Annotated in this window: 104 protein-coding genes, 1 tRNA gene and 1 riboswitch (2 of these 106 only partly in view); of the genes, 79 read left to right on the top strand and 26 right to left on the bottom strand. The window is 71.3% G+C overall.

Annotation, left to right across the window (positions count from 1 at the left end; genetic code table 11):
• The 3 genes from ACFYVL_RS25315 to ACFYVL_RS25325 all read left to right on the top strand — a co-directional run.
• Positions 1 to 176 carry the 3' end of an SRPBCC family protein gene (locus tag ACFYVL_RS25315; RefSeq protein WP_389248512.1) on the top strand. It extends 280 nt beyond the left edge of the window, so 176 of the gene's 456 nt are visible here — the last part of the coding sequence; the start codon falls outside the window, past its left edge; it ends in the stop codon at positions 174 to 176.
• A gap of 39 nt (positions 177 to 215) precedes the next feature.
• Positions 216 to 287 (top strand) — tRNA-Val (locus ACFYVL_RS25320).
• A gap of 181 nt (positions 288 to 468) precedes the next feature.
• Entirely contained in the window at positions 469 to 657 is a 189-nt protein-coding gene (locus ACFYVL_RS25325; RefSeq protein WP_389248514.1) for a hypothetical protein, read from the top strand.
• Between the two features lie 51 nt (positions 658 to 708).
• On the opposite strand, the gene ACFYVL_RS25330 is transcribed toward ACFYVL_RS25325, so the two are convergent.
• Entirely contained in the window at positions 709 to 1437 is a 729-nt protein-coding gene (locus ACFYVL_RS25330; RefSeq protein WP_389248516.1) for a 3'-5' exonuclease, read from the bottom strand.
• Positions 1438 to 1652: 215 nt separating this feature from the next.
• On the opposite strand from ACFYVL_RS25330, the gene ACFYVL_RS25335 reads away from it, so the two are divergent.
• From ACFYVL_RS25335 to ACFYVL_RS25350, 4 genes are all read left to right on the top strand, one after another.
• Positions 1653 to 2219 carry a DUF4365 domain-containing protein gene (locus ACFYVL_RS25335; protein ID WP_389248518.1) on the top strand — a complete coding sequence of 189 codons (567 nt, stop codon included), beginning with the start codon at positions 1653 to 1655 and terminating at the stop codon, positions 2217 to 2219.
• Positions 2219 to 3442: a hypothetical protein gene (locus ACFYVL_RS25340; protein WP_389248520.1), complete on the top strand. Its 1224-nt coding sequence runs from the start codon at positions 2219 to 2221 to the stop codon at positions 3440 to 3442. Before ACFYVL_RS25335 ends, ACFYVL_RS25340 begins: the two co-directional genes overlap by 1 nt.
• Positions 3443 to 3556: 114 nt before the next feature.
• Complete coding sequence (gene thrS / locus ACFYVL_RS25345; protein ID WP_389248522.1) at positions 3557 to 5533, top strand: threonine--tRNA ligase; 1977 nt, start codon at positions 3557 to 3559, stop codon at positions 5531 to 5533.
• Between the two features lie 84 nt (positions 5534 to 5617).
• A complete protein-coding gene (locus tag ACFYVL_RS25350) occupies positions 5618 to 6172 on the top strand; it encodes an HIT family protein (protein ID WP_389248524.1) in 555 nt (184 codons plus the stop codon).
• Positions 6173 to 6189: 17 nt separating this feature from the next.
• On the opposite strand, the gene ACFYVL_RS25355 is transcribed toward ACFYVL_RS25350, so the two are convergent.
• On the bottom strand, positions 6190 to 7857 hold the full coding sequence (locus ACFYVL_RS25355; protein WP_389248526.1) for a hypothetical protein: 1668 nt from the start codon (positions 7855 to 7857) through the stop codon (positions 6190 to 6192).
• A 237-nt stretch (positions 7858 to 8094) separates the two neighbouring features.
• On the bottom strand, positions 8095 to 10302 hold the full coding sequence (locus ACFYVL_RS25360; protein WP_389248527.1) for an elongation factor G-like protein EF-G2: 2208 nt from the start codon (positions 10300 to 10302) through the stop codon (positions 8095 to 8097).
• Between the two features lie 293 nt (positions 10303 to 10595).
• Between ACFYVL_RS25360 and pgsA the strand changes: the two genes are divergently transcribed.
• From pgsA to ACFYVL_RS25435, 15 genes are all read left to right on the top strand, one after another.
• Positions 10596 to 11252, top strand: coding sequence for a phosphatidylinositol phosphate synthase (gene pgsA, locus ACFYVL_RS25365; protein WP_389248529.1), 657 nt, complete (start codon positions 10596 to 10598; stop codon positions 11250 to 11252).
• Entirely contained in the window at positions 11249 to 12205 is a 957-nt protein-coding gene (locus tag ACFYVL_RS25370) for a phosphatidylinositol mannoside acyltransferase (protein WP_389248531.1), read from the top strand. The genes pgsA and ACFYVL_RS25370 overlap by 4 nt, the downstream gene beginning before the upstream one ends.
• Positions 12202 to 13377 (top strand): glycosyltransferase family 4 protein, encoded by a 1176-nt coding sequence (locus ACFYVL_RS25375; RefSeq protein WP_389248533.1) that lies wholly within the window; start codon positions 12202 to 12204, stop codon positions 13375 to 13377. The genes ACFYVL_RS25370 and ACFYVL_RS25375 overlap by 4 nt, the downstream gene beginning before the upstream one ends.
• Positions 13378 to 13420: 43 nt before the next feature.
• Positions 13421 to 13966, top strand: coding sequence for a hypothetical protein (locus ACFYVL_RS25380; protein WP_389248535.1), 546 nt, complete (start codon positions 13421 to 13423; stop codon positions 13964 to 13966).
• Positions 13967 to 14185: 219 nt separating this feature from the next.
• Entirely contained in the window at positions 14186 to 15121 is a 936-nt protein-coding gene (gene pdxS / locus ACFYVL_RS25385) for a pyridoxal 5'-phosphate synthase lyase subunit PdxS (protein ID WP_389248749.1), read from the top strand.
• A gap of 5 nt (positions 15122 to 15126) precedes the next feature.
• Entirely contained in the window at positions 15127 to 15720 is a 594-nt protein-coding gene (pdxT, locus tag ACFYVL_RS25390) for a pyridoxal 5'-phosphate synthase glutaminase subunit PdxT (protein ID WP_389248537.1), read from the top strand.
• 62 nt (positions 15721 to 15782) lie between these two features.
• Positions 15783 to 16538 (top strand): YebC/PmpR family DNA-binding transcriptional regulator, encoded by a 756-nt coding sequence (locus tag ACFYVL_RS25395; protein ID WP_389248539.1) that lies wholly within the window; start codon positions 15783 to 15785, stop codon positions 16536 to 16538.
• Between the two features lie 128 nt (positions 16539 to 16666).
• A complete protein-coding gene (gene ruvC, locus ACFYVL_RS25400; RefSeq protein ID WP_389248541.1) occupies positions 16667 to 17233 on the top strand; it encodes a crossover junction endodeoxyribonuclease RuvC in 567 nt (188 codons plus the stop codon).
• A complete protein-coding gene (gene ruvA / locus ACFYVL_RS25405) occupies positions 17230 to 17859 on the top strand; it encodes a Holliday junction branch migration protein RuvA (RefSeq protein WP_389248543.1) in 630 nt (209 codons plus the stop codon). The genes ruvC and ruvA overlap by 4 nt, the downstream gene beginning before the upstream one ends.
• Positions 17860 to 17906: 47 nt before the next feature.
• The gene (ruvB, locus tag ACFYVL_RS25410) at positions 17907 to 18977 is read left to right on the top strand and encodes a Holliday junction branch migration DNA helicase RuvB (RefSeq protein ID WP_389248545.1); all 1071 of its coding nucleotides are present in this window, start codon (positions 17907 to 17909) and stop codon (positions 18975 to 18977) included.
• Positions 18978 to 19141: 164 nt separating this feature from the next.
• A complete protein-coding gene (yajC, locus tag ACFYVL_RS25415; RefSeq protein ID WP_389248547.1) occupies positions 19142 to 19612 on the top strand; it encodes a preprotein translocase subunit YajC in 471 nt (156 codons plus the stop codon).
• Positions 19613 to 19759: 147 nt separating this feature from the next.
• On the top strand, positions 19760 to 21529 hold the full coding sequence (gene secD / locus ACFYVL_RS25420; RefSeq protein WP_389248549.1) for a protein translocase subunit SecD: 1770 nt from the start codon (positions 19760 to 19762) through the stop codon (positions 21527 to 21529).
• A gap of 1 nt (position 21530) precedes the next feature.
• A complete protein-coding gene (secF, locus tag ACFYVL_RS25425; protein WP_389248551.1) occupies positions 21531 to 22619 on the top strand; it encodes a protein translocase subunit SecF in 1089 nt (362 codons plus the stop codon).
• Positions 22616 to 23164, top strand: a complete 549-nt coding sequence (locus tag ACFYVL_RS25430) for an adenine phosphoribosyltransferase (RefSeq protein ID WP_389248553.1) — start codon at positions 22616 to 22618, stop codon at positions 23162 to 23164. The genes secF and ACFYVL_RS25430 overlap by 4 nt, the downstream gene beginning before the upstream one ends.
• 217 nt (positions 23165 to 23381) lie before the next feature.
• Positions 23382 to 25853, top strand: coding sequence for a RelA/SpoT family protein (locus tag ACFYVL_RS25435; RefSeq protein ID WP_389248555.1), 2472 nt, complete (start codon positions 23382 to 23384; stop codon positions 25851 to 25853).
• Positions 25854 to 25938: 85 nt separating this feature from the next.
• Here ACFYVL_RS25435 and ACFYVL_RS25440 read toward each other — a convergent pair whose 3' ends face one another.
• Entirely contained in the window at positions 25939 to 27168 is a 1230-nt protein-coding gene (locus ACFYVL_RS25440; protein WP_389248557.1) for a DUF349 domain-containing protein, read from the bottom strand.
• A gap of 159 nt (positions 27169 to 27327) precedes the next feature.
• Positions 27328 to 28134 (bottom strand): peptidylprolyl isomerase, encoded by an 807-nt coding sequence (locus ACFYVL_RS25445; protein WP_389248559.1) that lies wholly within the window; start codon positions 28132 to 28134, stop codon positions 27328 to 27330.
• 177 nt (positions 28135 to 28311) lie between these two features.
• Here ACFYVL_RS25445 and ACFYVL_RS25450 point away from each other — a divergent pair, with 177 nt between their 5' ends.
• Entirely contained in the window at positions 28312 to 29007 is a 696-nt protein-coding gene (locus ACFYVL_RS25450) for an MBL fold metallo-hydrolase (RefSeq protein ID WP_389248561.1), read from the top strand.
• A gap of 10 nt (positions 29008 to 29017) precedes the next feature.
• A complete protein-coding gene (gene hisS, locus ACFYVL_RS25455) occupies positions 29018 to 30280 on the top strand; it encodes a histidine--tRNA ligase (protein WP_389248563.1) in 1263 nt (420 codons plus the stop codon).
• 164 nt (positions 30281 to 30444) lie between these two features.
• Here hisS and ACFYVL_RS25460 read toward each other — a convergent pair whose 3' ends face one another.
• Together ACFYVL_RS25460 and ACFYVL_RS25465 are read right to left on the bottom strand one after the other, a co-directional pair.
• Positions 30445 to 31287 (bottom strand): ABC transporter permease, encoded by an 843-nt coding sequence (locus ACFYVL_RS25460; RefSeq protein ID WP_389248565.1) that lies wholly within the window; start codon positions 31285 to 31287, stop codon positions 30445 to 30447.
• A complete protein-coding gene (locus ACFYVL_RS25465) occupies positions 31284 to 32222 on the bottom strand; it encodes an ABC transporter ATP-binding protein (RefSeq protein WP_389248567.1) in 939 nt (312 codons plus the stop codon). The genes ACFYVL_RS25460 and ACFYVL_RS25465 overlap by 4 nt, the downstream gene beginning before the upstream one ends.
• 148 nt (positions 32223 to 32370) lie before the next feature.
• Here ACFYVL_RS25465 and ACFYVL_RS25470 point away from each other — a divergent pair, with 148 nt between their 5' ends.
• The 18 genes from ACFYVL_RS25470 to nusB all read left to right on the top strand — a co-directional run bounded on the left by ACFYVL_RS25470 (position 32371) and on the right by nusB (position 49739).
• A complete protein-coding gene (locus tag ACFYVL_RS25470; protein ID WP_389248569.1) occupies positions 32371 to 33009 on the top strand; it encodes a vitamin K epoxide reductase family protein in 639 nt (212 codons plus the stop codon).
• A gap of 63 nt (positions 33010 to 33072) precedes the next feature.
• Positions 33073 to 34425, top strand: a complete 1353-nt coding sequence (locus tag ACFYVL_RS25475) for a replication-associated recombination protein A (protein ID WP_389248571.1) — start codon at positions 33073 to 33075, stop codon at positions 34423 to 34425.
• 24 nt (positions 34426 to 34449) lie between these two features.
• Complete coding sequence (locus ACFYVL_RS25480) at positions 34450 to 35133, top strand: DUF1524 domain-containing protein (protein ID WP_389248573.1); 684 nt, start codon at positions 34450 to 34452, stop codon at positions 35131 to 35133.
• 322 nt (positions 35134 to 35455) lie between these two features.
• Positions 35456 to 36070, top strand: a complete 615-nt coding sequence (gene rpsD, locus ACFYVL_RS25485) for a 30S ribosomal protein S4 (protein ID WP_345224933.1) — start codon at positions 35456 to 35458, stop codon at positions 36068 to 36070.
• Between the two features lie 200 nt (positions 36071 to 36270).
• Positions 36271 to 36711 (top strand): DUF948 domain-containing protein, encoded by a 441-nt coding sequence (locus ACFYVL_RS25490; protein ID WP_389248751.1) that lies wholly within the window; start codon positions 36271 to 36273, stop codon positions 36709 to 36711.
• A gap of 7 nt (positions 36712 to 36718) precedes the next feature.
• Positions 36719 to 37075: a DUF6167 family protein gene (locus ACFYVL_RS25495; protein WP_389248575.1), complete on the top strand. Its 357-nt coding sequence runs from the start codon at positions 36719 to 36721 to the stop codon at positions 37073 to 37075.
• Positions 37075 to 39744, top strand: a complete 2670-nt coding sequence (gene alaS, locus ACFYVL_RS25500) for an alanine--tRNA ligase (RefSeq protein ID WP_389248577.1) — start codon at positions 37075 to 37077, stop codon at positions 39742 to 39744. Before ACFYVL_RS25495 ends, alaS begins: the two co-directional genes overlap by 1 nt.
• A complete protein-coding gene (ruvX, locus tag ACFYVL_RS25505) occupies positions 39744 to 40208 on the top strand; it encodes a Holliday junction resolvase RuvX (protein ID WP_389248579.1) in 465 nt (154 codons plus the stop codon). The genes alaS and ruvX overlap by 1 nt, the downstream gene beginning before the upstream one ends.
• Positions 40209 to 40331: 123 nt before the next feature.
• Positions 40332 to 42122: an endolytic transglycosylase MltG gene (gene mltG / locus ACFYVL_RS25510; RefSeq protein ID WP_389248581.1), complete on the top strand. Its 1791-nt coding sequence runs from the start codon at positions 40332 to 40334 to the stop codon at positions 42120 to 42122.
• Positions 42100 to 42942, top strand: coding sequence for a shikimate dehydrogenase (locus ACFYVL_RS25515; protein ID WP_389248583.1), 843 nt, complete (start codon positions 42100 to 42102; stop codon positions 42940 to 42942). Before mltG ends, ACFYVL_RS25515 begins: the two co-directional genes overlap by 23 nt.
• Positions 42943 to 43113: 171 nt before the next feature.
• Positions 43114 to 44298 (top strand): chorismate synthase, encoded by a 1185-nt coding sequence (gene aroC / locus ACFYVL_RS25520; protein ID WP_389248585.1) that lies wholly within the window; start codon positions 43114 to 43116, stop codon positions 44296 to 44298.
• Positions 44299 to 44339: 41 nt separating this feature from the next.
• Positions 44340 to 44822, top strand: coding sequence for a shikimate kinase (locus tag ACFYVL_RS25525; RefSeq protein ID WP_389248753.1), 483 nt, complete (start codon positions 44340 to 44342; stop codon positions 44820 to 44822).
• Entirely contained in the window at positions 44819 to 45922 is a 1104-nt protein-coding gene (gene aroB, locus ACFYVL_RS25530) for a 3-dehydroquinate synthase (protein WP_389248587.1), read from the top strand. Before ACFYVL_RS25525 ends, aroB begins: the two co-directional genes overlap by 4 nt.
• 5 nt (positions 45923 to 45927) lie before the next feature.
• Positions 45928 to 46374 carry a type II 3-dehydroquinate dehydratase gene (locus ACFYVL_RS25535; protein WP_389248755.1) on the top strand — a complete coding sequence of 149 codons (447 nt, stop codon included), beginning with the start codon at positions 45928 to 45930 and terminating at the stop codon, positions 46372 to 46374.
• Positions 46375 to 46562: 188 nt separating this feature from the next.
• Positions 46563 to 47504, top strand: a complete 942-nt coding sequence (locus tag ACFYVL_RS25540; protein WP_389248589.1) for an AAA family ATPase — start codon at positions 46563 to 46565, stop codon at positions 47502 to 47504.
• Positions 47505 to 47570: 66 nt separating this feature from the next.
• Positions 47571 to 48686 carry an aminopeptidase P family protein gene (locus ACFYVL_RS25545; RefSeq protein ID WP_389248591.1) on the top strand — a complete coding sequence of 372 codons (1116 nt, stop codon included), beginning with the start codon at positions 47571 to 47573 and terminating at the stop codon, positions 48684 to 48686.
• A 49-nt stretch (positions 48687 to 48735) separates the two neighbouring features.
• Positions 48736 to 49302, top strand: a complete 567-nt coding sequence (gene efp / locus ACFYVL_RS25550; RefSeq protein WP_389248593.1) for an elongation factor P — start codon at positions 48736 to 48738, stop codon at positions 49300 to 49302.
• 2 nt (positions 49303 to 49304) lie between these two features.
• Positions 49305 to 49739 (top strand): transcription antitermination factor NusB, encoded by a 435-nt coding sequence (gene nusB, locus ACFYVL_RS25555; protein ID WP_389248595.1) that lies wholly within the window; start codon positions 49305 to 49307, stop codon positions 49737 to 49739.
• Between the two features lie 221 nt (positions 49740 to 49960).
• Here nusB and bldD read toward each other — a convergent pair whose 3' ends face one another.
• The gene (gene bldD, locus ACFYVL_RS25560; protein ID WP_185030598.1) at positions 49961 to 50461 is read right to left on the bottom strand and encodes a transcriptional regulator BldD; all 501 of its coding nucleotides are present in this window, start codon (positions 50459 to 50461) and stop codon (positions 49961 to 49963) included.
• Between the two features lie 206 nt (positions 50462 to 50667).
• Here bldD and pyrR point away from each other — a divergent pair, with 206 nt between their 5' ends.
• The 14 genes from pyrR (at position 50668) to ACFYVL_RS25630 (ending at position 67764) form a co-directional block, all read left to right on the top strand.
• Entirely contained in the window at positions 50668 to 51252 is a 585-nt protein-coding gene (gene pyrR / locus ACFYVL_RS25565) for a bifunctional pyr operon transcriptional regulator/uracil phosphoribosyltransferase PyrR (protein WP_389248597.1), read from the top strand.
• A gap of 97 nt (positions 51253 to 51349) precedes the next feature.
• Entirely contained in the window at positions 51350 to 52330 is a 981-nt protein-coding gene (locus tag ACFYVL_RS25570; protein ID WP_389248599.1) for an aspartate carbamoyltransferase catalytic subunit, read from the top strand.
• A 2-nt stretch (positions 52331 to 52332) separates the two neighbouring features.
• The gene (locus tag ACFYVL_RS25575) at positions 52333 to 53619 is read left to right on the top strand and encodes a dihydroorotase (protein ID WP_389248601.1); all 1287 of its coding nucleotides are present in this window, start codon (positions 52333 to 52335) and stop codon (positions 53617 to 53619) included.
• Positions 53616 to 54209, top strand: a complete 594-nt coding sequence (locus tag ACFYVL_RS25580; RefSeq protein WP_389248603.1) for a hypothetical protein — start codon at positions 53616 to 53618, stop codon at positions 54207 to 54209. Before ACFYVL_RS25575 ends, ACFYVL_RS25580 begins: the two co-directional genes overlap by 4 nt.
• Positions 54206 to 55342, top strand: a complete 1137-nt coding sequence (carA, locus tag ACFYVL_RS25585; protein WP_389248605.1) for a glutamine-hydrolyzing carbamoyl-phosphate synthase small subunit — start codon at positions 54206 to 54208, stop codon at positions 55340 to 55342. The genes ACFYVL_RS25580 and carA overlap by 4 nt, the downstream gene beginning before the upstream one ends.
• Complete coding sequence (carB, locus tag ACFYVL_RS25590) at positions 55335 to 58646, top strand: carbamoyl-phosphate synthase large subunit (protein WP_389248607.1); 3312 nt, start codon at positions 55335 to 55337, stop codon at positions 58644 to 58646. The genes carA and carB overlap by 8 nt, the downstream gene beginning before the upstream one ends.
• Positions 58647 to 58727: 81 nt before the next feature.
• Positions 58728 to 59837 (top strand): quinone-dependent dihydroorotate dehydrogenase, encoded by a 1110-nt coding sequence (locus ACFYVL_RS25595; protein ID WP_389248609.1) that lies wholly within the window; start codon positions 58728 to 58730, stop codon positions 59835 to 59837.
• Positions 59834 to 60673: an orotidine-5'-phosphate decarboxylase gene (pyrF, locus tag ACFYVL_RS25600; protein ID WP_389248611.1), complete on the top strand. Its 840-nt coding sequence runs from the start codon at positions 59834 to 59836 to the stop codon at positions 60671 to 60673. Before ACFYVL_RS25595 ends, pyrF begins: the two co-directional genes overlap by 4 nt.
• A 279-nt stretch (positions 60674 to 60952) precedes the next feature.
• A complete protein-coding gene (locus tag ACFYVL_RS25605; RefSeq protein ID WP_014157387.1) occupies positions 60953 to 61276 on the top strand; it encodes an integration host factor in 324 nt (107 codons plus the stop codon).
• A 59-nt stretch (positions 61277 to 61335) separates the two neighbouring features.
• Positions 61336 to 61929, top strand: coding sequence for a guanylate kinase (gmk, locus tag ACFYVL_RS25610; protein WP_389248613.1), 594 nt, complete (start codon positions 61336 to 61338; stop codon positions 61927 to 61929).
• Between the two features lie 81 nt (positions 61930 to 62010).
• A complete protein-coding gene (rpoZ, locus tag ACFYVL_RS25615; RefSeq protein ID WP_003970369.1) occupies positions 62011 to 62283 on the top strand; it encodes a DNA-directed RNA polymerase subunit omega in 273 nt (90 codons plus the stop codon).
• A gap of 128 nt (positions 62284 to 62411) precedes the next feature.
• Complete coding sequence (gene coaBC, locus ACFYVL_RS25620; RefSeq protein ID WP_389248616.1) at positions 62412 to 63638, top strand: bifunctional phosphopantothenoylcysteine decarboxylase/phosphopantothenate--cysteine ligase CoaBC; 1227 nt, start codon at positions 62412 to 62414, stop codon at positions 63636 to 63638.
• A gap of 310 nt (positions 63639 to 63948) precedes the next feature.
• Positions 63949 to 65157 carry a methionine adenosyltransferase gene (gene metK / locus ACFYVL_RS25625; protein ID WP_389248618.1) on the top strand — a complete coding sequence of 403 codons (1209 nt, stop codon included), beginning with the start codon at positions 63949 to 63951 and terminating at the stop codon, positions 65155 to 65157.
• Positions 65158 to 65625: 468 nt separating this feature from the next.
• Positions 65626 to 67764: a primosomal protein N' gene (locus tag ACFYVL_RS25630; protein ID WP_389248620.1), complete on the top strand. Its 2139-nt coding sequence runs from the start codon at positions 65626 to 65628 to the stop codon at positions 67762 to 67764.
• Between the two features lie 27 nt (positions 67765 to 67791).
• Here the strand turns inward: ACFYVL_RS25630 and ACFYVL_RS25635 are convergent, their stop codons facing one another.
• Together ACFYVL_RS25635 and ACFYVL_RS25640 are read right to left on the bottom strand one after the other, a co-directional pair.
• Positions 67792 to 68994 (bottom strand): IS110 family transposase, encoded by a 1203-nt coding sequence (locus ACFYVL_RS25635; protein WP_389248622.1) that lies wholly within the window; start codon positions 68992 to 68994, stop codon positions 67792 to 67794.
• A gap of 435 nt (positions 68995 to 69429) precedes the next feature.
• Positions 69430 to 70116, bottom strand: a complete 687-nt coding sequence (locus ACFYVL_RS25640; RefSeq protein WP_389248624.1) for a hypothetical protein — start codon at positions 70114 to 70116, stop codon at positions 69430 to 69432.
• Between the two features lie 315 nt (positions 70117 to 70431).
• Between ACFYVL_RS25640 and fmt the strand changes: the two genes are divergently transcribed.
• From fmt to ACFYVL_RS25660, 4 genes are all read left to right on the top strand, one after another.
• Entirely contained in the window at positions 70432 to 71373 is a 942-nt protein-coding gene (gene fmt / locus ACFYVL_RS25645) for a methionyl-tRNA formyltransferase (protein ID WP_389248626.1), read from the top strand.
• A gap of 34 nt (positions 71374 to 71407) precedes the next feature.
• A complete protein-coding gene (locus ACFYVL_RS25650; RefSeq protein WP_389248628.1) occupies positions 71408 to 72886 on the top strand; it encodes an RsmB/NOP family class I SAM-dependent RNA methyltransferase in 1479 nt (492 codons plus the stop codon).
• Positions 72887 to 73190: 304 nt separating this feature from the next.
• Positions 73191 to 73877 carry a ribulose-phosphate 3-epimerase gene (rpe, locus tag ACFYVL_RS25655; RefSeq protein ID WP_389248630.1) on the top strand — a complete coding sequence of 229 codons (687 nt, stop codon included), beginning with the start codon at positions 73191 to 73193 and terminating at the stop codon, positions 73875 to 73877.
• Positions 73878 to 74040: 163 nt separating this feature from the next.
• Positions 74041 to 75054 (top strand): sugar-binding transcriptional regulator, encoded by a 1014-nt coding sequence (locus ACFYVL_RS25660; protein WP_389248757.1) that lies wholly within the window; start codon positions 74041 to 74043, stop codon positions 75052 to 75054.
• 128 nt (positions 75055 to 75182) lie between these two features.
• Here ACFYVL_RS25660 and ACFYVL_RS25665 read toward each other — a convergent pair whose 3' ends face one another.
• The 3 genes from ACFYVL_RS25665 to ACFYVL_RS25675 form a co-directional block, all read right to left on the bottom strand.
• A complete protein-coding gene (locus ACFYVL_RS25665) occupies positions 75183 to 77318 on the bottom strand; it encodes a dipeptide ABC transporter ATP-binding protein (protein ID WP_389248632.1) in 2136 nt (711 codons plus the stop codon).
• On the bottom strand, positions 77315 to 78337 hold the full coding sequence (locus ACFYVL_RS25670; protein WP_389248634.1) for an ABC transporter permease: 1023 nt from the start codon (positions 78335 to 78337) through the stop codon (positions 77315 to 77317). The genes ACFYVL_RS25665 and ACFYVL_RS25670 overlap by 4 nt, the downstream gene beginning before the upstream one ends.
• Positions 78338 to 78409: 72 nt before the next feature.
• Complete coding sequence (locus ACFYVL_RS25675) at positions 78410 to 79390, bottom strand: ABC transporter permease (protein WP_389248635.1); 981 nt, start codon at positions 79388 to 79390, stop codon at positions 78410 to 78412.
• Between the two features lie 282 nt (positions 79391 to 79672).
• On the opposite strand from ACFYVL_RS25675, the gene ACFYVL_RS25680 reads away from it, so the two are divergent.
• From ACFYVL_RS25680 to ACFYVL_RS25700, 5 genes are all read left to right on the top strand, one after another.
• Complete coding sequence (locus ACFYVL_RS25680; protein WP_389248637.1) at positions 79673 to 81367, top strand: ABC transporter family substrate-binding protein; 1695 nt, start codon at positions 79673 to 79675, stop codon at positions 81365 to 81367.
• Positions 81368 to 81645: 278 nt separating this feature from the next.
• Positions 81646 to 83088, top strand: coding sequence for a GuaB1 family IMP dehydrogenase-related protein (locus tag ACFYVL_RS25685; RefSeq protein ID WP_389248639.1), 1443 nt, complete (start codon positions 81646 to 81648; stop codon positions 83086 to 83088).
• Between the two features lie 114 nt (positions 83089 to 83202).
• Positions 83203 to 83859: a response regulator gene (locus tag ACFYVL_RS25690; protein ID WP_389248641.1), complete on the top strand. Its 657-nt coding sequence runs from the start codon at positions 83203 to 83205 to the stop codon at positions 83857 to 83859.
• A gap of 105 nt (positions 83860 to 83964) precedes the next feature.
• Complete coding sequence (locus ACFYVL_RS25695) at positions 83965 to 85569, top strand: sensor histidine kinase (protein ID WP_389248643.1); 1605 nt, start codon at positions 83965 to 83967, stop codon at positions 85567 to 85569.
• Between the two features lie 185 nt (positions 85570 to 85754).
• Positions 85755 to 86585, top strand: coding sequence for an RNA polymerase sigma factor SigF (locus ACFYVL_RS25700; protein ID WP_389248645.1), 831 nt, complete (start codon positions 85755 to 85757; stop codon positions 86583 to 86585).
• Between the two features lie 202 nt (positions 86586 to 86787).
• On the opposite strand, the gene ACFYVL_RS25705 is transcribed toward ACFYVL_RS25700, so the two are convergent.
• The 8 genes from ACFYVL_RS25705 to ACFYVL_RS25740 all read right to left on the bottom strand — a co-directional run bounded on the left by ACFYVL_RS25705 (position 86788) and on the right by ACFYVL_RS25740 (position 92881).
• Positions 86788 to 87189, bottom strand: a complete 402-nt coding sequence (locus tag ACFYVL_RS25705) for an ATP-binding protein (RefSeq protein ID WP_389248647.1) — start codon at positions 87187 to 87189, stop codon at positions 86788 to 86790.
• Positions 87190 to 87238: 49 nt separating this feature from the next.
• Positions 87239 to 87622: an STAS domain-containing protein gene (locus ACFYVL_RS25710; protein ID WP_389248649.1), complete on the bottom strand. Its 384-nt coding sequence runs from the start codon at positions 87620 to 87622 to the stop codon at positions 87239 to 87241.
• On the bottom strand, positions 87619 to 88875 hold the full coding sequence (locus ACFYVL_RS25715) for a PP2C family protein-serine/threonine phosphatase (protein ID WP_389248651.1): 1257 nt from the start codon (positions 88873 to 88875) through the stop codon (positions 87619 to 87621). The genes ACFYVL_RS25710 and ACFYVL_RS25715 overlap by 4 nt, the downstream gene beginning before the upstream one ends.
• The gene (locus ACFYVL_RS25720; protein ID WP_389248653.1) at positions 88872 to 90029 is read right to left on the bottom strand and encodes a SpoIIE family protein phosphatase; all 1158 of its coding nucleotides are present in this window, start codon (positions 90027 to 90029) and stop codon (positions 88872 to 88874) included. Before ACFYVL_RS25720 ends, ACFYVL_RS25715 begins: the two co-directional genes overlap by 4 nt.
• A complete protein-coding gene (locus tag ACFYVL_RS25725; protein ID WP_389248759.1) occupies positions 90029 to 90391 on the bottom strand; it encodes an anti-sigma regulatory factor in 363 nt (120 codons plus the stop codon). The genes ACFYVL_RS25720 and ACFYVL_RS25725 overlap by 1 nt, the downstream gene beginning before the upstream one ends.
• A 91-nt stretch (positions 90392 to 90482) precedes the next feature.
• The gene (locus tag ACFYVL_RS25730) at positions 90483 to 90890 is read right to left on the bottom strand and encodes an STAS domain-containing protein (RefSeq protein ID WP_389248761.1); all 408 of its coding nucleotides are present in this window, start codon (positions 90888 to 90890) and stop codon (positions 90483 to 90485) included.
• A 26-nt stretch (positions 90891 to 90916) separates the two neighbouring features.
• A complete protein-coding gene (locus ACFYVL_RS25735; RefSeq protein WP_389248655.1) occupies positions 90917 to 91798 on the bottom strand; it encodes an STAS domain-containing protein in 882 nt (293 codons plus the stop codon).
• Between the two features lie 117 nt (positions 91799 to 91915).
• Positions 91916 to 92881 (bottom strand): GDSL-type esterase/lipase family protein, encoded by a 966-nt coding sequence (locus ACFYVL_RS25740; RefSeq protein WP_389248657.1) that lies wholly within the window; start codon positions 92879 to 92881, stop codon positions 91916 to 91918.
• Positions 92882 to 93269: 388 nt separating this feature from the next.
• Between ACFYVL_RS25740 and ACFYVL_RS25745 the strand changes: the two genes are divergently transcribed.
• Positions 93270 to 94754, top strand: coding sequence for an amino acid permease (locus ACFYVL_RS25745; RefSeq protein WP_389248659.1), 1485 nt, complete (start codon positions 93270 to 93272; stop codon positions 94752 to 94754).
• A gap of 18 nt (positions 94755 to 94772) precedes the next feature.
• Positions 94773 to 95228, top strand: a complete 456-nt coding sequence (locus ACFYVL_RS25750; RefSeq protein WP_389248661.1) for an Lrp/AsnC family transcriptional regulator — start codon at positions 94773 to 94775, stop codon at positions 95226 to 95228.
• A 57-nt stretch (positions 95229 to 95285) separates the two neighbouring features.
• Here the strand turns inward: ACFYVL_RS25750 and ACFYVL_RS25755 are convergent, their stop codons facing one another.
• Positions 95286 to 95882, bottom strand: a complete 597-nt coding sequence (locus ACFYVL_RS25755; protein WP_389248663.1) for a hypothetical protein — start codon at positions 95880 to 95882, stop codon at positions 95286 to 95288.
• Between the two features lie 364 nt (positions 95883 to 96246).
• On the opposite strand from ACFYVL_RS25755, the gene ACFYVL_RS25760 reads away from it, so the two are divergent.
• Positions 96247 to 97077 (top strand): carbon-nitrogen hydrolase family protein, encoded by an 831-nt coding sequence (locus tag ACFYVL_RS25760; protein WP_389248763.1) that lies wholly within the window; start codon positions 96247 to 96249, stop codon positions 97075 to 97077.
• A gap of 89 nt (positions 97078 to 97166) precedes the next feature.
• On the top strand, positions 97167 to 98861 hold the full coding sequence (locus ACFYVL_RS25765; protein WP_389248665.1) for a flavin monoamine oxidase family protein: 1695 nt from the start codon (positions 97167 to 97169) through the stop codon (positions 98859 to 98861).
• A gap of 82 nt (positions 98862 to 98943) precedes the next feature.
• Here ACFYVL_RS25765 and ACFYVL_RS25770 read toward each other — a convergent pair whose 3' ends face one another.
• On the bottom strand, positions 98944 to 99672 hold the full coding sequence (locus ACFYVL_RS25770; RefSeq protein ID WP_389248667.1) for a DUF5995 family protein: 729 nt from the start codon (positions 99670 to 99672) through the stop codon (positions 98944 to 98946).
• A gap of 108 nt (positions 99673 to 99780) precedes the next feature.
• Between ACFYVL_RS25770 and ACFYVL_RS25775 the strand changes: the two genes are divergently transcribed.
• On the top strand, positions 99781 to 101232 hold the full coding sequence (locus tag ACFYVL_RS25775) for a glycoside hydrolase family 6 protein (protein WP_389248669.1): 1452 nt from the start codon (positions 99781 to 99783) through the stop codon (positions 101230 to 101232).
• 127 nt (positions 101233 to 101359) lie between these two features.
• Here the strand turns inward: ACFYVL_RS25775 and ACFYVL_RS25780 are convergent, their stop codons facing one another.
• Positions 101360 to 102784: a uracil-xanthine permease family protein gene (locus tag ACFYVL_RS25780; protein ID WP_389248671.1), complete on the bottom strand. Its 1425-nt coding sequence runs from the start codon at positions 102782 to 102784 to the stop codon at positions 101360 to 101362.
• A 101-nt stretch (positions 102785 to 102885) separates the two neighbouring features.
• The gene (locus ACFYVL_RS25785; RefSeq protein WP_389248673.1) at positions 102886 to 104082 is read right to left on the bottom strand and encodes an MFS transporter; all 1197 of its coding nucleotides are present in this window, start codon (positions 104080 to 104082) and stop codon (positions 102886 to 102888) included.
• 129 nt (positions 104083 to 104211) lie between these two features.
• On the opposite strand from ACFYVL_RS25785, the gene ACFYVL_RS25790 reads away from it, so the two are divergent.
• Positions 104212 to 105375, top strand: a complete 1164-nt coding sequence (locus tag ACFYVL_RS25790; RefSeq protein WP_389248675.1) for an ROK family transcriptional regulator — start codon at positions 104212 to 104214, stop codon at positions 105373 to 105375.
• Positions 105376 to 105559: 184 nt separating this feature from the next.
• Here the strand turns inward: ACFYVL_RS25790 and ACFYVL_RS25795 are convergent, their stop codons facing one another.
• Positions 105560 to 107962, bottom strand: a complete 2403-nt coding sequence (locus ACFYVL_RS25795; RefSeq protein WP_389248677.1) for a chitinase C-terminal domain-containing protein — start codon at positions 107960 to 107962, stop codon at positions 105560 to 105562.
• A 229-nt stretch (positions 107963 to 108191) separates the two neighbouring features.
• Positions 108192 to 108322: riboswitch (FMN riboswitch) on the top strand.
• 229 nt (positions 108323 to 108551) lie between these two features.
• Here ACFYVL_RS25795 and ribD point away from each other — a divergent pair.
• The 8 genes in view from ribD to ACFYVL_RS25835 are tightly spaced (at most 54 nt apart) and all read left to right on the top strand, a layout consistent with a single transcriptional unit that may run on beyond the window.
• Positions 108552 to 109604: a bifunctional diaminohydroxyphosphoribosylaminopyrimidine deaminase/5-amino-6-(5-phosphoribosylamino)uracil reductase RibD gene (gene ribD / locus ACFYVL_RS25800; RefSeq protein WP_389248765.1), complete on the top strand. Its 1053-nt coding sequence runs from the start codon at positions 108552 to 108554 to the stop codon at positions 109602 to 109604.
• 2 nt (positions 109605 to 109606) lie between these two features.
• Complete coding sequence (locus ACFYVL_RS25805) at positions 109607 to 110221, top strand: riboflavin synthase (protein ID WP_389248679.1); 615 nt, start codon at positions 109607 to 109609, stop codon at positions 110219 to 110221.
• Positions 110218 to 110874 (top strand): nicotinamide riboside transporter PnuC, encoded by a 657-nt coding sequence (locus tag ACFYVL_RS25810; protein ID WP_389248681.1) that lies wholly within the window; start codon positions 110218 to 110220, stop codon positions 110872 to 110874. The genes ACFYVL_RS25805 and ACFYVL_RS25810 overlap by 4 nt, the downstream gene beginning before the upstream one ends.
• A complete protein-coding gene (locus tag ACFYVL_RS25815; RefSeq protein WP_389248683.1) occupies positions 110871 to 112259 on the top strand; it encodes a bifunctional 3,4-dihydroxy-2-butanone-4-phosphate synthase/GTP cyclohydrolase II in 1389 nt (462 codons plus the stop codon). The genes ACFYVL_RS25810 and ACFYVL_RS25815 overlap by 4 nt, the downstream gene beginning before the upstream one ends.
• A 54-nt stretch (positions 112260 to 112313) precedes the next feature.
• Positions 112314 to 112799, top strand: a complete 486-nt coding sequence (ribH, locus tag ACFYVL_RS25820; protein WP_389248685.1) for a 6,7-dimethyl-8-ribityllumazine synthase — start codon at positions 112314 to 112316, stop codon at positions 112797 to 112799.
• Positions 112800 to 112834: 35 nt separating this feature from the next.
• Positions 112835 to 113107, top strand: coding sequence for a phosphoribosyl-ATP diphosphatase (locus tag ACFYVL_RS25825; protein ID WP_389248687.1), 273 nt, complete (start codon positions 112835 to 112837; stop codon positions 113105 to 113107).
• A 53-nt stretch (positions 113108 to 113160) separates the two neighbouring features.
• Positions 113161 to 114009 (top strand): ATP phosphoribosyltransferase, encoded by an 849-nt coding sequence (gene hisG / locus ACFYVL_RS25830; RefSeq protein WP_389248689.1) that lies wholly within the window; start codon positions 113161 to 113163, stop codon positions 114007 to 114009.
• Positions 114010 to 114051: 42 nt separating this feature from the next.
• Positions 114052 to 114344: the 5' portion of a PH domain-containing protein gene (locus ACFYVL_RS25835; protein ID WP_389248691.1), read on the top strand. The gene runs 166 nt beyond the window's last position; the window shows 293 of its 459 coding nt (coding positions 1-293); its start codon is at positions 114052 to 114054; its stop codon lies off the right edge, out of view.

Consider the following 114344-nt stretch of genomic DNA (forward strand, 5'->3'; position numbering starts at 1 on the left):
GGCCCGCCCGGCTCGGACAGGTCCGCGGCACCCGGGCGTTCTACGAGCAGGTGGTGGACGTGCGCAAGCCGCTGCTGCGTCATCTGGCCGTGCCGGGACGGCCCGTCTTCCTCGCCAACCACGCCTGGATGATGCGCTGCGGACAGCGCGGACTGGCCGCCGCGCTCGCGGTTTGAACCAAACACGAAAAGCGCTGTATGGTTCAACCCGTTCCCGGGCGATTAGCTCAGTGGGAGAGCACTTCGTTCACACCGAAGGGGTCACTGGTTCGAACCCAGTATCGCCCACCCCGGGAGAGCCGGTCCGTCACAGACGGACCGGCTTTTCGCATGTCGGCGCGGCCTTCGGGGGTGTAGCTGGCCCCACCCCCGGCCGGGTGCCAGCGCCCTCGTACCCGGCCTGCGGTTTTCCTAGCGTGTTCGGTGCACGGACCACCGTGAGCGAACCGACCGAGGAGAGGCCGACCCGATGAACACCATGACCAAGGCGATGCTGTGGATGCTGCTGGCCGTCTCCGTGGCAGCCAACGTCTTCCTCAACTTCGCGGCGGAAGGCACCCTGCGCGTCGTGCTCAGCGCCGTGTCCGGACTCCTCGGACTCACCGCCCTGACAGGGCTGGTGGTGGTACGCAGGTCCCGCGCCCCGCACTCGGCCTGACCGCTCCCTCCGGCGGCCCTGTGCGCGCGCCCGGCCCGGCGGGCCGGGCCGTCAGGCCGCCTCCGCGTGCGCCTCGGGCCGCAGCGGCCACGCCGGGTCCACCGCCTCGTCGGAACCGTTGCGCGCGAACCAGGCCTGCAGCCCGCGCGCCTGCGCCGCGTGCCACACCGCCTGCAGCGTGTGCAGTTCGGCCGGCGAGAGGCGCTCCAGCCGGGCGGCGAACCGCCTGCCCACCGCCCGCACCAGCTCCAGCGAGGCGGTCGCGTCCGCCGCGGCGTCGTGCGCCCCGGTCAGCTCCACCCCGTAGTGCGCGCAGAGGTCCGTGAGGGTGCGGCGGCCCTTGCGGTAGCGGTCCAGGTGCTTGTCCAGCACCCGCGGGTCGAGCACCTGCAACGGCCTGGCCTCCAGATAGCGGGAGAGCGACGAGGCGCGGTGCCGCCGCAACTCCCGGTCCAGCATGGTCAGGTCGAACGGCGCGTTCATGATGACCAGCGGCCGTCCCGCCGCGCACTGCTCGGCTATCGCGCGGGCGATCTCCTCCATCACGGGCGACGGCCAGCGGCCGTTGCGCTGCAGGTGCTCGTCGGTGAGGCCGTGTATCTCGGTGGCGCCGGCCGGAACCGGAACGCCCGGATTGATCAGCCAGCGCGTGGCGCGAAACCGCGCACCGGCGGCGTCCTGCACGACGAGGGCCGCCGACACGATCCGGTCACCCTCCACGTCCACGCCCGTGGTCTCCGTGTCGAAGGCCGCCAGGGGTCCTTCGTACCAGCACGTCATGTCCCAACTCCTCTTGCTCCTTCGGCAGATGGCGTGCCGCACGGATCGACCCGGTGCGCTCCCTGCCCGAAGCGGTGATACCCGGGCCGTTTACGCCATAAGCCGTACGGAGACAACACAGGTGACGGGACCGGAAGTTGACGGACCGTCGAGCACACGGCCGCAGACCGGCCGCGACCGACCGACCAGCACAGCCCGGAAGGCACACGTCAGCCATGGCGCTCGCGCAGCCCGAACCGGGCGGGCTGCTGCCTGAGCGGACCTCTCCGCTACGGGGCGCACTCGCCACCACCGCCTGCATGGAGACACTCCAGGTGGGCTATCTGCACGCAGTCGCGGCAGCCGCGGGCTGCTCGCTCTCCCAGCCGTTCCCGGACAACGGCATCGACTGGCACGTCAGCCACGGATCCCCCGTGCACACCGTCGACGACGAGGTGACGATCAAGGTGCAGCTCAAGTGCACCTACCAGGTCGCACCGCATCCGCCGGGCGCCGCGTTCTCCTTCACCCTCGACAACGACCACCTGGTGAAACTGGCGAGAACGCCCGTCTCGGTGCACAAGATCCTGGTCGTGATGATCGTGCCCAGAGCCAGGGAGGACTGGCTGCGGGCCGGCCACGACCGGCTCGACCTGCGGCACTGCTGCTACTGGATCAACCTGGCCGGGCACCCCGTGACGGGCAGGTACAGGACCAATGTGCGGGTCCCCACCTCGCGGATATTCGACGACCGAGCACTCTGCGAGATCATGACCCGCGTCGGGGCGGGAGGGAGACCCTGATGCACCGGTACTGGCCGATCGACGACCCCGGACGCCCCCACCCCGGCGAGACGGCGGGCAGCTGGGACGGCGGGGGGCCCGAACCCTCCCAGGTCGACCCCGCCGTCCTCGGCGCACTGCTCGCCCGGCACGGCTGGCACCGGCGCGGCGGCGCCGCCGGACGCTACGCGCGCTGGACACCGCCCGGCCCGGCCGGCGGCGGCACGAGCCTGCTCGTACCCGAGTCGCGGGCCTTCCCCGACAGCGACGACCTGCTCGGCGAGGCGCTCGGCGCGCTGGAACGCTGCCCGGCGCCGTCCGCGCGCGAGGTGCTGGTGCAGCTCGCCGTGCCCAGCGACGAGATCCGGTGGTGGCGGGAGGTCCCCGAGGAGGTGGCGGGCGCGGCGGCCTGGCCGGCCGAGGAACAGCTGCGCTCGGCGGCCCGGCAGATGCTGCTCGCCGGGGCACTGGCCGCCCGGGGGCGCGCCGGGTACTACGGGGCCAGGCACCGGCGGCAGGCCCGGTCCGCACTGGAGGGAGTGCTGGTGGGGCCGGGCACGGGCGGGCGCGGGCTGACCGCGTTCGTGCCGTTGGAGTCCGGGCGGGAGACCGTCGTCCGGCTGCACCACGCGCTGCACGCGGCGCGCGAGGCCACCGACTACCAGCGCGCCACCGGCGGCATGGAGGCCTTCGACGCGGCGGTGCGGGCGGGCGTCAGCCACGAACTGACCGAGGCGCTGGTCGTGCTGGTGCAGGGGACCGAGGGGGCCCGGATCGCCCTGGACTGGGCACCGTCGGCGGGTGCCCCGCCCGGGTGCGCGGTGCGGCCCGAGGCGGTGGAGTTCTCGCCCGGCGACCTGCCCGCGCTCCGCTCGGCCGGTGCGCGGTACATGCGCGAGGAGCCCTCGGTGCCAGTCCGGGTGACGGGCGCGGTCGTACGGCTGCGCAGGTCGGCCCCGCGCGGGGGCGGAACGGTGCGGCTGCGGGTGCTGGCGGGGGCGGAGGTGCCGTACGTACGGATGGTGCTGGACGAGGAGGCGTACCGGATCGCGGGGCACGCGCACCTGGTGGGGCTGCCCGTCCAGGTGGCCGGGAGGCTGGAGCGGCGGGGCGGGTTCCGGCGGCTGACCGGGGCGCGCGGTGTCGTTCCCGTACAGGTCGACGAGGCGGAGCGGGACCGGCTGATGAAGGCGCTCCACGAGAACCTGGACTTCTTCGAGGAGGCGTGCAGCGGGGAGGAGTGAGGGGCCGCGCGCACGCTCCGGGAATACCGTTTCGCGAGGGACCCCACCGGCTCGGTACGATTCGGGGTGCGTGCCGCTTCCCCAGGCACGTACCCCCTCAGTCAGGAGAGACCGGTGTCAGACGTCCGTGTGATCATCCAACGCGATTCCGAGCGGGAAGAGCGCGTGGTGACGACGGGCACTACGGCAGCCGAGCTCTTCGCCGGCGAGCGCTCGATCGTCGCCGCCCGCGTCGCGGGCGAGCTGAAGGACCTGGCGTACCAGGTCCAGGACGGCGAGGAGGTCGAGCCGGTCGAGATCTCCTCCGAGGACGGCCTGAACATCCTGCGCCACTCCACCGCGCACGTCATGGCGCAGGCCGTGCAGGAGCTGTTCCCGGAGGCCAAGCTGGGCATCGGCCCGCCGGTCAAGGACGGTTTCTACTACGACTTCGACGTCGAGAAGCCCTTCACCCCGGAGGACCTCAAGGCGATCGAGAAGAAGATGCAGGAGATCCAGAAGCGGGGACAGAAGTTCTCGCGTCGCGTGGTCTCCGACGAGGACGCCCGCGCGGAGCTGGCCGACGAGCCGTACAAGCTGGAGCTCATCGGCATCAAGGGCTCCGCGTCCAGCGACGACGGCGCGGACGTCGAGGTGGGCGGCGGCGAGCTGACCATCTACGACAACCTCGACGCGAAGACCGGCGACCTGTGCTGGAAGGACCTCTGCCGGGGTCCGCACCTGCCCAGCACCCGCAACATCCCCGCCTTCAAGCTGATGCGCAACGCCGCCGCCTACTGGCGCGGCAGCGAGAAGAACCCGATGCTCCAGCGCATCTACGGCACCGCGTGGCCGTCGAAGGACGAGCTGAAGGCGCACCTGGAGTTCCTCGCCGAGGCCGAGAAGCGCGACCACCGCAAGCTCGGCAACGAGCTGGACCTCTTCTCGATCCCGGAGCAGATCGGGTCGGGCCTCGCGGTCTTCCACCCCAAGGGCGGCATCATCCGCCGGGTCATGGAGGACTACTCGCGCCGCCGGCACGAGGAGGAGGGGTACGAGTTCGTCTACACCCCGCACGCGACCAAGGGGAAGCTCTTCGAGACCTCGGGCCACCTGGACTGGTACGCCGACGGCATGTACCCGCCCATGCAGCTCGACGAGGGCACGGACTACTACCTCAAGCCCATGAACTGCCCGATGCACAACCTGATCTTCGATGCCCGGGGGCGTTCGTACCGCGAACTGCCGCTGCGGCTCTTCGAGTTCGGCACGGTGTACCGGTACGAGAAGTCGGGTGTGGTGCACGGTCTGACCCGTGCCCGGGGCTTCACGCAGGACGACGCGCACATCTACTGCACCAAGGAGCAGATGGCGGAGGAGCTGGACCGCACCCTCACCTTCGTGCTCGGGCTGCTGCGCGACTACGGTCTGACCGACTTCTACCTGGAGCTGTCCACCAAGGACCCGGAGAAGTTCGTCGGCTCGGACGAGATCTGGGAGGAGGCCACCGCCACGCTCCAGCAGGTCGCCGAGAAGCAGGGCCTGCCGCTGGTCCCGGACCCGGGCGGGGCCGCCTTCTACGGGCCGAAGATCTCCGTGCAGTGCAAGGACGCCATCGGCCGTACCTGGCAGATGTCGACCGTGCAGCTCGACTTCAACCTGCCGGAGCGCTTCAACCTGGAGTACACCGGTCCGGACGGCTCCAAGCAGCGGCCCGTCATGATCCACCGGGCGCTGTTCGGTTCGATCGAGCGGTTCTTCGCCGTGCTCCTGGAGCACTACGCGGGTGCGTTCCCGGCGTGGCTGGCCCCGGTGCAGGCGGCCGGCATTCCGATCGGTGACGCGCACATCCCCTACCTCCAGGAGTTCGCCGCCGAGGCGAAGAAGAAGGGGCTGCGCATCGAGGTCGACGCCTCCTCGGACCGGATGCAGAAGAAGATCCGCAACTGGCAGAAGCAGAAGGTTCCGTTCATGATCATCGTCGGTGACGAGGACATGGCCGCGGGCACCGTCTCCTTCCGCTACCGCGACGGGTCGCAGGAGAACGGCATCGCCAAGGACGAGGCGCTGGCCAAGCTCGTCGACGTCGTGGAGCGTCGCGTGCAGGTCTAGCACGCCGGTGCGGGTGAGGGGGCGGTTCCTGCCAGGAGCCGCCCTCTTCGTCGTCCGCGCAGGTCGTCCGCCTATGCTTTGCCCATGACGACTGAGCCGGAGCAGCAGAGTGGACCGGTGGGCGAGCCGGACGGGTTCGGGCGGCTGTGGACGCCCCACCGGATCGCGTACATCCAGGGTGAGAACAAGCCGACCGGCCCGGGTGCCGACGACGGCTGCCCCTTCTGTGATGCTCCGGCGCACAGCGACGAGGAGTCACTGATCGTCGCGCGCGGCACCAGCGTCTACACGATCCTGAACCTCTACCCGTACAACGGCGGCCACATGATGGTCCTGCCCTACCGGCACGTCGCCGACTACACGGAGCTGGACGACGCCGAGACCGCCGAACTGGCCGACTTCACCAAGCGGGCCATGACGGCGCTGCGCAAGGCGTCCGGGGCGCACGGGTTCAACATCGGGATGAATCAGGGCGGGGCGGCGGGCGCGGGCATCGCCGCGCATCTGCACCAGCACGTGGTGCCCCGCTGGGGCGGGGACACCAACTTCATGCCGGTCGTCGGTCACACCAAGGTGCTGCCGCAACTCCTGGCCGATACGCGCAAGATGCTCGCCGACGTGTGGCCCGACGCCTCGTAGGACCACCCGCCGCCGCATCACGCGTCGTACACGTCGGCCCTGCGCGGTGACGGGTCCTGGACCATGCCGCTGAGGTTCATCGCACGGCCGCTGAAGCGTTCGGTGTCGACCCCGTGGTCCTCCAGGACCTTGATGGCCGCGGTGTGCACGACCCGCAGGACCGGCGCCGCCGCGCGCATCGCGTCGTCCGCCATGAAGCGGTGGCGCCAGGGCTTGTCCGCCCAGGCGTGCCGCAGGCCGAACGGCTCGGGGAGCGCGAGCTTGCCGCCCATGTGGTCCAGAACGTTGGGGAACCAGGTCAGCGGGGCGCGGACGCTCAGGCGCACCACCTCGGGGGTGTCGATGAGCGGCAGCTCGCTGGTCTTGGTCTCCCAGAAGCGGACCGTCTTGCTGACGGTGACCGTCTTGGGGCTCGGCTTCGAGGTGAACAGGGAGTGCACCGGGCCCAGCGCGTGACCTGTGACCTCGATGCGCAGCGTCTCGTGCAGCACGGTCACCGTGATGAGCATGGTGATCACCAGCTGGCCGTCCCAGAGGGTGAACTGGACGCCGAGGTAGTGCCGGTTGCCCGAGCCGAACTGCTGCTCGTTGCAGATGCGCTGTATCTCGTGCTGCTTGATCTGGTACGCCTCCACGTCCTGGCCCTCGGGGCGGCTGACCGAGCCCGCGTTCTCGCCGACCGGGGCGACGATCCAGTGCTTCACCGAGGGGGTGGGGAAGCCGCCGGTGTGCAGCGGGCCCCGCTCCAGCATCCGGAGCTGGTCGTGGATGGCACGGATGACGTCCCAGCTGCGGAAGCCGTGGATCTCCTTGGTGGGATCGGCGCGGTTGAGCTCCTCGGCGAGCTGCCAGCTGCCCCAGCGGGTGCCCATGCCGAGTATGCCCTTGGGGCCGGCGTAGAAGACCGAGTTGGACTGCTGCTCGGCGGTGAGCCGGGCGAGGCCCTGGCGGAGGTTCTCGGCGGAGATCTCGCCGGGACTGCGGGGCACCGCCTCGGGGATCTTGGCGCCGACGCCGCCGCCCGACAGCAGCGCCGACCAGCGCTCCCGGAGGTCCTTGGCGGTGGACTCGCAGATCTGCTTGGCCCACAGCCAGCCGATGACCGGGGCGACCAGCATCGCGCGCAGGTAGATGCCCAGGACGCCGTTGAACGGCAGCTTGATGAGGAAGATCACCACCAGGCCCGCGACGGCGATCAGCAGTGCGGTGCCCAGGGCGCCGGTGCGCCGGTCCTTGGCGCCCGCGATGGTGCGCCGGAGCTGGAAGACGGCCAGCCAGATCAGCAGACCGGGCAGGAAGAGCAGGCCGCAGACGGCCATCACGGCGGTGAGCTTGGCGTCCCGCGCCTTGCGGATGTTGGTGGCCGCCAGGCAGTGCTCGACGACGGTCTGGGGCTCGGTGCCGAACGACTGGATCAGCGCCGCGCGGGCCCCGCCGAGCATGCGGACCTGGACGGCGCGCGAGAACGCCTCGCCCAGGTTCGGCTCGAAGAGGGAGAGCCTGCCCTTCTTCACCTCGGACTTGTGCCAGTCGCTGTTCGCGTCGAGGATCGCCGTCACCGGGCTGTCCCGGTACGCGGCCGAGGCCAGCGCGTGCGTCGCCGCGGTCTGTCCCGCGGCACCCTGGAGCGGCACCTGTGCCCCGGGTGAGAAATCGAATCCCGCGTCCGCCACTACCGCCCCCATCGACCGTTCACCTACGACAACGCCGCCGCGGGGCACCACCCGGCGCCCTTGCCCGGCGTTCCTGTCCGCCGGGCGGAGACGTTGCCCGCCTCTGCGCCTGTTCCCAACTGCCGTGCCCCGCACACCTTCTGAGCTGCGCTCACAGAGTATCGACGTGGCGCCCCGGGCGTCACCGGAGCGCGGAATGCCGCCCACCGCACAGGAATTGGGCGGACGGCATCCCCACAAATCGGTCAACTAGCCGCCGTTTTGCTCCTTTTCACGGAATTTGCCTGCCAGTGGAGGGGGCATCGCCTCGTGCCGGGCGTAGGTACGGCTGAAGCGGCCCGTGCCGTGCGACACGGAGCGCAGGTCGACCGCGTACCTGCCGATCTCGATCTCGGGGACCTCGGCCCGGATCAGGGTGCGGCCCTGGCCCGCCTGTTCGGTGCCCACGACCCGGCCGCGCCGTCCCGAGAGGTCGCTCATCACCGGTCCGACGTAGTCGTCGGGCACCAGGACGGTGACCGCGGCGACCGGCTCCAGGAGGTCGATCCTGGCGTCCGCGGCGGCCTCCCGCAGAGCCAGCGCGCCCGCCGTCTGGAAGGCGGCGTCGGAGGAGTCCACCGAGTGCGCCTTGCCGTCCTTCAGCGTGATCCGCACGTCGACCAGCGGATAGCCGGTGGCCAGACCGCGTGCGGCCTGGGCCCGTACGCCCTTCTCCACGGACGGGATGAACTGGCGCGGCACCGCCCCGCCCACCACCTTGTCGACGAACTCGATGCCGGTGCCCGGCGGCAGCGGCTCCACGTCGATCTCGCAGATGGCGTACTGGCCGTGGCCGCCGGACTGCTTGACGTGCCGGCCCCGGCCCGCGGTGCGCTCGCCGAAGGTCTCGCGCAGCGACACCTTGTGGTCGACGGCGTCGACCTGGACCCCGTACCGCGCGCGCAGCCGCTCCAGGGCGACCTCGCGGTGCGCCTCGCCCAGGCACCACAGGACCAGCTGGCGGGTGGCGGGGTTCTGCTCCAGCCGCATCGTCGGGTCCTCGGCGACGAGCCGGGCCAGGCCCTGCGAGAGCTTGTCCTCGTCCGCCTTGCTGTGTGCCTCGATGGCCAGCGGCAGGAGCGGGTCGGGCATCGACCAGGGCTCCATCAGCAGCGGGTTGTCCCTGGCGGAGAGGGTGTCGCCGGTCTCGGCGCGGGTGAGTTTCGCCACGCAGGCGAGGTCCCCGGCGACGGCGCGGGAGAGGGTGCGCTGCTGTTTCCCGAAGGGGGAGGAGAGGGCGCCGACCCGCTCGTCGACGTCGTGGTCCTCGTGGCCGCGGTCGGCCAGCCCGTGCCCCGAGACGTGGACGGTCTCGTCGGGGTGCAGCGTGCCGGAGAACACCCGGACCAGGGAGATCCGGCCGACGTACGGGTCGGAGGCGGTCTTGACCACCTCGGCGACCAGCGGGCCCGCCGGGTCGCAGGAGAGCGGGGGGCAGGGTTTGCCCTGCGGGGTGGTGACGGCGGGCAGTTCGTGCTCGGCGGGGGTCGGGAACCCGCCGGTGATCAGCTCCAGGATCTCCACCGTGCCGAGACCCTGGCGGCTGCCCTCGGGGGCGGGCGCGGCGGCGAGGACCGGGTGGAACGAGCCGCGGGCGACGCCCCGTTCGAGATCGCCGATCAGGGTCTTGAGGTCGAGTTCCTCACCCGCGAGGTAACGGTCCATCAGGGACTCGTCCTCGCTCTCGGCGATGATCCCCTCGATGAGCCGGTTGCGGGCGGCCTCGATGCGCGGCAACTGGGTCGGGTCGGGGACGAGTTCGGTGCGCTCGCCGGAGGAGTAGTCGTAGATCTTCTGCGAGAGCAGACCGAGGAGGCCGACGACGGGTGCGTGCCCGTCGGCCCCGTGATCGCCGTAGAGCGGCAGGTAGAGGGGGAGTACGGCGTCGGGGTCGTCGTGCCCGAAGGCCTCGGCGCAGAAGTCGGTCATCGACTCGAAGTTGGCGCGGGCCGCCTCCAGATGGGTGACCACGATGGCCCGCGGCATCCCGACGGCCGCGCACTCCTCCCACACCATGCGGGTCGCGCCGTCCACCCCGTCCGAGGCCGAGACGACGAAAAGGGCCGCGTCCGCGGCCCGCAGACCGGCCCTCAACTCCCCGACGAAATCGGCGTACCCGGGAGTGTCCAACAGATTGATCTTGATGCCGTCCCAGTTGACGGGGACGAGCGAGAGCTGTACCGAGCGCTGCTGCCGGTGCTCGATCTCGTCGTGGTCGGAGACGGTGGTGCCGTCCTCGACGCGGCCCGCCCTGTTCACCGCCCCCGACGCCAGCGCGAGGGCTTCCACCAGAGTGGTCTTGCCCGATCCGCTGTGGCCGACCAGCACCACGTTCCGTACGGATGAGGGGTGGTCGGCCGTTGCTGCCCTGCCGGCGGCCCCGGCGTGGGGATGCGTGCCGTGTGTCTTGTCGCCCATGGTTTCTGGCCTCCCGGTGTTCGTGCACGGTGAGGAGAAGGGCGCGGACATGACGAGCCGCAGCGGCGTGGCGGCACCGATGACGCCCGCGGTCATTCGAGCTTTCCACTCGGGTCACTGTGCGTCCATACCCCGGTGCGCTCCGCCGTACGGCGCCACGCCGGGTGCCGCCATCTGCCCTAGGGACACGGCGCCCGGCCGGGTGCCCGACGGTGGAGCGGGGCCGCCGTGGCTACGATGGGCCAGCCGGTGGCCATAGGGGCCGCTCGGCCCACCGACCCCTCGGGAAGGCCATGCTGAACAAGTACGCGCGTGCATTCTTCACGCGTGTCCTCACACCGTTTGCCGCATTTCTGCTCCGACGCGGAGTCAGCCCCGATGCGGTCACGCTCATCGGTACGGCCGGAGTGATGGCGGGTGCGCTGGTCTTCTTCCCACGCGGGGAGTTCTTCTGGGGCACCATCGTCATCACCCTCTTCGTCTTCTCCGACCTCGTTGACGGCAACATGGCCAGGCAGGCCGGGGTGTCCAGCCGGTGGGGCGCGTTCCTCGACTCCACGCTGGACCGGGTCGCCGACGCGGGCATCTTCGGCGGACTCGCCCTCTGGTACGCGGGCAACGGCAACGACAACGTGCTGTGCGCGGTGTCCATCTTCTGCCTGGCGAGCGGTCAGGTCGTGTCGTACACCAAGGCCCGCGGCGAGGCGATCGGGCTGCCGGTCGCGGTCAACGGGCTCGTCGAGCGGGCGGAGCGCCTGGTGATCACACTGGTCGCCGCGGGTGTCACGGGGCTGCACAAGTTCGGGCTGCCGGGGGTCGAGGTGCTGCTGCCGATCGCGCTGTGGGCCGTCGCCGTCGGCTCGCTGGTGACGCTCGGGCAGCGGGTGGTGACCGTACGGCGGGAGTCGGCCGAGGCGGACGCCGCGACCGGGAACGGAGCGGCGTCGTGAGCGAGCCCGGAGCGACCTCCCCGAAGACCGCCGAGGAGCCGGTGAGCGCCAAGGACAAGCTGGTCGACGGCCTGTACGGGCTCGGCTGGGGCGGGGTGAAACTGCTGCCCGAGCCGGTCGCGGCGGGGCTCGGCCGACTGATCGCCGACCGGGTCTGGAAGCGGCGCGGCAAGAGCGTGCTGCGGCTGGAGTCCAACCTCGCCCGGGTCGTGCCGGACGCGAGCCAGGCGCGGCTCGCCGCCCTGTCCAAGGCCGGCATGCGCTCGTACATGCGGTACTGGATGGAGTCCTTCCGGCTGCCCACCTGGAAGCCGGAACGTATCGCCGCCGATGTCCGCATCCGGGACGGCCACCGCATAACGGAGGCCCTCGCATCGGGCCAAGGCGTGGTCCTCGCCCTGCCGCACATGGGCAACTGGGACCTCGCCGGGGTCTGGGTGACCTCCCACCTCGGCCACCCCTTCACGACCGTCGCCGAGCGGCTCAAGCCGGAGACGCTGTACGACAGGTTCGTCGCCTACCGCGAGAGCCTCGGCATGGAGGTCCTGCCGCACACCGGCGGCTCCGCCTTCGGCACGCTCGCCCGGCGGCTGCGGGCCGGCGGGCTGGTGTGCCTGGTCGCCGACCGGGACCTCTCCGCGTCCGGCGTCGAGGTCAAGTTCTTCGGCGAGAGCGCCCGGATGCCCGCCGGTCCCGCGATCCTGGCCCAGCAGACGGGCGCGCTGTTGCTGCCGGTCACCCTCTGGTACGACGGTCCGAAGGTGATGAGCGGACGGGTCCACCCGCCGGTGGACGTGCCCGGGACAGGCACGCGGAGCGAAAAGACGTCAGAGATGACACAGGCGCTGGCCGATGCCTTCGCCAGCGGGATCGCCGAGCACCCGGAGGACTGGCACATGCTGCAACGACTGTGGCTGGCTGACCTGGAGACACGGCCGGAGGGACAGGAGTGAGGGTCGGGATCGTCTGCCCGTACTCCTGGGACGTGCCGGGCGGCGTCCAGTTCCACATCCGGGACCTGGCCGAACACCTGATCCGGCTGGGCCACGAGGTGTCCGTGCTCGCCCCCGCGGACGACGAGACCCCGCTGCCGCCGTACGTCGTCTCGGCGGGGCGTGCCGTTCCGGTTCCGTACAACGGCTCGGTGGCCCGGCTCAGCTTCGGGTTCCTGTCGGCGGCCCGGGTGCGGCGCTGGCTGCACGAGGGCGAGTTCGACGTGGTGCACATCCACGAGCCGGCCTCGCCGTCGCTCGGGCTGCTGACCTGCTGGGCCGCGCAGGGGCCGATCGTCGCCACCTTCCACACCTCCACCGCGCGCTCCCGCGCGATGATCGCCGCGTACCCGATCCTGCAGCCGGCGCTGGAGAAGATCAGCGCCCGGATCGCGGTCAGCGAGTACGCGCGGCGCACCCTGGTCGAGCACCTGGGCGGAGACGCGGTCGTCATCCCCAACGGCGTCGACGTGGGCTTCTTCGCCGACGCCGAGCCGAAGCCGGAGTGGCAGGGGCGGACCCTCGGCTTCATCGGCCGCATCGACGAGCCGCGCAAGGGGCTGCCGGTGCTGATGCGGGCGCTGCCGAAGATCTTCGCCGAGTTCCCGGACGCCCGGCTGCTGGTCGCGGGCCGCGGCGACGAGCAGGAGGCGGTCGCCTCGCTGCCCGCCGAACTGCGCCCGCGCGTCGAGTTCCTCGGCATGGTCAGCGACGAGGACAAGGCGAGACTGCTGCGCAGCGTCGATGTGTACGTGGCGCCCAACACCGGTGGCGAGAGCTTCGGCATCATCCTGGTCGAGGCCCTGTCGGCGGGCGCGCCGGTGCTGGCCAGCGACCTCGACGCCTTCGTGCAGGTGCTCGACCAGGGCGAGGCGGGCGAGGTCTTCGCCAACGAGGACGCCGAGGCGCTCGCCGCCGCCGCCGTCCGCCTGCTCGGCGACGAGAAGCGGCGCACCGAGCTCAGCTCGCGCGGCAGCGCGCACGTGCGCCGGTTCGACTGGTCGACGGTCGGCGCGGACATCCTCGCGGTGTACGAGACGGTGGCCGACGGGGCCGCCTCGGTGGCCTCGGTGCCGGCCGGGGGAGGCCTGCGGGCGGGGCGGCGGGGCCGCTTCGGGCTGGGCCGGGAGTAGCGGCGCTCCCGGCGGCAAGGGCTCGCCCAGGTAGCCTCGCCGGGTGACCGCAACCCTCATCTGGATCATCGTCGGCCTCGTCGCGATCGGGCTCTACCTCAGTTGGACCGCGGGACGGCTGGACCGGCTGCACGCCCGTCTGGACGCCTCCCGCGCCGCGCTGGACGCGCAGCTGCTGCGGCGCGCCTCGGTCGCCCAGGAACTGGCGACCTCCGGGGTGCTCGACCCGGCCGCGTCGATCGTGCTGTACCAGGCGGCGCACGCCGCCCGGCAGGCCGAGGAGGAGCAGCGGGAGGTCGCCGAGAGCGAGCTGAGCCAGGCGCTGCGGGCGGTCTTCGGCGAGGTGGAGCAGGTGGAGGAGCTGAAGGCGGCCGAGGGCGGCGAGGAGGCCGCGGGGGAACTGGCTGCCGCGGTGCGCAGGGTGCCGATGGCCCGGCGGTTCCACAACGACTCGGTGCGGGCGGCGCGGGCGCTGCGGCGGCACCGCAAGGTGCGGTGGTTCCGGCTGGCCGGACACGCGCCGTTCCCGATGGCCTTCGAGATGGACGACGAGCCTCCGGTGGCACTGGCCGACCGGCCGGGGACGTAGAACCTCGTACCGGAGGGGGACGTGGAACCCCGTACCCGGCCCGGGACGCACAACCCCGTGTCCGGGCTGGGGCCCACCGCGGGGCCCCTCGCGGCGCACCAGCAGCGGAAAACGAGCCACCGGGTGTTCATTGGCCCTTGCAGTGGACTGGTCGCAGACGGTTTTCTCGGGGTGCAAGAACCCTCTTCACCCAGCGAGGTCCCCGTGTCGAGCAAGTCCGTGAAGCCGTCCAAGTCGTCGAAGGCCGCCAAGTCGGAGAAGTCCGCGAAGGCCGCCGCCACCGGCACCGACCGCGTCAAGCGCGGCATGGCCGAGCAGCTCAAGGGCGGCGTGATCATGGACGTCGTCAACGCCGAGCAGGCGAAGATCGCCGAGGACGCCGGCGCCGTCGCCGTCATGGCGCTGGAGCGGGTCCCCGCCGACATCCGCAAGGACGGCGGAGTGGCCCGGATGTCCGACCCGAACATGATCGAAGAGATCATCGAGGCCGTGTCCATCCCGGTCATGGCGAAGTCCCGGATCGGCCACTTCGTCGAGGCCCAGGTCCTCCAGTCGCTCGGCGTCGACTACATCGACGAGTCCGAGGTACTCACCCCGGCCGACGAGGTCAACCACTCCGACAAGTGGGCCTTCACCACCCCCTTCGTCTGTGGCGCCACCAACCTGGGCGAGGCCCTGCGCCGCATCGCCGAGGGCGCGGCCATGATCCGCTCCAAGGGCGAGGCCGGCACCGGCAACGTCGTGGAGGCCGTGCGCCACCTGCGCCAGATCAAGAACGAGATCGCCAAGCTGCGCGGCTTCGACAACAACGAGCTGTTCGCCGCCGCCAAGGAGCTGCGTGCCCCCTACGAGCTGGTCAAGGAGGTCGCCGAGCTCGGCAAGCTCCCCGTGGTGCTGTTCTCCGCCGGTGGTGTGGCCACCCCGGCCGACGCCGCGCTGATGCGCCAGCTCGGTGCCGAGGGCGTCTTCGTCGGCTCCGGCATCTTCAAGTCCGGCGACCCGGCCAAGCGTGCCGCCGCCATCGTCCGCGCCACCACCTTCTTCGACGACCCGAAGATCATCGCGGACGCGTCGCGGAACCTGGGCGAGGCCATGGTCGGCATCAACTGCGACACCCTCCCCGAGGCCGAGCGCTACGCCAACCGGGGCTGGTAACTCGCATGAAGGCCAACCCCGTTGTCGGCGTCCTGGCCCTCCAGGGCGACGTACGGGAGCACCTGGTCGCCCTGGCCGTGGCCGACGCCACGGCCAGGGAGGTCCGGCGTCCCGAGGAACTCGCCGAGGTCGACGGCCTGGTCGTCCCCGGTGGCGAGTCCACCACCATCTCCAAGCTGGCCACCCTCTTCGGCCTGCTGGAGCCGCTGCGCGAGCGCATCGCCGCGAGCATGCCGGTCTACGGCACCTGCGCCGGGCTGATCCTGCTCGCGGACAAGATCCTCGACCCGAGGTCCGGTCAGGAGACGCTCGGCGGCATCGACATGATCGTCCGCCGCAACGCCTTCGGACGGCAGAACGAATCCTTCGAGACCACCGTCGACGTCACCGGAGTCGAGGGCGGCCCCGTCGAGGGCGTCTTCATCCGCGCACCGTGGGTGGAGTCGGTCGGGGCCGAGGTGGAGGTGCTCGCCGAGCACGGCGGTCACATCGTCGCCGTACGGCAGAACAACGCGCTCGCCACCTCCTTCCACCCGGAACTCACCGGCGACCACCGGGTGCACGCGATGTTCGTGGACATGGTGCGCACCGCCACGTGACGGTATCCCGGTAGGATCTCTGCCGAACGCAGCAGAATTGGTTACGCGAAGGAGACAGGCAGATGTCCGGCCACTCTAAATGGGCTACGACGAAGCACAAGAAGGCCGTGATTGACGCCAAGCGCGGCAAGCTCTTCGCGAAGATGATCAAGAACATCGAGGTCGCGGCGCGCACGGGCGGCGCCGACCCGGCGGGCAACCCGACCCTCTTCGACGCCATCCAGAAGGCCAAGAAGAGCTCGGTCCCGAACAAGAACATCGACTCCGCCGTCAAGCGCGGCGCCGGCCTGGAGGCCGGTGGCGCCGACTACGAGACGATCATGTACGAGGGCTACGGCCCCAACGGTGTCGCGGTGCTCATCGAGTGCCTCACCGACAACCGCAACCGTGCCGCCTCCGACGTCCGCGTGGGCATGACCCGCAACGGCGGCTCGATGGCCGACCCGGGTTCCGTGTCCTACCTGTTCAACCGCAAGGGCGTCGTCATCGTCCCCAAGGCCGAACTCTCCGAGGACGACGTGCTCGGCGCGGTCCTGGACGCCGGCGCCGAAGAGGTCAACGACCTCGGCGAGACGTTCGAGGTGCTCAGCGAGGCCACCGACCTGGTCGCGGTCCGCACCGCCCTCCAGGAGGCCGGCATCGACTACGACTCCGCCGAGGCCACCTTCGTCCCGACCATGCAGGTCGAGCTGGACGAGGAGGGCGCGCGCAAGATCTTCAAGCTGATCGACGCGCTGGAGGACAGCGACGACGTCCAGAACGTCTTCGCCAACTTCGACGTCAGCGACAAGGTCATGGCGGCGATCGACGCCGAGTAGGCGCCGGCCACCGGTACGACGACGGGCCGACGGGGAACACTCCCCGTCGGCCCGTCGCGTTGCCGCCCCTGATTGTCAGTGCGAGCCGATAGCCTGCACAAACAGGTGAGCGAGAAAAAGGGGGAGTCATGCGGGTGCTGGGTGTGGACCCCGGGCTGACCCGGTGCGGTGTCGGTGTCGTGGAGGGCGTGGCGGGCCGGCCGCTGACCATGCGCGGGGTCGGTGTCGTACGCACCCCCGCCGACGCCGAACTGGGGCTGCGCCTGGTCGCCATCGAGCAGGGCATCGAGCAGTGGCTCGACGAGCACCGCCCCGAAGTCCTCGCCGTGGAGCGGGTGTTCAGCCAGCACAACGTGAGCACCGTGATGGGCACCGCCCAGGCCAGCGCGGTCGCCATGCTGTGCGCGTCCCGGCGCGGCATCCCCGTCGCCCTGCACACCCCCAGCGAGGTCAAGGCCGCCGTCAGCGGCAGCGGCCGGGCCGACAAGGCACAGGTCGGCGCGATGGTGACCAGGCTGCTGCGGCTGGACGCCCCGCCCAGACCCGCCGACGCCGCCGACGCCCTCGCCCTCGCCATCTGCCACATCTGGCGGGCCCCCGCACAGAACCGGCTCCAGCAGGCGGTGGCCGCACACCGCTCCCGCACCGCTCCCGTCCGTACCGCAAGCACCGTCAGGAAAGGCCGCACCTCATGATCGCCTTCGTCAGTGGCCCGGTGGCCGCACTCGCCCCCACCACCGCGGTGATCGAGGTCGGCGGCATCGGCATGGCCGTCCAGTGCACCCCGAACACCCTCTCCACGCTCCGCACGGGCCAGGACGCCAGGCTCGCCACCTCCCTCGTCGTACGGGAGGACTCGCTCACGCTCTACGGCTTCGCGGACGACGACGAGCGGCAGGTCTTCGAACTGCTCCAGACCGCCAGCGGCGTCGGCCCCCGCCTCGCCCAGGCCATGCTCGCCGTGCACAGCCCCGACGCCCTGCGGCTCGCGGTCTCCACCGGCGACGAGAAGGCGCTCACCGCCGTCCCCGGCATCGGCAAGAAGGGCGCCCAGAAGCTCCTGCTCGAACTGAAGGACCGGCTCGGCGAACCGCTCGGCACCTCGGGACACGTCGGCGCCCAGCGAGTCGCGTCCGGCCCCGCCCCCTGGACCGAGCAGCTCACCGCCGCCCTCATCGGACTCGGCTACGCCTCCCGCGAGGCGGAGGACGCGGTGACCGCCGTCACCCCGCAGGCCGAGGCCGCGCTCGCCGAGGGCACCCAGCCGCCCGTGCCCCAGCTGCTGCGGGCCGCCCTCCAGACCCTCAACCGCACCCGCTGATCCGCGCGGTCCCGACGCAGAACCCCCGACCCGAGAGCGATCCGTACATGAACTGGGACGAGACCGGACCCGACAGCGACCCCCGGCTGGTCGACTCCGCCGCCGACGGCGAGGACCAGGCCGTCGAGGCCGCACTGCGCCCCAAGGACCTGGGGGAGTTCGTCGGCCAGGAGAAGGTGCGCGAACAGCTCGACCTGGTGCTGCGGGCCGCCCGCGCCCGCGGCGCCACCGCCGACCACGTCCTGCTGTCCGGCGCCCCCGGCCTGGGCAAGACCACCCTCTCCATGATCATCGCCGCCGAGATGGGCGCCCCGATCCGCATCACCAGCGGCCCCGCCATCCAGCACGCGGGCGACCTCGCGGCGATCCTCTCCTCCCTCCAGGAGGGCGAGGTCCTCTTCCTCGACGAGATCCACCGGATGTCCCGCCCGGCGGAGGAGATGCTCTACATGGCGATGGAGGACTTCCGTGTCGACGTCATCGTCGGCAAGGGCCCCGGCGCCACCGCCATCCCGCTGGAACTGCCCCCCTTCACCCTGGTCGGCGCCACCACCCGGGCCGGGCTGCTGCCACCGCCGCTGCGCGACCGCTTCGGCTTCACCGGACACATGGAGTTCTACGAGCCCGCCGAACTGGAGCGCGTCGTGCACCGCTCGGCCCGCCTCCTCGACGTGGAGATCGGCGCCGACGGGGCCGCCGAGATCGCCGGCCGCTCCCGCGGCACCCCCCGCATCGCCAACCGGCTGCTGCGCCGGGTCCGCGACTACGCTCAGGTGAAGACCGACGGCGGCATCATCGACAAGGAGATCGCCGCCGCGGCCCTCAAGGTGTACGAGGTGGACCCGCGCGGCCTGGACCGGCTCGACCGGGCCGTCCTCGGCGCACTCCTCAAGCTCTTCGGCGGCGGCCCGGTCGGCCTGTCAACCCTGGCGGTCGCCGTCGGGGAGGAACGCGAGACCGTCGAGGAGGTCGCCGAGCCCTTCCTGGTACGGGAAGGACTTCTGGCCAGAACTCCACGGGGACGGGTGGCCACCCCCGCAGCATGGGCGCACCTGGGCCTCGTACCGCCCCAGCAGGGCGCCGGCAGAAGCGGACAACCGGGTCTGTTCGGGACGTGACGGTGTGGAGGGCACCCCGTCAGGAACCTGGGTGCGATGCTGGGCGTTGTTCCATGTAGGTGGACTCGCTTAGACTCCGCCGATGCCGACCGTCCAGGTAGGCATCGCCCGCCCCCGTAGATCAGGCCGCTTCAGTTGCGGTCGTGCGAAGGAATTTCCGTCCCGTGAATATCGTGACCCTCCTCCCCTTCATCGTGCTCATCGGGGCCATGTTCCTGATGACCCGGTCCGCCAAGAAGAAGCAGCAGGCGGCTGCGCAGATGCGCAACGAAATGCAGCCCGGCACCGGTGTCCGGACCATCGGCGGCATGTACGCCACGGTCAAGGAGGTTCACGACGACACGGTCCTTCTTGAGGTCGCCCCCGGCGTCCACGCCGTGTACGCGAAGAACGCCATCGGTGCCGTCCTCGACGACGCCGAGTACAACCGCATCGTGCACGGTGAGGAGGCCGCCGCCGAGCTCGACGCCGACACCCCGGTCGTCCCGGACGACGCCTCCTCGCTGACCGGCCCGGACGACGCTCCCGCCGACGACGCCCCCCGTATCGACCTGGGCAAGAAGCCCGAGGCCGACGAGCCGGCCGCCGACGTCGAGCCCAAGGACAAGAAGTCCGACGAGGGCGACGCGAAGTAGTCACTTCCGCGGGCCGCGGCGCCACCCCGAGGCGCGCCGCGGTCCGCGGACCGTGCCGGTCTCCGTGGGGGCCGGCGCCCCCACAACACTTCGTGGCCGCATCGACGCACACCCCGCGCGTGCGGTTGGACAGGGAGAAACGAGAAGGTGGCAGCACCGAAGAAGGGCCGCAGGCCGGCGGGGGCCCCCAGCAGGCCGGGCCGCGCCCTGGCCCTGATCACGATCCTCATCCTCGCCCTCGCGGGCGGGATGTTCGCGTCCGGGCACACCACCCCGCGCCTGGGCATCGACCTGGCCGGCGGTACGAGCATCACGCTCAAGGCGCAGAACGAGCCCGGCCAGCCGAACGCGATCAACAAGACCAACATGGACACCGCGGTCGGCATCATGGAGCGCCGTGTCAACGGCATGGGCGTCTCCGAGGCCGAGGTTCAGACCCAGGGCAACGACCACATCATCGTCAACATCCCCAAGGGCACGAACTCCAAGCAGGCCCGTGAGCAGGTCGGTACGACCGCCAAGCTCTACTTCCGGCCGGTGCTGACGGTCACCCAGGGCTCCCCGCTGCCCGACCCGTCGAAGACCCCGAAGCCGACCCCGTCCGCCACGGGCAAGGACAAGGACAAGCCGGCTGCGAACGACCCCAAGGACAAGGGCAAGGGCACGCCGTCCCCGACGGCCACCGCCACCTCCCAGGGCCGTGCCGTCACCGACGCGCTGAAGGCGCCGACGCCGACCCCCACGGGCAGCGCGGGTGCCAAGACCCCGGACCCGAAGAAGACGACGCCGCCCGCCCCGGACCCGGCCACCCAGAAGCTCGAAAAGGCCTTCGCCGCGCTCGACTGCAACAACTCCGAGCAGCGCGAGGCGGCCGGCGACGGCATCAAGCCGACCGAGCCGACGATCGCCTGTGGCCTGGCCACCGACAACAAGACCTGGGAGAAGTACATCCTGGGTCCGGCCGAGCTCGAAGGCACCGACGTCAAGAAGGCCGGCGCGCAGTTCGACCAGCAGCGCGCGATCTGGATCGTGAACATGGAGTTCACGAAGGCCGGCTCGGAGAAGTTCTCCAAGACGACCAGCAAGCTGATGAGCCAGCAGCCGCCGATGAACCAGTTCGGCATCATCCTGGACGGCAACGTCGTCTCCGCGCCCTCGGTGCGCACCGTGCTCAGCGGCAGCGCCGAGATCTCCGGCAGCTTCAACCAGGAGTCCGCCCAGGAGCTCGGCAACATCCTCTCCTACGGCTCCCTGCCGCTGACCTTCAAGGAGGAGACCGTCACCACGGTCTCCCCGGCCCTCGGCGGCGACCAGCTCCAGGCGGGTCTCATCGCCGGCGCCATCGGTCTCGCGCTCGTGATCATCTACCTGGTGGTCTACTACCGGGGCCTCGCGTTCGTCGCGATCCTCAGCCTCCTGGTCTCCGGCATCCTCACCTACACGATCATGGCGCTGCTCGGCCCGGCCATCGGCTTCGCGCTGAACCTGCCGGCCGTCTGCGGTGCGATCGTCGCGATCGGTATCACCGCCGACTCGTTCATCGTGTACTTCGAACGCATCCGGGACGAGATCCGCGACGGGCGCACCCTGCGTCCCGCCGTGGAGCGGGCCTGGCCGCGGGCCCGGCGCACCATCCTGGTCTCCGACTTCGTGTCGCTGCTGTCCGCCGTGGTGCTCTACGTCGTCACCGTCGGCAAGGTGCAGGGCTTCGCCTTCACCCTGGGTCTGACCACCCTGCTCGACGTCGTCGTGGTGTTCCTCTTCACCAAGCCGCTGATGACGGTCCTCGCCTCGAAGACGAAGTTCTTCGGCAACGGCCACAAGTGGTCCGGACTCGACCCGAAGCGGCTCGGCGTCCAGCCCCCGTTGCGCCGTACCCGCCGTGTGTCCGCCCCCACCGAACCGAAGGAGGCGTGAGATGTCGCGACTCGGCAACATCGGCGCCAGGCTCTACCGCGGCGAGGTCGGCTACGACTTCGTCGCCAAGCGGTGGCTCTGGTACGGAATCTCCGTCCTGATCACCGTCGTCGCCATCGCGGGCCTCGCCTTCAAGGGCCTCAACATGGGCATCGAGTTCCAGGGCGGCGCACTCTTCACCACCCCGCCCACCTCGGTCACCGTCGAGCAGGCCAAGGAGGACGCGGAGAAGGCGTCCGGCCACGACGCCATCGTGCAGAAGCTCGGCAACGGCACCCTGCGCATCCAGGTCGGCGGCCTGGACACCGCCACCGCGGCCCCGGTCACGGAGAAGCTCGCGCAGGACCTCGACGTCCCCGCCGACAAGATCAACACCGAGCTGGTCGGCCCCAGCTGGGGCGAGCAGATCGCCAACAAGGCGTGGACCGGACTCGCGGTCTTCATGATCCTGGTGGTGATCTATCTCGCCATCGCCTTCGAGTGGCGGATGGCCGTCGCCGCCCTCGTCGCACTGGTCCACGACCTCACGATCACCGTCGGCATCTACGCCCTGGTGGGCTTCGAGGTCACCCCCGGCACCGTGATCGGTCTGCTGACCATCCTCGGTTACTCCCTCTACGACACCGTCGTCGTCTTCGACGGTCTCAAGGAGGGCGCGAAGGACATCACCAAGCAGACCAAGTACACCTACAGCGAGATCGCCAACCGCAGCCTCAACGGCACCCTGGTGCGTTCCATCAACACCACGGTCGTCGCCCTGCTGCCGGTCGCCGGTCTGCTGTTCATCGGTGGCGGCGTACTCGGCGCGGGCATGCTCAACGACATCTCGCTCTCGCTGTTCGTCGGCCTCGCGGCCGGTGCCTACTCCTCGATCTTCATCGCCACTCCGCTGGTCGCCGACCTGAAGGAGCGCGACCCGCAGATGAAGGCCCTGAAGAAGCGCGTCCTGGCCAAGCGGGCCGCCGCTGCCGCCAAGGGAGAGACGGACGACGGCGCCGACGCCCCCGAGGACGCCGTCGCGGCCTCCGCGTCGGGCGTCGTGGGCCCGCGTCCCGGGCGTGGCCGCAGCACCCAGGGGAAGCGCCGATGAGCACCGCCGACACCACCCGCGAGCTGCTGCTGCGCTGCATCAGGGACGTCCCGGACTACCCGAAGCCGGGTGTCGTCTTCAAGGACATCACCCCGCTGCTCGCGGACCCGGAGGCCTTCACCGCCCTCACCGACGCCCTCGCGGAGCTGTGCGTCAAGCACGGCGCCACGAAGGTCGTCGGCCTGGAGGCCCGCGGCTTCATCCTGGCCGCCCCCGTCGCGGTCCGCGCGGGCCTCGGCTTCATCCCGATGCGCAAGGCCGGCAAGCTCCCCGGAGCGACGCTCTCGCAGAGCTACGAGCTGGAGTACGGCACCGCCGAGATCGAGGTGCACGCCGAGGACCTCGCCCCGGGCGACCGGGTCCTGGTCATCGACGACGTACTGGCCACCGGCGGCACCGCCGAGGCCTCGCTGGAGCTGATCCGGCGGGCCGGGGCCCAGGTCGCCGGGGTCGCCGTCCTGATGGAGCTGACCTTCCTCAACGGCCGCGCCAAGCTGGAGCCCGCCCTCGCGGGCGCTCCGCTGGAGGCACTGATCGAGGTCTGAGGAACCGGGCCGAGCGTCCGTGCACCCGCGCGGACACGGCCGAGGCGGGCCACCGGGGCAACCCGGGGCCCGCCTTTCCCTTGTCCTGACTCCCGGCCCAGGAAGAACGCGGAGCCAAGGATCGATACCATGGGCGTTCCGGACCCGACCGGGAAGAACCTGAACCGGACGGTCCCGCCGAGGGCCCCGGACTCCAGGACCCGTACGAGGAGCGCTCTTGCCTGACGAGGCCCAGCCAGTCGCCACCCCGCAGCCGGACAAGGCCGCGGCGGGCGCCACGCCCCCGAAGCCCCCGGTCGAGAAGTCCAGGCCGGCGGCGGCTCCCGAGCGCGCGGGCGGCCCGCCCGCACCCGCCCCCGCGGTCCGCCCGGCCGTCCCGGCGGGCGCCACCGCCCGCTCCGGCGGCTCCTCCAACCGCGTGCGCGCCCGGCTCGCCCGGCTCGGCGTCCAGCGCCAGTCCCCGTACAACCCGGTCCTGGAGCCGCTGCTGCGGATAGTGCGCGGCAACGACCCCAAGATCGAGACCGCCACCCTGCGCCAGATCGAGCGCGCCTACCAGGTCGCCGAGCGCTGGCACCGCGGCCAGAAGCGCAAGAGCGGCGACCCGTACATCACCCACCCGCTCGCCGTGACGACCATCCTCGCCGAACTGGGCATGGACCCGGCGACGCTGATGGCGGGGCTGCTGCACGACACCGTCGAGGACACCGAGTACGGACTCGACACCCTGCGCCGCGACTTCGGCGACCAGGTGGCACTGCTCGTCGACGGCGTCACCAAGCTCGACAAGGTCAAGTTCGGCGAGGCCGCGCAGGCCGAGACCGTGCGCAAGATGGTCGTCGCCATGGCCAAGGACCCGCGCGTCCTGGTCATCAAGCTCGCCGACCGCCTGCACAACATGCGCACCATGCGCTACCTCAAGCGGGAGAAGCAGGAGAAGAAGGCCCGCGAGACGCTGGAGATCTACGCCCCGCTCGCCCACCGGCTGGGCATGAACACCATCAAGTGGGAACTGGAGGACCTCGCCTTCGCGATCCTCTACCCCAAGATGTACGACGAGATCGTGCGGCTGGTCGCCGAGCGGGCGCCCAAGCGGGACGAGTACCTGGCCATAGTGACCGACGAGGTGCAGTCCGACCTGCGCTCCGCCCGCATCAAGGCGACCGTCACCGGCAGGCCCAAGCACTACTACAGCGTCTACCAGAAGATGATCGTCCGCGGCCGTGACTTCGCGGAGATCTACGACCTGGTGGGCATCCGCGTCCTGGTCGACACCGTCCGGGACTGCTACGCCGCCCTCGGCACCGTGCACGCGCGATGGAACCCGGTCCCCGGCCGGTTCAAGGACTACATCGCGATGCCGAAGTTCAACATGTACCAGTCGCTGCACACGACGGTCATCGGCCCCAACGGCAAGCCCGTCGAACTGCAGATCCGCACCTTCGACATGCACCGCCGCGCCGAGTACGGCATCGCCGCGCACTGGAAGTACAAGCAGGAGGCCGTCGCCGGCACCTCCAAGGTCCGCACCGACGTGCCCCGGCACAAGGACGACGCCGTCAACGACATGGCGTGGCTGCGGCAGCTGCTGGACTGGCAGAAGGAGACCGAGGACCCCAGCGAGTTCCTGGAGTCGCTGCGCTTCGACCTCTCCCGCAACGAGGTCTTCGTCTTCACCCCCAAGGGCGACGTCATCGCGCTGCCCGCCGGAGCCACCCCCGTCGACTTCTCGTACGCCGTCCACACGGAGGTCGGCCACCGGACCATAGGGGCGCGGGTCAACGGGCGGCTGGTCCCGCTCGAATCGACCCTGGACAACGGCGACCTGGTGGAGGTCTTCACCTCCAAGGCGGACGGGGCGGGTCCCTCCCGGGACTGGCTCGGCTTCGTGAAGTCGCCGCGCGCCCGCAACAAGATCCGAGCCTGGTTCTCCAAGGAACGCCGCGACGAGGCCATCGAGCAGGGCAAGGACGCCATCGCGCGCGCCATGCGCAAGCAGAACCTGCCGATCCAGCGCATCCTCACCGGGGACTCGCTGGTCACCCTCGCGCACGAGATGCGCTACCCCGACATCTCCTCGCTGTACGCGGCGATCGGCGAGAGCCACGTCACCGCGCAGTCCGTCGTGCAGAAGCTGGTGCAGGCGCTCGGCGGCGAGGACGCCGCCAACGAGGACATCGCGGAGAGCTCGCCGCCCTCGCACGGCCGCAGCAAGCGCCGGGCCAACGCCGACCCGGGTGTGGTCGTCAAGGGCACCGACGACGTGTGGGTCAAGCTGGCCCGCTGCTGCACCCCGGTGCCGGGCGACCCCATCATCGGGTTCGTCACCCGGGGCAGCGGGGTCTCCGTGCACCGCGCGGACTGCGTCAACGTGGACTCGCTGTCCCAGCAGCCCGAGCGGATCCTCGAAGTCGAGTGGGCGCCCACCCAGTCGTCGGTCTTCCTGGTCGCCATCCAGGTCGAGGCCCTCGACCGGTCCCGGCTGCTCTCGGACGTCACCCGCGTCCTGTCCGACCAGCACGTCAACATCCTGTCCGCGGCCGTCCAGACCTCCCGCGACCGGGTGGCCACCTCCCGCTTCACCTTCGAGATGGGCGACCCCAAGCACCTGGGGCACGTCCTGAAGGCGGTCAGGGGAGTGGAGGGCGTGTACGACGTGTACCGCGTGACGTCGGCACGGCGTCCTTAAGGGGGTACGCGGAAGGGGCCCCCGGCGCGATGCCGGGGGCCCCTTCCGCGTACGGGCTGCGAAGCCTGTTCCGTACGGCCGGCGATCAGCCGCCGAACTCCTCCAGGCCCTTCATGGCCTGGTCGAGCAGCGCCTGACGGCCCTCCAGCTCACGGGCGAGCTTGTCCGCCTTGGCGTTGTTGCCCGCGGCGCGCGCCGTGTCGATCTGCTTCTGGAGCTTCTCGACGGCGTCCTGGAGCTGGCCGGTCAGACCCGCGGCACGCGCACGCGCCTCCGGGTTGGTCCGCCGCCACTCGTTCTCCTCGGACTCCTGGAGCGCCCGCTCGACGGCCTGCATCCGGCCCTCGACCTTCGGACGTGCGTCGCGCGGTACGTGGCCGATGGCCTCCCAGCGCTCGTTGAGGGCCCGGAACGCGGCGCGCGCGCTCTTCAGGTCCTTCACCGGCACCAGCTTCTCGGCCTCGGTGGCGAGCTCCTCCTTCAGCTTGAGGTTCTCGCCCTGCTCCGCGTCCCGCTCGGCGAAGACCTCGCCGCGGGCGGCGAAGAAGACGTCCTGGGCGCCGCGGAAGCGGTTCCACAGGTCGTCCTCGAACTCGCGCTGGGCGCGGCCCGCGGCCTTCCACTCCGTCATCAGGTCGCGGTAGCGCGCCGCCGTACCGCCCCAGTCGGTCGACTTCGACAGCGACTCGGCCTCGGTGACCAGCTTCTCCTTGGCCTTGCGGGCCTCCTCGCGCTGCGCGTCCAGCGACGCGAAGTGCGCCTTGCGCCGCTTGGAGAACGCCGAGCGGGCGTGCGAGAACCGGTGCCACAGTTCGTCGTCCGCCTTGCGGTCGAGCCGGGGCAGACCCTTCCAGATGTCCACCAGTGCCCGCAGCCGCTCGCCGGCCGAGCGCCACTGCTCGCTCTGCGCCAGCTCCTCGGCCTCGGCGACCAGCTTCTCCTTGGCCACCTTCGCCTCGTCGGCCTGCTTGGCCTTCTCGGCCTTGCGCTCCTCGCGGCGCTGCTCGACCGTCGTGACGAGCGCGTCCAGCCGCTTCGTCAGCGCGTCGAGGTCACCGACCGCGTGGTGCTCGTCGACCTGCGTACGCAGGTGGTCGATGGCGGTCTGGGCGTCCTTGGCCGACAGGTCGGTGGTCTTCACCCGCTTTTCGAGGAGGCCGATCTCGACCACCAGGCCCTCGTACTTGCGCTCGAAGTAGGCCAGGGCCTCCTCGGGAGAGCCCGCCTGCCAGGATCCGACGACCTTCTCGCCCTCGGCCGTACGCACGTACACGGTGCCCGTCTCGTCGACGCGGCCCCACGGGTCGCTGCTCACAGCGCCTCCTCCACATGATGCCTGCGAGGGTTCGTGGCCCCCGGGCATCGTCCACACGTTTTTCAACGTCCACAGTCTGATCGCGGGGCCGAAGACGCCCTGCACACCGCCAACATAGGCGACGTGCGGGGCGGCTGTCCGCATCCCGCACATCCCGGTTTACTTAACGACGGTCGCCTTGTCGATGACCACGGTGGCGTTCGGCGCCCCGTCGCCCTGCCCACTGGACTCACCCGCATCAGCGATCTTCTTCAGCACGTCCTGGCCGCCCGTGATGGTGCCGAAGGGGGTGTAGTTCGCCGCCAGCGGGCTGTCCTTGTAGACCAGGAAGAACTGGCTGCCGCCGGTGCCGGGGCCCGCGTTGGCCATCGCGACCGTGCCCGCCGGGTAGGTGCCGCCCTTGATCCTGGCGTCCTTCAGGTTCTCGTCGGGCAGCTTGTAGCCGGGGGTGCCGGTGCCGGCCGCCGTGGGGTCGCCGCACTGCAGGACGTAGATGCCCTGGGTGGTGAGGCGGTGGCACTTCGTGTGGTCGAAGTAGCCCTTGGAGGCGAGGAACTGGAAGGAGTTGACCGTGCGGGGCGCGTTCTTGGCGTCCAGCTCCAGGTCGATGTCGCCACAGGTGGTCTGCAGCTTCATCCGGTACTTCGCCGACTTGTCGACACTGAGCGCGGGCTCCTTGTCGAAGGACAGCTTCGCGACCTCGCCGGGGGCCGGCTCCTTGCACGGGTCGGACTTCTTGCCCGCGCCGTCCGGGGCGCTGCCCGCGACCTTGCCGCCCTTGTCGTCCTTCGCGTCGAAGAGACCGGCCGCGCACGCGCTCGCGGTACCGGCCACGACCACCGCGAGGGCGGCGCCGATGATCGCGGTGCGGCGCCGGTTCCTGCGCTGCCGCTCCACCCGCCGCTGCTGCTGGCGTTCGAACTTCTCCCTGGCGAGCTGGCGCCGCCGCTGATCGCTGGTGACCACCGGTGTTCTCCTCGTACGTGTCGTCTGCGGTCCGGACGCCTGTCCGACCGGGGCAAGTTAGCCCGTACCGTATATGGGTTAGCTGTGCGATGAGCTGCGCCGGTAGGCTTTCCCTTGCACCTGCAAGAGAAAATGCGCAGGCATACCCCCCACTGGACGACCACGAAGAGGACGATCGTGCTTATTGCCGGGTTCCCCGCCGGGGCCTGGGGGACCAACTGCTACCTGGTCGCCCCCGCCGCAGGCGAGGAGTGCGTCATCATCGACCCCGGCCACCAGGCCACCCAGGGTGTCGAGGAGACGCTGAAGAAGCATCGGCTGAAGCCCGTCGCCGTCGTGCTCACCCACGGCCACATCGACCACGTCGCCTCCGTCGTCCCCGTGTGCGGCGCGAAGAACGTGCCCGCCTGGATCCACCCCGAGGACCGCTTCATGATGAGCGACCCGGAGAAGGCCCTCGGCCGCTCCCTGGGCGCGCAGCTCATGGGCGAGCTGACCGTGGGGGAGCCGGACGACGTCAAGGAGCTGCACGACGGTGCCGAGCTGAAGCTCGCCGGTCTGGACCTGACCGTGTCGCACGCGCCCGGCCATACCAAGGGGTCGGTGACCTTCGGGCTGTCCGAGGCGGCGGACATTCCGCCGATCCTCTTCTCGGGCGACCTGCTGTTCGCCGGCTCCGTCGGACGCACCGACTTTCCCGGTGGCTCCCACGCCGACCTCCTGAAGTCGCTGGCCAGGGTGTGCCTGCCGCTGGAGGACCCGACCGTGGTGCTGTCCGGGCACGGCCCCCAGACGACCATCGGCCAGGAGCGCGCGACCAACCCGTACATGCGGGGACTGGACGCCGCGCCCGCCCCTCGACGAGGAATGTGACCTACCTCCCGTGAGTACCTTTCAGGCCCCCAAGGGCACGTACGACCTGCTTCCCCCGGTGTCCGCGACCTACCTCGCGGTGCGCGAGGCCATCGCCGCGCCGCTGAGGAACTCCGGCTACGGCTACATCGAGACCCCCGGTTTCGAGAACGTCGAGCTGTTCGCCCGCGGCGTCGGCGAGTCCACCGACATCGTGACCAAGGAGATGTACACCCTCACCACGAAGGGCGGCGACGAGCTCGCCCTGCGTCCCGAGGGCACCGCCTCCGTACTGCGCGCCGCCCTGGAGGCCAACCTCCACAAGGCCGGCAACCTGCCCGTCAAGCTCTGGTACTCCGGCTCGTACTACCGCTACGAGCGCCCGCAGAAGGGCCGCTACCGCCACTTCTCACAGGTCGGCGCCGAGGCCATCGGCGCCGAGGACCCGGCGCTCGACGCCGAGATGATCATCCTGGCGAACCAGGCGTACCGCTCGCTCGGACTCCGGGACTTCCGCATCCTGCTCAACTCGCTCGGCGACAAGGAGTGCCGCCCCGTCTACCGGGAGGCCCTCCAGTCCTTCCTGCGCGGCCTCGACCTCGACGCGGAGACCGTCCGCCGCGCCGAGATCAACCCGCTGCGGGTCCTCGACGACAAGCGCGCGGACGTGCAGAAGCAGCTGGTCGGCGCCCCGGCGCTGCGCGACTACCTGTGCGACGCGTGCAAGGCGTACCACGAGGAGGTGCGCGCGCTGGTCACCGCCGCGGGCGTCGCCTTCGAGGACGACGAGAAGCTGGTGCGCGGCCTGGACTACTACACCCGCACCACCTTCGAGTTCGTCCACGACGGACTCGGCTCGCAGTCCGCGGTGGGCGGCGGCGGCCGGTACGACGGCCTGTCCGAGATGATCGGCGGCCCCGCGCTGCCGTCCGTGGGCTGGGCGCTGGGCGTGGACCGCACGGTCCTCGCGCTGGAGGCCGAGGGCGTCACCCTCGACATCCCGTCGACCACCGCCGTGTACGCGGTACCGCTCGGCGAGGAGGCCCGCCGGGTGCTCTTCGGCACGGTCACCGCACTGCGCGGGGCCGGTGTCGCCGCGGACTTCTCCTTCGGCGGCAAGGGCCTCAAGGGCGCCATGAAGAACGCCAACCGTTCGGGCGCCCGCTACGTCGTCGTCGCCGGTGAACGCGACCTCGCCGAGGGCCAGGTCCAGCTCAAGGACATGGAGTCCGGCGAGCAGGAGCCGGTCGCCCTGGACGCGGTCGTCGCGGAGATCCGGCGCCGGCTGGCCTGATCCGCGAGCACGCCTCGCACGAGGGGCCCGGAATCCTTGATTCCGGGCCCTTCCGCACACTTCGGCCCTTCCGCGCACTTCGGCCCTTCCGTGGGCTTCGGCCCTTCCCGGCGCTGCGGCCCCTCCCGGCGGCCCCGTTCTTCCCGGTGCGCCGGCCACCGCCCTCACCCGTCCCGCGAGCTCTTCCACCGGAACGTCAGCAGGCACAGCACCAGCCCGCCCACGCACCACGCCCCCAGCACCAGCGCCACCCGGCCCAGCTCCCACGCACCCGCCTGCTCCAGCACGGCCGCCGAGTCCGGCAGGAACAGCGACCGGAAGCCCTGGCACATCCACTTCAGCGGGAACAGCGCCCCGAGGCTCAGCATCCAGTCCGGCAGCGTGTCGATCGGGATGTAGACCCCGGAGACGAACTGGAGCAGCAGGAACGGCAGGATCACCACCGACGACGCGCTCCGGCCGCTCCTCGGCAGACTGCTCACCGCGATGCCGAGCAGCGCGCACCCGGTGATCCCCAGCGCGAAGATCCAGCAGAAGGTCAGCCACTCCGCGCCCGACGGCAGGGTGACGTCGAAGAGCGTGGTGCCCACGGCCAGCAGAATGGCCGACTCGGCGATCCCGGTGACCAGGACGAGCCAGATCTTCCCCAGGAAGTACGCGGCAGGCGGCATCGGCGTACCGCGCAGCCGCCGCAGCACCTTCTCGTCGCGTTCGACGGCGATCGAGATGCCCAGCGACTGGAAGCTGGTCGACATCAGGCCCGAGGCGAGCATCGCGGGCACGTACAGCTGCGAGGCGGTGATGCCCGCGCCCTCCACGTCGTCGCTGAAGATCGACGCGAACAGGGCGAGGAAGACGATCGGGAACGAGAAGGTGAAGACCACCTGGTCACGGGCCCGGAAGAACTGCTTCAGCTCGATCCCGCCGCGCAGCAGCCCGAGCGACCAGGCACCGGGCGGACGGCGGGCGGACGAGGTCGCGGCCCGCTCGGACGTCGTACCGCTCATCGTGCTCCCTCCCTCGGGTCGGGGGAGTCGGAGGCGGCGGCCGGGGCGTCCGGCTCCGGACCACCCTCAGCCCCGCTTTCAGGCCCGCTCTCCGGACCGCCGATGAGCCGCAGATAGACGTCCTCCAGGGAGGGGCGGGTGATCCGCAGCCCGGGGATCTCACCGTCGAACCGGCCCATCAGCTCCGCGACCGCACGCGTCGGCGTCCCGGTCCGCTCGGTGCGCACGGTCCCGTCCGGCTCCTGCCACTCCACCGTCGCGTACGTCCCGAACGCCTCCCGCAGCCGGGCCGGCACGCCCTCCGCGACCACCCGGCCCGCCGCGATCACCGCCAGCCGGTCGGCCAGCGCCTCCGCCTCCTCCAGATAGTGCGTGGTCAGCACGATCGTGGTGCCCCCGGCGGCCAGCATCCGGATCAGCTCCCAGAACTGCCGCCGCGCCGCCGGGTCGAAGCCCGTCGTCGGTTCGTCGAGGAGCAGCAGATCGGGGCCGCCGATCACCCCGAGCGCCACGTCCAGCCGCCGCCGCTGCCCGCCGGACAGCCCCTTCACCCGGTGCCGGGCCTTCTCCTCCAGGCCGACCAGGGCGATCACCTCGTCGGGGTCACGGGGCCGGGGGTAGTAGTGCGCGAAGTGGGCCACCGTCTCGCGCACCGTCAACTCGGCGGGTGCCGATTCGTCCTGCCAGACGATGCCCACCCTCGAACGCCAGTCGCGGTCCGCGCCGCCGGGGTCCGCGCCCAGCACCGCCACCTCGCCGGAGTCCCGGGTCCGGTGGCCCTGGAGGATCTCGACCGTGGTGCTCTTGCCGGCGCCGTTCGGACCGAGCAGCCCGAACACCTCTCCGTAACGGATCGCCAGGTCGAGGCCGTCCACGGCGCGTACGTCCCCGTAGCGCTTGCGCAAACCCTGTACCCGTACCGCGAGTTCGGTCATGAACCTTGAGGATGGACGCGAACCGTCCCTTCCGCTCCGTCCGTGCAGCCGTCCTTTGCCTCCTTATGTCCTGCGAACGGCGCCGCGCCCCGCGGGTGCGGCAGAATGAGGTCTGCTTCACAAGCCAGAGCAGCGACGGAACGGCGATATGACGACGACAGTGGTGGACGGCGGGGCCAGCGACACGTCGACGGGGCCCGACGACAGGGGTCTGATCGGGGCGGGACGGGCGTTCGCCTGGATGCTGATCCTCACGGGAGCGGCCGGACTGGTCGCCGCCTGGGTGATCACGATCGACAAGTTCAAGCTGCTGGAGGACCCGAACTTCACCCCGGGGTGCAGCCTCAACCCCGTCGTGGCCTGCGGCAACATCATGAAGAGCGACCAGGCGGCGTTCTTCGGCTTCCCCAACCCCATGCTCGGCCTGGTCACCTACGCGATGGTGATCGCCATCGGCGTCGCCCTCCTCGCCGGGGCCCGCTACAAGCGCTGGTACTGGCTCGGACTGAACGCCGGCACCCTCTTCGGCGTCGCGTTCTGCACCTACCTGCAGTACCAGTCGCTCTACACGATCCGCTCGCTGTGCCTGTGGTGCTGCCTGGCCTGGGTCGCCACCATCGTGATGTTCTGCTACGTCACGATCCACAACCTCAAGCACCGCGTCCTGCCGGCGCCGCGCGCCCTGCGCAACGGGCTCGTCGAGTTCCACTGGGTGCCGCCGGTGCTGTGGATCGGCGCCATCGGCATCCTGATCCTGACGAACTGGTGGAACTTCTGGACCAGCTGAGTCCACCGGGGTCCGGCCGAGGTGACGGGGGCGTTGTCGGACCCCTCCTCTAGGCTGCTGGGTGTGGAGCCCGATCTTTTTACCGCAGCCGCAGAAGAACGCCAGGCGAGTGACCCGTCCAGCAGCCCCCTGGCCGTCCGGATGCGTCCGCGCACCCTGGACGAGGTCTTCGGACAGCAGCACCTCCTCAAGCCGGGCTCGCCGTTGCGCCGCCTGGTGGGGGAGGGCGGCGGCGGACCGGCCGGCCCCTCGTCCGTCATCCTGTGGGGCCCGCCGGGCATCGGGAAGACGACACTGGCGTACGTCGTCAGCCAGGCGACGCAGAAGCGGTTCGTCGAACTCTCCGCGATCACCGCGGGAGTCAAGGAGGTACGGGCGGTCATCGACGGCGCCCGCCGCGCCTCCGGCGGCTACGGCAAGGAGACCGTCCTCTTCCTCGACGAGATCCACCGCTTCAGCAAGGCCCAGCAGGACTCCCTGCTGCCCGCGGTCGAGAACCGCTGGGTGACGCTCATCGCGGCGACCACCGAGAACCCGTACTTCTCGGTCATCTCGCCGCTGCTCTCCCGCTCCCTGCTCCTCACCCTGGAATCCCTCACCGACGAGGACCTGCGCGGACTGGTCCGCCGGGCACTCACCGAGGAGCGCGGCCTGGGCGGCGCCCTGACCCTGCCCGAGGACGCCGAGGACCACCTGCTGCGCATCGCGGGCGGCGACGCCCGGCGCGCGCTCACCGCCCTGGAGGCGGCGGCCGGAGCGGCCCTCTCCAAGGGCGACGCGGAGATCACCCTGGAGACCGTCGAGGAGACCGTCGACCGGGCCGCCGTGAAGTACGACCGCGACGGCGACCAGCACTACGACGTGGCCAGCGCCCTCATCAAGTCCATCCGCGGCTCCGACGTGGACGCGGCCCTGCACTACCTGGCGCGCATGATCGAGGCGGGGGAGGACCCCCGGTTCATCGCCCGGCGGCTGATGATCTCGGCCAGCGAGGACATCGGCCTCGCCGACCCGAACGCCCTGCCCCTCGCGGTCGCCGCCGCCCAGGCCGTCGCCATGATCGGCTTCCCCGAGGCCGCCCTCACCCTCAGCCACGCCACGATCGCCCTCGCCCTCGCCCCCAAGTCGAACACCGCCACCCTCGCGATCTCCGCCGCGCGGGCGGACGTACGGGGCGGCCTGGCCGGAGCGGTCCCCGCTCACCTGCGCGACGGCCACTACCAGGGCGCCGCCAAGCTCGGCCACGCGCAGGGCTACGTCTACCCGCACGACGTGCCCGGCGGTATCGCCGCCCAGCAGTACGCCCCGGACGAGGTGCGCGGCCGGCAGTACTACACCCCCACCCGCTACGGCGCGGAGGCACGCTACGCGGACGTGGTGGAGAAGGTGCGCGAGCGGTTGAACGGGCAGGGCTGACCGCCGGGGCCTAGGCTCCTGACCATGGTCCCCAGACCACTGGTGCCGCTCCTCGCCCTCGCCGCGCTGACCGGCTGCCACCACGCGCAGACGCCCCCGGAGAAGCCGAGCCCGGTGCCCTTCACCAGCCCCGGCTTCCCGCCCACCGCCGCCGACGCCCGCGCCCGGCTGGGCGGTCTGACCGTCGCGTGGGGCCGCAACTGGGAGACCTACCGGCGCGCCGAGTTCGGCGAGGGCTGGTCGGACGAGACCGACGCCCCGGGCGGACGCAACGGCTGCGACACCCGCGACGACGTCCTCAGCCGGGACCTGACCGTGCGCGAACGGGGCGACCGCGACGCGTGCGTGCCGCGCTCCGGGGTGCTCCACGACCCGTACACCGGCAAGGACCTGCCGTACACCTACCGCAGGGCCTCGCAGATCCAGACCGATCACGTCGTCCCCCTCGGCGCGGCCTGGCGGGCCGGGGCCTGGGGCTGGACCCCGCAGCGGCGCCTCGCGTACGCCAACGACCTCGACGTGCTGCTCGCCGTCGACAAGCAGGCCAACCAGGACAAGGGCAGCCGGACCCCCGACAAGTGGAAGCCGCGCCGGGCGTACTGGTGCGAGTACGCCCGGCGCTGGACCGGCATCAAGGTGAAGTACGCGCTGAGCGTGACGCCGCCGGAGAGGGCCGCGCTCCAGGAGATGCTGGCCACGTGCCCCTGACGGCCGGGTCCGCACCATCCCGTCCGGCCTAGTACAATCGACCGAAGCGCTGCGTCCCGTGTCCGGTACCCGTACCGGCACCACCAGAACGGGACATCCAGCCGGAACCCCCTCAGGGGTGTTCCAGGAGCGTCGCGCACCGTCGAAGGTGTCGCGGGCAGCCCACCATCCTCGCGGATTGGTGGGTTGTTCGCGTGCTGCACATAGTGCCCAGACCAGGGAGCGGCTGCCCGTCCAGCGATGGAGGGGTTTCCCCGGCTGCGGATGCGACCTCCCTTAACCCTGGTGAAGCCGTATTCCGAACAGATAGAGAGGTTGGTTCGTGCCGAACCAGTCCCGCCCCAAGGTCAAGAAGAGCCGCGCGCTCGGCATTGCGCTGACGCCGAAGGCCGTCAAGTACTTCGAGTCGCGCCCCTACCCGCCGGGCGAGCACGGCCGTGGCCGCAAGCAGAACTCGGACTACAAGGTCCGTCTGCTCGAGAAGCAGCGTCTGCGCGCCCAGTACGACATCAGCGAGCGCCAGATGGCGCGTGCCTACGACCGCGCCAAGAAGGCCGAGGGCAAGACGGGCGAGGCGCTGGTCGTCGAGCTCGAGCGTCGCCTCGACGCCCTGGTCCTGCGTTCGGGCATCGCCCGCACCATCTACCAGGCCCGCCAGATGGTCGTCCACGGCCACATCGAGGTCAACGGCGGCAAGGTCGACAAGCCGTCGTTCCGCGTCCGTCCCGACGACGTCGTGATGGTCCGCGAGCGCAGCCGCGAGAAGGTCCCCTTCCAGGTCGCCCGCGAGGGTGGCTACGACACGGAGGGCGAGACCCCGCGCTACCTCCAGGTCAACCTGAAGGCCCTGGCCTTCCGCCTGGACCGTGACCCGAACCGCAAGGAAATCCCGGTCATCTGCGACGAGCAGCTGGTCGTCGAGTACTACGCCCGCTGATTCGGCGTAGTCCTCCGCACTTGCGTGCACTGCCCGTCGTCTTCCCGCCTCCTCGTGAGGCGGGAAGCGGCGGGTTTGCGCGTTCCCGGGCGCGCGATATGCGTTACGGGGCGAGAGCCCCGGCGCGATAGGCTCACGGGACGACTTTTCGACCACAATTCCCGACCCCATGCAGGGAGTGCAACGTGTCCGGTGGAGAGGTGGCCGGCATTCTGGTGGCCGTCTTCTGGGCGATTCTGGTCTCCTTCCTCGCCGTGGTTCTGGTGAGGCTGGCACAGACGCTCAGGGCGACGACCCGGATGGTGGCCGAGGTGACGGAGCAGGCGGTACCGCTGCTGTCCGACGCCTCCGCGACCGTACGGTCCGCGCAGACCCAGCTGGACCGGGTCGACGCGATCGCCTCCGACGTGCAGGAAGTCACCTCCAACGCCTCCGCGCTCTCCTCCACCGTCGCCTCCACCTTCGGTGGCCCGCTGGTCAAGGTGGCCGCCTTCGGATACGGAGTGCGCCAGGCGATCGGCCGCAAGAAGAACCCGGAGCCGCCGGCTCCGGACCGCCGTACCGTGATCGTCGGCCGGACGCTGCCCTCCGCACGGCGGACGAGGCGGGGCGGCCGGGGTTCCCGCGGATCTAAGGACTGACGCAGCGATGTTCCGCCGTACGTTCTGGTTCACCGCAGGCGCAGCCGCCGGCGTGTGGGCCACCAGCAAGGTCAACCGCAAGCTCAAGGCGCTGACCCCCGAGAGCCTCGCGGCCCAGGCGGCCGACAAGGCGGTCGAAGCGGGCCACCGGCTCAAGGACTTCGCGCTCGACGTCCGGGCCGGCATGGTCCAGCGCGAGGCCGAACTCGGCGACGCGCTCGGCCTGGAGGCGGCGCCCGACGACGCGCGAGCGCTCCCGCCGCAGCGCTACGCTGCGGCGATCGACCAGTCCAAGCCTTCGTACCACACCACCAACTCCCCGTCATCCCACGGGAATTCGTACAACCGGAATGAGGACCACTGATGGAGTCGGCAGAAATTCGTCGCCGCTGGCTGAGCTTCTTCGAGGAGCGCGGTCACACCGTTGTCCCTTCGGCGTCGCTCATCGCGGACGACCCGACTCTGCTCCTGGTCCCGGCCGGCATGGTGCCCTTCAAGCCGTACTTCCTCGGTGAGGTCAAGGCCCCCTGGCAGCGCGCCACCAGCGTCCAGAAGTGCGTCCGCACCCCGGACATCGAAGAGGTCGGCAAGACCACCCGGCACGGCACGTTCTTCCAGATGTGCGGCAACTTCTCCTTCGGGGACTACTTCAAGGAAGGGGCCATCCGCTTCGCCTGGGAGATCCTGACGAAGTCCGTCGCCGACGGCGGCTACGGCCTCGACCCCGAGCGGCTGTGGATCACCGTCTACCTCGACGACGACGAGGCCGAGGAGATCTGGCGCGAGAAGATCGGCGTCCCCGCCGAGCGCATCCAGCGCCTGGGCAAGAAGGACAACTACTGGTCGATGGGCGTCCCCGGACCCTGCGGCCCCTGCTCGGAGATCAACTACGACCGCGGTCCCGAGTTCGGCGTCGAGGGCGGTCCGGCCGTCAACGACGAGCGCTACGTGGAGATCTGGAACCTGGTCTTCATGCAGTTCGAGCGCGGCGCCGGCACCGGCAAGGAGGACTTCGAGATCCTCGGCGAGCTCCCGTCGAAGAACATCGACACGGGCCTCGGCCTGGAGCGCCTCGCCATGATCCTCCAGGGCGTACAGAACATGTACGAGACCGACACCCTGCGCGTGGTCATGGACACCGCCACCGAGCTGACCGGCGTCCGCTACGGCGACAACCACACTTCCGACGTCTCGATGCGCGTGGTCGCCGACCACATGCGCACCTCCGTCATGCTCATCGGCGACGGCGTCACCCCCGGCAACGAGGGCCGCGGCTACGTGCTGCGCCGCATCATGCGCCGCGCCATCCGCAACATGCGCCTGCTCGGCGCCAAGGGCACGGTCGCCCAGGAGCTCGTCGACACGGTCATCGACACGATGGGCCAGCAGTACCCGGAGCTGATCACCGACCGCCAGCGCATCCTGGGCGTCGCCCTCGCCGAGGAGGCCGCCTTCCTCAAGGCCCTCAAGGGCGGCACCAACATCCTGGACACCGCCGTCACCGAGACCAAGGCCGCCGGCGGCCAGGTCCTCTCCGGCGACAAGGCGTTCCTGCTCCACGACACCTGGGGCTTCCCGATCGACCTCACCCTGGAGATGGCCGCGGAGCAGGGCCTGTCCGTGGACGAGGACGGCTTCCGCCGCCTGATGAAGGAGCAGCGGGACCGCGCCAAGGCCGACGCCCAGGCCAAGAAGCACGGCCACGCCGACATGTCCGGCTACCGCGAGATCGCGGACGCCGCCGGTGAGACCGACTTCATCGGCTACACCTCCACCACCGGTGAGTCCCGCGTGGTCGGCATCCTCGTGGACGGCGTGCCCTCCCCGGCCGCCACCGAGGGCGACGACGTGGAGATCGTCCTGGACCGCACCCCGTTCTACGCCGAGGGCGGCGGCCAGATCGGCGACACCGGCCGCATCAAGCTGGACAACGGCGCCGTGGTCGAGATCCGCGACTGCCAGAAGCCCGTCCCGGGCGTCTACGTCCACAAGGGCGTCGTCCAGGTCGGCGAGGTCACCGTCGGCGCTCCGGCCCAGGCCGTCATCGACGTGCACCGCCGCAACGCCATCGCCCGTGCCCACAGCGCCACCCACCTCACCCACCAGGCGCTGCGCGACGCGCTCGGCCCGACGGCCGCCCAGGCCGGCTCGGAGAACCAGCCCGGCCGCTTCCGCTTCGACTTCGGCTCCCCGGCCGCCGTCCCCGGCGCCGTCCTCACCGACGTCGAGCAGCGGATCAACGAGGTCCTGTCGCACGAGATGGACGTCCACGCCGAGGTCATGTCGATCGACGAGGCCAAGAAGCAGGGCGCCATCGCCGAGTTCGGCGAGAAGTACGGCGAGCGGGTCCGCGTGGTCACCATCGGCGACTTCTCCAAGGAGCTGTGCGGCGGCACGCACGTGCACAACACCGCCCAGCTGGGTCTGGTGAAGCTGCTCGGCGAGTCCTCCATCGGCTCGGGCGTGCGCCGCATCGAGGCCCTGGTCGGCGTCGACGCGTACAAGTTCCTGGCCCGTGAGCACACGGTCGTCGCCCAGCTCCAGGAGCTGGTCAAGGGCCGTCCCGAGGAGCTCCCGGAGAAGATCTCCTCGATGCTCGGCAAGCTGAAGGACGCCGAGAAGGAGATCGAGAAGTTCCGCGCGGAGAAGGTGCTCGCGGCCGCCGCCGGACTCGTCGCCGGAGCCAAGGACGTCAAGGGCGTCGCGCTGGTCACCGGCCAGGTGCCCGACGGCACGTCGGCCGACGACCTGCGCAAGCTCGTTCTCGACGTGCGCGGCCGCATCCAGGGCGACCGGGCCGCCGTGGTGGCCCTGTTCACCACGGCCAACGGCCGCCCGCTGACCGTCATCGCCACCAATGAGACGGCCCGTCAGCGCGGCCTGAAGGCGGGCGACTTGGTGCGCACCGCCGCCAAGACCCTCGGCGGGGGCGGCGGCGGCAAGCCGGACGTCGCCCAGGGCGGCGGCCAGAGCGTCGAGGCCATCGGCGACGCCATCGACGCCGTCGAGCGCATGGTCGGGGAAACGGCCTGATGCGACGCGGACGCCGGCTCGCGATCGACGTCGGGGACGCCCGGATCGGGGTCGCCTCGTGCGACCCCGACGGGGTCCTCGCCACCCCGGTGGAGACCGTGCCGGGACGTGACGTCCCGGCCGCCCACCGGCGGCTGAAGCAGCTGGTCGAGGAGTACGAACCCCTCGAAGTGGTGGTCGGCCTCCCTCGCTCCCTCAACGGGGGCGAGGGGCCGGCCGCGGCCAAGGTCCGGGCCTTCGCCCAGGAGCTGGCCCGGGGCATCGCCCCCGTCGGCGTTCGACTCGTCGACGAGAGGATGACCACAGTGACGGCCAGTCAAGGGCTGCGCGCCTCGGGCGTGAAGTCCAAAAAGGGCCGGTCTGTCATCGATCAGGCCGCCGCGATTGTCATTCTTCAGAACGCGCTTGAGTCCGAACGGGTGTCGGGAGAGCTCCCTGGCGAAGGCGTCGAAGTGGTTGTCTGATCGCGATACGGTAACGTTCCGCGCCGTGGCGGCGTTCGAACAGCTGCCGCACAGGAAAAGAGGCGGGACGGACGCCGTGCCCCACGCGCGCCGGACCCGCCGCCCAGCGGCTCTAGGGGACCGATGACTGAGTATGGCCGGGGTCAGGGCTCCGAACCGTGGCACCCAGAGGACCCGTTGTACGGGGACCGCGGTGACCAGGGGTGGGGCGGACAGCAGGCCGCGCACGGCCAGCCGCAGTACGGTCAGGACACGTACGGCGGCGGCCACGCGCAGCAGCCGTATCCGCATCCGCAGACGGGCCGGCCCCAGCAGCCGTACTACGACGGTCAGCAGTATCCCCAGCAGCAACAGCACCCGCAGTCCTACCCGCAGCAGCAGGGGTACGGGCAGCAGGGCCAGCAGGACTACGGCCAGCAGAGCCACCAGGGTCAGCAGGGTTACGGCCACCAGGGCGCCCAGGGCCAGCAGGGTTACGGCCAGCAGGGCCCCCAGGGCTACCAGGAGAACTGGGACACCGGCCAGGGCCAGGCGATCCCGTACGGCATGAACCCGGCCGACCCGTACAGCGGGCAGCAGCCGAACTACGACACCGGCGGCCACGACTACTACGGCGGCCCCGAGGCGTACCCCCCGCCGCAGCCCCCGAACCAGCGGCAGGCACCGCCCGAGCCCACCACCGACTGGGACCCGGACGCCCCGGTGGAGGAGGAGCACCCCTTCTTCACGGGCACCGACAACGGCCGCGGCCCGTCCCGCGACGAGGCGGACGACGAGGACGACGACCCGCGCGACTCCCGCCGCGGCAAGGGCGGCAAGCCGGGCAAGGGCAAGAAGAAGAACCGCAACGGCTGTGCCTGTCTGGTGGTTTCACTGGTCATCGCCGGGGGACTCGGTACGGTCGGCTACTTCGGCTACTCGTTCTGGCAGGATCGGTTCGGCCCGGCGGAGGACTTCGCCGGCGAGGGCGCCGGTTCCGTCCAGATCGAGGTCAAGAAGGGCGCCGGCGGCAACGAGATCGCCAATTCGCTCAAGAAGGCCGGCGTGGTCAAGAGCGTCGACGCGTTCACGACGGAACTCGCCAAGGACAAGAAGAAGGCCAACTCCATTCAGGTGGGCGTCTACACCATGAAGAAGGAGATGTCCGCCAAGGCGGCGCTGGCGCTGATGATGGACCCGAAGAGCCGGGACAACTACAGCCTCAATCCGGGCTTCCGCAACGCCAGGGTCTACGACGACCTCGACAAACGCCTCGGTCTCGCGGCCGGAACGACCAAGAAGATCGCCAAGGACAAGCAGAAGGACCTCGGTCTGCCCGCCTGGGTGCCCAACAACCCGGAGACCAAGGACAGGCTGGAAGGCTTCCTCTACCCGGGCAGCTACTCGATCGCCAAGGGGACGAAGCCCGAGGACGCCCTCAAGAAGATGGTCTCGCAGGCCACCTCCCACTACGAAGCGCAGAACATCACGGGCGAGGCAGCGAAGCTGAAGCTCAAGCCCTTCGAGCTGCTCATCGCGGCAAGCCTGGTCGAGGCCGAGGGCAAGACGCACGACGACTACCGCAAGATGGCCGAGGTCGTCTACAACCGCCTCAAGTACAACCCCCAGACCGTGGGCAGGCTCCAGTTCGACTCGACCTACAACTACGCCAAGGGCCAGAGCAACATCAACATTGGCGAGGACGCGGTCAAGAAGGACAAGGACCCGTACAACACCTACACGCACACAGGTCTGCCGCCCGGCCCCATCAACAACCCCAGCGACGACGCTCTGTCCGCGGTGATGAAGCCGACGAGCGACGGCTGGCTCTACTTCGTGGCGACCGACGGCAAGAGCAAGACCGAGTTCGCCAAGACGCACGACGAGTTCCTCAAGCTGAAGGAAAAGTTCAATGCCAGCCAGAAGGGCCGCTGAGAGGCGGCGGGCCGCCGTCCTCGGCAAGCCCATCGCCCACTCGCTCTCCCCGGTCCTGCACCGGGCCGCCTACGCGGAGCTCGGCCTCGACGAATGGTCCTACGACCGCTTCGAGGTCGACGAGGACCGGCTGCCCGGGTTCGTGCGGGAGCTGGGCGAGGAGTGGGCGGGGCTCTCGCTCACCATGCCGCTCAAGCGCGCGGTCATCCCGCTGCTCGACGGGATCAGCGAGACGGCGTCCTCGGTGGAGGCGGTCAACACCGTCGTCCTCACCGAGGACGGCCGGCGGCTCGGCGACAACACCGACATCCCCGGGATGGTCTCCGCCCTGCGCGAGCGCGGAGTGGAGAAGGTCGCCTCGGCCGCCGTCCTCGGGGCCGGTGCCACGGCCTCCTCCGCACTGGCCGCGCTGGCCAGGATCTGTGCCGGACCGGTCACCGCGTACGTGCGCAGCGCGGCGCGCGCTGACGAGATGCGGACCTGGGGCGAGCGGCTCGGCGTGGACGTGCGGACCGCCGACTGGGCGGACGCGCGGGAGGCCTTCGCCGCGCCACTGGTGATCGCCACCACCCCGGCCGGGACCACGGACGCCCTCGCGGCCGACGTGCCCGAGGCTGTCGGGACGCTCTTCGACGTGCTGTACGAGCCCTGGCCGACAGCGCTCGCGGGCGCCTGGGCGGCGCGCGGGGGAGCGGTGGTCGGAGGACTCGACCTCCTCGTCCACCAGGCGGTGCTCCAGGTCGAGCAGATGACCGGGGTGCCCGAGGCGCCGCTCGCCGTCATGCGGGCGGCGGGCGAACGGGCTCTTTCCGGCCACTGAAAGGCACGGGCGGGGCCGTCCGGCGGCCGTCCACGGGGTGGGCGGCCGGTCCGAGTGCTGGACCTGTGGCCAAGGCGGAGCACCGAACGTGGGAGGATCGTGGGCGGCGGGTCCGGGCCGCGCATCCGGGCTGCGTCGTAGCAGTTCCGGGCGCGAGCATGAGGAGCATCGTTGAGCAGGTTGCGCTGGCTGACCGCGGGAGAATCCCACGGACCCGCACTCGTCGCGACGCTGGAGGGCCTTCCCGCCGGCGTGCCGATCACCACGGAGATGGTGGCGGACGCGCTGGCCAGGCGACGGCTCGGCTATGGGCGCGGCGCCCGGATGAAGTTCGAGAAGGACGAGGTCACCTTCCTCGGCGGCGTACGGCACGGCCTCACCATGGGCGGCCCCGTCGCGGTCATGGTCGGCAACACCGAGTGGCCCAAGTGGGAACAGGTCATGTCGGCCGACCCCGTGGACCCCGAGGAGCTGGCCAAGCTGGCGCGCAACGCGCCGCTGACCCGCCCCCGCCCCGGCCACGCCGACCTCGCGGGCATGCAGAAGTACGCCCTGGACGAGGCGCGCCCGGTGCTGGAGCGGGCGAGTGCCCGGGAGACCGCGGCGCGGGTCGCGCTGGGCACGGTCGCCCGGTCGTACCTGAAGCAGACCACCGGCATCGAGATCGTCTCGCACGTGGTGGAGCTGGCGGCGGCGAAGGCCCCGTACGGTGTCGTGCCCAAGCCCTCCGACGAGGCGAAGCTCGACGAGGACCCGGTGCGCTGCCTGGACGCCGACGCGTCGAAGGCGATGGTCGCGGAGATCGACCAGGCCCACAAGGACGGCGACACCCTCGGCGGCGTCGTCGAGGTCCTCGCGTACAACGTGCCCGTCGGCCTCGGCTCCTTCACCCACTGGGACCGCCGCCTCGACTCACGGCTCGCGGGCGCCCTCATGGGCATCCAGGCCATCAAGGGCGTCGAGGTCGGCGACGGCTTCGACCTGGCACGGGTGCCGGGCTCCAAGGCGCACGACGAGATCGTGCCGACCGCGGACGGCGTGAAGCGCACGACCGGCCGGGCCGGCGGCACCGAGGGCGGCATGTCCACCGGTGAGCTGCTGCGCGTACGGGCCGCGATGAAGCCCATCGCGACCGTGCCGCGCGCGCTGAAGACCATCGACGTGACCACCGGCGAAGAGGCCGCCGCGCACCACCAGCGCTCCGATGTCTGTGCCGTTCCGGCGGCCGGCATCGTCGCGGAGGCGATGGTCGCGCTGGTGCTGGCGGACGCGGTCGCCGAGAAGTTCGGCGGGGACAGCGTGGGCGAGACGCGGCGCAACGTGCAGTCGTACCTCGACAACCTCCAGATCCGGTGACCGGCACGACGCACGGGCCGAAGGTCGTTCTGGTCGGGCCGATGGGGGTCGGCAAGACCACCGTCGGCGCGCTGCTCGCGACGCGCCTCGGCGTCCCGCACCGGGACACCGACGCAGACATCGTCGCCGCCCAGGGCCGGGAGATCGCCGACATCTTCGTCGACGAGGGCGAGCAGTACTTCCGTGAGCTGGAGCGCGAGGCCGTGCGTGCGGCCGTCGCCGAGCACACGGGGGTGCTCGCGCTCGGCGGCGGGGCGATCCTCGACGGGTCGACCCGGGAGCTGCTCTCCGCGCACCCGGTCGTCTATCTGTCGATGGACGTCGAGGAGGCGGTGAGGCGCACCGGGCTCAATCAGGCCCGTCCGCTGCTCGCCGTCAACCCGCGCAAGCAGTGGCGCGAGCTGATGGAGGCCCGCCGCACCCTGTACACCGAGGTCGCCCGGGTGGTCGTCGCCACCGACGGCCGCACCCCCGAAGAGGTCGCCCAGGCGGTCCTGGACGCACTGGAGTTGAAGGACGCATGACGGAGCAGGCAGAGGCAGCACCGACGCGGATCACCGTCGGCGGCACGGACGGCACCGAGGCGTACGACGTGCTGGTGGGGCGGCAGTTGCTGGGCGAGCTTCCCGGGCTGATCGGGAAGAAGGCCAAGCGGGTCGCCGTACTGCACCCCGAGGCGCTCGCCGAGACCGGTGAGGCGCTGCGCGCGGACCTCGCGGACCAGGGCTACGAGGTCATCGCGATCCAGCTGCCCAACGCCGAGGAGTCCAAGACCGTCGAGGTCGCGGCGTACTGCTGGAAGGCGCTCGGGCAGACCAACTTCACCCGCACCGACGTGATCGTCGGCGTCGGCGGAGGAGCCACCACGGACCTCGCGGGCTTCGTCGCGGCGACCTGGCTGCGCGGGGTGCGGTGGATCGCCGTGCCGACGACCGTGCTCGGCATGGTCGACGCGGCCGTCGGCGGCAAGACCGGCATCAACACCGCCGAGGGCAAGAACCTCGTCGGCGCCTTCCACCCGCCCGCCGGGGTGCTGTGCGACCTGGCGGCGCTGGACTCGCTGCCGGTCAACGACTACGTGTCGGGGCTCGCGGAGATCATCAAGGCCGGCTTCATCGTCGACCCGGTGATCCTCGACCTGATCGAGGAGGACCCGGAAGCGGCGCGCACGCCCGCGGGTCCGCACACCGCCGAGCTGATCGAGCGTTCCATCCGGGTGAAGGCGGAGGTGGTGTCCGGCGACCTCAAGGAGGCCGGACGCCGGGAGATCCTCAACTACGGCCACACCCTGGGCCACGCCATCGAGAAGAACGAGCGCTACAACTGGCGGCACGGCGCGGCCGTCTCGGTCGGCATGGTCTTCGCCGCCGAACTCGGCCGGATCGCCGGACGCCTGGACGACGCGACCGCCGACCGGCACCGGGCGATCCTGGAGTCGGTCGGGCTGCCGCTCACCTACCGGGGCGACCAGTGGCCCAAGCTGGTCGAGAACATGAAGGTCGACAAGAAGTCGCGCGGGGACCTGCTGCGGTTCATCGTCCTGGACGGGCTGGGCAAGCCGATCGTCCTGGAGGGCCCCGACCCGGCGATGCTGCTGGCGGCGCACGCGGAGATCGCGTCGTGAGCGGCGTGAGCGGCACGAACCGGGTGTTCGTCCTCAACGGGCCCAACCTCGGGCGGCTCGGCTCCCGCGAGCCCGACGTGTACGGGGCCACCTCGTACGCGGGGCTGGTGGAGGCCTGCGGGGAGCTCGGCAAGGAGCTCGGGTTCGACGTCGAGGTGCGCGAGACCAACGACGAGGGCGAGCTGATCCGCTGGCTGCACGAAGCCGCGGACGGATCGATTCCGGTCGTGCTCAACCCGGGCGCCTTCACGCACTACTCGTACGGAATGCGGGACGCGGCGGCCCAGCGCACCGCGCCGCTGATCGAGGTGCACATCTCGAATCCGTACACCCGGGAGGAATTCCGGCACACCTCGGTGGTGGCCGCCGTCGCCAGCGGCACCATCGCCGGCTTCGGCATCGGCTCCTACCTGCTGGCGCTTCGTGCGCTCGCCGAGCAACGCGACGCCTGAAACGACCGTCTCTCAGGGCAGGGCATTTAATATCGCCTCCGTCCGTTCGTCAGGTGAACGGGCGGAGGCGGTACCGTGCGAGGGTTCGAGTGGGCCCTCGCGGGTCAGCATCAACACGATCGGTCCACCGCTTCCGGTGGACCGCAAGGCCCGGCAACAGTCGCCTGTACGAGACGGAGTGGCACCGGATGCAGCACGTAGTGGGGGCTCCGCTGCCACCTCCCCACGGACCCGGCCAGGTCTGGGCGAGCGCGGCCCCGCACCCGCAGGGCCCTCCGCTCCCGCCCGCGGGACCCCCGGCCCAGCACCAGGCGCCGCACGCGCCCCCACCGCACCCGCAGGCACCCCAGCCGCCTGCCCCGCAGCCGCACGTGCAGCAGCCCCCCGCCACCGGCTTCACACCGCACGGGCCGGGTCCGGGCAACGGCCCCGGGGCCCCCGGCGCCCCGCAGCCGCAGCACGCGCCCGTGCCGCCGGGCGCCCGTGACACCACCGGCCACATCCAGCTGCCGCCCGGCGGCCCCGTACCGCTGCCCGCGCCGCCCACGGCCGCCGCACCCGCGCACACCGGGAACACCACCCTCGCCGTGCTGCTGATAGGCCCCGCCGGGGCGGGCAAGACCACGGTGGCCAAGTACTGGGCCGCGCACCGCAGGGTGCCCACCGCGCACATCAGCCTCGACGACGTCCGCGAGTGGGTCTGCTCCGGCTTCGCCGACCCGCAGGCCGGCTGGAACGACCACTCCGAGGCCCAGTACCGCCTCGCCCGCCGCACCTGCGGCTTCGCCGCCCGCAACTTCCTCGCCAACAACATCTCCTGCATCGTCGACGACGCCGTCTTCCCCGACCGGCCGGTCGTCGGGCTCGGCGGCTGGAAGCGGCACGTCGGCCCGGGGCTGCTGCCCGTCGTCCTGCTGCCGGGCCTGGAGATCGTCCTGGAGCGCAACGCCAAGCGCAGCGGCAACAGGCGCCTCAGCGACGAGGAAGTGGCACGCATCCACGGCCGGATGGCCGGCTGGTACGGCTCGGGCCTGCCCATCATCGACAACTCGCAGTACGACGTCGCCACCACCGCGCAGCTGCTCGACGAGACCCTGGCCAGGGCGATGGCGAGCCCGCCCACCTGGTAGGCCGCGCGGAACCCGGTCGGACGCGCAGAAACGGCGCGCCCCCACCCCCGTACCTACGCTCGGGGCATGTCCGAAGCCCATGGAATCCGCCGCGTGCGGCTGCGCGACCGGGCGGCAGCCGCGGGCAGCGACGCCGTCCTCGTCTCCCGGCCCGCCAACGTCCGCTACCTCGCGGGCAGCGCCCCGGCCGGTGCCGTCGTCCTCCTCGGCCCCGGCGGGCCCGACGACGACGTCCTGCTGTGCCCGCGCACCCCCGAGGGCATGCCCGTCGAGGGCCGTCCCGACGAAGCCCTGCGGATCCAGCTGCTGCCGACCCCCGGCGCGGACGCCGCGGTCGCCGCCGCGGGACTCGCGGGGGCGGCCGGGGCTCACTCGCTGGCCGTCGAGGAGCACCATCTGACCGTCGCCCGCTACCGGGCGCTCGGCTCGGTGGCGCCCCGGCTGCGGCTGGCCGAACTGGGTTCCGCCGTCGAACAGCAGCGGATCGTCAAGGACCAGGAGGAACTCTCCTGTCTGCGCACCGCCGCCGAGATCACCGACCAGGCGCTCGGCGAACTCCTCGAATCCATCCTGGTCGGCCGCACCGAACGCCATCTCGCCCTGGAACTCGAACGCCGGCTGGTCGACCACGGCGCGGACGCCCCCGGCTTCGCGACCTCGGTGGCCACCGGACCGAACTCGGGCCGCGGCGGCCACCGGCCGACCGACCGCCGGGTCGAGGAGGGCGATTTCCTCTCCGTCTGCCTCGGCGCCGACTACCGCGGCTACCGCTGCGAGATCGGCCGCACCTTCGTCATCGGCACCGCGCCCGCCGACTGGCAGATCGACCTGTACGACCTGGTGTTCGCCGCCCAGCGGGCGGGCCGGGAGGCGCTCGCGCCCGGTGTCGAGTACCGCGAGGCGGACCGCGCGGCCCGCCAGCCGCTGGAGGCCGCGGGGTTCCAGGAGGCCCTTCCGGCGGCCACCGGGCACGGTGTGGGGCTCGAAATCGTGGAGGACCCGCAGTTGGCACCATCAGCCATGGGTAAACTGGACGCTTGTGTGCCGGTCACCGTCGAACCGGGGGTTCACCTCCCGGGCCGGGGCGGAGTCCGGATCGATGACACGCTCGTCGTGCGCCCCGAGGCGGACGGCGGACCCGAGCTACTCACCATCACGACCAAGGAACTGCTCGCGCTCTAGCCGAGCCGGCTCCTTCGGTCGTTCCATCAGTCCAGGAGATTCCGCAACCGTGGCTTCCACGAACGACCTCAAGAACGGCATGGTGCTCAAGCTCGACGGAGGCCAGCTCTGGTCCGTCGTCGAGTTCCAGCACGTCAAGCCCGGCAAGGGCCCTGCCTTCGTGCGCACCAAGCTCAAGAGCGTGATGTCCGGCAAGGTCGTCGACAAGACCTTCAACGCGGGCACGAAGGTCGACACGGCCACCATCGACCGTCGCGACATGCAGTTCTCGTACATGGACGGCGAGTACTTCGTCTTCATGGACATGGACACGTACGACCAGCTGATGGTCGACCGCAAGTCCGTCGGCAACGCCGCCAACTTCCTGATCGAGGGCTTCACCGCCTCCGTCGCGCAGCACGAGGGCGAGGTGCTCTACGTCGAGCTCCCGGCCGCCGTCGAGCTGACCATCCAGGAGACCGAGCCGGGTGTCCAGGGCGACCGCTCCACCGGTGGCACCAAGCCCGCCACCCTGGAGACCGGCCACCAGATCCAGGTTCCGCTGTTCATCACGACCGGCGAGAAGATCAAGGTCGACACCCGCACGAGCGACTACCTCGGCCGGGTGAACAGCTAACCGTGGCCGCCCGCAACAACGCCCGCAAGCGCGCGTTCCAGATCCTCTTCGAGGCCGATCAGCGCGGTACGTCCGTGCAGAATGTCCTCGCGGACTGGGTCCGGCACTCGCGGAGCGACGAGCGCCAGCCGCCGGTGACCGAATACACGATGGAACTCGTCGAGGGCTATGCGCAGCACGCGGCCCGGATCGACGAGCTCATCGCGACCTATGCCGAGGGCTGGGACCTCGACCGGATGCCGGTCGTGGACCGCAACATCGTCCGGCTCGGTACGTACGAGCTGGTGTGGGTGGACGGGACCCCGGACGCGGTGGTGATCGACGAGGCGGTCCAGCTCGCCAAGGAGTTCTCCACCGACGATTCGCCGTCCTTCGTGAACGGCCTGCTCGGCCGCTTCAAGGACCTGAAGCCGAATCTCCGCCGGACCGACGGCTGACGCCGACGAACGGGCGGGACTTCCGCTGTCGAAAGGGCCCGCAGCACGGATTCCGTGCTGCGGGCCCTTTCGCGTACCGCGGCGGGCACCGTGCGGGGGCGAATTTCGGCCAGGGAAGCGCGGGCACGAAAAACCGCCGGGGGCGGTACGGGCGGAAGCTGCCCGAACCGCCCCCGGCGGGACGTTTCTGCTCTTGCGGTGCAAGGCGCGAGAGGTGCGGATCAGACCTCTTCGTGGCCCACCGCGCGACGCGCGTCCGCGTCCAGGACACCCCAGCTGATGAGCTGTTCGGTCAGGACCGAGGGCGACTGGTCGTAGATCACGGCCAGGGTGCGCAGGTCGTCCTGACGGATCGACAGCACCTTGCCGTTGTAGTCGCCGCGCTGCGACTGGATGGTGGCCGCGTACCGCTGGAGCGGGCCGGCCTTCTCCGCGGGAACGTGCGCGAGACGCTCCAGGTCGAGACGCAGCTTCGGCGGCGGCTCGGCGGCACCGCCCGGCGTCGTACCGGGCAGGAGCTCCTGGACGGGGACCCCGTAGAAGTCCGCCAGCTCGGCGAGGCGCTGCACGGTCACGGCGCGGTCGCCGCGCTCGTACGAACCCACCACGACCGCCTTCCAGCGGCCCTGGGACTTCTCCTCGACACCGTGGAGGGAAAGGCCCTGCTGGGTGCGGATCGCGCGGAGCTTGGCCCCGAGCTGCTTGGCGTATTCGCTGGACATAAAGCTCCCCGGACGCTGGAACATTGCGGCTCCGCCGCGTGGCTGGTAACTCACTGTGAGGTTACGCAGCGTTACTTGGATGCGTCAAGCCGAACGGGTGGGAGCCCTGGGGGAGAAGGGGTCCGAGGCCCCTGGTACCGTGGAACACGCACATCCGACGTCCTTTAAGAACCGTCCCGTGAGGCGGAGAAGGAGGTCCGTTTCACATGGACACCAGCAATACCGGCCCCGCCGCTCCCGATGCCCGGCCCGTTCTCGAAGGCCCCGACATCGCCCGGGTGCTGACCCGTATCGCGCACGAGATCGTCGAGCGCGCCAAGGGCGCCGACGACGTCGTACTCCTCGGCATCCCGACCCGCGGTGTCTTCCTCGCCCGCCGGCTCGCCGCCAAGCTCGAAGAGATCACCGGCCGCCCCGTGCCGGTCGGCTCCCTCGACATCACCATGTACCGCGACGACCTGCGGATGCGCCCCGCGCGTGCCCTCGCCCGCACCGAGATCCCCGGTGACGGGCTCGACGGCCGACTGGTCGTACTCGTCGACGACGTGCTCTTCTCCGGCCGCACCATCCGCGCCGCCCTGGACGCCCTCGGCGACCTCGGCCGCCCGCGCGCCGTCCAGCTCGCGGTCCTCGTCGACCGTGGCCACCGCGAACTCCCGATCCGCGCCGACTACGTCGGCAAGAACCTCCCCACGTCGCTGCGGGAGACGGTCAAGGTCCAGCTCGCCGAGGAGGACGGTCGCGACACCGTGCTGCTCGGTGTCAAGCAGACCACTCCGGCCGACAAGTAGCCGCTGCCCCGCTGTACGGCCCGCGATCCGGGTCGTACGGCAGCTGCTGCCTGCTCGCACGCCTCCCCACCCTCCGCGAACACTGGAGTGAACCCCGATGATGCGCCACCTCATCTCGGCCGCCGACCTCACCCGTGACGACGCCGTCCTGATCCTCGACACCGCCGAGGAGATGGCCCGGGTCGCCGACCGGCCGATCAAGAAGCTGCCGACCCTGCGCGGCCGCACCGTCGTCAACCTCTTCTTCGAGGACTCCACCCGCACCCGGATCTCCTTCGAGGCAGCCGAGAAGCGGCTGTCCGCCGACGTCATCAACTTCACCGCCAAGGGGTCCTCGGTCTCCAAGGGCGAGTCGCTGAAGGACACCGCGCAGACGCTGGAGGCGATGGGCGTCGACGCCGTCGTCATCCGGCACGGCGCCTCCGGCGCCCCCTACCGGCTCGCCACCTCCGACTGGATCGACGCGACCGTCATCAACGCCGGCGACGGCACCCACCAGCACCCCACCCAGGCCCTGCTGGACGCCTTCACCATGCGCCGCCGCCTCGTCGGCCGGGACGCGGGCCTCGGGCAGGACCTGGAGGGCAAGCGGATCACCCTCGTCGGCGACGTCCTGCACAGCCGGGTCGCCCGCTCCAACGTCGACCTGCTGCACACCCTGGGCGCCGAGGTCACCCTCGTCGCCCCGCCCACCCTGCTGCCGATCGGCGTCGAGAACTGGCCCGCCGAGGTCAGCTACGACATCGACAGCGTCCTCGCCAAGTCCGACGCGGTGATGATGCTCCGCGTCCAGCGCGAGCGCATGAACGCCGCCTTCTTCCCGACCGAGCGCGAGTACTCGCGGCGCTACGGGCTGGACGGCGAGCGGATGGCGAAGATGCCGGAGCACGCCATCGTCATGCACCCCGGACCGATGGTCCGCGGCATGGAGATCACCGCCGAGGTCGCCGACTCCGACCGCTGCACGGTCGTCGAGCAGGTGGCCAACGGCGTCTCCGTGCGCATGGCCGTCCTCTATCTGCTGCTCGGCGGCAACGAGTCCGCCGCACACACCGCCCGTACCGAGGAGAGCAAGTAATCATGAGCAAGACCCTGATCCGTGGTGCGAAGGTGCTGGGCGGCGAGGTCCAGGACGTCCTGATCGACGGCGGGACCATCGCCGAGGTCGGCACCGGCCTGTCCGCCGAGGGCGCCGAGGTGATCGAGGCCGACGGCAAGATCCTGCTGCCGGGCCTGGTCGACCTGCACACCCACCTGCGCGAGCCGGGCCGCGAGGACTCCGAGACCGTCCTCACCGGCACCCGCGCCGCCGCGTCCGGCGGCTACACCGCCGTCTTCGCCATGGCGAACACCTTCCCCGTCGCCGACACCGCCGGCGTCGTCGAGCAGGTCTACCGGCTCGGCCAGGAGTCCGGCTACTGCGACGTGCAGCCCATCGGCGCCGTCACCGTCGGCCTGGAGGGCAAGAAGCTCGCCGAGCTGGGCGCCATGCACGAGTCCGCGGCCGGCGTGAAGGTCTTCTCCGACGACGGCAAGTGCGTCGACGACGCGGTCATCATGCGCCGCGCCCTGGAGTACGTGAAGGCGTTCGGCGGCGTCGTCGCCCAGCACGCCCAGGAGCCCCGCCTCACCGAGGGCGCCCAGATGAACGAGGGCGTCGTCTCCGCGGAACTCGGTCTCGGCGGCTGGCCCGCCGTCGCCGAGGAGTCGATCATCGCCCGCGACGTCCTGCTCGCCGAGCACGTCGGCTCGCGCGTGCACATCTGCCACCTCTCCACCGCCGGGTCCGTGGAGATCGTCCGGTGGGCCAAGTCGCGCGGCATCGACGTCACCGCCGAGGTCACCCCGCACCACCTGCTCCTCACCGACGAGCTGGTCCGCTCGTACAACCCGGTCTACAAGGTGAACCCGCCGCTGCGCACCGAGAAGGACGTCATGGCGCTGCGCGAGGCGCTGGCCGACGGCACCATCGACATCGTCGCCACCGACCACGCCCCGCACCCGCACGAGGACAAGGACTGCGAGTGGGCCGCCGCCGCCATGGGCATGGTGGGCCTGGAGACCGCGCTGTCCGTCGTCCAGCAGACGATGGTGGAGACCGGACTGCTCGACTGGGCGGGCGTCGCCGCGCGGATGTCGTACACGCCGGCCGTCATCGGCCGCCTGGAGGGCCACGGCCGCCCCATCGCCGCCGGGGAGCCCGCGAACCTCACCCTTGTCGACGCGGCTTACCGTGGTCAGGTGGACCCCGCGGGCTTCGCCTCCCGCAGCCGCAACACCCCCTACGAGGGCCGCGAGCTGCCGGGACGCGTCACCCACACCTTCCTGCGGGGCCGGGCAACGGTCGTGGACGGGAAACTCGCGTGACATCTCTCATCGTGTTGGCAGCGGAAGCCGAGCAGAAGTCGGCGGAGGTGACCGACTGGGGTCCGCGCATCGCGTGGGTCGTCGGACTGGTCCTGTTCGTCGTCCTCGTCTACTGGCTGATGCGCCAGGGCTGGAAGTGGCGCGGCACCCTCCAGTCGGACCTGCCTGAGCTCCCCGAATCGCCACAGAGCCCCGGTGAGGCGAAGCTGAGGAGCAGTGGCCGGTACCACGGGTCCACGACCGCCGGGCAGTGGCTCGACCGGATCGTGGCGCACGGTCTCGGCACCCGCAGCAGGGCCGAGCTGACGCTCACCGACCAGGGCCTGGACGTCGTACGGCCCGGGGCGGGCGACTTCTTCGTCCCGGCCGCACAGCTGCGCGAGGCCCGTCTCGACAAGGGCATCGCCGGCAAGGTCCTCGCCGAGGGCGGCCTGCTGGTCGTCACCTGGGAGCACGGGGGGAAGCCGATCGACTCCGGCTTCCGCTTCGACAGGGCCGCCGAGCACACCGCCTGGGTCGAGGCGATCAACTCCATGACCGACAGTTCCACCAAGAAGACCGCAGTTACTACGGAAGGCACCGCACGATGACGATCTCCACCCGGGGAGCCGGACAGGCTCCCGCCGTACTCGTCCTGGAGGACGGCCGCAGCTTCCGCGGCCGTGCCTACGGGGCCGTGGGGGAGACCTTCGGCGAGGCGGTGTTCAACACCGGCATGACCGGCTACCAGGAAACCCTCACCGACCCCTCGTACCACCGTCAGGTCGTCGTGATGACCGCCCCGCACGTGGGCAACACCGGCGTCAACGACGAGGACGACGAGTCGGCGAAGATCTGGGTCGCCGGCTACGTCGTGCGCGACCCCGCCCGCATCCCCTCGAACTGGCGCTCGCAGCGCTCCCTGGACGACGAGCTGGCCCAGCAGGGAGTCGTCGGGATCTCCGGCATCGACACCCGCGCCCTCACCCGCCACCTGCGCGAGCGCGGCGCCATGCGCGTCGGCATCTTCTCCGGCGAGGCGCTGGCCGACGAGGCCACCCTGCTGGAGCGGGTCAAGCAGGCCCCGCAGATGAAGGGCGCCGACCTCTCCGCCGAGGTCGCCACCAAGGAGACGTACGTCGTCCCGGCGATCGGCGAGAAGCGCTTCACGGTCGCCGCGATCGACCTCGGCATCAAGGGCATGACCCCGGCGCTGATGGCCGAGCGGGGCATCGAGGTCCACGTGATGCCCGCCACGGCCACCGCCGAGGACCTGTACGCCGTCAGCCCCGACGGCGTCTTCCTCTCCAACGGCCCCGGCGACCCGGCCACCGTCGACCTGACCGTCATCAAGGAGGTGCTCGGCAGGAAGACCCCCCTGTTCGGCATCTGCTTCGGCAACCAGATCCTCGGCCGCGCGCTCGGCTTCGGCACCTACAAGCTGAAGTACGGCCACCGCGGCATCAACCAGCCGGTGCAGGACCGCACCACCGGCAAGGTCGAGGTCACCGCGCACAACCACGGATTCGCCGTCGACGCCCCGCTCGACAAGGTCTCCGACACCCCCTACGGGCGGGCCGAGGTCTCCCACGTCTGCCTCAACGACAACGTGGTCGAGGGCCTGCACCTGCTCGACCAGCCCGCGTTCAGCGTCCAGTACCACCCCGAAGCAGCCGCGGGTCCGCACGACGCCGCGTACCTGTTCGACCGCTTCGTCTCGCTCATGGAGGGCCAGCGTGCCTAAGCGCACCGATATCCAGTCCGTCCTGGTCATCGGCTCCGGCCCGATCGTCATCGGCCAGGCCGCGGAGTTCGACTACTCCGGCACCCAGGCCTGCCGCATCCTCAAGGCCGAGGGCCTGCGGGTCATCCTGGTCAACTCGAACCCCGCGACGATCATGACCGACCCGGAGATCGCCGACGCCACGTACGTCGAGCCGATCACCCCGGAGTACGTCGAGAAGATCATCGCCAAGGAGCGCCCCGACGCCCTCCTGCCGACCCTGGGCGGCCAGACCGCGCTCAACACCGCGATCTCCATGCACGAGCAGGGTGTGCTGGCGAAGTACGGCGTGGAGCTGATCGGCGCCAACGTCGAGGCGATCAACAAGGGCGAGGACCGCGACCTCTTCAAGGGCGTCGTCGAAGAGGTCCGCAAGAAGATCGGCCACGGCGAGTCCGCCCGCTCGGTCATCTGCCACTCCATGGACGACGTCCTCAAGGGCGTCGACGAGCTGGGCGGCTACCCCGTCGTCGTGCGCCCCTCCTTCACCATGGGCGGCGCCGGCTCCGGCTTCGCCCACGACGAGGAGGAGCTGCGCCGCATCGCGGGCCAGGGCCTCACGCTCTCCCCGACCACCGAGGTGCTCCTGGAGGAGTCCATCCTCGGCTGGAAGGAGTACGAGCTGGAGCTGATGCGCGACAAGGCCGACAACGTCGTGGTCGTCTGCTCCATCGAGAACTTCGACCCGATGGGCGTCCACACCGGCGACTCCATCACGGTCGCCCCGGCGATGACGCTCACCGACCGCGAGTACCAGCGGCTGCGCGACATCGGCATCGCGATCATCCGCGAGGTCGGCGTCGACACCGGCGGCTGCAACATCCAGTTCGCGATCAACCCCGACGACGGCCGCGTCATCGTCATCGAGATGAACCCGCGCGTCTCCCGCTCCTCGGCGCTCGCCTCCAAGGCCACCGGCTTCCCGATCGCGAAGATCGCCGCCCGGCTCGCCGTCGGCTACACGCTCGACGAGATCCCCAACGACATCACCGAGAAGACCCCGGCCTCCTTCGAGCCGACCCTCGACTATGTCGTCGTCAAGGTCCCGCGCTTCGCCTTCGAGAAGTTCCCGGCCGCCGACGCCACCCTCACCACCACCATGAAGTCGGTGGGCGAGGCCATGGCCATCGGCCGCAACTTCACCGAGGCGCTGAACAAGGCGCTGCGCTCGCTGGAGAAGAAGGGCAGCCAGTTCACCTTCACCGGCGAGCCCGGCGACAAGGCCGAGCTCCTGGAGACCGCCAAGGTCCCCACCGACGGCCGTATCAACACCGTCATGCAGGCGATCCGGGCCGGCGCCACCCAGCAGGAGGTCTTCGACGCCACGAAGATCGACCCCTGGTTCGTCGACCAGCTGTTCCTGATCAAGGAGTACGCGGACGAGCTCGCCGCCGCCGAGAAGCTGGAGCCCGAACTGCTCGCGGACGCAAAGCGCCACGGGTTCTCGGACGTCCAGATCGCCGAGATCCGCGGCCTGCGCGAGGACGTGGTCCGCGAGGTGCGGCACGCGCTCGGCGTCCGGCCGGTCTACAAGACGGTCGACACCTGCGCCGCCGAGTTCGCCGCCAAGACGCCGTACTTCTACTCCTCCTACGACGAGGAGAGCGAGGTCGCGCCGCGCGAGAAGCCCGCCGTGATCATCCTGGGCTCCGGCCCGAACCGCATCGGCCAGGGCATCGAGTTCGACTACTCCTGCGTCCACGCCTCCTTCGCGCTCAGCGACGCGGGCTACGAGACCGTGATGGTCAACTGCAACCCGGAGACCGTCTCCACCGACTACGACACCTCCGACCGCCTGTACTTCGAGCCGCTCACCCTCGAAGACGTGCTGGAGATCGTCCACGCCGAGTCCCTCGCGGGCCCGATCGCCGGTGTCGTCGTCCAGCTCGGCGGCCAGACCCCCCTCGGCCTCGCCCAGGCGCTCAAGGACAACGGCGTGCTCGTCGTCGGCACCTCCCCGGAGGCCATCCACGCCGCCGAGGACCGCGGCGCCTTCGGCCGCGTGCTCGCCGAGGCCGGTCTCCCGGCGCCCAAGCACGGCACCGCGACCACCTTCGCCGAGGCCAAGGCCATCGCCGACGAGATCGGCTACCCGGTCCTGGTGCGCCCGTCCTACGTGCTCGGCGGACGCGGCATGGAGATCGTCTACGACGAGATCCGCCTCTCCTCCTACATCGAGGAGTCCACCGAGATCAGCCCGGACCGCCCGGTCCTGGTCGACCGCTTCCTCGACGACGCCATCGAGATCGACGTCGACGCCCTCTACGACGGCACCGAGCTCTACCTCGGCGGCGTCATGGAGCACATCGAGGAAGCCGGCATCCACTCCGGCGACTCCGCCTGCGCACTGCCCCCGATCACCCTCGGCGGCCACGACATCAAGCGGCTGCGCGCCTCCACCGAGGCCATCGCCAAGGGCGTCGGCGTGCGCGGACTGATCAACATCCAGTTCGCCATGGCCGGGGACATCCTCTACGTCCTGGAAGCCAACCCGCGTGCCTCGCGGACCGTGCCCTTCACCTCGAAGGCCACCGCGGTCCCGCTGGCCAAGGCCGCCGCCCGCATCTCGCTCGGCGCCACCGTCGCCGAGCTGCGCGCCGAGGGCATGCTCCCGGCCAACGGCGACGGCGGCACGCTGCCGCAGGACGCGCCGATCTCCGTCAAGGAGGCCGTGATGCCGTGGAGCCGCTTCCGCGACATGCACGGACGCGGCGTCGACACCGTCCTCGGCCCGGAGATGCGCTCCACCGGTGAGGTCATGGGCATCGACTCGGTCTTCGGCACGGCGTACGCCAAGTCGCAGGCCGGCGCGTACGGCCCGCTGCCCACCAAGGGCCGCACCTTCATCTCGGTCGCCAACCGCGACAAGCGCTCGATGATCTTCCCGGCCCGCGAGCTGGTCGCCCACGGCTTCGAGCTGCTCGCCACCTCCGGCACGGCCGAGGTCCTCAAGCGCAACGGCATCAACGCCACCGTCGTGCGCAAGCAGTCCGAGGGCGAGGGCCCGAACGGCGAGAAGACCATCGTCCAGCTGATCCACGACGGTGAGGTCGACCTCATCATCAACACCCCGTACGGCACGGGCGGCCGCCTCGACGGCTACGAGATCCGTACGGCGGCGGTCTCCCGCTCCGTCCCCTGCCTCACCACGGTCCAGGCGCTCGCCGCAGCCGTGCAGGGCATCGACGCGCTCAACCGCGGCGACGTGGGGGTCCGCTCCCTCCAGGAACACGCGGAACATCTGACCGCGGCCCGCGAGGACTAGCCGCCACCGAGGGGGACACCGGAAGCATCCGGTGTCCCCCTCTTCGCGAGCCCCCTCACCCAGACTTCTGCGAAGGCAGCCATGTACAAGTTCTTCTTCAACCTCGTCTTCAAGCGGATGGACCCCGAGCAGGCCCACTACCTGGCCTTCCGCTGGATCCGCCTGGCCGCCCGCGTGCCCGTCCTGCGCACCTTCGTGGCCGCCGCCCTGGCACCGCGCTTCAAGGAACTCCGCACGGAGGCCCTCGGCCTGCGCATGCACGGCCCCTTCGGCCTCGCCGCCGGGTTCGACAAGAACGCGGTGGCCATCGACGGCATGACCATGCTCGGCTTCGACCACGTCGAGATCGGCACCGTCACCGCCCAGCCGCAGCCCGGCAACCCCAAGAAGCGCCTCTTGCGCCTCGTCGCGGACCGCGCGCTCATCAACCGCATGGGCTTCAACAACGAGGGCTCCGAGGCCGTCGCCGCCCGCCTGGCGGCCCGCAACCCCGTCTTCAAGGCGACCGTCGGCGTCAACATCGGCAAGACCAAGGTCGTCCCGGAGGAGGAAGCGACGGGCGACTACGTGGCGTCCACCGAGCGCCTCGCCGCCCACGCCGACTACCTCGTCGTCAACGTCTCCTCCCCGAACACCCCCGGCCTGCGCAACCTCCAGGCCACCGAGTCGCTGCGCCCGCTGCTGACCGCCGTACGGGAAGCAGCCGACCGCACCGTCACGCACCGCCGCGTGCCGCTGCTGGTCAAGATCGCCCCCGACCTCGCGGACGAGGACGTCGACGCGGTCGCCGACCTGGCCCTGGAGCTGGGCCTCGACGGCATCATCGCCACCAACACCACCATCGCCCGCGAGGGCCTGGGCCTGAAGTCCTCCCCGGAGCTGTACCAGGAGACCGGCGGTCTCTCCGGCGCCCCCGTCAAGGCGCGCTCCCTGGAGGTCCTGCGCCGCCTGTACGCCCGTGTGGGCGACGATCTGACCCTCATCGGGGTGGGCGGCATCGAGAATGCCGAGGACGCCTGGCAGCGCATCCTCGCGGGCGCGACCCTCGTCCAGGGCTACAGCGCCTTCATCTACGAGGGCCCCTTCTACGCCCGCGCCATCCACAAGGGCCTGGCCGCGCGCCTGGCCAACAGTCCGTACAAGACCCTCGCCGAGGCAGTCGGCGCAGACACGAAGAAGGCCGCCGCATGACCGTGATCCCCTTCGGCACCCGACTCCGCACGGCCATGGACACCCGCGGCCCCCTCTGCGTCGGCATCGACCCGCACGCCTCCCTGCTGAACGCCTGGGGCCTGGACGACGACATCAAGGGCCTGGAGACCTTCACCCGCACCGTCGTCGAGGCACTGGCCGACCGGGTCGCCGTCCTCAAGCCGCAGTCCGCGTTCTTCGAACGCTTCGGCTCGCGCGGCACCGCCGTCCTGGAGAAGGCCGTCGAGGAGTCCCGGGCCGCCGGGGCCCTGGTCCTGATGGACGCCAAGCGCGGCGACATCGGCTCCACCATGGGCGCGTACGCCGCCACCTACCTGGACCCGGCCTCCCCGCTCTTCTCCGACGCCGTCACCGTCTCCCCGTACCTCGGCTTCGGCTCGCTGCGCCCCGCGCTCGACCTGGCCAAGGAGAACGGCGCGGGCGTCTTCGTGCTCGCCCTCACCTCCAACCCGGAGGGCGCCGAGGTGCAGCGCGCCACCGCGGCCGACGGGCGCTCGCTGGCCCAGCTGATGCTGGACCACATGGCCGCCGAGAACGCGGGCGCGGACCCGATGGGCTCCGTCGGCGCGGTCGTCGGCGCGACGCTGGGCGACGCGGGCGCCGACCTGGCGATCAACGGCCCGCTGCTCGCCCCCGGCATCGGCGCCCAGGGCGCGACCCCGGCCGACCTTCCCGGCGTCTTCGGCTCCGCGGTCGGCAACGTCGTGCCCAGCGTGAGCCGCGGGGTGCTGCGGCACGGACCCGATCTCACCGGACTGAGGGATTCCGCACAGCGGTTCGCCGACGAGGTGCGGGAAGCGGTTTCCGGGGCCTGAGTGACCGCCCGCGACGGACCGGCGGGCGGTCCGCGGACGGAACGCGGAGTGAAGTTGACGAATTACTGACCCAAAACCCGGGTGATACGCGGCAAATGTCCGCCTCGTCTGAGGCTGACCAGGACTTTTAGTCCGTTCTCACTGACGGGAGCGGAGACTCCCGCTAGTCTCCGACGAGAGCAAACACACAGCTCCACCGTGTGTTTGGTCACCGAGTGCGGGGTTACTAGCTCCTCACCGGTCCGTATCCGACAGTTCGACATCCGAGGTGACGTAGGCGTGGCTCTTCCGCCCCTTACCCCTGAACAGCGCGCAGCCGCGCTCGAAAAGGCCGCCGCGGCTCGCCGGGAGCGGGCCGAGGTCAAGAATCGACTCAAGCACTCCGGCGCTTCCCTCCACGAGGTCATCAAGCAGGGCCAGGAGAACGACGTCATCGGGAAGATGAAGGTCTCGGCTCTCCTGGAGTCCCTGCCCGGCGTGGGCAAGGTCCGCGCCAAGCAGATCATGGAGCGGCTCGGCATCTCCGAGAGCCGCCGGGTGCGCGGTCTCGGCTCCAACCAGATCGCATCCCTGGAGCGTGAATTCGGCGGCAGCGCTGCCTGAGCGCTCCCGCCGGACGTCCGGCGTCCCGGGCACCCCCGGGAAGCTGGAATAATCGTTCCATGGCTGCAACATCCCGGGGGACGTCCCCCGTACCCCCGGACGTACGTCCGCGGCTGACCGTGCTCTCCGGCCCCTCAGGGGTCGGCAAGAGCACGGTCGTCGCGCATATGCGCAAGGTTCACCCCGAGGTCTGGCTCTCCGTCTCGGCCACCACCCGCAAGCCGCGACCCGGTGAGCGGCACGGTGTCCAGTACTTCTTCGTCAGCGACGAGGAGTTCGACAAGCTGATCGCCAACGGCGAGCTGCTGGAGTGGGCCGAGTTCGCGGGAAACCGCTACGGCACGCCGCGCAACGCCGTGAACGAGCGGCTGGAGGCCGGTGAGCCCGTACTCCTGGAGATCGACCTCCAGGGGGCCCGCCAGGTCAAGGAGTCGATGTCCGACTCCCAGCTGGTCTTCCTGGCTCCGCCGAGCTGGGACGAACTGGTCCGCCGGCTCACCGGCCGCGGCACCGAATCGCCCGAGGTCATCGAGCGACGACTGGCCGCCGCCAAGATCGAACTCGCCGCCGAGGCCGAGTTCGACACCACCCTTGTCAACACCTCCGTCGAGGACGTGGCGCGTGAGCTGCTAGCCTTGATGGAAGTTGTTTGATCTTTGTCCACTTTTTCGGGCGCCCCAGAAGACCGGTCCTCCGGGAAGCCGGGTATCCCGGAAGTTTTCGGAAGGTAGAGCGTGTCCTCTTCCATCACCACGCCCGAGGGCATCATCAACCCGCCGATCGATGAGCTGCTCGAGGCCACGGACTCGAAGTACAGCCTCGTGATCTACGCGGCCAAGCGCGCGCGCCAGATCAACGCGTACTACTCCCAGCTCGGCGAAGGCCTGCTGGAGTACGTCGGTCCGCTGGTGGACACCCACGTCCACGAGAAGCCGCTCTCGATCGCCCTGCGTGAGATCAACGCGGGTCTGCTGACGTCCGAGGCCATCGAGGGCCCGGCGCAGTAGCCAGTACCAGCCCCACCGGCAGTACCAGCACCTTCACCACAGGCCCGACGGCACGTCCGTCGGGCCTGTGGTGTGTGATGGGGCGTGACGTGGTTGTACGCATCCGATGAGCGCGGGGAGCCGTAACTGTGGAGAAGCCGAAGGTCGTCCTGGGGGTCAGCGGGGGCATCGCCGCCTACAAGGCGTGCGAGCTGCTGCGCCGGCTCACCGAGTCGGGCCATGACGTACGGGTCGTACCGACCGAGGCGTCGCTGCACTTCGTGGGCGCGGCCACCTGGTCGGCACTGTCCGGCAACCCGGTCTCGACCGAGGTCTGGGACTCCGTCCACGAGGTCCCGCACGTGCGCATCGGCCAGCACGCCGACCTGGTCGTGGTCGCCCCGGCCACCGCCGACATGCTCGCCAAGGCCGCCCACGGGCTCGCCGACGACCTCCTCACCAACACGCTCCTCACCGCCCGCTGTCCGGTGCTCTTCGCCCCGGCCATGCACACCGAGATGTGGGAGCACCCGGCCACCCAGGAGAACGTGGCCACGCTGCGCCGCCGCGGCGCGGTCGTGCTGGAGCCCGCCGTCGGCAGGCTGACCGGTGTCGACACCGGCAAGGGCCGCTTCCCCGACCCGGTCGAGATCTTCGAGACCTGCCGCCGGGTGCTCGCCCGCGGGGTCGCCGAGCCCGACCTCGCCGGCCGCCATGTCGTCATCAGCGCGGGCGGTACCCGGGAGCCGCTGGACCCGGTCCGCTACCTGGGCAACCGTTCCTCCGGCAAGCAGGGCTACGCGCTGGCCCGCACCGCGCTGGCCCGCGGCGCCCGGGTCACCCTCATCGAGGCCAACACCGGGCTGCCCGACCCGGCGGGCGCCGACATCGTCCGCGTCGGCACCGCCGTCCAGCTGCGCGAAGCGGTCCTGAAGGCCGCCGGGGACGCCGACGTGGTGGTGATGGCCGCGGCCGTGGCGGACTTCCGCCCGGAGACGTACGCCACCGGCAAGATCAAGAAGCAGGACGGCGCCGAGCCCGCGCCCCTCACGCTGGTCCGCAACCCGGACATCCTCGCCGAGGTGGCGGGCGGCGGCACCGGCGAACGCGCCCGGCCCGGACAGGTCGTCGTCGGATTCGCCGCCGAGACCGACGACGTCCTCGACAACGGCCGCAGGAAGCTGCGGCGCAAGGGCTGCGACCTGCTCGTCGTGAACGAGGTGGGGGAGCGCAAGACCTTCGGCTCGGAGGAGAACGAAGCGGTCGTGCTGGCCGCGGACGGAGCCGAGACGCCCGTTCCGTACGGCCCGAAGGAAGCCCTCGCCGAAGTGGTGTGGGACCTGGTCGTCCCCCGGCTCGGTCGAGCCGGTCACTGAGTCCGTCGGCGTGTCCGTCATCGGGCCCGCCGGTTGTCCGCCGTCGGGCGCGTCGTTAAGTCCGTGTGTACGGTCTGTGTGCTCCGAGAACGGCTGAAACCCGCTGATGTCAGGATATTTGGCCCCTGGCGGAGATCGCTTTCCGTGCTGCACAATGCGGTGTCGCGGATCACACCCCTCCCATTCGGCGAGACACGTGGTCCAGCGGGCAAGCACGACCGATAAAGTGGTGGCGGACTTAAGGCCGGGCGCAGCTCCCGGCAGGTCCGCCAATGATCAGCCAGCAGCCGCTGCAACCCCAGGGAGCGTTGTGTCCCGTCGTCTCTTCACCTCGGAGTCAGTGACCGAGGGCCACCCCGACAAGATCGCTGACCAGATCAGCGACACGATCCTCGACGCGCTCCTGCGGGAGGACCCGACCTCCCGGGTCGCCGTGGAGACCCTCATCACCACGGGCCTCGTGCACGTCGCCGGTGAGGTCACCACCAAGGCGTACGCGCCGATCGCGCAGCTCGTGCGCGAAAAGATTCTCGACATCGGCTACGACTCCTCGAAGAAGGGCTTCGACGGCGCCTCCTGCGGCGTGTCGGTGTCCATCGGCGCGCAGTCCCCGGACATCGCGCAGGGCGTCGACACCGCCTACGAGAAGCGGGTCGAGGGCGACGAGGACGAGCTGGACAAGCAGGGCGCGGGCGACCAGGGCCTGATGTTCGGCTACGCCTGCGACGAGACCCCGGAGCTGATGCCGCTCCCGATCCACCTCGCGCACCGGCTCTCCCGCCGTCTGTCCGAGGTCCGCAAGAACGGGACGATCCCGTACCTGCGTCCCGACGGCAAGACCCAGGTCACCATCGAGTACGACGGCGACAAGGCCGTCCGCCTCGACACGGTCGTCGTCTCCTCGCAGCACGCGAGCGACATCGACCTGGAGTCGCTCCTGGCTCCGGACATCCGCGAGTTCGTCGTGGAGCACGTCCTCAAGCAGCTCGTCGAGGACGGCATCAAGCTCGACACCGAGGGCTACCGCCTGCTGGTCAACCCGACCGGCCGTTTCGAGATCGGCGGCCCGATGGGCGACGCCGGTCTGACCGGCCGCAAGATCATCATCGACACGTACGGCGGCATGGCCCGGCACGGCGGCGGCGCCTTCTCCGGCAAGGACCCGTCCAAGGTCGACCGCTCCGCCGCGTACGCGATGCGCTGGGTCGCCAAGAACGTCGTCGCCGCCGGTCTCGCCTCGCGCTGCGAGGTCCAGGTCGCCTACGCGATCGGCAAGGCCGAGCCGGTCGGCCTGTTCGTCGAGACCTTCGGCACCGCCACGATCGACACCGACAGGATCGAGCACGCCATCGCCGAGGTCTTCGACCTCCGCCCGGCCGCGATCATCCGCGACCTCGACCTGCTGCGCCCGATCTACTCCCAGACCGCCGCCTACGGCCACTTCGGCCGCGAGCTGCCCGACTTCACCTGGGAGCGCACGGACCGCGTGGAGGCACTGAAGAAGGCCGCGGGCGTCTAGTACGTACGCACCCACGCACCACGAAGCCCCTCCGGCCCCGGACCGCGCACGACGCGGTTCGGGGCCGCGGTGTTTCCCGGGGTGTCCTGTTCGCGTGTGGCGGTTGTGGCGCAGGGCGAAGTCCTGCACGCGGATCTCCCGCCGCTCCGGCGGAGGCACCGGCAGGTCCGCGCGCGCGGCACCTCGGGCAGGAACGGGTCTCGCCGGCGGGACGAGAACGCGACCAGCGGCGTCTGCAGGGCGCGCAGCACGACGACCGCCACCGGACAGGCGTCGAGGGGCCAGCGGGCGCACCGGCCCGGGACGGAGATCGGCAGCGCGGCGTTCGGTCCGCGAGCGGGGCGGCGGCGACGGAGCTTCCCACTGCCGGAAGCGGAGGGAAGTGATCCGCTTCTGGGTGCCCGAACGTCCGCCCGGCCCGGGGCGAGCGGGGCTGCGGTGTCAGTGACGTCTGGTAGGAATTTGGCTGTGAGCAGCGACGATGAGCAGGGGCGGGAGGCACAGGAGCCGGAGCAGTTGGCGTTGCTTCGGGAGATCGTGCGGGAGGCGAAGGTTCCGAAGGCCAAGCCGCGGACCTGGCGCGGGGCGCCGCTGGCCAAGGAGAAGCCGGTGGCGCGGGTGCTCGTGGACAAGGGGGTGCTGCACCTCGACAAGTACTTCGACTACGCCGTCACCGAGGAGCTCGACGCGGACGCGCAGCCCGGGGTGCGCGTGCGGGTGCGGTTCGGGGCCGGGGCGCACCGGGTGCGCGAGGGGCGGCGCGAGGGCGGGGGGATGATCGACGGCTTCATCGTCGACCGGCTGGAGGAGTCGGACTACAACGGTCCGCTGGCCGCGCTCGCCTACGTCGTCTCGCCGGAGCCGGTGCTCAGCCCCGAACTGCTGGAACTGGCGCGGGCCGTCGCCGACCGGTACGCGGGCAGCCTCGCCGACGTGCTCCAGCTGGCGATCCCGCCCCGCAACAAGGCCGCCGAGGAGCGGCCCTCGCCCGCTCCGCTGCCGCCGCCGCAGGCGCCCGACGCCGGGACCTGGGAGCGGTACGCGCAGGGGCCCGCGTTCCTGCGGGAGCTCGCGCGGGGCGGTGCGCCGCGGGCCGTGTGGACCGCGCTGCCCGGGGCCCACTGGCCGGACGAGCTCGCCAGGGCCGCCGCCGCCACCCTCGCCTCCGGGCGGGGGGTCCTCGTCGTGATGCCGGACGGGCGGAGCGCGACGCGGGTGGACGCCGCGCTCACCGCGCTGCTCGGCAAGGGCCGGCACACCCTGCTGACCGCCGACGCCGGGGCGCAGAAGCGCTACCGGGAGTGGCTGGCGGTGCGGCGCGGATCGGTGCGGGCCGTGGTGGGCACCCGGGCCGCGATGTACGCGCCGGTGAAGGACCTCGGACTGGTCGTCATCTGGGACGACGGGGACGCGAGCCACAGCGACGACCACGCCCCGCACCCCCATGTGCGGGAGGTGCTGGAACTGCGGGCGCAGCGCAGCCGGTGCGGCTTCCTGCTCGGGAGCACCAGCTGCACCGTCGAGGCCGCGCAGCTCGTCGAGCGCGGCTGGGCCCGTCCGCTGGTCGCCGCCCGCGAACAGGTGCAGACCGCCGCCCCCCTGATCCGTACGGTCGGCGACGCCGAGGTCGCGCGGGACGGCGCGGCCCGGACGGCCCGGCTGCCCAGCCTCGCCTGGCAGGTGGCGCGGGAGGGCCTGCGCACGGGGCCGGTGCTGGTGCAGGTGCCGAGGCGGGGCTACGTACCCCGGCTGGCGTGCGAGCGGTGCCGTACGCCCGCCAGGTGCGCCCACTGCGCGGGCCCGCTGGAGGCCGCCGACCAGCAGGAACTCCACTGCGGCTGGTGCGGCCGGGACGCCGCGGGATGGCACTGCGCCGAGTGCGGCTTCGCCCGGATGCGGGCCACGGTGGTCGGGGCGCGGCGTACCGCGGAGGAGCTGGGCCGGGCGTTCCCCGGTGTGCCGGTACGGACCTCGGGCCGCGACCACGTCCTGGACGCGGTGCCCGACGGCCCCGCCCTCGTGGTCAGCACACCGGGCGCGGAGCCCGTTGCCGAGCGGGGGTACGCGGCGGCGCTGCTGCTGGACGGATGGGCCATGCTCGGGCGTTCCGACCTGCGCGCCGAGGAGGAGGCGCTGCGGCGCTGGATCGCGGCGGCCTCGCTGGTACGGGGCCGGGGCGAGGGCGGCACCGTGGTGATCGTCGCCGAGCCGACGCTGCGGCCCGTGCAGGCGCTGGTGCGGTGGGACCCCGTCGGGCAGGCGCTGCGGGAGCTGGCGGAGCGCGCCGAGCTGTCCTTCCCGCCGGTTTCGCGGATGGCGGCCCTGAGCGGGCGTCCCGAGGCGGTGGAGAACTTCCTCTCCGCGGTGGCGCTGCCGCCGGACGCGGAGGTGCTGGGGCCGGTGCCGCTGCCGGTCGTGGAGGCGGGGCGGCCCCGGCGCAGCGAGGACCCTCCGGTGGGGGAGCGGTGGGAGCGGGCGCTGCTGCGGGTGCCGCCGGGGAGCGGGCCGGAGCTGGTGGCCGCGCTGAAGAACGCGCAGGTGGATCGGTTGGTGCGGGGGGCGGGGGACCCGGTGCGGATCAGGGTGGATCCGCTGGATATCGGGTGAGTGGGGGGGGGACCCCTATGACTTTGGTCAAGGGGCAATCGGGGTTGGTGGTTGGTAGAAGGTGCCGTCGCGGAGCATCGCGAAGAGGACGTCGGCCCGGCGGCGGGCGAGGCAGAGGAGGGCCTGAGTGTGGTGCTTGCCCTCCTTGATCTTCTTGTCGTAGTAGGTGCGCGAGGCGGGGTCGGAGAGAGCGGCGAACGCGGAGAGGAAGAAGGTCCTCTTGAGCTGCTTGTTTCCTCTCCTGGACTGCTGTTCGCCGCGGATCGAGGAGCCCGAGCTGCGGGTCGTCGGGGCGAGTCCTGCGTAGGCGGCGAGGTGGGCGGCGGAGGCGAACCTGGTGCCGTCGCCGACGTCGATGAGGAGGCGGGCGGCGGTCCTGACCCCGACTCCTGGCATCGAGGTCAGGACGGCGGAAAGAGGGTGGGCCGCCAGCAGTTCTTCGAGTCGTTTCTCCAGCAGGCGGCGCTGTTCGAGCACGGCGGCCAGCGACCGGGCGAGGCTCGGGACGATCAGTGCGGCGGCGTCGGTGCCCGGGACGGTGACGGTCTGCTCGTCGAGCGCGGTGAAGATCTCGCCGGTCAGACGGTCCGCCATCCGGGGCGCTTTCGGGCGTATCGTGGTGGCGATCCGCCGCCGACCGGCCTGGCGGATCTCGGCCGGGGAGCCGAACCGTTCGAGCAGGGCCAGGACGGCCGGGTGCTGCATGCGCGGGCCCAGGGCCCGTTCGAGATGCGGGTGGACCTGCGTGAACAGGCTGCGAAGGCGGTTGGAGAGCCGGTTGGCCTCGGCGACCAGGTCGTCGTCGAACCCGACGAGCATCTCCAGCTCGGCGACGGTCTCGTCGTCGGCCTCGATCGCGCGGAGGGTGTGAGGCATCGAGCGGGCCGCGTCGGCGATGATGAACGTGTCGCGGGCGTCGGTCTTGGCCTCGCCGGGATACAGATCGGCGATCCGCCGCATCGTGAGCCCCGGCAGATAGGCGACGTCGCAGTTCAGGGCGCGGGCGACGGCCAGCGGCAGGGCCCCGATCGAGGCCGGCTGATCGACGATGACGAGCACTCTTCCGTGCTTGGCCTTCAGCTTGGTGAACACCTCGCGGAGCTTGGGCTCGCTGTTGGGCAGCCTCCGGTCGAAGGCTTTCTTCCCGGCCGAGGTGACGGCGGTGGCGTGGTGTTCGCCCTTGCCGACGTCCAGGCCGAGGAAGACGTCGATGCCGCTGATATCGATCATGCCGAGCGTCCTTCGGTGGTGCTGTTCACCCGGCCTTGCCACGGCGCCGACCGCCACATCCACATTACGAAGAGCCTCCCGACCTGGGGAAAGGCCGGTGGTCATGCCCCTAATCAGCGGTCTGTCAGCGCCTCCGGAGCTGGTGACACCACCCCCCGGGCCATGCACTCGACAAGGGGAGGTAGTCATGCCAACTCCGAAGGCCGGTCGCCCCGTTGCGGGGCTACGAAAAAGGTAATGGGGGGGGAAGTGGTGGGAGTGGGTGAGGGAGTGAGCCCGTGAGTGGGTGAGTCCGTGAGGGGGAGGGGGAGCGTGGGGCATGGGGGCTGTCCCGGGCATGGGGCCGCCCCGGCATAGGACGCCCGGCACAGGGGCCCCGGCATGGGGCTGCCCCCGGCATGGGGGTGGCGGGGGCAGCGGGGTGGGGTGGTGGGGTCAGCCGTTGCGCGGGCCCGGGAAGGTGGGGGTGGGGCGGGACTCCTCGCGGAGCGACTGGCTCGTGGCCGTCGGCTGGGGCGGCATGGAGCGCGCCGCCGGGACCGCGGGCAGGATTCCGGGCATCGTCCGCGTGCCGGCGGGGGCCGTCGCGGTCGCCGTGCTGCCGGGCGCCGTGGGCGACGCGGCCGGGGAGTGCGGCGAGGAGTGCGGGGCGGGGTGGGGGGAAGCGTGGGAGGAGGAGTGCGGGGCGGGGTGCTGCGCGTGGGGCGAGGGGGGTACGACGGCGGGGTCCGTGGTGGTGTGGTCCGGGGTGGACGCGGCCGTGGGCTGGGGAGTCGTCCGGCGCGCGCCGTAGCGGCGGTGGACCGCCTGCTTGGTGACCCCGAGCGCCGAACCCACCGCGTCCCACGAGAAACCGAGCGAGCGGTCGAAGTCCACGGCGGCGGTCACCAGGGTCTCGACGCTGTCCCGCAGTTCCTGCGCGAGGCGGACGGTCGGGGCGGGGGCCCGCCCGTACACGACGAAGCCCGTGGAGGGGCCGGAGCGGCGCGGGCGGTAGACATTGCCCAGCTGGGCGGTGAGGGTACGCAGTGCGTCCACCTGCCGGCGGACCCGCTCGATGTCCCGTACCAACAGGTGCAGGCTGGCCCGCGCTTGGGCGTCGTGGGTTGCGTGGTCGGCCATGAAGAAGCCTCTCGAACCGGCGTTGATGAAGAAGGACGAGGAAGGGCGGGGCCACCTCTTCGGTGACCCGTTTCGGTCAATCTCTTTTGACCAACGCGCCACCGGGCGTTGTGGTCACGCTCCAGGGGCGTGTCCGCATATGCGCGGGGCGCACGGACATGCGTACGCCCCCTGGGGCGAGTGGCGGGCGACGCCCATAGACTGGTGCGCTGCCCGATTCCGTACCCCTCGCGCAGGTACCGCCGTACCGCTCGCACAGGAGCCCGGGGGAATGCGTGCACGACTCAGCCGCCCGATCGAGAGGCTCGTACATCCATGAAGCTCGTCTTCGCCGGTACCCCCGAGGTCGCCGTCCCCGCCCTGGACGCCCTGATCGCCTCCCGGCACGAGGTCGTCGCCGTGGTGACCCGCCCCGACGCCCCCGCCGGGCGCGGCAGGAGGCTCGTCGCCAGCCCCGTGGCCGAGCGGGCCGAGGAGGCGGGCATCGAGGTGCTCAAGCCGGTGAAGCCGCGTGACGAGGAGTTCCTGGCGCGGCTGCGGGAGATCGGCCCCGACTGCTGCCCGGTGGTGGCGTACGGTGCGCTGCTGCCCAAGGTCGCGCTGGACATCCCCGCCCACGGGTGGGTCAACCTGCACTTCTCGCTGCTGCCCGCGTGGCGCGGCGCCGCCCCCGTGCAGCACTCGGTGATGGCCGGCGACGAGGTGACCGGCGCGTCCACCTTCCAGATCGAGCAGGGGCTCGACTCCGGGCCGGTGTACGGCGTGGTCACCGAGGACGTGCGGCCCACCGACACCAGCGGCGACCTGCTGACCCGGCTCGCCTTCGCAGGGTCCGGGCTGCTGGTGGCCACCATGGACGGCATCGAGGACGGCACCCTCAAGCCGGTGCCGCAGCCCGCGGACGGCATCACCCTCGCCCCGAAGATCACCGTGGAGGACGCCCAGGTCGACTGGGCGGCGCCCGCGCTGCGGGTCGACCGGGTGGTCCGGGGCTGCACGCCCGCGCCCGGTGCCTGGACCGTCTTCCGCGGCGAGCGGCTCAAGCTGGTGCAGACCGCGCCCGCCGCCGAGCGGACCGATCTGGCGCCCGGCGAGCTGGCGGCCGGCAAGAACAACGTCCACGTCGGCACCGGCTCGCACGCCGTCGAACTGCTCTGGGTCCAGCCGCAGGGCAAGAAGCCGATGAAGGCGGCGGACTGGGCGCGCGGGGTGCGGATCGCCCCGGGCGAGCGGCTGACCAAGGCGGACGTACGCTGAGAGGGTTCGACCTTTTCGACAAGCGGAGCACCTTTTGAGCGACCAGAAGTCCCGGCAGAGCGGCGCGAAGGCCGGCAACGGCCAGGCCCGCAAGCCCTACAAGCCGCACCGCAAGCCCCAGAAGGACCCCGTCCGCTTCCTCGCGTTCGAGGCCCTGCGCGCCGTCGACGAGCGCGACGCGTACGCCAACCTGGTGCTGCCGCCGCTGCTGAAGAAGGCCCGTGAGCAGCACGAGGGCTTCGACGGGCGCGACGCCGCACTCGCCACCGAGCTGGTCTACGGCACGCTGCGCAGGCAGGGCACGTACGACTCGATCATCGCGGCCTGCATCGACCGGCCGCTGCGCGAGGTGGACCCGCCCGTCCTGGACGTGCTCGCGCTCGGCGCGCACCAGCTCCTCGGCACCCGCATCCCCACGCACGCGGCCGTCTCGGCCAGCGTCGAGCTGGCGCGGCTGGTGCTCGGCGAGGGCCGGGCCAAGTTCGTCAACGCCGTCCTGCGGAAGATCTCCCGGCAGGACCTCGACAGCTGGGTGGAACAGGTCGCTCCGCCCTACGAGGACGACGCCGAGCAGCACCTGGCCGTCGTCCACTCGCACCCGCGCTGGATCGTTTCCGCCCTGTGGGACGCGCTGGGCGGCGGCCGGGGCGGCATCGAGGACCTGCTGGAGGCCGACAACGAGCGGCCCGAGGTGACCCTCGTCGCCCGGCCCGGCCGCTCCACCACGGAAGAACTCCTCGACCTGCTCGGCGAGGAGTCCGGCCTGCCCGGCCGCTGGTCGCCGTACGCGGTCCGGATGGCCGAGGGCGGCGAACCGGGCGCCCTGGAAGCGGTGCGGGAGGGGCGCGCGGGCGTCCAGGACGAGGGCAGTCAGCTGGTCGCCGCCGCACTCGCGAACGCGCCCGTGGACGGCCCCGACCGGCGCTGGCTCGACGGCTGCGCGGGCCCCGGCGGCAAGGCGGCGCTGCTCGCCGCACTCGCCTCCGAGCGGGGCGCGGTGCTGCTGGCCTCCGAGAAGCAGCCGCACCGGGCCCGGCTCGTCGAGCAGGCGCTCGCCGGGAACCCCGGCCCCTACCAGGTCATCGCCGCAGACGGCACCCGCCCGCCGTGGCTGCCCGGCACCTTCGACCGGGTGCTGATGGACGTGCCGTGCTCGGGCCTCGGCGCGCTGCGCCGCCGCCCCGAGTCGCGCTGGCGGCGCCGCCCGGAGGACCTGGAGGGCTTCGCCCCGCTCCAGCGGGGGCTGCTGCGCGAGGCGTTGAAGGCCGTCCGGGTCGGTGGCGTGGTCGGCTACGCGACCTGCTCGCCGCACCTCGCCGAGACCCGGGTCGTCGTCGACGACGTCATCCGCGGCAAGGGCGCGGGCAACGAGCCCTTCGAGGTCGAGTGGGTGGACGCCCGCCCCCTGATGCCCGGTGTCTCCGCACTCGGCGACGGCCCCGACGTACAGCTGTGGCCGCATGTGCACGGCACCGACGCGATGTACCTGGCGCTGCTGCGCCGGACGGCCTGAGCGCGCGAGCCGTCGGGCAGCCGCCGCCGGTACGCCCCGGCCGACCGGGGCGGTCCGGGAGGCGGCCCCGGCGGCTCGGGCCTCTGCGGGGGCGGCGGCCGGGCCCGCGGGAGCCCGGCCGGTGGGAGCCCGACCGGTCCCGCCCCGGTTCCCGTGCGGAACCGGGCCCCGTGCCGTCCGCGCGCCGCTCCCTCCGCGTACGGACCGGGCCCGGCCCCGTACGAACCAGGACGGAACCCTCTCCGGGCCCCCGCCGCGGGCCACCCGGTCGGGGAACTGCCGTGGAACATGGCAGGCTTGGGGCATGGCAGCGCAGATCAATCCCAGCATCCTGTCCGCGGACTTCGCCCGGCTCGCCGACGAGGCCAAGGCCGTCGAGGGCGCCGACTGGCTCCATGTCGACGTCATGGACAACCACTTCGTGCCGAACCTGACGCTCGGGGTGCCGATCGTCGAGTCGCTGAGCAGGGCCACGGACATCCCGCTGGACTGCCATCTGATGATCGAGGACCCGGACCGCTGGGCCCCGCAGTACGTGGAGGCGGGCGCCGGGTCCGTCACCTTCCACGCCGAGGCCGCCGCCGCCCCGGTGCGCACCGCGCGCGAGATCCGTGCCAAGGGCGCCCGTGCCTCCATGGCTCTCAAGCCGGCCACGCCCATCGAGCCGTACGAGGACCTGCTCCCCGAGCTGGACATGCTGCTGATCATGACGGTTGAGCCGGGCTTCGGCGGGCAGTCGTTCCTCGACATCATGCTGCCGAAGATCCGCCGGACCCGGCAGCTGATCGCCAGGCACGGACTCGAACTGTGGCTCCAGGTGGACGGCGGAGTGTCCGCCTCCACCATCGAGCGGTGCGCCGAGGCCGGTGCGGACGTCTTCGTCGCCGGCTCCGCCGTCTACAACACCGACGACCCGGCCGCCGCCGTCCGGATGCTGCGTCACCAGGCCGACGAGGCGACCGCCAAGGCATCCTGGGCCTGCGCGCACTGAGGGGTCCGGCCGGTTCCGTTGCCGCGGCCCTGTGGCGACGGTAATAAGAAGGCAAAATGAACGAGGCCCTTCAGGGCTGATCAAGGTACGTCACATCTGACAGGATGAACGACGAACCATGGTGTGAACATGAAACAGAGGTAAGGAGATCGCGGTGTCTGCGATGTCAGCGGGTCGGTCGGCCATGCGGATGGGACCCGCTGAGCTGGTGCAGGCGGCGGCCATGGCCCGCCGTTTCTATCTGGAGGGCAAGTCCAAGATCCAGATCGCCGAGGAGTTCGGCGTGAGCCGCTTCAAGGTGGCCCGGGTCCTGGAGACCGCCCTGGAGCGCGATCTCGTACGGATCGAGATCCGGGTGCCCGCCGAGCTCGACGCGGAGCGCTCCGACGCCCTGCGCGCCCGGTACGGGCTGCGGCACGCGGTGGTCGTGGAGTCCCCGGCGGACGCAGCCGACGACGCCCCCGACCCGGAGAACCTGGGCGAGGTCGCCGCCGACCTCCTGGGCGAACTCGTCAACGAGGGCGATGTGCTCGGGCTGGCCTGGGGCCGGTCCACCATCCACATGGCCGCGGCCCTGCACCACCTGCCGCCGTGCACCGTCGTCCAGCTCACCGGTGTGTACGACGCGGGCACGGCCGAACGCGGCTCGGTCGAGGCCGTCCGCAGGGCCGCCCAGGTCTCCGGCGGCGAGGCGCACCCCATCTACGCGCCGATGCTGCTGCCCGACCCGGCGACCGCGGCGGCCCTGCGCAACCAGACCGGTATCGCCCGCGCCTTCGACTACTTCGACAAGGTCACGGTCGCCTGCGTCTCCATCGGGTCCTGGGAGCCGGGCATCTCGACGGTGCACGACATGCTGACCGACGAGGAGCGCGCGCACTACGCCTCGCTCGGCGTCGCCGCCGAGACCTCCGCGCACCTCTTCGACGCGGAGGGCCGCCGGGTCGGCCGCGACCTCGGCGAGCGCTGCATCACCGTCGAGGCGGACCGGCTGCGCCGGATTCCCGAGGTGGTCGCGATCGCGGGCGGGCTGCGCAAGGCCGCGGCGATCGACGCGGTGCTCCGCTCCGGACTGGTCACCAGCCTGGTCACCGACACCGCCGCCGCGGACTACCTGCTGAGCGCGGGCGGCACCCCGCCCCGTCCGGCACTGGACCGGGCCGACCCGGACGACTGAGGCGGTCGCGTACGACCGAGGCTGTCGCCGTACGCAGGGGAAGCCCGGACCCTTGAGGCAGCCGCTACGCAAGGGAAAAGGGGCGCCCGGCACGATGCCGGGCGCCCCTTCGGCGTACTCGGGGCGGACTAGCCGACCACGGTCTCCGCCGCGGGCTTCTTCTCCGGGAAGTGGCAGGCCGCGACGTGGTCCTCGGCGTGCGAGGTCATCGCCGGTGTCTGCGTGGTGCAGCGCTCCTGCTCCTTGGCGCCCAGCGCCAGGAACACCGGGCAGCGGCCGCGGAACCGGCAGCCGGTCTGCTTGTCCGTCGGGCTCGGCGGGTCGCCCGGCAGCAGGATCCGCTGCCGCTCGCGCTCCCGCTTGGGGTCGGGCACCGGCACGGCCGACAGCAGGGCCTTGGTGTACGGGTGCTGCGGGTTGTCGAAGACGGTGTCCACGTCACCCGCCTCGACGGTGCGGCCCAGGTACATGACGCTGACCCGGTCGGCGATGTGCCGGACCACCGACAGGTCGTGCGAGACGAAGAGGTACGAGAGCCCCATCTCCGCCTTCAGCTGCTGGAGCAGGTTCAGCACGCCGGCCTGGATGGACACGTCGAGCGCGGACACCGGCTCGTCGAGCACCAGCAGCTGCGGGGCGACCGACAGCGCGCGGGCGATGCCGATGCGCTGGCGCTGGCCGCCGGAGAACTGGTGCGGGAAGCGCTGCGCGTAGTCCGGGTTCAGCCCGACCTTGGCGAGCAGGTCCGGCACGACCTCGGCGATCTTCTCCTTCGGCATCTTCAGCGCCCGCATGGGCTCCGCGATGACGTCGGCGATCGGCATGCGCGGGTCGAGGCTCGCCATCGGGTCCTGGAAGACGATCTGCATCGCGGAGCGCAGCTTGTTCAGCTCCGCGCGGCTCAGCCCGCCGGTGTCCTTGCCGAGCAGGGAGATCGAACCCGACTCCGGCTTGGCCATGTTGAGGATCTCGAACAGCGTCGTGGACTTGCCCGAGCCGGACTCGCCGACCAGGCCGAGCGTCTCGCCCTCCCGGATGTCCAGGTCCACGCCGTCCACCGCGTACACACTGCCGACGCGGCGCTTGAAGGCGGTGCCCTTGAACTGCGGGAACGTCTTCACCAGGTCCGTCACCCGCAGCACGCTGCCGCGCTCGGCGCGCGGCACGGCGGCCTCGGTGACCGGCGGGATCTCGGGGAGCGGGTAGATGTCGACGGGGCCGAGGTTCCGGGCGACGATCTCGTCCGTACGGTGGCAGGCGACGCGGTGGTCGCCGCCGTCCAGCACCGGGTCCTCGGTGCGGCAGCGGTCCTCCGCCATCGGGCAGCGGTTGGCGAACGCGCAGCCGCCCTTCAGCTCCTGCAGCGGGCTCGGCGCACCGGGGATCGGCACCAGGGGCTTGGCCTGCGCCTTCGTACCGTCCTCGGAGGGTTCGTCCACCCGCGGCACGGCGCCGATCAGGCCCAGCGTGTACGGCATCCGCGGGCGCTCGAAGACGTCGTCGACCGTGCCGGTCTCCACGACGCGTCCCGCGTACATCACGGCGATGCGGTCGGCGGTGCCGGCGATGACGCCGAGGTCGTGGCTGACCAGGATCATCGCGGCGCCGGTCTCGCGCTGCGCCGTCTTGAGCACTTCCAGGACCTGGGCCTGGATCGTCACGTCGAGCGCGGTGGTCGGCTCGTCGGCGAGGATCACCGCCGGGTCGTTGGCGATGGCCATCGCGATCATCGCGCGCTGGCGCATACCGCCGGAGAACTCGTGCGGGAAGGACTGCGCGCGGGCCTTCGGGTTGGGTATCCCGACCAGGTCGAGCAGCTCCACGGCGCGGGCCGCGGCCTTGTCCTTCGACATGTCGGTGTGCGTGCGCAGGGCTTCGACGATCTGCTCGCCGATCCGGTACACGGGGGTGAAGGCGGACAGCGGGTCCTGGAAGACCATGGCGACCTTGTTGCCGCGGATGCGGCTCATCTCCCGGTCGGAGGCGCCGAGCAGCTGCTGCCCGTCGAGCTTCACCGAGCCGGTGATGATCGCGGTGTCCGGCAGCAGGCCCATCGAGGCCAGCGAGGTCACGGACTTGCCGGAGCCGGACTCGCCCACGATGCCGAGGACTTCGCCCCGGTGCAGTTCGAGGTCGACGCCCCGGACGGCGGGCACGATGCCCTGCGGACCCTGGAAGCTGACGTTCAGGTCGCGGACCTGGAGCAGCGGCTCGCCCTTCTGGAGGGAGGCGGCTGCGTTGGAGGGGCTGGCGGTGGTGGTCACGCACGGCTCCCGGAGGTCTCGTGGGCGGAAGTGGGGGAGGTGTTCGCGGCGAGCGCGGCGGCGGCCTTCTCGCGGACGGCCTTGGCCTCGCGGGCGACGGCGCGGCGCTGCTTGCGGGAGATCCGGTCGGAGGTGGGGTCGAGGGCGTCGCGCAGCCCGTCACCCATCAGGTTGACGGCGAGGACGAAGATCACCAGCAGGCCGGCGGCGAAGTAGAACATCCACGGCTGGGTCAGCGCGGAGCCCTCACCGGTGGAGATCAGCGTGCCCAGCGACACGTCGGGGGACTGCACGCCGAAGCCGAAGTAGGACAGGCCCGTCTCGGCCATGACCGCGCCGCCGACCGCGATGGTCGCGTCGATGATCAGGAAGGAGGCGATGTTGGGGAGGATGTGCCGCAGGATGATCCGGAACGGGTGGACGCCCATGAAGCGGGCGGCCCGGACGAACTCCTGGTCCTTCAGCGAGAGCGTCATGGAGCGCACCACACGGGCGGTGATCATCCAGCCGAAGACGGCGAGCAGACCGACGAAGGCGATCCAGCCGGTCTCCTTGAACATCGGGGACATGATCGAAATGATCAGGAACGCGGGGAAGACCAGCATCAGGTCGACCACGAACATCGCGATCCGGTCCACCCAGCCGCCGAAGTACCCGGCGCAGGCGCCGACGATCGAGGCGAGCACCGTGGAGAACAGGGCGACCAGCAGACCGATCAGCAGGGACTTCTGCAGACCGCGCACGGTCAGCGTGAACATGTCCCGGCCGATCTGGTCCGTGCCGAACAGGTGGGCGCCGGACGGCGGTTCCTGGAGGGCCAGGTAGTCGACGTCGGTGTACTGGTACGGGCTGAACACCGGGCCGAGGAAGGCCAGCAGGAACAGCAGCACCACGACGACGGAACCGGCGAGTGCCCCCTTGTTGGAGGCGAAGCGGCCCCAGACGACCTTGCTGCGGCTGGGCGGGGCGGTTGGTGCCGCGGTGGCGATCTCGGCGACGGTGGCGGTTTCGGTGGTCATCGGTGTGCTGCTCCCTGCGCAACGGTCTTCGTCTGGACTCGGTCGGCGGTCCGTGCGGGCACGGTGTGTCCGCTAGCCATTGCGGACCCGCGGGTCGAGAGCGGCATGCAGGATGTCGGCGACGAAGCCGGCGAGCAGCACCATGACGGCGGCGAACAAGCTGTACGCGACGACGGAGTTGACGTCGTTGCTGGTGATGGAGTCGATCAGCCATTCGCCCATGCCGTGCCAGCCGAAGATCTTCTCGGTGAAGGTGGCGCCGGTGAACAGGCCGAGGAATCCGTACGCGAAGAACGTGGACATCGGGATCATCGCGGTCCGCAGGCCGTGTTTCATCAGTGCCCTGCTGCGCGAGAGCCCCTTGGCGCGGGCCGTGCGCAGGTAGTCCGAGCCGAGCACGTCGAGCATGGTGCTGCGCTGGTAGCGGCTGTACGAGGCGATGGTGACGACCACGATCGCCAGGGTCGGCAGCAGCAGGTGGATCGCGCGTTCCTGGAGCATGGTGAACAGGCCGTCGGCGAGCGTGGTGTCGCCCTCACCGATGAACTTGATGTTGGTGCCCATGGTGTTGTTGAGCCACATGGCGCCCTGCTTGATGAACGCGGCCACCAGCAGCATGGGCATCGACATGACCAGGAAGGAGAAGATCATCATTGCCCGGTCGGAGAATTTGTACTGGCGTATCGCGCCCCAGGCTCCGAACAGAATGCCGAGCACCGTGCCGAGGATCGTGCCGATCAGCAGGAGGCGGAGCGAAACGCCGATCCGGGAACCGAACTCCTCGTTGACCGAGGTGTCCTTGATGGTCTTGCCGAGGTCGCCCTTGGCGACGTTGGAGGCCCAGTCGCCGAAGCGCTCCGGCAGCGGCGTCTTGTCGTTGATCCCGAGCTGCGTGAGCTGGCTGTCCACCACGGTGGCCGCGGGTCGCGGGTTCCGGTTCTCGAAGTACGACCGGGGAGTGAGGGATGTCGAGGCGAGTGCGTACGACAGCCCGACGGCGACCACGAGCAGCACGACGTAATAGCCGAGCCGCTTCGTCAGAAAGCCGAGCACGGGACCTCCAACTGACCTGAGAGGGGGAAGAACTCCGCAGGCTGCGCTGCCGCGGAGGCGACGGAACGTGGTGAGGCACGTGCGTCGCGATGTCCACATTCTGGGCCGTGATATCCGATTAAAGGACTCTTGGCCGGTATCGATCAGGTAAAGGTTCCCGATACATGTTTAGTTTGGGGAGTTCAGGCGCTTACTGTCCGGATCAACAGCAGTCGGACCCCCTCAGGTAACAGCGGCCGACGCGTCTCATTATGTGAGATTTAGTAACTCAGGAGACCTCCTATGCGCACTTCCACCAGAACGGCCGCCTTTGTCGTGGCGACCGTGACTGCTTCGCTGGTCCTCTCCGCCTGCGGTTCGGGCGACAAGTCCGAGGGCGAGCCGAAGAAGCAGGCCGTCGCGAACCACGCCTCCGAGGTCAACCCGCAGCCGGTGTCCGCGCTCAAGCAGGGCGGCGAGCTGAGGATCGCCGTTCGTGAGTGGATCACGCAGTACAACCCGAGCCACGTGGAAGGTTCGCAGGGAGACCGCCGCACCATAGCCGAGCCGATGCTGCCGAGCATCTGGCAGGTGGACGCCAAGGGCGTCATCACCCCCGACAAGGACTACATCGAGTCCGCCGAGTCGGTCGACAAGGGCGGCAAGCAGGTCCTGACGTACAAGATCAACCCCAAGGCCAAGTGGTCGGACGGTACGGCTCTGAGCTACCGCGACTTCGAGGCCATGTGGAAGGCGCAGGGTCAGGACAACAAGGACTTCCTGATCAGCGAGTCCACCGGCTACGAGGACATCGAGTCGGTGAAGGCCGGTGCGAACGACCAAGAGGTCGTCATCACCATGAAGAAGTTCACCTCGCAGTGGCAGGGCATGTTCTGGCAGCTCATGCCGGCCAAGTTCATCGACACCCCGGACAAGTTCAACAAGGGCTGGGTCGAGAAGATCCCCGTCACCGCCGGTCCGTTCAAGGTCGGCAAGATGGACAAGACCGCGCAGACGGTCACCCTGGTGCCGGACGCCGCGTGGTGGGGCGAGAAGCCCAAGCTCGACAAGATCGTCATCCGGGTCCTGCAGCCCGACGCGCAGATCGACGCGTTCCTGAACAAGGAGCTCGACGTCACCACGGCGTCCAACGCCGACTACTACAAGCGCCTCAAGGCCGCCAAGGACACCGACTTCCGCATCGGTTCCCCGTGGGACGAGACCCACATGACCTTCGGCTCCGGCGGCCCCGTCGCCGACGTCAAGGTCCGTCAGGCCGTCCAGATGGCCGTCGACAACAAGGTCATGGCCGACATCGCGGGCAAGGGCCTGCCGGTCGAGTTCAAGACCCTCGGCAGCCACTTCTACATGCCGAACCAGGAGGGCTACCAGGACAACTCCGGCAAGTACGGCAAGGGTGACGTCGCCGCCGCCGGAAAGCTCCTGGACGAGGCCGGCTGGAAGTCCGCGGGTGAGGGCCAGGTCCGCACCAAGGACGGCAAGAAGCTGGAGCTGAACTACGTCACCGGTGCCGGCGCCAGCGCCTCGGTGAAGGCGCGCGACGCCGCCACCCAGTCGATGCTGAAGAAGGTCGGCATCGACATGAAGATCAACGAGGTCTCCGCCAACGACTACTTCAACAAGTACGTCAACAAGGGCGCCTTCGACATCACCGGCTTCCGCTTCACCAGCGCCACCGGTCTCACCTCCGACGGGTTCGGCATCTACCGCGACCCCAAGGGCGGCCAGATCTTCCAGAACTACGGCAAGGTCGTCATCCCGGGCGGTGAGGCGAAGTACCGCGAGGCGCTCTCCGCGAAGACCCCGGAGGAGTCGCAGAAGCTCCAGAACGAGGCCGACAAGATGATCTGGGACGCCGGCCACTCGCTGGAGATCTTCCAGACCCCGGCGATCATCGCCACCCCGAAGAAGCTCGCCAACTACGGTTCGCCGGGTCTGGCCTCGGTCGACTGGAAGAGCGTCGGCTACATGAAGTAACCCCCACCGGAGCGTGCGGGCGGCCCGACGGCCGCCCGCACCCCCCCGGCGAGCCCCGCCCCGCCCCCGCCGCGCACCCGGCAGGGGCGGGGCGGGGCCTTTTCCGCTGCCCGAAGCCGCTCCGGCGCATCTTGGAGCATCGGCCAGCTCCCGGTGTCCCGCCCTGGACGATCCGCCGGGCGCACAAAATCGGACAGGCATGGGACAATCGAGTACGTGCGTTTTCCCCCGGGCTGAAATGCCCCGGGGCCAACACCGAACGACTGGATGTTCCGCGCGTGCGCTTCCTCAACGATCTCAAGCCGCCGTACGACCTCACGTACGACGACGTCTTCATGGTGCCGAGCCGCTCCGCGGTCGGTTCCCGCCAGGGGGTCGACCTTTCCTCCCCCGACGGCACCGGCACCACGATCCCGCTGGTCGTCGCCAACATGACCGCCATCGCCGGCCGCCGCATGGCGGAGACGGTGGCCCGCCGGGGCGGGCTCGTCGTCATCCCGCAGGACATCCCGATCGAGGTCGTCACCGAGGTCGTGTCCTGGGTCAAGACCCGCCACCTGGTCCTCGACACCCCCATCGTGCTGGCCCCCGGCCAGACCGTCGCCGACGCGCTGTCCCTGCTGCCCAAGCGCGCGCACAACGCCGGTGTCGTCGTGGACGAGGACGGCAGGCCCGTGGGCGTCGTCACCGACCAGGACCTGGCCGGGGTCGACCGCTTCACCCAGCTCTCCGAGGTCATGTCCAAGGACCTCCTGCTGCTGGACGCCGGCATCGACCCGCGCGAGGCGTTCAACAAGCTGGACGCGGCCAACCGCCGCTACGCCCCCGCCGTGGACGCCGAGGGCCGCCTCGCGGGCATCCTGACCCGCAAGGGCGCGCTGCGCGCCACCCTCTACACCCCCGCCACCGACGCCGCGGGCAAGCTGCGCATCGCCGCCGCCGTCGGCATCAACGGCGACGTCGCGGGCAAGGCCAAGCAGCTCCTCGAAGCGGGCGTGGACACGCTCGTCGTCGACACCGCGCACGGCCACCAGGAGTCGATGATCGCCGCGGTCAGGGCCGTGCGCGCGCTCGACCCGCAGGTCCCGATCGTCGCGGGCAACATCGTCGCCGCCGAGGGCGTCAAGGACCTCATCGAGGCCGGCGCCGACATCATCAAGGTCGGTGTGGGCCCCGGCGCCATGTGCACCACCCGCATGATGACCGGCGTGGGCCGCCCGCAGTTCTCCGCCGTGATGGAGTGCGCCGCCGAGGCGAAGAAGCACGGCAAGCACGTGTGGGCCGACGGCGGTGTCCGCCACCCGCGCGACGTCGCCATGGCGCTGGCCGCCGGCGCGTCCAACGTCATGGTCGGCTCCTGGTTCGCCGGTACCTACGAGAGCCCCGGCGACCTCCAGCAGGCCGCCGACGGCCGCTGGTACAAGGAGTCCTTCGGCATGGCCTCCGCGCGCGCGGTGAAGAACCGCACCAGCGAGGAGTCCGCGTACGACCGCGCCCGCAAGGCCGTCTTCGAGGAGGGCATCTCCACCTCGCGGATGTTCCTCGACCCGGCCCGCCCCGGCGTCGAGGACCTGATCGACTCGATCATCGCGGGCGTGCGGTCCTCCTGCACCTACGCCGGTGCCGCCTCGCTGGAGGAGTTCGCCGAGAAGGCGATCGTCGGCGTGCAGAGCGCCGCCGGATACGCCGAGGGCAAGCCGCTGCACGCCAGCTGGAGCTAGTGCCTCCCGCCCGGACCGCGCCGGGGCCCGTCTCCTCCTCCGGGGGAGGCGGGCCCTTCGGCCATGTGGGCCCGATAGCCTGCCGCAGACGGTGAACTGCGGCTAAGGGGCAGCATGATTCGGGTGTTGTTGGCGGACGACGAGACGATGATCCGGGCCGGGGTGCGGGCGATCCTGTCCGTCGCGGAGGACATCGAGATCGTCGCGGAGGCCGGGGACGGTCGGGAGGCCGTGGAACTGGCGCTCGGGCACCGGCCCGACGTGTGTCTGCTCGACATCCGGATGCCCCGCCTGGACGGGCTCCAGGCCGCCGAGGAGCTGCGGCGGGTACTGCCGGGGACGGCCGTGATGATGCTGACCACCTTCTCCGAGGACGAGTACATCGCGAGCGCGCTCGGCTCCGGGGCGGCCGGGTTCGTCCTGAAGTCCGGCGACCCGCACGAACTGATCGCCGGGGTACGGGCCGTCGCCGAGGGCGGCGCCTATCTGTCGCCGACCGTCGCCCGGCGCGTCATCACCCACATCGGCACCGGGCAGCTGGGCAAACAGGCCGTCGCCCGCGCCCGCACCGAGATCCTGACCGCACGCGAGCGGGAGGTGCTCGCCCTGGTCGGGGCCGGGCTCTCCAACGCCGACATCGCCCGCCGGCTGCACGTCGTCGAGGGCACGGTGAAGGCGTACGTCAGCCAGATCCTGGCCCGGCTCGACTTCAAGAACCGCGTCCAGGCGGCGATCCTCGCGTACGAGGCGGGACTCGTCCCCGAGGAGTGACCCGCCCGCCGCCGCCCCAACCCGCCCCCGTACAGGCCCGGTTCACCGGCGTACCCCCTACTTTCGTCAGCGGTGCCCGGATCGCCGAGCGGCCAGAATGGGGGCATGAAGAGCGAGCGGCGCCGTCGGCTGTACGACCTCGGGGTGTGGCTGGCGGTGAGCGCGCCGCCGGTCGCCGTGGCCGCCACCCACCAGGGGCAGGGCCGGGCGGTGCTCATGGCCGTGGTCGGCGTGCCGCTGCTGGCCCTCGCGGTGGCGCTGGGGCGGCGGTGGCCGCTGGGCGTCCTGCTCGTACCGCTGGCCCTGCAACTGGCCCAGGACGCCGAGCTGCTCGCGCTTCCCTTCCTGCCCGCGCTGACGGTCCTCGCGTTCGTCGCCGGGGGCAGGGCGGGCGAAGTGCGGCCCGCGGTGCGGTTCTTCGGGGCGGCGGCACTGGCCGGGCTGCCGGTGTGCGTGTTCGTCCGCGATCTGTGGGCCTGGCCCACCCAGTTGCTCATGCTGCTGCTGACCGTGGGCCTGCCGTGGCTGCTGGGGCGTTGGCGGCGGCAGTACGCGGACCTGGTGAGCACCGGCTGGCGGCTCGCCGACCGGATGGAGCGCGAACGGCAGGCCGTCGCGGACCGCACCAGGATGCGCGAGCGGGCCAGGATCGCGGGCGACATGCACGACTCCCTCGGCCACGACCTGACGCTGATCGCCCTGCGGGCGGCGGCGCTCCAGGTGGATCCGGGCCTGGACGCCCGGCAGCGGGCGGCCGTCGGCGAACTCCGCGAGGCCGCCGCCGCGGCCACCGGGCGGCTGCGCGAGACCATCGGCGTACTGCGCGCCGACGACGAGGGGTATTCCGGCGACGAGCGGCCGTCGGTGGGCGAGGCGGGCGCGCCGGTCGCCCCGGCCGAGGTCGTCGAACGGGCGCGGGCCGCCGGGGTCGACGCGGCCCTGGAACAGCGCGGCGACCTTCAAGGGCTGCCGCCGATGGTGGGGCACGCCCTGCACCGGGTCGTCCAGGAGGCCGTGACGAACGCCACCAAGCACGCGCCGGGCGCGGCCGTACGGGTCGAGGTCGTCCGGGACGGCGACACCCTGGACGTCCGCGTCACCAACGGCGCCCCGACGGCCGGGGGCCCCGGCGGCCGGGCGGGGCGCGGCACTTCGGCGCTGGGCGTCGCCTCCGGCGGCACCGGGCTGGTCGGCCTCGACGAGCGGGTGCGGCTCGCGGGCGGCACCCTGCGGGCCGGTCCGCTGCCCGGTGACGGCGGGGGCGGGGGCGAGGGCTGGTACGAGGTGGTGGCCCGCCTCCCCGCGGTGGCCGGCGCCGCCGCCGGGGAGGAGCGGCCCGTCGCCTCGGAGTCCGCCCGCGAACTGGAGCACGCCCGCGACCAGGTGCGGCTGCGGGTCCGGCAGACGGTGGTGGCACCGCTCGCGGCGCTGGCCGGCATCCTCCTCGTCCTGTTCCCGGTCTCGCTCGCCAACTCGGCCCTGTCCGTACTGGACCGGGAGTCCTACGAGCGCCCCGCGGTGGGGGAGCCGCGGGGCGAAGTGGCGGAGGGGATGCCGCTGTTCACCCGGGACGGGGTGCCGGACGGGGCCCCCGCGGAGCCGCCGGGCGAGGACTGTGTGTACTACAGCACCAGATTGCTCTCCGACGACGCCTACCGGCTCTGCTTCTCCGGTGGGAAGCTGGCGTCGAAGGGCACTGTGGGCGGTTAGCGGGGTGTTCGTGGGGGGAGGGGGGTTAAATCCTCGTTGTGAAGGTGGTGTTGAATAAATTCGCGGCACGTGAACACGAATGGCATGCCTGCCTCCGGGTACACGCGCCCTTGCGCTGATACACCGATGAAGGGGAGGACACCGTGTCCATGGCGACCGCAGTCCCGACTGGAGCCACGCGTGGAATGTCCGTGGCCGCACCCACGGAGCAGGAACTTCCCCACGTGGAGAATCCGTCGGAGGTAGCCCCGAAGGACGCCCGCGAGCTGTCGAGGATCTTCTTCGCACGACTCGCCGTTCTGGAGGAGGGCACGCACGAGTACCAGTACGCCCGCAACACCCTGATCGAACTCAACCTGGCGCTGGTGAAGTACGCGGCGACCCGGTTCCGCAACCGCGCCGACCAGATGGAGGACATCGTCCAGGTCGGCACGATCGGTCTGATCAAGGCCATCGACCGGTTCGAGCTGACCCGCGAGGTCGAGTTCGCCACCTTCGCGATGCCGTGCATCGTCGGTGAGATCAAGCGGTTCTTCCGGGACACCAGCTGGTCCGTCCACGTGCCGCGCCGGCTCCAGGAGCTGCGGATAGACCTGGCGAAGGCGTCCGACCTGCTCTTCCAGCAGTTCGACCGGGCGCCCACCACCGCCGAGCTGGCCGCCCACCTGGACATGGAGGAGGACGAGATCGTCGAAGGCCTCGTCGCCTCCAACGGCTACACCGCGGGCTCCATCGACATCCCGCTCGACGACGGCGCCGACTCCGGTTCGCAGACCCTCGCCGACCGGATCGGCGACACCGACGCCGACCTGGAGATCGTGGAGAACGTACAGGCGCTGAAGCCGCTCATCGAGGAACTCGACGAGCGCGACAAGCGGATCCTGAGCATGCGCTACGGCGCGGAGATGACGCAGTCGCAGATCGGTGCCGAGCTGGGGGTCTCCCAGATGCAGGTCTCCCGGCTGCTGACGCGCATCACCAAGCGGCTGCGGGAGGGCCTGCTCACCCAGGAGTGAGCACGCGCCCCGGGCGAGCCGTCCGGAGCGGGCGGCCTCGCTCCGGAGCGAGCACGGAAGGCCCGAGCGGAAGAACACGGCAGGTCCCAGCGGAAAGGGCCCGGCCGCACCCTTCGGGGGTGCAGCCGGGCCCTCGCTCCGCGACCGACGGGTGCCCGCCGCCGCGCCGGGACGCAACGTTCAGCAGGCGCGCTCCGCACGGTCAGCAGGCGCTCTCCACCGGGCGCAGCCAGGTCGCGCTGACCCGCTTGCCCTCCGGCAGCATCCGCACCTCCACCTGACCGGCCAGCCGCTGCACCATGTGCCAGCCGAAGCCGCCGCCGCCGGAGAAGTCCGGCTCGCGGGCCACCGGCGGCTCGGGGCTGGAGTCGTCCATCTCGACCACCAGCAGTTCGTGCCCGCCGCGCAGCCGCAGCCGCCACCAACCGGAGGTGTGCCGCACCGCGTTGGTCACCAGTTCGCCCACCACCAGCAGGACCGCGTCCAGATCCGCCCAGGGGCAGTGCTGGGCCAGAAAGGCGGCGGCCGTGTCCCTTGCGGACGCGCTGTCTCCGTGTGCTCCTTGCGGTGAATCCAGGACAACCACGAGCGGCTCCTCAGTCATCAACCGCTCGCTTACCCCGTCTTCACGAACTCATTGCTCCCACCGGGCCTCAGTTGTGGGCGCCTGCGGCGAACGCCGCGTCCGGGTCCGGATAGGCGCGGAACACCCCGTCGAGCCCGGTGATCCGGAATATCTTCCCCACCATCGGGCCGATCCCGCTGACCACGATGTCCGCGCCCGCGGCCATCGCCACCTTCCGCGCGATGATCAGCATCGTGATGCCGGTGGAGTCGAAGAAGGTCAGCTCCGCCAGGTCCAGGACCAGCAGAGCGCCGGGGGCGAGCGGGAGGTGGACCAGTACGGAGCGCAGCCGGGGCGAGTTGTCGAAGTCGAGGTCGCCCCCGACGGCGAGCACCACCCCGCCGGGCCGCTCCCGCACGGTGACGGTCAGCTCGTGGCCGCTGTCCGCGGCGTTGTCTGGGTCAGGGTTCATGCGCTGTCCTCGCGAGTGCGGCGTACGGTCAGGGCCACCGTGTCGTCCGGGTGCAGGATCACGGTGTGCATGTCGGCGGCGATGGCGCCGGGGATCTTGTCTATCGGCAGGTGCCGGTGGCGCAGCGCGACCTCCTGGAGCCGCCGCTCGCCCTCCCGGGGGTCCCGCCGGCTCTCGGTCAGCCCGTCGGTGTACATCACCAGCAGGTCGCCCGGCGCCAGTTCGTCGTAGAGCAGGCGCTCGCTGCCCGGCAGCGGATAGCCGATGCCCCGGCCCCGCACCTCCAGGAACTCCGTGCCGCCGTCCGCGCGCACCACCAGGGCGGGCGGGTGCGAGCCGTTCGCCAGTTTCACCGCGCCGCCCACCGGGTTGATCCGCGCCAGCAGCACGGTCGCCATCAGGTCGCGGTCGAAGGGCAGCAGGATCTCGTCGGTGCGCTCCACGATCGAGTCCAGCGGATGGCCCTCCAGGGCCAGGGTGCGTACGGCGTGGGTGACGTTGAGGGCGCTGCGGGTGCTGGTGACGCCGTGCCCCAGCGCGTCCACCAGGGTGATGTGCACCCGTCCGTCCGGCAGCAGGAACCAGTCGTAGAGGTCGCCGCCGGTGGGGGCGTCGGTGCCGGCCGGTTCGTAGTGCACCGCCATCTCCAGGCCGGGCACCCGCACCGGGGCCGGGCGCAGCGCGTCCTCCAGCTCGCGCAGCATCTGGCCGTGCGCGCGCCGCAACTGCTCGTCGCGCTCCTCCAGCTGGACGTAGAGGGCCAGTACGCCGCTGTTGGTCTCGGCCAGTTCGTGCTTGAGCCGCTTGTGGTCCTCGGCCAGCGCGTCGGCGCGGGCCAGCGCGGAGCGCAGCTCCTCCTCCAGGAGGTCGGTGACGCCGGGTTCCGCCCCGTTCTCCCGGCCGGGGCGCGGCAGGCCGCCCGGCGGGTCCGGGGGCTGCGGCAGCCGCCAGACGGCCGCGGCGCCGGGCATCCGGTGGGCGGGCAGCGGAAGGTCCCCGAGCGACGGCGGGCGCGGCGCGAGCGGGGTGCGCAGCCGCACCGTGAGTACGGCGCGACCGTTGTCCGGGTCGGTCTCCCGGCGGACGTGCAGCGAGACCGACCGGCCCGCGCCCAGCTCCCCGGCGGCCACCTGGGTCACCGCGAGCGCCAGCCGGGCCCGCAGCTCGACGGGCAGCCGCAGCTGGTGCGCGAGGCGGCGCAGGGTGCTGCGCAGCCCCGGCAGGGAGTGATGGGTGGTGCTGTGGGGGATCATGCGTCTCTCTTCGGGGTTCCTTCGTCCGTGCGCGTGCTCTCCCGCGCGTCCGCCCGCGGCGGCCCGGACGGCTGCGGTGCCACGGCGCCGGTGGCGACCACGGTCGCGTCGTCCCGGCTGCGCCGGAAGTCGTGGGCCAGCGAGGCGACCAGCAGCGGCGGCGGCAGCCGCAGCAGGAACGGCGACGGGTCGTGCGTCCAGCGCGCGTCGATACCGTCGCTGTGTACGACCAGCGTCGCACCCGCGGGCACCGCCACCCGCTGCACCCGGGGCACCGGCATGTTCCAGCCGACCACCCCGGGCTGCCCCGACAGCCGGGAGCGCACCCCGTCGAAGCCGGCCACCTGTGTCCGTACGTTGCCCACCGCGCAGTGGTCGGCGTCCCCGTCGGGGCGCAGCCGCAGCAGTCCCACCGCGGCGCCCCTGGTGTGCCGCAGCGCCCGGTGCAGTGCGCTCATCAGGGCGGGCAGCGGCAGCCCGGGGGCCCGGTGGAACGCCCGCAGCGCCGCCTCGGCGGCCTCCGCGGCGGGCGCCCCGTGGCCGAGCCCGTCCACCACCACGACGGTGCGTTCGCCCGGTGCGGTGTCGGCGACCGACCAGCCGTCGCCGCAGCTGTCCTCGCTCTCCAGCGGCAGGCAGAGCGCGGCCAGGTCGGGGCCCGGGTCGGGCGGGGCGCCGGGGGCGGTGACCCGGGCGCAGATCAGGGTGCCGAGGCCGGGCCGCGTCCGCAGGGTGAACTCGGAGGCGATCCGGCGGACCGCCCCGAGCCCCGAGCCGAGGGTGTTGGTGGTGGTCCAGCCGTCGGTGAGGGCGGCGCCCAGGTCGGGGATGCCGGGGCCCCGGTCGGAGGCCAGGATCTCCACGCCCGCGCGCAGCGGCAGCGGCTGGACGAACAGCGAGCCGTCCTGCGCGTGTTTGGCGATGTTGCTGGCCAGCTCGCTGGCGAGGACGGCCGCCCGGTCCGGCAGGGCCCCCGGCAGCGCGCTGTCGAGGGCGATCCGCCGGGCGGTGGCCGCCGCGAGGTGGACGGCGCTGTAGTGGTCGATACGGATCCGGGCGGAGACCGGCGAGCGCACGGCGGCCCGGCCCGGGGCCGGGCGGCCCGGCCCCGGTGAACCGCCGGACGTGCCGTGCGCGGGATCCGTGGCGGACATCAGCGTCCGTTCCACCGGGCGGCGACGACGGTGGTGCCCTCGCCGTCCGTGCTGTGCACCGAGAACTCGTGCATCAGCCGTCGTGCCCCGCCCAGTCCGTGGCCGAGCCCGGCGCCGGTCGTGAAGCCGTCCGTCAGCGCCGTCTCCAGGTCGGGGATGCCCGGCCCCTCGTCGCGCACGGTCAGCCGCAGCCCGCGTCTGCCCGTCGCGTGCAGCTGCTCGATGGCGAGCGTGCCGCCACCGCCGTGGATGTAGGCGTTGCGGGCCAGCTCGCTCGCCGCCGTGACGATCCGGGTCTGGTCGACCAGCCCGAATCCCGCTTCGACGGTGGCGGCCCGCACCGCGTGGCGGACCGTCAGCAGGTCCTCCTCGGTGCCGACCGCGTACGTCGCGGGGCCGCCGTCGCGGTCCCGGGTGCGCGGTGCGGTGAACCCGGTGTCCCGGGTGAGCTGGTCATCGTAGAGAGTCACTCGGGGCCTCCCCGGCAGGCTGGGGCATCCGGTGCCAGCCCAGCGCGCCCAGGCCCGCTTCGGCGTTGAGGGCGGTCTCCACGCCGGTGAGCTGCAGGCCGAGCTCGACCAGGGTGATCGCCACCGCGGGCCGCATGCCCGCCACGATCACCCGGGCGCCCAACAGCCTTGCCATGGTGGTCAGTTCCATCAGGGTGCGGGCCACGAACGAGTCGATGATCTCCAGCCGGGAGATGTCGATCAGGACCCCGCGGGCCGCGTCGGCCACGATCCGGGTCGTCAGCTCGTCGGTGAAGGCCACGGCGGACTTGTCGTCCAGCTCGTTCAGCAGACCGGTCACCAGCACGTCGCCGAGCCGCAGGATCGGCACCCCGGTCGGCTGGTGCGGCATGCCGGGCACGCCGTTCACGGGCAGTGTCATGGGCCCGCCGGGGCGTAGGCGCCGGAGACCGACGGCTGGTCGGTGAGGCGGACGGCGGCGGCCAGCGCGTCGGCGAGCGTCGCCCTGGTCAGGATGGTGGACAGGTCGATGCCGAGCTGCGCGATGGTCTGCGCGATCGGCGGCCTGATGCCGGAGATCACGCAGTCCGCGCCCATCAGCCGCACCGCGTTGACCGTGTGCATCAGGTGCTGGGCGACGGCGGTGTCGACGGCCGGGACCCCGGTGATGTCGATGATCGCGACCTTCGCCTCGTGGTCCTGGATGCCCTGGAGCAGGTTCTCCATCACCACCTGGGTGCGGGCCGTGTCCAGGGTGCCGATCAGCGGCACGGCGAGCACGTGGTGCCACAGCCGCACGACCGGGGTGGACAGCTCCATCAGCTGCCGCGACTGGCGCTGGATGATCTCCTCGCGCCCCTCGACGTACGTCTCGAAGGACAGCGCGCCCGCCGCGTCGAGCAGCCGGTTCACCAGCACCGCGGCCGAGAACAGCTCGGCGGAGTCCCGGGTGGTGTGCTGCATCGCCTCCAGCAGCGCCTCCTTGAGGGAGAGCACCGCCAGGGAGGTCGCCGTCGGTGTCGCGCCCGCCCTGGCCCGGCGCAGCGACAGCTCTATGACGGTCCTGCGCAGGTCGTGCTGGGAGTTCACCAGCCGCTCCACGGGCACGTCACTGGCGAGCCCGGCGCCGAGGGCGGAGATCAGCAGATCCGCCTCCTCGCGCAGCTCGAACTCGCTCATGTCGGCACCGAGGGCCGTCTGCTCCAGCTGGAGCCGCACCCAGCGGTCCGCGATCTCCTGTTCCCGTTCCCGCAGGGCATCCAGAAGTCTGTCCCGCACGGTTGTCTCGCTGGTACTCACACACACCTCTCGCTGTCGGCCTACATGTGCCGGGCGGCACGGCCCGCCTCGCCCCGGATACCCCGAACGGCCCGACTCATGCGCACCCGTCCCTCCGGTCCTCGCGGAGCACGGCGTTCACGGCAGCAGCTCCCCGAGCGCCCCCGCGACCGCCCCGGCGAGCACCGCGTGCCCGGCGTCGTCGGGGTGCAGCCCGTCCGCCAGGTGCTCCGGCCCGAGCAGCCCGAACCCCGGCAGCAGCGCGAGGCGGCCGTCGCCCGCCGCGATCTCCTCGCGCACGACGTCCTCCAGCGCGTCCCGCAGGGCTCCCAGGGTCGCACCGAGCACGTTCGGGACCCGCTCGGCGGCCGGGCGCAGCACGGGGGAGACGACCAGCAGCGGGGTGCGCGGATGGCCCTGCCGCACCAGCGCGAGGAAGGCCCGGACCGTCTCGGCCAGCAGGGGAGCGGTGAACGGGGTGCGCCCCCAGCAGTTGGTGCCGAAGGCGAGGGTGAGGGCGTCGGCGGGGGCGGCGGCCAGCTGCTGGGCGACGGCCAGCTCGCCGCGCCCGGCCCCCGCGTGCCCGAGGTTGACGGTGTCCAGGTCCAGCAGACGGCCGACCGCCGCGGGCCAGGCGTGCGCGGGCCGGGTCGACCACCAGCCCTCGGTGATGGAGTCGCCGTGCACCAGCCAGCGCGGGCGCCGCGGGGCGGGCTCGACCCGCCCGCCCACGCCCCGGATGCCGAGGAAGCGGGGCGACTGCGACTCGGGCGGGTACACGGTGAACGGGCCCGGCAGCGGCGGGAGTTCGAGACGTACGACCGATTCGGCGGCCGGCCGGGCGAGTACCTCGGAGTGCTGTCTGCCGTCCGCCCAGAGCCCGAACCCGTGCGGTACGTCGCCCGGCTCCGCGCGGTAGTGCAGCTCCACGGCGTCCGCCCCGTGGGGGACGAACTCCAGCCGCACGCCCACCGGCACCCCGGCGCGCTCCCGTACGTCCCAGGGCAGCCGCTCCAGGTCGCCGGGGTCCGCCCGCACCGGCCGTCCGCGGTCGTCGCGCCAGGCCACTCCGCGCAGGAAGAGTCCGGGATCGAGCCAGGTCATCGACGCCTCCCCTCGGTCCGGCCGCACCGGCCGCGACCCTCGTCCACCACCCTGCCCGGACCGGACGGTGTACATGAGCGGAACCCCGTAAACCCCCCTTCGCGCGGCCGACTCGACGCACCGGGCATGTACCGGGCAAAAGGGAAAACGAACGGGGGGGCGCAACAAAATGTCATCCCGGCCGCTCGCGCGCAACGATCGTCCGGCAATGCGCAAGGTTGCTGCATTACGGGCGGGAACTTCGGCCTCATAGGCTTCACCGCTGTACGTGGAGTGGCGCAGACCGCCTGCTCGGCGGTTCCCGGGCTCCGGCTGCTTCGTCATGCCTGCGCCACCTGGGCCGCCGCGGTCGCCGCCGCCCGTCCAGGCAGCCAGAAGGAGCCACCCCGTGTTGGATCAAGGCGCAGCGTCACCCGTTGTTCCCCCGTCCGGGCCCGCCGCCCGTACCGGATCCCCGCTGCTGCGGCGCAAACCGGTGGAACAGCTGGTCGACGAGGGCGGGAAGGGTGAGGGCGGCTCGCTCAGACGGTCGCTCTCGATGTGGCAGCTGACCATGATCAGCATCGGTGCCACCCTCGGCACCGGCATCTTCGTCGTCCTCGGCGAGGCCGTCCCCAAGGCCGGGCCCGCCGTCACGATCTCGTTCGTGATCGCCGGTCTCACCGCGCTCTTCTCGGCCCTCTCGTACGCCGAACTCGCCGGCAGCATCCCGGTCTCCGGCTCCTCGTACTCGTATGCGTACGCAACGATGGGCGAACTGATCGCCTGGGTCTGCGGCTGGTGCCTGGTGCTGGAGTACGGCGTCTCGGTGGCGGCGGTCGCCGTCGGCTGGGGCGAGTACCTGAATGAATTCCTCGACGGGACGATCGGCGTCACCATCCCCGACGCGCTGTCCGCCCCGCCCGGCGACGGCGGCTACTTCAACCTGCCCGCGCTCGTCGTCGTGCTCCTCGCCATGGTCTTCCTGCTCGGCGGGGCCAAGGAGTCCGCCCGCGCCAACACGATCATGGTCGCGGTGAAGATCGGCGCCCTGCTGCTGTTCTGCACGATCGGCTTCCTCGGCTTCAAGTCCGGCAACTACGCCGACTTCATGCCGCTGGGCATGGCCGGCGTCAGCGCCGCCGGAGCCTCCCTCTTCTTCTCCTACATCGGCTTCGACGCCGCCTCCACGGCCGGCGAGGAGGCCAAGAACCCGCAGCGCGACCTGCCGCGCGCGATCATGCTCTCGCTGATCATCGTCACCGCCCTGTACGTCCTGGTCGCGGCCGTCGCCGTCGGCGCCCGCAACTGGAAGGGCTTCGAGGGCTCGGAGGCCGCACTCGCCGGGATCATGAAGGACGTCACCGGCCAGACCTTCTGGGGCACCCTGCTCGCGGCCGGCGCCGTCATCGCCATCGCCAGCGTCGTCCTGACCGTGCTGTACGGCCAGACCCGGGTGCTGTTCGCGATGTCCCGCGACGGCCTGGTCCCCAAGGCCTTCTCGAAGGTCAGCGCGAAGACCGGCACGCCGCGCGTCAACACGATCATCGTGTCCCTCTTCTGCGGCGTCCTGGCCGCGGCGATCCCGCTCGGCAACCTCGTGGACGCCACCAGCATCGGGACGCTCTTCGCGTTCGGCCTGGTGAACATCGCGGTGGTCGTCCTGCGCTGGACACGCCCGGACATGAACCGCACCTTCCGGGTGCCGCTCGGCCCGCTCTTCCCGGTCCTGGGCTTCATCGCCTGCGTCTACAACATGTTCGGGCTGGGAACCGCGACCTGGGTGGTCTTCGGAATCTGGATGGCCGTAGGTCTCGTGTTCTACTTCGGATACGGCATTCGTCACTCGCGGCTGGCGAAGGACGCGCCCCGGCAGATTTCCACAGACGCGTAGAAAAGTGATCCACCCGCCGTGCGACTGAACGATCTCGACGAGCGCATCGTCCATGCCCTGGCGGAGGACGCCCGCCGCAGCTACGCCGACATCGGCTCCCTGGTCGGCCTCTCCGCCCCCGCGGTCAAGCGCCGGGTGGACCGGCTGCGCGCGGAAGGCGCCATCACCGGGTTCACCGTACGGGTGGACCCGGCGGCGCTGGGCTGGGAGACCGAGGGGTTCATCGAGATCTACTGCCGCCGCAACACCTCCCCGGAAGCGATCAACCGGGGCCTGGAGCGCTACCCGGAGATCGCGTCCGCCTCCACCGTGACCGGTGACGCGGACGCGATCGTCCAGGTCTTCGCCTCCGACATGCGGCACTTCGAGCGGGTGCTGGAGCGGATCGCGGGGGAGCCCTTCGTGGAACGGACCAAGTCGGTCCTGGTGCTCTCGCCGCTGCTGCGCCGCTTCTCCTCGGGGTCGCCCGCCTGACAGGGATCGCCCGCCTGACAGGGGGCGGGCCGGGACCCGCGGGAGCGGGCCGGGGGACTAGCCGAGCTCCAGCGGCAGCACCTCGAAGTCGCCCGTGCTCGCGTCCACCTTCTCGATCGGCACCGAGCCCAGGCACTTGCGCAGCCCGCGCGGCTGCTTGGTCAGGTGCCCGTCCAGCAGCCAGCTGTAGCCCAGCCGGTCGCCCTCGGGCCGGTCGTCCACGGTGATGCCCACCCGCTTGCCGTACTGCCCCGGGATGTTGCTCTTCGCCACGGTGCCCGTGACCACCGCGACCTTGCCGCCCGTCACCAGGCAGTCCACCTTCACGTCCGCCCACTGGACGTTCCCCTCGGGCCACTGGTGCCGGATGCTGAACGTCCCCTTCGCGGCGTCCGGGAACGCCCCCGCCGCCAGGTGCGCGTCGAAGCCGAAGGTGATCAGGTGCCCCGGCCGGTCCAGCCGGGCCTTCCCGGTCAGTGCCGCGGCCTCCCTCGGGGCCTGCGCCGAGGCCGGCTGCCGCACCGTCGGACGGGCCGCCTCCGTCCCCGCCCCCGGTGCCTGGGCCGCCGCGCTGCCCGCCGCACCCGCGGTGACCAGCAGCGCCGCGCCGAGGGCGACAAGACGGGGGGTACGGCGCGCAGTGAAGTTCCGCACGGTGGGCTCCTTCGGTGGTTTCGGCCGCCGGGGGTGTGTTCCCCCGGCACGCACCACTCTTGCGCCCGCCCCGCCGGGCCCGCGTCATCCCCGCGTCCGCACCGCCTAGCCCGTGCGGCGGAGCCCCGGTCGGCCACCGGACGGAGACCCGCCGGGCCGCGCCCCCGACGGGTGCGCCGTCCCGCACACCCCGCCCCCGGTGGCCCGCCCACCGCCCCGTACGCAACGAATCACCGCCGGGGGCCCGGTCCGCGCAACGGATCAACGGTCGGTCCGCAACGCTCGTGCCTTGTCCGGGACGAACGCCGGACCGTACCGTCTTTACGTCTCCCACCTCACCCTCCGCACCCGCCCGAGGTCCGCCATGCCGTCGTCCCCTTCGTCGCCGCCGCTGCGCATCGCCCTGCTCCAGAGTTCCGGGCGCCCCGGTTCCGTGGCCACGAACCTCAAGGTCCTCGACGACGCCGCCGGGCGGGCCGCCGAGGCCGGGGCGGGACTGCTGGTCTGCCCGGAGATGTTCCTCACCGGCTACGCGATCGGCGTGAGCGAGGTGCACCGGCTGGCGGAGGCCGCCGACGGGGAGGGCGCGGACGCCGTCGCCGACATCGCCGTACGGCACGGCCTGGCGATCCACTACGGCTACCCCGAGCGCGACGGCACGCGGGTCTTCAACTCCGCCCAGCTCATCGACGCCACCGGCACCCGCCTCGCCAACTACCGCAAGACCCACCTCTTCGGCGGCTTCGAGCAGGAGTGCTTCGTCCCCGGGGAGCGGACCGTCGTCCAGGCCGAATTGGCCGGACTGCGGATCGGCACGATGATCTGCTACGACGTGGAGTTCCCGGAGAACGTCCGGGCGCACGCCCTGGCCGGCACCGACCTCCTGCTCGTCCCGACCGCCCAGATGCACCCCTTCGAGTTCGTCGCGGAGTCCCTCGTCCCGGTCCGCGCCTTCGAGAGCCAAATGTACGTCGCGTACGTCAACCGGACCGGCCCCGAGGGCGAGGGCGCGGAGGCCTTCGAGTTCGTCGGACTGAGCTGCCTGGCGAGCCCCGACGGCGCCACCCGGGTCCGCGCCGGACGCGGCGAGGAACTCGTCCTCGGCGAGGTGGACGCCGCGCTGCTGCGCGCCTCCCGCGAGACCAACCCCTACCTGCGAGACCGCCGCCCGGGGCTCTACGGCTCGCTGAGCTGACCGCCCCCGCCCGGGACGCGCCGCCCGCCCGCCGCGCCGCCCCGCTCGCCCCCCGCCTTCTGTTCCGTCCCGCAAGGAGTCCGCACCCCATGACGTCCACGGTGCCCACCGCAGTCCAGCACACCGAAGCGCAGCCGCCGATCACCATGTTCGGTCCGGACTTCCCGTACGCGTACGACGACTTCCTGGCCCACCCGGCGGGCCTCGGCCAGATACCTGCGACCGAGCACGGCAGCGAGGTGGCGGTCATCGGCGGCGGCCTGTCGGGCATCGTCGCGGCGTACGAGCTGATGAAGATGGGCCTGCGGCCCGTCGTCTACGAGGCCGACCAGATCGGCGGCCGGCTGCGCACGGTCGGCTTCGAGGGGCCCGAGACCGAGGGGCTCACCGCGGAGATGGGCGCGATGCGCTTCCCGCCGTCCTCCACCGCGCTCCAGCACTACATCGACCTGGTGGGGCTCACCACCAGGCCGTTCCCGAACCCGCTCGCGCCGGAGACCCCCTCCACGGTCGTCGACCTCAAGGGCGAGTCGCACTACGCGGAGACCGTCGACGACCTCCCGCAGGTCTACCGTGACGTCGCCGCAGCCTGGAACGCCTGCCTGGAGGAGGGCGCCGACTTCTCCGACATGAACCAGGCCATGCGCGAGCGCGACGTCCCGCGCATCCGCGAGATCTGGGCGAAGCTCGTCGAGAAGCTCGACAACCAGACCTTCTACGGCTTCCTCTGCGACTCCGACGCCTTCAAGTCCTTCCGGCACCGCGAGATCTTCGGGCAGGTCGGCTTCGGCACCGGCGGCTGGGACACCGACTTCCCCAACTCCATCCTGGAGATCCTGCGGGTCGTCTACACCGAGGCCGACGACCACCACCGCGGCATCGTCGGCGGCAGCCAGCAGCTCCCGGTGCGGCTCTGGGAGCGCGCGCCCGAGAAGATCGTCCACTGGGCGCAGGGCACCTCGCTGGCCACGCTGCACGGCGGCGACCCGAAGCCCGCCGTCACCCGGCTGCACCGTACGGCGGGCAACGGCATCACGGTCACCGACGCCTCGGGCGACATCCGCACCTACCGGGCGGCGATCTTCACCGCCCAGTCCTGGCTGCTGCTGTCGAAGATCGCCTGCGACGACTCGCTGTTCCCGATCGACCACTGGACGGCGATGGAGCGCACCCACTACATGGAGTCGTCCAAGCTGTTCGTCCCGGTGGACCGGCCGTTCTGGCTGGACAAGGACGAGGAGACCGGCCGGGACGTGATGTCGATGACGCTCACCGACCGGATGACCCGGGGCACGTACCTGCTGGACGACGGCCCGGACCGGCCCGCCGTGATCTGCCTCTCGTACACCTGGTGCGACGACAGCCTCAAGTGGCTGCCGCTGAGCGCCAACGAGCGCATGGAGGTCATGCTCAAGTCGCTCGGCGAGATCTATCCGAAGGTGGACATCCGCAAGCAGATCATCGGCAACCCGGTGACCGTGTCCTGGGAGAACGAGCCGTACTTCATGGGCGCCTTCAAGGCGAACCTGCCCGGCCACTACCGCTACCAGCGCCGCCTGTTCACCCACTTCATGCAGGACCGCCTCCCCGAGGACAAGCGCGGCATCTTCCTCGCCGGCGACGACATCTCCTGGACGGCGGGCTGGGCCGAGGGCGCCGTGCAGACCGCGCTGAACGCGGTGTGGGGCGTGATGCACCACTTCGGCGGCGGCACGGACGCCACCAACCCCGGTCCGGGCGACGTGTACGACGAGATCGCCCCGGTGGAACTGCCGGAGGACTGACCCTCCGGCCGGCCGCCGCACCGTGCGGGCGGGCCCTCCTGCCGGGCTCGCCGCGGGCGACCGGTCCTGCCGCCGGCTCCGCTCAGCGCAGCGGGGTCAGCAGGCACCGGCCCACCAGGCCGACGCCCGCGTCCAGCCGCTCCGCGAACTCCCGTGCCAGTTCCGGAAGTTCGCGCAGCCCCCAGAGCACCCGGGCCGCCGACCAGGCCGCGTCCCTGGCCCGCTCCAGGCTCCAGGTCCCCACCAGATGGGTCAGCGGGTCGGCGATCTCCAGCAGGTCGGGGCCCGGCATCAGGTCCTCGCGGATCCGCTCCTCCAGGGCCGCGAGCGAGTCCCCGACGCGGTCGAAATCCCCCTCCAGCGCTCCCGGTTCGCACTCCAGCGCCTCGCAGGTGTCGACCACCGCGAGGGCCAGGTCGTGCCCGATGTGCGCGTTGATCCCGGCGAGCGCGAACTGCAGCGGCCGTACGCCCGGGTGGCGCCGGTACTGGAACAGCGGGCGCCAGCAGGCGGGCGTACGCCGACCCGCGGCGGCGGCGTCCACGGCGGCCAGATAACGTTCCGCGAAGAGCACACCCAGTCCGGCCGCGGCGTGGCGGTCCGGGAACCGGCCGCCGTCGATCTGCCTGCCGAGCTCCTCGCTCACGGTCAGATAGACCCGGTTGAAGACCGCGACTCCGTCGGTGGCGGGCCACTCCGCGCGGACCGTCCGCATCCGTTCCACCACGGAGCGCACGCCCGGCGGCCGAGTGGGCAGAGCGGGGAGCCGTGTACGGTCCCTTTGAGCTGCGAAGTGCTCGATCTGTGCCATGGGGGCAGCGTCCCAGTCATAGGCTTTGGGCGATGCAGCCGGGCCGGGGCTTCCCCAGAACGAGGGAACGCGAACCCCCGGTACCGGGGGAAAGGGGGGAGAGACACGGTGTCAGGCATACGAGGCCAACGCCGGAAGAACCGCGTCGGAGGCAGACGCGGCGACAGCGGGACGACGCGCGCGGCGAGCGCGGGTACGGGCGCTGTCGGCACGGAAACGGAGCGAGCGGAGCAGCTGGCCGCCGTGGGCGCGGGCGTCGGCCTGAGCGTCGGCGTCGGCTCGGGCGCGGGCGGCGGTACCGACGTCGCTGCCGCGTCCGACGTGGTCACCCTCGCGGGCGCCCCCGCGGGCCCCGGACGGGCCGCACGGCGTGGCCGGAAGCCGGCCGCCGGACGGAACGACTCGCGGGTGAACGCCGCCGCCCTGCGCGGCGCGATGGCCGTGGTCGCCTCCGCCGTCGTGGCCGTCGGCACCGTCACCGGAGTGGTCTCCGCCACCTCCGGCGAGCCGGAACGCACGACCGCGGTCCCCGAGATCACCGAGGCGCCCGTCGTGCCGCCGCTGCCCGCGGTGCCCAGCCCCACCGCCACCACCCCGTCGCCGTCGCCGACCGCCACCGCGACGAAGAAGCCGGCGCCGAAGAAGACGCCGCCGAAGAAGAAGCCCGCGCCGCCCAAGAAGCAGAACAACGCGCCGGTCTCCGGCAACCTCTACCTGCACCCGCAGTCCCAGGTACTGGACTGGGTGCGGGCGAACCGCGGCGACCCGCGCCACGCGCTCATCCAGTCGCGGATCGCCGCGCAGCCCGCCGCCGTGTGGTTCGCCGAGTACAACCCGGACACCATCACCAGCCGGGTCCGCGCGGTCACCGCGGGGGCGTCGGCCGCGGGCCGGGTGCCCGTCGTCGTCCCGTACGCGATCCCCGAGCGGGACTGCGGCGGCGCGTCCCAGGGCGGGGCGCCGGACTTCGGCTCGTACGACAGCTGGATACGGAAGTTCGCGGCGGGGCTCGGCAGCGGTGAGGCCATCGTGATCCTGGAGCCCGACTCGATAGCCCAGACGGACTGTCTCGACGACGGCCAGCGGGCCAACCGCTTCGCGGCGCTCTCCCGCGCGGGCAAGGCCATCCACGCGGCGAACCCGCGGGCCCGGGTCTACTTCGACGCCGGCCACTCCGGCTGGCACGCGGCGTCCAAGATGGCGGGCTACCTGCGCCAGGCCAACGCCGCGACCAGCAGCGACGGCATCTTCACCAACGTCTCCAACTTCCACCGCACCGCGGACGAGGTCGCCTACGCGCGCAGCGTGCTCGCCGCGCTCGGCGGTCCGTCCTCGCTGGGCGCGGTCATCGACACCAGCCGCAACGGGAACGGGGCACCGGCGGCGGGCCAGTGGTGCGACCCGTCGGGCCGCGCCCTCGGCCGCCCGCCGACGACCCACACGGGGGAGTCCCGCATCGACGCCTACCTGTGGGTGAAGCTGCCGGGGGAGTCGGACGGGTGCAAGGGGGCGGCGGGGAGTTTCACCCCGGACTACGCGGTGGAACTGGCCAACGGCTGACGCCGCGCGGCACCGGTCGCGCCTGTGGCGGGGCTGTCCCGCGTCCTGCGGGTGCGTGTTTGGTTGCTCGCGCGGTTCCCCGCGCCCCTGAAGGGGCGCGGGGAAGCTCCCGCGCAGCGGGTTCGGGTCAGTGGTCGGGTGTGGGGCGGGAGGACGACGAGGTGGTTTCCTCGGCGTCGTACGACGACGTCCCCGCGTCCAGCAGCGGCTCCCGTTCCTCCGAAGCCTCCTTCATGTGGGCCGGCGCCAGCGCCCTCAGCACGTGGTAGCCCGTGATCACCACGATCGTTCCCAGCGCGATCCCGCTGAGCTCGAAGCTGTCGGTGAACTTCAGGCTCACCCCGCCGACGCCGATGATGATCCCCGCCGCCGCCGGCACCAGGTTCAGCGGATTGCGCAGGTCCACCTTGGCGTTGATCCAGATCTGTGCGCCGAGCAGGCCGATCATGCCGTAGAGGATGACCGTGATGCCGCCGAGCACCCCGCCCGGAATCGCCGCCACGATCGCGCCGAACTTCGGGCACAGCCCGAACAGGAGGGCGAAGAAGGCAGCCGCCCAGTACGCCGCCGTCGAGTAGACGCGGGTCGCGGCCATCACCCCGATGTTCTCGGAGTACGTCGTGTTGGGCGGGCCGCCCACCGCCGTCGACAGCATCGACGCCGCGCCGTCCGCCGCGATCGCCGTGCCGAGCTTGTCGTCGATGTTGTCGCCCGTCATCTCGCCGACGGCCTTCACATGGCCCGCGTTCTCCGCGATCAGCGCGATCACCACCGGCAGCGCGACCAGGATCGCCGACCACTCGAAGCTCGGCGCGTGGAAGGAGGGCAGGCCGATCCAGTCGGCCTTCGCCACCCCGGACAGGTCCAGGCGCCAGTGCTCGGTGGCCGCCCCGCCGCCCACCGGCGAATTGATCTTGCCGAGGACCAGGTCGAAGATCCACGAGATGCCGTAGCCGAAGATCAGCCCGAGGAAGATCGCGATGCGGGAGAGGAAGCCGCGCAGCGCCACCACGGCCAATCCGGTGAACAGCATCACCAGGAGCGCCGTCCACTGGTCCTGCGGCCAGTACGTCGACGCGGTGACCGGCGCCAGGTTGAAGCCGATCAGCATGACGACCGCACCGGTCACCACCGGCGGCATCGCCGCGTGGATGATTCGCGCGCCGAACCGCTGCACCGCCAGACCCGCCAGGAACAGCGCCGCGCCGACCGCGAACACCGCGCCGGTGACCGTGGCGCTGTCGCCGCCGGTCGCCCGGATCGCCGCGGCGACCCCCACGAAGGACAGCGAACAGCCGAGGTAGCTGGGCACCTTGCCCTTGGTCGCGAGCAGGAAGATGGCCGTCGCGACACCCGACATCATGATGGCCAGGTTGGGATCCAGACCCATGAGGACCGGGGCGACGAAACTCGCCCCGAACATCGCCACCACGTGCTGTGCGCCCAGCCCCGCCGTGCGCGGCCACGACAGCCGTTCGTCGGGGCGGACGACGGCTCCGGGCGCCGGAGTGCGCCCGTCACCGTGCAAGGTCCAGCGGACGCCGAGGCCCATGGGTACTCCCGTTCAGCTTTGCTTCTGATCCAAAGGTGACCGTTTTCGATCGAAGCAAATGCTATGGCTGAAAAGGAGTGCTCACTTCCCCGTGGTCGTGCTCACTTCCCCGTGGCCGGAGACGCCACCGCGTCCGTGGGCACGGACTCCCGCCCCGCCCCGCGCAGCACCTGCGCACCCACCACGAGCCCGAACGCCAGCAGCGTCACCAGCCCGAACGACACCACCAGCGAGGTCGCGTCCGCCACCGCGCCGATCGCCGAGGGGGCGATCAGGCCCGAGGTGTACGTGATGGTGGCGACACCCGCGATGGCCTGGCTCGGATTCGGCCCGCTGCGGCCCGCCGCCGCGAAGGCCAGCGGTACGACGACCGCCACGCCCAGACCCACCAGCCCGAACCCGGCCAGCGCCAGCGGCACGCTCGGTGCCAGCACCACCAGCAGCCCGCCGAGGGTGGCCGCCACCCCGCCCACCCGCACCGTGGGCACCGGGCCGAACCGGTCCACCACCCGGTCGCCGGCCAGCCGGGCCACCGCCATGGTCAGCGCGAACGCCGTGGTGGACGCCGCCGCCAGGCCCGGGTCGGTGTTCAGCACGTCCCGCAGGTACACCGCCGACCAGTCCAGGCTCGCCCCCTCCGCGAACACCGCGCAGAAGCCCACCGCACCGATCACCAGCGCCGACTTCGGCGGCAGCGTGAAGCGCGGCGGAGCCTCCGCCTCCGGTGCGCTGCGCAGATCCAGTACGCCCTGGCAGGCGGCCAGCCCGAGCAGGGTCAGTACGAGCGCCGCGAGCAGGTGGTGCAGCCGCGCGTCGCTGCCCAGGTGCGCGGCGAGCGTGCCGCCCGCCGAGCCGATCAGGGCTCCCAGGCTCCACATCCCGTGCAGCCCGGACATGATCGACTTGCCGAGGCGGTTCTCCACCTCGACGCCGAGCGCGTTCATCGCCACGTCCGACATGCCCGCCGTCGCCCCGTACACGAAGAGCACCGCGCACAGCGTCCAGATGTTCGGCGCCAGCGAGGGCAGGGTCAGGGCCAGGGTCCACAGCGCGAGCAGCCCGCGCAGCGCGTTGCGCGCGCCGAAGCGGTGGCTTATCGAACCGGCCAGCGGCATCGCGACCGACGCGCCGATCGCCGGGAAGGCGAGCGCGAGACCGAGCTGGCCCGCGCTGATCGAGGCGTGGTCCTGGATCCACGGGATACGGGTGGCGAAGCTGCCGGTCACCGCCCCGTGGACACAGAAGACGGCGGCTATGGCATACCGCGCCCGCTTCAGCCGTTCCGTTCCGAATTCCATGGCTCCCCTTGTGTGCTGCGTCGCGTCGGTGTGCGGTGTCGAAGCGGTGGGCCGACGCGTGTCGGTCCATGCCGCGCCGTAAACTATCAGGAAGCCTGCCTGATAAATAGATCTGAAAGGATCCGGCCCATGCCCGCCTCTTCGAGCACCGCCCGCGCCATCAACGACCGGCGCGCCCTGCACCTGCTCCAGGAGGAGGGCCCGCTGACCGCAGGACAGCTCAAGTCCCTCACCGGCCTCTCCCGCCCCTCCGTGGCCGACCTGGTGGAACGCCTCCAGCACGCGGGCCTGATCGCCGTCGTCGGCGAGAGCGGCACCGAGCGCCGCGGGCCCAACGCCCGGGTGTACGGAATCGTCGCCGAGCGCGCCCACCTGGCCGCCCTGGACGTACGGACCGGCAGCGTCGGCGTGGGCGTCGCCGACCTCCTCGGCCGCACCCTCGCCGAGGCGACGCTGCCGATCGCCGGCGACGTACCGACGGAGGAGGCGGTGGAGGCGGCGGTGGCCCTCCTGGAGCGCACCGCGGCCGAGGCGGGCGCCCGGACGCTGCACACCGTCGGCATCGGCGCCCCCGGACTGATCGACCCCGCCACCGGCGAGCTGCGCGACACCTCCGGGCTGCCCGCCTGGCACCGCGGACTCGTCGCCGTGCTCCAGGAACGGCTGCCCGCCGCCGTCCTCGTCGAGAACGAGACCAATCTCGCCGCCGTCGCCGAGCAGCGCCTGGGCGCCGCCCGCGGTCACGACACCTTCGTCTTCCTCTGGCTGGGCGAGGGGGTCGGTGCCGCCGTCGTCCTGGACGGCAGGCTGCGCAGGGGAGCGTCCGGCGGTGCGGGAGAGGTCGGCTTCCTGCCGGTGCCGGGCACCAAGGGGCTGCCGTCGGCCACCGGCTGCGACGGCGGCTTCCACTCCCTGGTCGGCGGCACGGCGGTCTGTGAACTCGCGGCGGCGCACGGCCTGCCGACCGGCCCCGACGCGCCCGCGGTCGTCGCCGCCGCGCTGGCGGCGGGCGAGCGTGCCGAGCCCTTCCTCGACGCCCTCGCGGAGCGGCTGGCCCTGGGCGCCGCCGCGGTCGTGGCCGTCCTGGACCCCGGCTGTCTGGTACTCGGCGGGGACATGGGGCTGGCGGGCGGCAAGGCCCTGGCCGCCCGGGTGGAGGCCCGGCTCGCCGAACTCTCGCCGCTGCACACGGAGGTACGGGCCGGGGAACTGGGCGGCGGCGCGGTGCTGGACGGCGCGCTGCTGACCGCCCGCGAGGCCGCCCAGGACGAACTGTTCGCCCCGCAGCGGTAGCGGGCACGAACTGATTCCCCCGCAGCGCTAGCGGGCACGAACTGATTCCCCCGCAGCCGGTAGCGGGCACGAACCGTTCGCCCCGCAGCGCCGGCGCGCGCCCCCGCGCGGCAGCCCCGCGTCACGCACCCCGCCCCGGACCCCGCGGAAGCGGGGAGCCGGGGCGGGGCACAGGGGGGAAGCGTCAGCAGGCGCCGAGGTCCTGCCAGACGCCCCATTCGCCGGTGGTGCCGGGCTCAGCGCCCTGCGTCCACCACTTGGCCTTCCACTGGTGCCCCTTGTGCGACACGGTCGCTCCGCTGTTGTACGCGGTGGCCGCCGCGTAGGCGGGCGCCGTGCACGCACCGGGCGTCGGGGTCGGCGTCGGGTCGGGGCCCGGTCCGGTCCCCGTGCCGGGCTCGACGGTCTCGGTGCCGCGGGCCAGGTCACCGGCGAGCGCGTACGTCGTGCCGCCGATGTTCACCGTCCAGTTCCACGGGGTGGAGACCGGCAGGTAGTAGTTGAAGGACAGGTCGACCGAGGCGCCGGGGGCGAGGGTCTGCCAGGCCGGGAGCTTCAGCGAGGCCCGGTGGAAGTCGCCCTTCAGCCCGCCGGCGTTGCTGCCCGTGTGGTCGCTGCTGATCACCTTGGTGCCGAAGCCGGACTGGTCCGAGGCGTTGTTGGGGGCCGAGGTCGAGTAGTCGAACTGGAACTCCGTACCGCCCGGCAGCGTCGTCTTCGTGTTGTTGGTGATCTTCAGCTTGGGCGTGATCGGGTAGTTGGAGTCGCCGAGCTTGAACTCCCCGAACTCCACACCGATGTCCACGGCCTTCTTCGGCAGCGCCTTGTTGGAGACGGCCGCGCCGTACGGCTTCGCCGCCTTGAACTTGTCGTACATCAGCGAGGTCAGCGTGTTCCCGGGCTCGTACTGGCCCTTGGCCGCGTTCCAGCCGTAGTCGCCGGCCAGTTCCCAGATCATCGTGCCGCCGATGCCCCGGTCGACCACGTAGTCGGCCTTGGCGCCGATCGACTGGTCGTCCTCCGTGGACAGGAAGACCTTCTTCTCGGCGTTCCACAGCCACGGCGCGACCAGGGTGGAGTCGTACTTGCGGACGTAGGTGCCGGTCAGCTTGGTGCCGGCGGGGAAGCCGTACTTGGTGACGTAGTCGCCGACGATCCCCTTCTCCAGGTTCTTCGCGTGCCACATCGGGTTGGAGCCCGCCGGGGACTCCTTGCCGTTGTCGTCCTTGTCGTGCCACAGGTTGTCGATGCCGACCGCGCCGTCGCCGCACTTGGTCAGGCCGGAGCCGGCCGGACACGTGGCGGCCGAGGCCTTGCCCCACAGGCCGTCGGTGCCGCCCTGCACGTTCTTGTGGCCGCGTGTGTAGTACGGCAGGCCCACGTTGATGCGTCCCGAGGGCATCGAGCCGCGGAAGTAGTGGTAGGCCCAGTCGGTGTTCAGGTAGCCGATGCCGCCGTACTGGGCGCTGCCGTAGACGTTGGCGGCGGCCAGTTCGCCGTCCTTGCCGTTGTCGAAGAGCGCGGCGTTCGGGCCGACGTGCTCGTTCCAGGCGCCGTGCAGGTCGTAGGACATGATGTTGACGTAGTCCAGGTACTTCTGGACCTGGAAGGTCTCCATGCCGCGCAGCAGGTACCCGGAGGAGGGAGCGGCGACGGTCAGCAGGTAGTGCTTGCCGTCGGCGGCGCCTGCCCGGTCCAGCTTCTCGCGCAGGGTCTTCATCAGGACCGCGTAGCCCTTGACCAGCCCGGCGCGGCGGGCGTTGGCGAGCTGCCAGTCGAGCGGGTTGCCCGCGTCCTTCATCGTCGTCGGGTACTCGTAGTCGATGTCGACGCCGTTGAAGCCGTACTTCTTGATGAAGTCGACCGTCGAGGCGGCGAAGGTGTCGATGCCCGCCTGGTTGACCGAGCCGTCGGCGTTGGTGGCCATGGAGTAGAAGCCGCCGGAGTTGACGCGCTTGCCGTCGTCGCCGAAGTAGCCGCCGGTCTCGGCCCAGCCGCCCACCGACACCAGCGTCTTGACGTTCGGGTGCTGCTTCTTGAACTTGTTCAGCAGGTTGAAGTGGCCCTTGTACGGCAGCGCGGGGTCCATCTCCGCGCCCGCCACGCCCGGCCAGGTCATGCCGGTGGCGGCGTTCTTCTCGCCGTCCGCGCCGACCGAGATCCTGTTGTCGCCGCCGATGTGCGCGAAGGCGTAGTTGAGGTGGGTGACCTTGTCCCAGGGGATGTCGGACGCCAGGTAGGAGGGCAGACCGTCCTTGCCGGTGCGCCAGCCGGTGAAGTAGCCGATGATGCGGCGCTGGTGGTCGGCGCCCATCTTCTCGCGGCCCTCGGTGTCGTAGACCGAGCAGTACGGGACGTCCACGCCCGGCGTCTTGTAGAGCCCGTCGGGGCGGCAGGACTCGTTGTCCACGACGGCTTGAGCTTCGGTGGAGGGCGAGGCCTGGGCGGAGAGGGTGCCGCCGACGAGTGCGGCGAGTGCGGCGGTGGCGGTGGTCGCGGCCAGCAGCACCGAGCGGACGGACCGCACGGGCCCGGCGGAGCGCGCGGCTGCGGCATCGGTGGATCTTGTACGAGTGGGGGACAGCACGTCAGGTCCTCCTGGGGAGGCTCGGGCGTCACACGACGGAACGGGGATGGGGCCGTGCAAGCCCGGGGTGTGCGCACACCGTCGGGCCGTCTCCTGGGAGGTGACGCAGACGTTAAGAGGACTAGACCAGCTCGGTCAATAGGTCTGGACCAAGTCCTGTGAGTCAGCCCACAAGGACTTGCGGGTAACGCCCGCGACCGGGCGTGGCACACTGATCCTGTACCAGCAGCAGCGCACTCCGGGGTCGGTGTAATTCCGAACCGGCGGTTATAGTCCGCGACCCGGTCACCTCCAGTGACCGGTTGACCAGGTGAAATTCCTGGACCGACGGTGAAAGTCCGGATGGGAGGCAGTGCGCGGCGGGCCGTCACAGGTCGATCGGTACGCCGCCGTCGGGCGGGGTTTTCCCGGATGCACGGGAGACCTCTCTTTTCCGGCACGGCGTGGCCGTTGTCGTACCCCGTGATGCGTGTCCGCTTCATCTGTCGTCATCGACAGGCCCCGGAGTCCGTGCCCGAAGAGGCAGGAGGACCCGGTGGCAACCGCCGCAGCCGAAACCGCGCCCCACGACGCACCCGACGCGTGGGCCATGCGCCGTGCCGTCGAGCTGGCCGCGCGCGGACTCGGCGCCACCAGCCCCAACCCGGTCGTCGGCTGCGTCGTGACCGGCCCCACCGGGACCGTCGTCGGCGAGGGATTCCACCAGCGCGCCGGCGGCCCGCACGCCGAGGTGCACGCCCTGCGCGACGCGGGGGAGCAGGCCCGGGGCGGCACCGCCTACGTCACCCTGGAGCCCTGCAACCACACCGGCCGCACCGGCCCCTGCGCCCAGGCCCTCGTCGACGCCGGGATCGCCCGCGTCGTCTACGCCGTCGCCGACCCGAACCCGCGGGCCACGGGCGGCGCCGACACCCTGCGCGCGGCCGGCGTCCAGGTCGAGCAGGGCCTCCTCGAAGCCGAGGCCGCCGCCGGGAACACCGCCTGGCTCACCTCCGTACGGCTGCACCGCCCGTACGTCCTGTGGAAGTACGCGGCCACCCTCGACGGCAGGATCGCCGCCGCCGACGGCACCAGCCGCTGGATCTCCTCCGCCGCCTCCCGCGCCGATGTGCACCGGCTGCGCGCCGAGGCCGACGCGGTCGTGGTCGGCTCCGGCACCCTGCGCGCCGACGACCCGCACCTGGCCGTGCGCGGCATCGACGGCGCGGTGCAGCCGCTGCGCGTCGTCCTCGACACCAACGCCACGGCCGAGCCGGGCGCCCGGGTCCTGGACGACGCGGCGCCCACCCTGATCGCCGTCGCAGAGGACGCCGAGTGCGACCTCCCCGACGTGCTGCGGCTGCCCCGCGCGGCTTCAGGGCTCGATGTGAAAGCCCTGCTCAGCGAGCTGTACGAGCGCGGAGTGCGCTCCGTGCTCCTGGAAGGCGGACCCACCCTCGCGGGTGCGTTCGTCGCCGCCGGAGCCGTCGACAAGGTCGTCGGCTACCTGGCCCCCGTACTCCTCGGCGCGGGCCCCGCCGCCCTCGCCGACGCAGGAATCACCACGATCGCGGACGCGTTGCGCCTGGATGTGACCGAAACGGTCCGCATCGGCCCCGACCTCCGCATCACCGCCGTCCCCACTGCCCCCAAGGAGCGCTGAGCGTGTTCACCGGAATCGTCGAAGAACTGGGTGAGGTCACCGCCGTCGAGAAGCTCGGCGACTCCTCCCGCTTCCGCCTGCGCGGCCCCCTGGTCACCGAGGGCGCCAAGCACGGCGACTCGATCGCCGTCAACGGCGTCTGCCTGACCGTCGTCGACACCTCCGACGGCGAGTTCACCGCCGACGTGATGGCCGAGACCCTGAACCGCTCCAGCCTCGGCGCCCTCGCCGCCGGCTCCCGGGTCAACCTGGAGCGCCCCATGGCGCTCGGCGGACGCCTCGGCGGCCACCTCGTCCAGGGCCACGTGGACGGCACCGGCACCATCGTGGAGCGCACGCCCTCCGAGCACTGGGAGATCGTCAAGGTCGCCCTCCCGGACGGACTGTCCCGGTACGTCGTCGAGAAGGGCTCCATCACGGTCGACGGCGTCAGCCTCACCGTGGTCGACGCCGCCGACGACCACTTCACCATCAGCCTCATCCCCACCACGCTCGCGCTGACCACGCTCGGCATCAAGCAGGCCGGCGACCCGGTCAACCTGGAGGTCGACGTACTGGCCAAGTACGTCGAGCGGCTGCTGGGACCACGTGACGACACCAAGGAGACCGTGAAGTGAGCTCCCTCGCCTGGCTCAACTCCGAAGCCTTCACGGCCTTCGGCCAGCACATCCTGTGGTCCGACATGGTCGGCAACAGCATCGGCCTGCTGGCGCTGGCCCTCGGCTGGCGGCGCTCGATGTGGACCTGGCCCGCCCAGTTCCTCTCCGGCGTCATCCTGGTCGCCGCGTACGCCTCCGTGCACCTCAGCGGCGGTGTCGGCAAGCAGCTGCTGGTCATCGGCGTCGCCCTGTGGGGCTGGCGGCAGTGGCAGCGCGGCAAGCAGCAGGCGCAGGACGGGACGATCGCCGTCCGCTTCGCCACCTGGCGCGAGCGCGCCCTGCTCCTGGGCGGCGCGGCCCTCGGCACCCTCGCCGTCGGCGGGCTCTTCACCCTCTACCCGTCGCTGTCCTGGAGCCCGTGGGCCGACGCGTACATCTTCGTCGGCACCCTCGCCGCGATGGTGGCGCAGGCCCGCGGCCTGGTCGAGTTCTGGTTCGCCTGGCTGCTGGTCGACCTGGTCGGCGTCCCGCTCGCCTTCACCAGCGGACTCGCCTTCTCCGGTTTCGTGTACGTCATCTACCTCGCCCTCGTCCTGTGGGGCATGCGCGACTGGTGGCTGCGCTCCCGCGCCGCCACCACGGCCCCCGCTCTGGAAGGAGCACCGGCATGACCACCGCCCCGCCCCGCCCCGTCGGCCCGGCCGCCACGCCGTCCCACGCCCCGTACGACGCCCCGGAGGCACTGGTGCCCGACGTCCCGCAGGACCACCGGGAGGACCTGGCCCTCGACCCGGTCCAGCAGGCCGTCGACGACATCGCGGCCGGCCGGCCCGTCGTGGTCGTCGACGACGAGAACCGGGAGAACGAGGGCGACCTCGTCGTCGCCGCCGAGAAGATCACCCCCGAGATCGTCGCGTTCATGATGAGCGAGTGCCGCGGCCTGATCTGCGCCCCCATGGAGGCGGCGGAACTGGAGCGGCTCGCGCTGCCCCAGATGGTCGAGCACAACACCGAGTCGATGCGCACCGCCTTCACCGTCTCGGTCGACGCGAGCGCCGCGCACGGCGTGAGCACCGGGATCTCCGCCGCCGACCGGGCCGCCACCCTGCGGCTGCTGGCCTCCGGCGACAGCACCCCCGGCGACTTCGTCCGCCCCGGCCACATCTTCCCGCTGCGCGCCCGCGACGGCGGCGTCCTGGTCCGCAACGGCCACACCGAGGCCGCCGTCGACCTCGCCCGGCTGGCCGGACTGCGCCCGGCCGGGGCCATCGTGGAGATCGCCGACGCCGACGGCGTGATGCTGCGGCTGCCCGAGCTGGTCCCCTTCGCCCGCAAGCACGGCCTGACGATCATCTCCATCGAGGACCTGATCGCCCACCGCCGGGCCACCGAGACGCAGCCCGAACCCGCCACCGAGGCACCCGACCCGATAGTCGTCCGCGAGGCCGAGGTCCACCTGCCCACCTCCTTCGGCGAGTTCACCGCCTACGGCTACCGCGCCACCGCCGACGGCGTCGAGCACGTAGCCCTCGTCCACGGCGACATCGGCGACGGCGAGGACGTCCTGGTCCGGGTCCACTCCGAGTGCCTCACCGGCGACATCTTCCACTCGCTGCGCTGCGACTGCGGCCCCCAGCTGGAAGCCTCCATGCGCAGCGTCACCGAGGCCGGCCGCGGCATCGTCGTCTACCTGCGCGGCCACGAGGGCCGGGGCATCGGCCTGCTGTCCAAGCTGCGCGCCTACGAACTCCAGGAGCGCGGCGTCGACACCCTCGACGCCAACCTCGAACTCGGCCTGCCCGCCGACGCCCGGGACTACGCGGCGGGCGCCCGCATCCTCGCCGACCTCGGCGTGCGCAGCCTGCGCCTGATGACGAACAACCCGGACAAGATCACCGCGCTGGTGCGGCACGGCCTCACCGTCGTCGGGCGGGTGGCGATGCCCGTCACCGCCGGCGAGCACAATCTGCGGTACCTGCGCACCAAGCGGGACCGGATGGGCCACGACCTGCCCTGGCTGGACGGCGCCGCCGCCCCCACCTGCGGCAACCAGTAGCCCCACCCGCGGCAACCAGTAACACCACACCCACACACAGGAGAGAGAGCAAGCGTGAGCGGCAAGGGTGCACCCGAACTGAGCGTCAAGAACTGCAACGACCTGCGGGTGGCGGTGATCGCCGCACAGTGGCACGAGAAGATCATGGACGGCCTGGTCGACGGCGCCCTGCGCGCCCTGCACGAGCTGGGCATCGACGAGCCGACCCTGCTCAGAGTCCCCGGCTCCTTCGAGCTGCCCGTCGTCGCCAAGGTCCTCGCGGGCCGCGGCTACGACGCGATCGTCGCCCTGGGCGTCGTCATCCGCGGCGGCACCCCCCACTTCGAGTACGTGTGCCAGGGCGTCACCCAGGGCCTCACCCAGGTCTCCGTCGACACCGGGGTGCCCGTCGGCTTCGGCGTACTGACCTGCGACACCGAGGAGCAGGCGCTCGACCGGGCCGGTCTGGTCGGCTCCGCCGAGGACAAGGGGCACGAGGCGGTCACCGCCGCCGTGGCCACCGCGACCACGCTGCGCACGGTCGCCGAACCCTGGCGCTGAGTGCCGGAGGCCGACCCCGTACTCTAAGGACCATCATGGCCAACAAGACTTTCGAAGAGCTCTTCTCCGAGCTCCAGCTCAAGGCCGCCAACGGCGACCCCACCACCTCCCGCACCGCCGAGCTGGTGGACAAGGGCGTCCATGCCATCGGCAAGAAGGTCGTCGAGGAGGCCGCCGAAGTCTGGATGGCCGCCGAGTACGAGGGCAAGGAAGCCGCCGCCGAGGAGATCTCGCAGCTGCTGTACCACGTCCAGGTGATGATGGTCGCCCGCGGGATCTCGCTCGACGACGTCTACGCCCACCTCTGAGCAACCCCTTCTCCTCCTCCGCTGTTCTCCCCGCGACAAAGGAAGCTGACCTCATGCTGCGCATCGCCATCCCGAACAAGGGCTCCCTCTCCGGACCTGCGTCGGCGATGCTCCATGAGGCCGGCTACCAGCAGCGCAAGGAGTCCAAGGAGCTCGTGCTCGTGGACCCGCAGAACGAGGTCGAGTTCTTCTACCTCCGCCCCAAGGACATCGCGATCTACGTCTCGGCCGGGCGTCTCGACATCGGCATCACCGGCGAGGACCTGCTGATCGACTCCGGCGCGGGCGCCGAGCCGATCCTCCCGCTCGGCTTCGCCCGCTCCACCTTCCGCTTCGCCGCCAAGCCGGGCACCGCCACCTCCGTGGAGGACCTGGCGGGCAAGACGATCGCCACCTCCTACGAGGGCATCGTCGCGAAGTTCCTCGCCGAGCGCGGCATCGACGCCTCCGTCGTCCACCTGGACGGCGCCGTCGAGACCGCCATCGAACTGGGCGTCGCCCAGGTCATCGCGGACGTCGTGGAGACCGGCACCTCGCTGCGCAACGCGGGCCTGGAGGTCTTCGGCGAGCCGATCATGACCTCCGAGGCCGTCGTCATCCGCCGCACCGGCGCCGAGGCCGAGGACCCCAAGGTCCAGCAGTTCCTGCGCCGCCTCCAGGGCGTCCTGGTCGCCAGGTCGTACGTGATGATGGACTACGACTGCCGGGTCGAGCACCTGGAGCAGGCCGTCGCCCTCACCCCCGGCCTGGAGTCCCCGACCGTCTCACCGCTGCACCACGAGGGCTGGGTCGCCGTCCGCTCCATGGTCGCCGCCAAGGAGGCTCAGCGCATCATGGACGACCTGTACGCGCTGGGCGCCCGCGCCATCCTGACCACGGCGATCCACGCCTGCCGCCTCTGACGGCCGCCGCGCCTTTTGTTCCTCCCGTACGTACGCAGAAGGATGCCGTCCGCCGTGCCGCAGCCCGAACTTCCCGCCCTGCCGGTCACCTTCCGGCCCAACCGCACCAGGGTCGTCCTGCTGACCATAGGCGCGCTGATGTTCGCGACCGTCTCGGCGGTCGGCCTCCTGCTCGACATGCTCAGCCCGGGTGAGCGGCTCAGCTTCATCCTCACCGGCGCCCTCCTGTTCGCCGTCCTGGTCCTGCTCAGCCGCCCCAAGGTGGTCGCCGACGAGCAGGGCGTCACCGTGGTCAACCTGACCAGCAAGCGGCGGCTGGAGTGGGCCGAGATCCT

The organism is Streptomyces sp. NPDC004111 (assembly GCF_042874215.1).
Classification (GTDB): domain Bacteria; phylum Actinomycetota; class Actinomycetes; order Streptomycetales; family Streptomycetaceae; genus Streptomyces.

What these genes read in the sequence shown, in the direction of transcription:
- ACFYVL_RS25495 (WP_389248575.1), top strand. Translation starts at nt 36,719, where the DNA reads ATGTTCCGCCGTACGTTCTGGTTCACCGCAGGCGCAGCCGCCGGCGTG.
- aroB (WP_389248587.1), top strand. Translation starts at nt 44,819, where the DNA reads ATGACGGAGCAGGCAGAGGCAGCACCGACGCGGATCACCGTCGGCGGC.
- ACFYVL_RS25680 (WP_389248637.1), top strand. Translation starts at nt 79,673, where the DNA reads ATGCGCACTTCCACCAGAACGGCCGCCTTTGTCGTGGCGACCGTGACT.
- ACFYVL_RS25355 (WP_389248526.1), bottom strand. Translation starts at nt 7,857, where the DNA reads ATGGGGGCGGTAGTGGCGGACGCGGGATTCGATTTCTCACCCGGGGCA.
- gmk (WP_389248613.1), top strand. Translation starts at nt 61,336, where the DNA reads ATGGCTGCAACATCCCGGGGGACGTCCCCCGTACCCCCGGACGTACGT.
- ACFYVL_RS25780 (WP_389248671.1), bottom strand. Translation starts at nt 102,784, where the DNA reads ATGGGCCTCGGCGTCCGCTGGACCTTGCACGGTGACGGGCGCACTCCG.
- ACFYVL_RS25710 (WP_389248649.1), bottom strand. Translation starts at nt 87,622, where the DNA reads ATGAACCCTGACCCAGACAACGCCGCGGACAGCGGCCACGAGCTGACC.
- fmt (WP_389248626.1), top strand. Translation starts at nt 70,432, where the DNA reads ATGAAGCTCGTCTTCGCCGGTACCCCCGAGGTCGCCGTCCCCGCCCTG.
- ACFYVL_RS25350 (WP_389248524.1), top strand. Translation starts at nt 5,618, where the DNA reads ATGACGACTGAGCCGGAGCAGCAGAGTGGACCGGTGGGCGAGCCGGAC.
- alaS (WP_389248577.1), top strand. Translation starts at nt 37,075, where the DNA reads ATGGAGTCGGCAGAAATTCGTCGCCGCTGGCTGAGCTTCTTCGAGGAG.
- ACFYVL_RS25700 (WP_389248645.1), top strand. Translation starts at nt 85,755, where the DNA reads ATGTCCGTGGCCGCACCCACGGAGCAGGAACTTCCCCACGTGGAGAAT.
- ACFYVL_RS25635 (WP_389248622.1), bottom strand. Translation starts at nt 68,994, where the DNA reads ATGATCGATATCAGCGGCATCGACGTCTTCCTCGGCCTGGACGTCGGC.
- ruvA (WP_389248543.1), top strand. Translation starts at nt 17,230, where the DNA reads ATGATCGCCTTCGTCAGTGGCCCGGTGGCCGCACTCGCCCCCACCACC.
- ACFYVL_RS25740 (WP_389248657.1), bottom strand. Translation starts at nt 92,881, where the DNA reads ATGACCTGGCTCGATCCCGGACTCTTCCTGCGCGGAGTGGCCTGGCGC.
- ruvX (WP_389248579.1), top strand. Translation starts at nt 39,744, where the DNA reads ATGCGACGCGGACGCCGGCTCGCGATCGACGTCGGGGACGCCCGGATC.
- ACFYVL_RS25595 (WP_389248609.1), top strand. Translation starts at nt 58,728, where the DNA reads ATGTACAAGTTCTTCTTCAACCTCGTCTTCAAGCGGATGGACCCCGAG.
- ACFYVL_RS25705 (WP_389248647.1), bottom strand. Translation starts at nt 87,189, where the DNA reads ATGACTGAGGAGCCGCTCGTGGTTGTCCTGGATTCACCGCAAGGAGCA.
- ACFYVL_RS25720 (WP_389248653.1), bottom strand. Translation starts at nt 90,029, where the DNA reads ATGTCCGCCACGGATCCCGCGCACGGCACGTCCGGCGGTTCACCGGGG.
- ACFYVL_RS25540 (WP_389248589.1), top strand. Translation starts at nt 46,563, where the DNA reads ATGCAGCACGTAGTGGGGGCTCCGCTGCCACCTCCCCACGGACCCGGC.
- ACFYVL_RS25325 (WP_389248514.1), top strand. Translation starts at nt 469, where the DNA reads ATGAACACCATGACCAAGGCGATGCTGTGGATGCTGCTGGCCGTCTCC.
- rpe (WP_389248630.1), top strand. Translation starts at nt 73,191, where the DNA reads ATGGCAGCGCAGATCAATCCCAGCATCCTGTCCGCGGACTTCGCCCGG.
- hisG (WP_389248689.1), top strand. Translation starts at nt 113,161, where the DNA reads ATGCTGCGCATCGCCATCCCGAACAAGGGCTCCCTCTCCGGACCTGCG.
- ACFYVL_RS25670 (WP_389248634.1), bottom strand. Translation starts at nt 78,337, where the DNA reads ATGACCACCGAAACCGCCACCGTCGCCGAGATCGCCACCGCGGCACCA.
- ACFYVL_RS25695 (WP_389248643.1), top strand. Translation starts at nt 83,965, where the DNA reads ATGAAGAGCGAGCGGCGCCGTCGGCTGTACGACCTCGGGGTGTGGCTG.
- ACFYVL_RS25340 (WP_389248520.1), top strand. Translation starts at nt 2,219, where the DNA reads ATGCACCGGTACTGGCCGATCGACGACCCCGGACGCCCCCACCCCGGC.
- ACFYVL_RS25525 (WP_389248753.1), top strand. Translation starts at nt 44,340, where the DNA reads ATGGGGGTCGGCAAGACCACCGTCGGCGCGCTGCTCGCGACGCGCCTC.
- mltG (WP_389248581.1), top strand. Translation starts at nt 40,332, where the DNA reads ATGACTGAGTATGGCCGGGGTCAGGGCTCCGAACCGTGGCACCCAGAG.
- ACFYVL_RS25640 (WP_389248624.1), bottom strand. Translation starts at nt 70,116, where the DNA reads ATGGCCGACCACGCAACCCACGACGCCCAAGCGCGGGCCAGCCTGCAC.
- ACFYVL_RS25465 (WP_389248567.1), bottom strand. Translation starts at nt 32,222, where the DNA reads ATGACCGAACTCGCGGTACGGGTACAGGGTTTGCGCAAGCGCTACGGG.
- pyrF (WP_389248611.1), top strand. Translation starts at nt 59,834, where the DNA reads ATGACCGTGATCCCCTTCGGCACCCGACTCCGCACGGCCATGGACACC.
- ACFYVL_RS25430 (WP_389248553.1), top strand. Translation starts at nt 22,616, where the DNA reads ATGAGCACCGCCGACACCACCCGCGAGCTGCTGCTGCGCTGCATCAGG.
- ACFYVL_RS25460 (WP_389248565.1), bottom strand. Translation starts at nt 31,287, where the DNA reads ATGAGCGGTACGACGTCCGAGCGGGCCGCGACCTCGTCCGCCCGCCGT.
- ACFYVL_RS25515 (WP_389248583.1), top strand. Translation starts at nt 42,100, where the DNA reads ATGCCAGCCAGAAGGGCCGCTGAGAGGCGGCGGGCCGCCGTCCTCGGC.
- ACFYVL_RS25790 (WP_389248675.1), top strand. Translation starts at nt 104,212, where the DNA reads ATGCCCGCCTCTTCGAGCACCGCCCGCGCCATCAACGACCGGCGCGCC.
- ACFYVL_RS25395 (WP_389248539.1), top strand. Translation starts at nt 15,783, where the DNA reads ATGTCCGGCCACTCTAAATGGGCTACGACGAAGCACAAGAAGGCCGTG.
- ACFYVL_RS25335 (WP_389248518.1), top strand. Translation starts at nt 1,653, where the DNA reads ATGGCGCTCGCGCAGCCCGAACCGGGCGGGCTGCTGCCTGAGCGGACC.
- ACFYVL_RS25660 (WP_389248757.1), top strand. Translation starts at nt 74,041, where the DNA reads ATGTCAGCGGGTCGGTCGGCCATGCGGATGGGACCCGCTGAGCTGGTG.
- ACFYVL_RS25690 (WP_389248641.1), top strand. Translation starts at nt 83,203, where the DNA reads ATGATTCGGGTGTTGTTGGCGGACGACGAGACGATGATCCGGGCCGGG.
- ACFYVL_RS25570 (WP_389248599.1), top strand. Translation starts at nt 51,350, where the DNA reads ATGATGCGCCACCTCATCTCGGCCGCCGACCTCACCCGTGACGACGCC.
- ACFYVL_RS25480 (WP_389248573.1), top strand. Translation starts at nt 34,450, where the DNA reads ATGGTCCCCAGACCACTGGTGCCGCTCCTCGCCCTCGCCGCGCTGACC.
- carA (WP_389248605.1), top strand. Translation starts at nt 54,206, where the DNA reads ATGACGATCTCCACCCGGGGAGCCGGACAGGCTCCCGCCGTACTCGTC.
- ACFYVL_RS25765 (WP_389248665.1), top strand. Translation starts at nt 97,167, where the DNA reads ATGACGTCCACGGTGCCCACCGCAGTCCAGCACACCGAAGCGCAGCCG.
- ACFYVL_RS25715 (WP_389248651.1), bottom strand. Translation starts at nt 88,875, where the DNA reads ATGATCCCCCACAGCACCACCCATCACTCCCTGCCGGGGCTGCGCAGC.
- ribD (WP_389248765.1), top strand. Translation starts at nt 108,552, where the DNA reads ATGCGCCGTGCCGTCGAGCTGGCCGCGCGCGGACTCGGCGCCACCAGC.
- pdxT (WP_389248537.1), top strand. Translation starts at nt 15,127, where the DNA reads ATGAAGGCCAACCCCGTTGTCGGCGTCCTGGCCCTCCAGGGCGACGTA.
- ruvB (WP_389248545.1), top strand. Translation starts at nt 17,907, where the DNA reads ATGAACTGGGACGAGACCGGACCCGACAGCGACCCCCGGCTGGTCGAC.
- ACFYVL_RS25360 (WP_389248527.1), bottom strand. Translation starts at nt 10,302, where the DNA reads ATGGGCGACAAGACACACGGCACGCATCCCCACGCCGGGGCCGCCGGC.
- ACFYVL_RS25545 (WP_389248591.1), top strand. Translation starts at nt 47,571, where the DNA reads ATGTCCGAAGCCCATGGAATCCGCCGCGTGCGGCTGCGCGACCGGGCG.
- ACFYVL_RS25815 (WP_389248683.1), top strand. Translation starts at nt 110,871, where the DNA reads ATGACCACCGCCCCGCCCCGCCCCGTCGGCCCGGCCGCCACGCCGTCC.
- ACFYVL_RS25825 (WP_389248687.1), top strand. Translation starts at nt 112,835, where the DNA reads ATGGCCAACAAGACTTTCGAAGAGCTCTTCTCCGAGCTCCAGCTCAAG.
- pgsA (WP_389248529.1), top strand. Translation starts at nt 10,596, where the DNA reads ATGCTGAACAAGTACGCGCGTGCATTCTTCACGCGTGTCCTCACACCG.
- ACFYVL_RS25330 (WP_389248516.1), bottom strand. Translation starts at nt 1,437, where the DNA reads ATGACGTGCTGGTACGAAGGACCCCTGGCGGCCTTCGACACGGAGACC.
- ACFYVL_RS25575 (WP_389248601.1), top strand. Translation starts at nt 52,333, where the DNA reads ATGAGCAAGACCCTGATCCGTGGTGCGAAGGTGCTGGGCGGCGAGGTC.
- ACFYVL_RS25760 (WP_389248763.1), top strand. Translation starts at nt 96,247, where the DNA reads ATGCCGTCGTCCCCTTCGTCGCCGCCGCTGCGCATCGCCCTGCTCCAG.
- ACFYVL_RS25770 (WP_389248667.1), bottom strand. Translation starts at nt 99,672, where the DNA reads ATGGCACAGATCGAGCACTTCGCAGCTCAAAGGGACCGTACACGGCTC.
- ruvC (WP_389248541.1), top strand. Translation starts at nt 16,667, where the DNA reads ATGCGGGTGCTGGGTGTGGACCCCGGGCTGACCCGGTGCGGTGTCGGT.
- ACFYVL_RS25470 (WP_389248569.1), top strand. Translation starts at nt 32,371, where the DNA reads ATGACGACGACAGTGGTGGACGGCGGGGCCAGCGACACGTCGACGGGG.
- ACFYVL_RS25785 (WP_389248673.1), bottom strand. Translation starts at nt 104,082, where the DNA reads ATGGAATTCGGAACGGAACGGCTGAAGCGGGCGCGGTATGCCATAGCC.
- pyrR (WP_389248597.1), top strand. Translation starts at nt 50,668, where the DNA reads ATGGACACCAGCAATACCGGCCCCGCCGCTCCCGATGCCCGGCCCGTT.
- ACFYVL_RS25730 (WP_389248761.1), bottom strand. Translation starts at nt 90,890, where the DNA reads ATGCCGCACCAGCCGACCGGGGTGCCGATCCTGCGGCTCGGCGACGTG.
- bldD (WP_185030598.1), bottom strand. Translation starts at nt 50,461, where the DNA reads ATGTCCAGCGAATACGCCAAGCAGCTCGGGGCCAAGCTCCGCGCGATC.
- secF (WP_389248551.1), top strand. Translation starts at nt 21,531, where the DNA reads ATGTCGCGACTCGGCAACATCGGCGCCAGGCTCTACCGCGGCGAGGTC.